This window comes from Nonomuraea sp. NPDC049655, from assembly GCF_044465465.1.
In the GTDB taxonomy this organism is placed as follows: Bacteria; Actinomycetota; Actinomycetes; order Streptosporangiales; family Streptosporangiaceae; genus Nonomuraea.
Genome location: NZ_JBITLS010000013.1, coordinates 1 through 109,639 on the forward strand (window position 1 = coordinate 1; position 109,639 = coordinate 109,639).

Consider the following 109,639-nt stretch of genomic DNA (forward strand, 5'->3'; position numbering starts at 1 on the left):
CTTCTTCCACTCAGGTCCCCTCCTCCCATTTGCCCACGCCCCCCCCCCCCCCCCCCCGCGCCGGCCCCCCCCCCCCCCCCGGCCCCGGGCCCGCCCCCCCCCCCCCCCCCCCCCCCGCGCCGACACACGACCCACGCCATCGAGCCGATGGAGTGAAGGGACCTCTCATGAACGTCGGGCACCGGCACGGCGACCGGCTCATCGCCTGGACGGCCCGCGCGACCTGGGCGCCGCTGGCGGGGACGGCCGTCGCCGCGGCGGCCTCGATCGCCGTCTCCCTCGCCCTGCCCTCGGCGGTGGGCGCGGCGGTGAACGCGGTCCTCGCCGGAACGGGCTCCACCGCCGCCTACGCCGAGCTCGCGGTGCTGCTCCTGGCCGCCGCGCTCGCCGACGTCGTCTCGGGCGTCGCGGGGATCACGTCCGTCGCCGCCGCCACCAGGCTGCTGCGCCTGCGCGCGATCGACCGGGTGCTGCGGACCGACGCGGCGGGCGCGGGCGCCTTTCCCGCCGGGGAGCTCGTCAACCGCCTCGTGGGCAACACCGCGACCACCGGTTACGTGCCCGCGACGCTGCTGCAGATCGCGTCCGGGCTCGTCCTGTCGGCGGGCGGCGTCGTCGCGCTCTTCACGATCGACTGGCGGGTGGGCGTCGCCTTCCTGAGCGGCGTCCCGGTCGCGCTCGTCGTCATGCGGGTGTTCGTCGCCCGGGTCTCCGGCCTGTACGGCGACTACCAGCGGGCCCAGGGCCGGCTGGCCGCACGCCTCGCCGAGACCCTGGCCGGCATCCGGACGGTCCGGGCCGCGGGCACCGCCGACCGGGAGATCGCCCGCGTGCTGCGGCCGCTGCCCGAGCTGAGCGCCGCCGGGCACGCCCTGTGGCGGGCGCAGGCGCAGAGCGTGTGGCGGATCACCCTGATCCTGCCGCTGGTGGAGGTCGTCGTGCTGGCCGTGGCGGGGCTCGGCGTCGCGCAGGGACGGCTGCCGGCGGGCGCGCTGCCGGCCACGGCCGGCCACACCGCCCTGGGCCTGGTGTTCGTCGAACAGATCGACCCGCTGCTCGGCATGGCCTTCGGCCGGTCGGCGGCGGTCCGCGTGCACGACGTGCTCGCCCTGCCCGTCCCGGCCGCCGGCACGCGGCCGCTGCCCCCCGGCCCGGGGACGCTCTCCTTCCGTGGCGTGACGGTGCGGCGCGGGCAGGCCCCGCTGCTCGACGGCGTCGATCTGGAGATACCGGCCGGGGTGATGACCGCCGTCGTCGGCGGCTCGGGCGCGGGCAAGACCACCCTCGCGCTGCTGGCCGGCCGGTTGGCGGACCCGGACGACGGCCAGGTCCTCCTCGACGGCGTGCCCCTGCGCGACGTCGATCCCGGGCCGCTGCGCGATGCCGTGGCGTACGCGTTCGAACGCCCGATGCTGCTCGGCGGCGACATCGCCGGGGTGATCTCCTACGGCGCTCCGGCGTGCGCCCCGGAGGCGGTGCGCGCCGCCGCGAAGGCCGCGGCCGTGCACGACGTGATCCGCCGCCTCCCCTTCGGGTACGCCACCCCGGCGGCGGACGCGCCGCTGTCCGGCGGCGAGGTGCAGCGGCTGGGGCTGGCGCGGGCGTTCCTGCGGCAGGCCCGGGTGACCGTCCTCGACGACGCCACCTCCAGCCTGGACACCGCGACCGAGGCCCGGGTGAGCCGTGCCCTGGCCGAGGGCATGCGGGGGCGCACCCGTCTGGTCATCGCGCACCGCCCGGCCACGGCCGCACTGGCCGACCTGGTCGTCTGGCTCGACGCCGGCCGGGTGCGCGGGCGCGGCACCCACCAGGAGCTGTGGCGGGACCCGGCCTACCGCGCCCTGTTCGCCGCCGCCGAGCACGCCGACACCCCGCGACGGGACGAGGAGGACACATGGACGTCCGCACGGTGACCGGGGCCGAGGCGGACCGGCGGCAGGCCGTCCGGCCCTGGCGGTTCCTGGCGGGGCTGCTGCGCGCCCGGCGGCGCCCGCTGCTGCTGGCGCTGGCGTGGTCGCTCGTCGAGTCGGCGCCCGCGCTGCTGGCCGGGCTGCTCGTCGCCACCGCGGTGGACCGCGGCTTCCTGGCGGGACGTCCGGGCGTCGGCCTGGCCTGGCTGGGCCTGCTGGGCGCGACGATGGTCGTCAGGTCGGTCGCGACCCGGCTGATGTTCCCGCAGCTCGCCGCGGTGGTCGAGCCCATGCGCGACGAGCTGGTCCGCGCCGTGGCCGGGGCGACCGTCCGCCGCGCGGCCGACGGCGGCCAGGCGCCGGACGCCGCCGCGCTCAGCCGCCTCACCGGGCAGGTCGAGACCATGCGCAAGCTCGTGTCCACGATGCTGCGCACCAGTCGTGAGCTGGGGATGTCGGTGATCGCCGCGCTGGTGGGGCTGCTCGTCCTGTCGCCGGTGGCCGCCGCCGTCGCCGCCGGGCCGCTGGTGCTGACGCTGGCCGCGTTCGCCAGGCTGATGCCGGCGCTGACGGCCCGGCAGCGCGCGCTCGTGCTCGCCGAGGAGCGGCTGACCGCGCAGGCCACGCCCATCGTGGCGGGGCTGCGCGACGTCGCCGCCTGCGGGGCGCGGGCCCAGGCCGCGGACACGTTGCGGGCCCTGGTGTCCGCGCAGGCCGCGGCGGCCCGCGCGCTCGCCTGGGCGGGCACGGGCCGCCGGGTCGCCGTCCTGCTCGGCGCGCACGCGCCGCTGGTCGGCCTGCTCCTGCTGTCCCGTCCGCTGATCGAGGGGGGCCGGCTGAGCGCGGGAGAGGTGGTGGGGGCGGTGACGTACCTGTTCACCGGTCTGGAGCCGGCGCTGCGCACGATCCTCGACACCCTCGGCGGGTGGGGGGTCGGGCTCGCGGCGACCACGCGCAGGATCGCCGAGACGATCGCCGTCCCCGGCCCGGCGGCGGCGGGCACGCCGGCGACCGCCGTCCCGGACGGTCACGAGCTGCGGGCCGAGCGCCTGACGTTCGCCTACGCCGCGCGGGCCACGCCGGTCGTGCGGGACCTGGACCTGACGATCGGCGAAGGCGGGCATCTCGCGGTGGTCGGGCCCAGCGGCGTCGGCAAGTCCACGCTGGCCCTGCTGATGACCGGGCTGCTCCGGCCGACCGGCGGGCGGGTGCGGCTCGGCGGGCGGCCCCTGGACTCGATCCCCGGCGCGTCGGTGCGCAGCCGGATCGCGCTGGTGCCGCAGGAGGCGTACGTCTTCGCCGGGACGGTCCGGGAGAACCTGGCCTACCTGTGGCCGCTCGGCGAGAGCCCGGACGACGAGCGCCTGCGCGCCTCCGTGGCCGCCGTCGGCGCCGGACCGCTCGTCGAGCGGCTGGGCGGCCTCGACGGGGAGATCGACGAGCCGTCCGCGCTGTCGGCCGGGGAGCGGCAGCTCGTCGCCCTGGCCCGCGTGCACGCCTCCCCCGCCGGCGTCCTCATCCTGGACGAGGCGGGCTGCCACCTCGACCCGGCCGCCGAGCTGCGCGCGGAGTCGGCGCTGGCGGCCCGGCCCGGCACCCTGGTCGTGATCGCGCACCGCATCAGCTCGGCCGCCAGGGCACGCCAGGTCCTCCTGATGGACGGGACCACCGTGCTCACCGGCACCCACCGGGAGCTGATCGACCGGTCCCCCCTGTACGCCGACCTGGTCGGCCGCTGGCACGACGACGGGACACGGTAGACCGGTGGCCCGTCAGGCCCCGGCGGCGTCGGTGCCGGCGTCCAGCGCGGTCTCCAGCACGGCCAGGAAGTGGTCGACCGGCCCGATGCAGGCCACCGCCGACCCCCCGGAGATCCGCCCGGCGTAGGGCAGCAGCTTCTCGTACGTCGTCCAGCAGGCCGCCACGTCGCCCACGGCGGCCTGGGCCGCGCCCTGCAGGCAGGTCATGGTCAGCCACGACCAGTCCATCGGCGGAGCGGGCCACCCCTGCCCGGCCAGGGCCACGGCCTGGCTCCGGCGCCCCTGGGCGCACAGCTCCAGCACCCGGGCGTCGTGTTCCACGGTGGGGTGGATGCCGCTGATCAGGTCGATGAGCGGGCCCGCCTCGGCCATGGCGCCGCGCTGGTAGTGCAGCATGAGGCGGCCGTTCACCGCGACGGCGCCCGCGTACCACATGCCGATCCGCTTGGCCTGCCGTTCGGCCTCGCCGTACAGCGTGTCGGCCTCGGCGAACCGGCCGGCCAGGGTGAGCCGGTTGGCCCGCCACATGGTGTGCTGGAACCGCGGCCACGGCAGTTGCAGGTCGTCGAGCAGCGCCTCGCAGCGGGCGGCCGCCAGGTCGGCCCCGGCCAGGTCGTGCGTCTCCAGCCGGTAGTGGGTGTCCATCATGTGGGCGAGCAGCTCGAAGCCCGGCGTCCGGGTCCGCGCGGCCAGGCCGTGCAGCTCGTCGGCGATCTCCATGAGCTCGGCGATGTGGGTCGCCTGCGGCACGGACAGCGCGCGCGCGTTCAGCGCCCGCATGAGCAGGTGCGGGTCCGCGATCCGGCGGGCCATCGCGACGGCCTCGGCCGACAGCGACAGGCATCGCAGGTCGTCGTCGCTGCCGTTGTACAGTTCCTGCGCCAGGCCGCCGAGCAGCAGCGTCCGCTCGACGCCGTCGGTCTCGGGCAGCGCGCTCAGCGTGGCCTCGAACTGCTCCACCAGCCGCAGTTCCACCGGTTCGTACGGGTTGCGCAGCGTCCAGATGGCCGGCGCGTCCAGTGCGGTGAGCGCGCGGGTGGTCAGGGCGGGGTCGGCTTCGGCGCGCTGGGCCACGCGCAGGGCCTGGGCCCGCAGGTCGCGCGCGCCCATCGCGTCTCCGGCGTCCAGCAGGGCGCGCACCTGGTGCAACAGGAGTTCCACGTGCTGGGCGGGGTCGCCGTCGCAGGCGCCGTGCGCGGCGACGGCCCGTCCCCACCAGGCGGCGGCCTCCTCGTGCGCCATGCGCCGGCTCGCCTGCCCGGCCGCCGCGCGGGCCCAGTGCGCCGTCTCCCGGTACGCCAGCGGCCCGGCCTCCACGGCGTGGTGGGCGATGACGGTCACGTCGGTGCTCGGCCTGGCCGACAGGGCCCGCATCACCTCCCGGTGGAGCACGCCCCTGCGCAGCGGCGGGACGCCGGCGATCAGCGTCTCCCTGACCAGGTCGTGGACGAACGTCATGACCCCGTCGCCGCTGGTGACCAGCCCGGCCTGGGCGGCCCAGTCGAGCAGCTCGTAGGTCTGCTCCGGCCACGACGCGCAGGCCCGGAACACCTCGACGACCAGGCCGGGATCGAAGCTGCGGCCGATCAGGGCGGCCGGCTGGAGTATCTCCGTCGCCCGCGGCCCGAGCATGGCCAGCCGCCGGCGGATCAGGTCGGACACCGCGTCGGGCACGACCTCCAGGCCCTGGCCCTGCGCCATCAGCCGGACGCTCTCGCGGACGAAGAACGGGTTGCCGCCGGTACGCCGGGTCAGCAGCTGGGCCGTCGAGCCGTCCACCGGGACGCCCATCTCCCGGGCGAGCGTCCCGACGTCGGCGGCGTCGAGGCCGCCCAGCCGGATGCGCACGAGGTCGTAGCGGGCGAGCTGGTAGAGGACCTCGTCCACCGAGAGGTTGAAGGAAGCGGCGGGGGTGACCGTCCGGTCGTCGTGCGCCGCGTCGCGGAAGGCGGTGACCAGCAGCAGCGGGCGCTCGCCCGGGTACGCCTCGGACAGCACGGCGACGTCCCTGAGCAGTTCGAGCGTGGCGGAGTCCGCCCAGTGCAGGTCGTCCAGGACGATCACCAGGGGGCGGGCGCGCGCGGCCTCGACGAGCCACCGGGCGACGGCCCGGTTGCGGTGCGGCGAGGCCGGCGCGCCCGTGGGCCAGTCGTCGTCGAGCAGCCCGCTCAGCGCCTGGCGCTCGGCGGGCGGCACGCTCCCGGCCAGCGCGCGCAGCACCTGGAGCCACGGCCACAGCGGCGGCACGCCCTCCCCTCCGCGGCAGCGGCCCCACAGCACCAGGTGTCCGCGGTCCACGCAGTCGTCGCGGAACGCCTGCAGCAGCCGGGTCTTGCCGATGCCGGGCTCGCCGCTGACCGCGGCGACCACGACGCCGTTGTGGTGCGCCGCGCCGGGCAGCGCCGTCAGCTCCGCCAGCCCCCGCTCGCGGCCGATCAGCCGTCCCCGCGCCGCGCGCCGGGCCTGATCGGCCTGCGCGGACGCGTCCTCACCGGCGTGCGCGGCGGCCTCCTCCCCGCCGCCCGCCGCGGTGGCCTCCTCACCGCCACGCGCCACGGCGGCCGGAACGGCCTCGGTGCGGACGAGGGACAGCCGCACGGGCCCCGGCTCGGGCGGCGGGGTGATCGACCGCGCCTGCCGGAGGATGTCCTTCTCCAGTTCCCGCAGCTCGGGCCCGGGATCGAGGCCGAGCTGGTCGGCGATGACCTGCCGCGCCCTGCGTAACGTGGCCAGCGCGTCGGCCTGCCGCCCGGACCGGTAGAGAGCCAGGGCGCGCAACCACCACAGCCGTTCGCGCAGCGGGTGCTCCGCCGTCTCGGACTCCAGCTCGTGGATCACCGGCTGCGGGCGGCCGGCGTCCAGCAGCGCCTGGGCGCGGGACTCGATCGCGTTCATGCGCAGCTCGCCCAGGCGGTTCACCTCCGCGGCGGCCCACAGCTCGTCGGCGAACTCGCCGTAGGGGACGCCGCGCCAGAGCCCGAGGGCCTCCTCCAGCAGGGGCAGCGCCTCCGCGGGCGGGCGCAGCTCGGCGTCGGTGACCAGCTTGGCGAAGCGCAGCGCGTCGACGTCCGCGGTGGCCAGGAGATAGCCGGGCCGGCGGGCCACCAGCAGCCGGGGCGGCGTGCGCGGCGGGCGTGACGGCTCCAGCACCCGGCGCAGGTTCGACACGTAGACGTGCACGGAGCCCACCGCGGTCGCCGGCGGCCTGCCCTGGTACAGGTCCTCGATCAGCGTGTCGGTGGAGACGACCGTCCCGGCGGCGGCCACCAGCCGGGCGAGCAGGGCGCGCTGCCGCGGCCCTCCGGGGCTGACCGGGCCGCGGGCGCCGAGGATCTCGAACGGCCCGAGCACCCGGAACCGCACGCCCGCCGCACCGGTCCCGCCGTCGGAGCCCTGCTGTCCGAGCCCTCCGCACCGTTCCCCATCGGCTGTCTCCTCGTGACGAGAGGTTCGCGACATCGCTCCATCGTGGCCGCTGCCCGGCCCGGTCTCGTCACTCGGGAGGGTGATGCGGAAATCAGTCCCGGGCGGGACGCGGGGGTCTGCAACTTTCGCGGCAGTAGATGTCCACCCTCGGTTTGATGCGCCGGGGGTGGTGCCGGGGTTAGCGTGACGGGTGCCCTTCACCGCCCCGTCCATCGTCCGGCGGGTGTTCGCGGTCCACCCGCTGCTGCTCGACGGCGCCGTGGCCCTGCCGCTCGTCGTCGGCACCTGGCTGTGGGAGATGTTCGAGCCGGGCCGGGGGCGGCCGGGCGACGCCCTGTCGGTGGCCTTGACCGTGCTGGTCAACGCGCCGCTGGCGCTGCGCAGGGTGACGCCGGTGGCGGTGCTGCTGGTGTCGGTGGGCGCCTCGCTGGTCTACCACGTGCTGGGCTACCACCTCGGGCTCAACAGCATCGGGCCGCTGGTGGCGCTCTATTCCGTCGCCGCCCACCGGTCGTGGGCGTGGTGCGCGGCCGGTGCGGTGCTGATCGTCTTCGAGTGGACCTACGCCTCGGCGCAGCAGCCCGGCGTCGCGCTGTGGTCGGCCGCCGCGCAGTCGTGCATCGTGGCGGCCTGCGGGGTGGGCGCGGGCACCAGCGTGCGGCTGCTGTCGGAGCGCACCGGGCAGCTCGCCGACCTGGCCGCGCAGCTGCGCGCGGAGCAGGGCGCCGCCGCCCGGCGGGCGGTCACCCGCGAACGGGTGCGCATCGCCCGCGAGTTGCACGACGTCGTCGCCCATCACATGTCGGTCATCTCCGTACAGGCCGGGCTGGGGCGCTACGTGGCGCTGAGCGACCCGGCCACCGCCCACGCCACGCTGGGCGTCATCGCCGACACCAGCCACGAGGCGCTGACCGAGATGCGCCGGCTGCTGTCGATCCTGCGCATCGAGGCCCACGACGACGACGAGGGCCTCTACGCCACCGCGCCGGGCCTGCTGGCCCTCGATCCGCTGGTCGAGCGCATGCGCGGGGCAGGCGTCGCCACCGAGCTCGTCGTCGAGGGCCGGGCCCGGCCGCTGCCGTCCGGCCTCGACCTGTGTGCCTACCGCATCGTCCAGGAGTCGCTGACGAACGTGCTCAAGCACGCCGACCCCGGCCGGGTCGAGATCCACATCGGCTACGGTCCGGCCACGCTGACGTTACGCGTCAGCAACGACGGCGCCGCCGTCCAGGCGGAGGACGGGCCGTCCGGCGGTCACGGGTTGATCGGCATGACTGAACGTGTCAGGCTCTACCAGGGGTCGATCACCGCCGGGCCGCTGCCCGGAGGCGGGTTCGAGGTCCTGGCGACCTTCCCGCTCCCCGTGCCCGGTGCCGACGATCGGCCGCCGTGACGACCGTGAAGCAGGTGCGAGATCAAAGTCCTCGTCGTCGACGACCAGGTGCTCATCCGTGCGGGTCTGGCCGCGCTCCTGCGCGCCGCGGGCCTGGAGGTCGTGGGCGAGGCCGCCGACGGTGAGGAGGCCGTGCGCCTGGCCGCCACGCTGCGGCCCGACGTGATCCTCATGGACATCAGGATGCCCGGCATCAACGGTCTGACCGCGACCGAGCGCATCCTGGCCGCCGCCCACGACCCGCCGCCCAAGGTGCTCATCCTGACCACGTTCGACCTCGACGAGTACGTCTACAACGCGCTGCGCCTGGGCGCCGGCGGGTTCCTGCTCAAGGACACCCCGCCCGAACGCCTGATCGCCGCCATCCACACCGTCGCGGCGGGCGACATCCTGCTGGCCCCGGCCGCGACCAGGCGGCTGATCGAGGCGTTCACCGAGCCGCCCGCCCCGCTCCCCTCCCCCTCCCTCGACCGGCTCACCGGACGCGAGACGGAGGTGCTGCGGCTGGTCGGGCACGCGCTGTCGAACAAGGAGATCGCCGAGCGGCTGTCGGTCAGCGAGGGCACGGTCAAGACGCATCTCAACCGGCTGATGGCCAAGCTGGGGCTGAGCAGCCGGGCGCAGGTGGTGGTGGTGTCGTACGACGCCGGCCTCGTCCGCCCCGGCCGCCCCCTGCCCCGCCGGACGACCGCCGACGACCAGGGCTAGCGCAGGGCGGCGGCCGCGGTCAGCGGTCGGGCGTGAGCAGGGGCTTGACGTCGAGGATCGGGGTCGCGTCGAGCGCCTCCAGGTTGCGGACGTGCACCCGCCGGCCCTCCACGGCCAGGATGTGCACGGTGTGCAGGCCGATCGGGTTGGGCCGGTCGGGTGCGCGGGTGGCGAAGACGCCGGTGAGCGGCCGGGCGGCGTCGCCACGCGGGTGGACGGCGAGGGTGTCGCGGTCGGCCCGGTCGAGCCAGGTGAGCAGCAGCACGTCGGTGCCCGGGGTCAGGCCGTCGAGGGCGGCGGCGTACCGGTCGTCGAAGACCAGCCAGGCGTCGGGGGCTCCCTCGTCGGGCTGCCGGGGCGCCGCCGTGCGATCGGTCAGTGTCGACTCGACGCGCCCGACCGGGCGCAGCGTGGGTTCGGTCACGAGTCCTGGATCTTTCCCCGTGCGGGGACGCCGGTCAAGACCGTCGATCGCCCGAAGCCCGCCGGAGGGCCGGCGGCGGCCAGGACGACGCCCGGCTCGCCCGTGCCGTCGACGGCGGCGACCTTGTCGGCGTGGCCGAGCAGCGCGGTCTTGCCGATGCCCGGCTCCCCCACGACGACCAGGGCGCCGCTGCCCCTTCCCGGGCGCCGTCCAGCAGTCCGTCAATGTCGGTCGCCAACCTCTGCCACGAGCTCGGCCACGACCCGGGCGCCTACGCCCCCAAGCCGCGGGTGACCGTCCCCGCGGCCGTGCTGCTGGCCAAGGACGACGTGACGATCCGCCGCTTCGCCGAGCGGGACGCCGACGTCCGGCGCTGGACCGAGCTCGACCGCGGCGGCGCGTACCTGGCGCTGGAGGTGCCGGAGCTGCTGGTGGCGGACGTGCGGGCGTTCTTCGGCCCGCTGGCGGCTGACTGACCGGCGGGCCTGAAGGATTCATGGCCCGCCTGATGACATCCGCATCTGGTGGGCGGCCCGCCCGGGGGGCAAGGTGGGACCGGCATTGCGCCGGCGGCGTGTCGAGAACGCGGCGCCGGCTCCGTCCTGGGAACATCGGCGGCCGGCGAGCGGCCGCGTTTGACGAAGGAGGCCCGGCGTGGCGATCCAGCGGATGGACAACGTGCTCATCGTCGTCGAAGACCTTGACGCGGCGATCGCGTTCTTCCTCGAACTCGGCATGGAGCTGGAGGGCAGGGGGCCGATCGAGGGGCGCTGGGCGGAGCGGGTCATCGGGCTCGACGACGTCCGGCAGGAGGTCGCGATGTTGCGGATCCCGGGCGCCGCCGGCGGGATCGAGCTGGCCATGTTCCACACGCCGAAGCCGATCCGTCCCGAGCCGGCGGACCCGCCGGCGAACACGCTGGGCATCCGCCGGGTCATGTTCGCCGTCGACGACGTCGAGGACGTCATCGCCCGCCTGCGCCGGCACGGCGCCGAGCTCGTCGGCACGCTGGAGCGGTTCGAGGACAGCTACCTGCTGTGCTACGTCCGCGGCCCGGAGGGCATCGTCGTCGGCCTGGCCCAGCAGCTCGGCGGGTGACCGGGCGGCCGGTGCTTCCGTGCCGCTAGGGCCGCCGGACCGCGGCGAGGTCGAGCTCCAGCGCCACCTTCCTGGCGACGAGTCCGGCGGCGGCGTTCCACTTCACGCCCCAGTCGGCGCGGTCGATCGTGACGCCGTCCTTGAGCCGCAGCCGCAGGCCGTCCCCGTCGCCGGTCAGCTCCAGCTCCAGGGTGATCGGGTTGCGCACGCCGCGGATGCTCAGGTCCCCGGTGACCTGGAAGGCCGTCTCACCGGTCCGCTCCACCCGGTTCGAGGTGAAGGTGATCACCGGGTGGTCGGCGTCCTTGAGGTACTTGCCGCGCAGGTACCGGTCGCGCTGCGGGTTGCGGGTCTGGACGCTGCCGGCCTGGACGGTGAGCTCGATGCGCGACCTGGACGGGTCGTCGCCGTCCAGGTGGCCGGTGCCCGCGAACCGGTCGAACCGCCCGTGTACGGCGGGGCCGACGGTGTGCCGGGCGACGAAGCCGATCCGGGTGCGGGCCTGGTCGAGGACGTAGTCGCCGGTCAGGGCGCGAAGGCTGGTGGTCATGCCGGGCGCTCCTGGTCGCCGGCGGGGGCCGCGCCCGGCAGCGGGCTGGCGTCGAGGTACCTGACCTCGTAGACGCGTTCGGCGAACTTCCAGCCGTCGCCGGTGCGCTCGTAGCGGTCGTGGTAGAGGGCGTGGTTGGCGTGGGAGCCGCCGTCGCGCATGCGCCCGAACTCGTAGATGTAGGCCCGGCCGGTCGCGGTGTCGCCGTCGATCCGGATGACACCCGGATGGACGTTCTGCACGAAGAACTCCCAGAGGCCCTGCCCCCACTCGATCCCGGCGCGGATCGCCTCCCGGCCGGCGAACTCCTTGCCGATGTGCGGCCATCGCATGACGCCGCCGGGCGTGAACAGGGATTCGACGCGGTCGTAGTCGCGGGTCATCACCGCGTCGGTGAGCTCGCCGCGCAGCGCCTCGATCTCGACGCGGTCGGCTACGGCTTGCAGGTCGGTCATGTGGATCTCCCCCTCGCTCAGGTGGTGGGTCCAGCATCGAGGCAGGTCGGAGGGCGAACAAGGTAGGGTTCGTGGGGCGATCCATAACATGGGGGTTATCCGTGGAGCTGAGGGACATCGAGATCTTCCTGACGCTCGCCGAGGAACTGCACTTCGGCCGTACCGCCGAACGGCTGCGCGTCTCGCAGGCGCGCGTCAGCCAGGCCATCAGCAGACAGGAACGGCGCCTCGGCGTGGCGCTGTTCGACCGCACCAGCCGGCGCGTGGCCCTGACGCCGGTCGGCCGCCGCCTGCGCGAGGATCTGCGGCAGGCCTACGACCTGCTCCAGGAGGGGCTGGCCCGGGCCGAGGCCGCGGGGGTGGGCGCGGGCCGCACGCTGCGCCTGGGCGTGTTCGGCCACGCCGGCTACGAGCTGCGCCCGCTCGTCGACGCCTTCCGCGCCCGTCATCCCGGCGCCGAGGTCCGGTTCAGCGAGGTCACCGGCGGCGACCCGTTCGCCGCCCTGCGCGCCGGGGACGCCGACGCGCACGTGTTGTGGTTGCCGGTGGCCGAACCCGATCTCACCGTCGGCCCCACCGTGCTCGTCACCGGCCGGGTGCTGGCGGTGTCGGCCGGGCATCCGCTCGCCGGGCGGGGCGGCGCGTCGCTGGAGGACCTGGCCGACGAGCATGTCGTCGACCTGGGCCCCGCCGCCCCGGAGTACTGGGTGGCGTCCATGGTCCCCACCCGCACGCCGCTGGGCCGCCGCATCCCGCGCGGGCCCGTCGCGCGGACGTTCCACGAGATCCTGGCCCTGGTCGCCGCCGGGCAGTGCGTGCATCCGCTGGGCGAGATCGCCGCCCGCTACAACCGGCCGCCCGGCGTCGTCTTCGTGCCGCTCCACGACGCCCCGGCTCTCCGGTTCGCCCTGGTCTGGTCGTCCACCGGCGACGGCCCCGCCGTCCGCGCGCTGGCCAGGACCGCCGCCGACCTCGGCCCGCTCTCACTCGGCGGGAACGGCGAGCCGGGCTGAGGCCCCGCTGACCGGACTGAGGTCCGCTCCGGCGCCCTACGCGGTGGTGGGTGCGCCCGCGACGCGGCGTTCGCCGCCGTTGCGCTCCTGCCAGAACCGGTACACCTCGACGGCGTCCGCGCGCGGCTCGTGGCGCATCGGCAGCCGGCGCTGCTGCCAGGGCTTGGCGAACTCGTCGTAGAAGGTGCCCAGCTCGAAGTACTTGCGGTCGTCCACGTAGTGGGGCTCGTAGGCCTCGCGGGTGGTGAGGAAGACGACCTCGGCCGGGGAGCAGTAGTACAGCGCGCCCAGGCACATCGGGCAGGGGTGGGCCAGCACGTAGATGGTGGTGTCGGTCAGGTGCTCGGTGCCGAGCCTGGTGCAGGCCTCGCGGATGGCGAGGATCTCCGCGTGGGCGGTCGGGTCGCCGGTCTGGGCGACCTTGTTGGCGCTCTCGGCCAGGAGCTCGCCGTCCCTGACGATGACGGTCGCGAACGGGCGGCCGCCCTCGGCGACGTTCTGGCGGGCGAGGTCGATGGTGCGCTGGACGAAGTCCATGAAGGTCCTCCGGAAGTGGCCGGGCGGGGCCGCCGTCGGGGCGGCTCCGCGAGGGACGGGACCCGGGCCCGCGATCGGGCCCGGGCTCGGTCAGAAGGGCTTGGTCGGCAGGTACTTGCCGTCCAGGGTGATGACGGCGCGCTCGCCGCCCTCCGGGTCGGCGACCTTCTTCACGTCGAGGCGGAAGTTGATCGCGGAGATGATGCCGTCGCCGAACTGCTCGTGGATCAGGGCCTTGAGGGTCGTCCCGTAGACCTGGAGCATCTCGTAGAAGCGATACATGGTCGGGTCGGTCGGGATCCGGTCCGGCATCGAGCCGCGGATCGGGATGGTCTGCAGCAGCGCCGCCGCGTCCTCGCCCAGGTCCAGCAGCTCGGCCACGGCCCGGGCGGAGCTCTCCGGCAGCGGATGCTGGCCGAGGACGGCGGCGGTGGTGAAGGCCACCGACAGGCCGGCGGCGTCGGCGATCTGCTGCCAGGACAGGTCCTTGCGGATCTTGGCCTCGACGGCGGTGGCGGCCAGGGCCTGGCGGGCGGTGGGGTCGAACTGTGCGTGCACCATTTGTCGGTACGTCCTTCTCTTCAGGTGGTGTCGGGATGGATGCGGGCTCCCCGCGGGCGGTCGCGCGCGGGAGCCCCGGAGCCGGGTCAGGCCGTGAGCGCGGCGCCCGCGGCGGCCAGTTCCTCGACGCGGCCGGTCGGGATGTCGTAGACCCAGCCGTGCAGGGTGACCTTCCCCGCCGCCAGCGCGCGGGCGACCGACGGGTGGGTGGCCAGGTTCGCCAGCTGGGCGAGCACGTTCTGCCGCACCAGTGTCGGCACGTCACCGTGGGTGGCGGTGCGGGCCCGGGCGGCGTCCGCGTGCCGCAGCCAGGCGGCGACGGTCGGGGCGCCGCTGAGGTCGTGCCCCTCGGCGAGGGCGGTCATCGCGCCGCACGCCGAGTGGCCGCAGACGACGACGTCCCGCACGCCCAGCGCGGCGACCGCGTACTCGATGCTCGCGGCCACCCCGTCGGCTTCGGGGCGGTAGGCGGGCACCAGGTTGCCGGCGGTGCGGATGACGAACAGGTCACCCGGCTCGGTGCCGGTGATCAGCTCGGGGACGACGCGGGCGTCGGAGCAGCCGATGAACAGCGTGTGCGGTGTGTGATGGGTGGCCAGACGGGCGAAGAGCTCCGCCTTGGCCGGGAAGACGTCCCGCTGGAAACGGGCGACGCCCTCGGCGAGGTCCTGCATGGTCACTCCCTTCGGCGGTGGCCGGCCCTTGTGGGCTGCTGACATCCAGCATGCATGACCTGGCCCTATAGTGTCCAAGAGGCGTTCCGCCTGATAGCCATTGCTCTCATCTATAGTTTGTCCATGGCCGCTCTCGAACTGCGTCACGTGCGCTACCTGCTCGCCGTGGCCGAACACGGCAACTTCACCCGCGCCGCCGAGGAGCTGCACATCTCGCAGCCCACGCTCTCCCAGCAGATCAGGCAATTGGAGCGGACCCTGGGCGTGCAACTGCTGGACCGCACCGGCCGCGCGGTGCGGCTCACCGACGCCGGGGCGGTCTACACCGACCACGCCCGGCGCGCGCTTCGCGACCTGGCCGCCGCCGAACGCGCCGTGCACGACGTCCAGGACCTCTCCCGCGGCCACCTGCGGCTGGGCGTCACCCCGACCTTCACCGCCTACCTGGTCGGCCCGCTCACCGCCGAGCTGCACGTGCGCCACCCGGCCGTCGACCTCACCCTGACCGAGATGACCCAGGACCGCATGGAAGCGGCCCTGCTCAGCGACGACCTCGACCTCGGCATCGCCTTCGCCGGCCCCCACCTCCCCGGCGTCACCCCCACCGCGCTGTTCACCGAGACCCTCAGCCTCGTCACCGGCACCCCGCACGCCCGGACGCTGGCCGCCCCCCTACCGGTGCGCGCGCTCAAGGGCGAACGGCTCGCCCTGCTCAGCGGCGACTTCGCCACCCGGGGCCACATCGACGCCTACTTCGCCCGCCACCGGGCCGCACCCCGCATCGCGGTCGAGGCCAACTCCATCCAGGCACTCACCGAGATCGTGCGCCGCACCCCGCTGGCCACCGTCCTGCCCGACGCCATCGCCCACGGTCACCCGCAGCTCACGCCCGTCCCCCTCGACCCGCCGCTGCCCAGCCGCACCGTCACCCTGCTGCACCGCGAGGGCGCCTACCGCAGCGCCGCCGCCCGCGCCTTCACCGAGCTCACCTGGGACTTCGTCCGCTCCCACGGCTACGCCCCGCCCGCCTGAACCCCGGCGCGCAGCGGGCATGTTTCGGTCAGAAGCCCGACACATGCCCGGCCGCCGACTCGGAGCCGCCGTCGCCGCCCGGCGCCGCCGGTTCGCCGGTCGCCGGGACGCCTCCGTCCGGCTGGACGGCGGCGGCCTGCGCCGGTTCGTCGTGCTGCCGGCTCGCTCCGGCCTGGGCCTGCTGCGCCGCGTCCGGACCGCCATGGGCATGGCCGGTGTCACCGGACGCCGCGGCCGCGGTCTCGGGCTGGGAGCCGGGCAGCGGGTGCCAGCCGCCGTCGGGCGACTGGTAGGCGGCCGAGACCAGCTCCGTCGTCCCGGTCTGGCCGCCGTCGCCGGCCGTCCCGTCGTGCACGGGGAGCGGGTGCCAGGCGCCGTCGTGCCCCAGGAACCAGGCCGCGTTCAGCTCGACCCCCGGCGTGCCGCCACCGGCGTCGGGCGAGAGAGGCGCGGCGGGCGGGACGGGGTGCCACGAACCGGCGGCGTCCTGCGTCCAGTCCAGGTTGACGACGCTCTGGGCGCCCGCGATCGTGTGGCCGTCCGGGGCGATGGGATGCCAGGTGCCCTCCGGGCCGCGCCAGCCCGACCCCGCGGTGCCGGGCGGGTCGCTCGCCGACACCTGGTGCCAGGCGCCGGCGGCGTCCCGGTAGCCGCCCTCGGTGTGCGTGATCGCGCCGGGGACCGGGGTGGAGGAGATCGCGTGCCAGGCGCTGCCCGGTTCGTACCACCATCCGCCCTGGAACTCGACGATCCCGTGCGGCGTCAGCGGGGCCGCGGGTTGGTGACGGTGTTCCGTGGCGGGACCGGCCAGGTCGGGCAGCGCGTGCAGCGGCGGCGCGACGTCGGAGGGCAGGGTGAACGCGGCCTCCTCGGCGCTCCCGTGGACCGCCCGGAAGAGGGAGTCGCCGAGGTCGTGGGCGACGTCGTGGCCGGTGGCCGCCTCGATGCCCTTGATCGCCGTGGTGCCCACGCCGTAGCCCGCCAGCGCGGCGCCGACCAACGCGCCGGCCGGGGTGGTGACGTCCAGCAGCCCCAGCGTGGCGGAGTAGACGCCGGCGAGCCCGGTCGCGGCGGTGGCGGCGCCGTCGAGCACCTGTTCGCCGTTGCCGCCGCCCAGCCCCGTGCCGAGCTTCACGCCGCCGTTCCAGGTGTCGCGCGCGCCGGCGAACAGGCCGTAGCCGCTGATCGCCTGGTTCAGCGGCGGGAAGGCGAACGGGCCGGAGGAGCCCAGGCCGTGGGCGCTGCCGCCGAGCCTGTCGAAGTCGGTGTTCATCAGGAAGCTGGGCACCGTGAAGACGTTGACCACGTGCTGGAGGGCGTCGTCGGCTCTGCGGGCCGCGTCGTCGACGCCGCGCAGCACGTCCGCGGCCTGGTGCAGGGCGTCCCGCAGGGCCTGCGGCAGGAGGTCCGTCATGACCGGGTGAACAGGCCGGCCTGCGCGACGGTGTCGCCCGGCTCGGGTTGCGGCGTCCCGGTCGCCAGCGCGAGGTCCAGCTCGGCGGCCAGGATGGCCGCCGCGTGCGCGTACGGCCGGGGCCCGACCGCCGCGGGATCGGCCTCCCGCCTGGCCGCCAGCTCGATCCAGGTCGCGAACGCCTCGGCCAGCGGCTGCTCGGCGGGCTCCGGCCGCAGTTCGCCGGCCTGCTCCACGAGCGCGGCGATCAGCTTCCTGCGCAGGCCCGAACCCGGCGGCCGGGGCGGGACCGCCTGGACGACCTGCATCACGGAGATCGCGGCACGCACCACGTCGACGATCATCTCGGCCTCCCGGCCCGCTCAGGACGCCGGGACCCGGACCTCGCCGAGGACCAGGTCACGCCCGTCCGGCCAATGGAAATCGTGCAGGGTGACGGTGAGGCGGGGCGCCCTCGGCGAGGTGTCCCACACCGTGAACACGAGCTTGCTGCGCTGACCGAGCGGCGGGTCGCCGTCCCCGCCGCCCTGGAACGGCACCGACCCGAGCTCGCTGCCGCTCGCCCGGTCGCTGATGCGGTAGATCATCCGGGAGGCGAACTGCCGCTCCTCCCGGGTCACGTACGCGGTGACGACGATCGACGGCCTGGTCCTCCCCATCCACCTGCTGACCGTCCGAGCGGTCCGCTCCACGGTGAACCGCCAGCTGTACCCGTGGATCGTCCACGGCGGCGGCCCGGACGCGTTCTTCCTGATCGGCTCGTCGGCCTCCAGGAACGGCAGCCGGGGCAGGCTGAGCCCGGGAACGGCCGGCCCGTCGAGCCCGATCCGGGGGACGACCAGCGCCGCCGCGATCAGCACGGCGATCACCAGGTTGGCGCGGGCGAAGAAGCGCATCCGCCGGCCCTAGAAGAGGATCTTCTTCATCGCGCGGCGCTCGCGCACGACCGGTCCCTGCAGTTCCTGGTAGAGCTTGTCGACCTGGCCCGGCCTGCCGAGCCCGGCCAGGACGATCGACTCCTTCTCCGTCCCGAGCATGTAGGTCAGCTCCAGCGAGGCGGTGTTCGTCAGGTAGGAGGACAGGGTGCGGACGTAACGGACCTGGGTGATCGAGGCGTACAGGATCATCTGCTTGCTCCGGTCCCTTACGCCCTGGGCCACGTCGACGCGGCGCTGGTGGAAGACGTACGACGTCACCCTGGCGGAGACGACGGCGGCGACCCAGGCCGCCACGGCGTACAGCCCGAGCGCCACGACCAGCAGCGGCACCCGCAGCGCCGAGACGGACAGCGCGAGTGCCGTGGCCACGAGCGGGGTGAGCGCGAGGTGCCGGGTCTGCGTCCTGGTGGACCACACTTCCTGGCCGATGTCGTAGACGGCCCGTTCGTCCAGGTCGTCGGCCATGGTGCGGTACGGCGTGACCCCCGCCGCGACGGCGCGGGTGTACTCCAGGGCGGCGGCGTGCTCGGCATCGTCCGGGACCACCACCTGCGGCGGCGCGGCGGCCACCGAGGGCAGCGTCCCGGCGGCGGCACCCGCAGTCCGGCAGGCCGCCAGGCGGGTGTGCACGTCCTTCACCACGTCCCCCGTCAGCGACTGGCGGAAGGCGACCGCGGCCTCGGCGGGCCTGCCCTGCTCCTGGAGCGCCACGCCCAGCTCGTAGGCGGCCAGGTGGTGCGCGGGCTCGGCCGCCACCACCGCCCCCAGGTGCCGCTCCGCCTCGCGCCACTGGCCCAGCTCGTTCAGGCACACGCCGAGCGAGTACCGGCAGACCCGATCGCCGGGGAACTCGGCGACCACCTCCAGGAGCACGTCCCGGGCCTCGGCGGTCCGTCCCGCCCGGTACAGGGCCAGCGCCCGGTCGAAGCCCTCGTCGTCCTGTGCCGACATGCGTCCATCCTCCGCTCTCGGGTCCGAGCCGGACGTCTCAGTGGTGGGGCAGTTCCGGGTACACCACGAGGAAGAAGACGGCCAGGGCGATGACGGCGATGATGATCTGCGTCCCCAGGCTCAGCTCGTCGCCGCCGCCGTCACGGCGGGCCCGCCAGTCGTCGCGGTTGCGCCGGCGCGACGACTCGTCCATGGAGCGCCGGACCATCTCCCGCTGGTGGTCGATCCGCCGCGAGCTCTCCCGCTGGTAGTCGTCGAACGGCATCTGTCACTCCTTCTGGGTCGCACCGCCTGGAGCCAGAGTGATACGGAACGTCATCACCTGGTAACGATAAGACGAAAAACTGCCGTACTCCAGTCGCGCCCGCACATCCGCCGATGGAGACCGACACCCCCACTGTCCCGCCGGCCGGCCGGGACGATGAATACGAAGAAGTGCGTACTTCCGAATCGCTGTGCCGGATGGTAGCCGTTCATGCACAATGCGCCCATGACGTCATTGTTCAGGGACGATGGCCGACGCATTCACGACCTGGCGATGGACATCCTCACGACGAGAAAGCCCGTACGCGTCTGGCCGCTATTGATGGAGCGGCTGACGAAGGACCTGCCGGGAGACCTGGCGGTGCTCATCGACCTGGACTGGACGGCGGGCACCGGGCACGCGCTGACCGGCTCGCCCGACTGGCTGCACCAGGCGCCGCTGAACGCCCTCATCCACTCCCACATGCGCGCGCACCCGCTGCTCCGCCACTACGCCAGGACCGGCGACCGCACCCCTCTGGCCATGGACGACGTCGCCGACGGCGCCTGGTGGAAGAGCGAGGCCTACCACGCCGGCCGGGCGGCGATCGGCATCGACCGCCAGCTCGCCCTGCCCCTGGACGCCCGGCCGGGACAGATCCGCGGCGTCATCATGAGCCGCGACGGCACCGGCTACAGCGACCGGGACCTGGAGTACGCCGCTCTCGCGCGTTCGCTCCTCGACACGGTCGAAGCGCACGAGAAGGCCGTCTTCCGCCTGCCCGCGCTCGCGGACCCGGCCGAGCACGGGATCACCCTGCGCGAGATGGCGGTCCTGATGTTGCTGAGCGAAGGGCTGACCGCGTACGCCATCGGCCGCCGGCTCACCATCAAGGAGGCGACGGTGAACAAGCACAAGGAGAACCTGTACCGCAAGCTCGGCGTGCACGACCGGGTCACGGCGCTGCGCAGGGCCCGCGCGCTCGACCTCCTGCCCCCCGAACCGGGACGGGACGCCCGGCTCAACGGTGAGTGATCCACCAGAACAGCAGGCCGACGAGGCCGCCGCCGGCGGCTTCCGCGGCCCCGCGGGCCAGGGCGACGGCGAGGGTGCGGCGGAGGCGGGCGGAACGGCGGCGCGACGCGGAGCGGGCGCGGCGGGATGCTCGGTTGTCGGTCATGCCGGCCATGACACCGGGGCCGGCGGCAAGGCTGAAGATATGCCGGACAGGTCCGGATTCACGGGATTAAGCTGCCGGTGACGGTGATCCGGACCGGTCCGTCCCGGATCCGGAAGGACGGTCCTGATCCTGCAGGACGGTCCGGATCCGGAAGGACGGTCCTCGCTGGGTGGAGAGGCGGACGTGGTGGCGGATTCACCGTTCCGGCCGCAGGGGTCGGGCTCCCGGGTCCTGGCCGAGCTGGCGCGGCTGTGGGACCAGGCCCGCGTCCACAACCCCGGCCGGGTGACGCAGAAGGAGCTGGCCCGGGTCTCGGGGGTGCCGCACACGACGGTGAACGGGTGGGCGACCGGGGCCGCCGAGCCGCGGAATCTGGACCAGCTCGTCCAGGTCGGCGCGACATTGGCCGCGTGGGCGAACGAGCCCCTCCCGTCGGCGCGGGACTGGGACCGGCTGATGGCCGCCGACCGTGCCCGCCCGGCTCCCGCCCCGGCCGACGTCGGCCCGCCCGCACCCGCGCCCGCGCCCGTGTCCGCGCCCGTGTCCGCGCCCGTGGAGCGGGTTCGGGTGGGCGTGATCCCGCAGCCTGCCGACTGCTTCCAGGACCGGCAGGTGGCCGAGGATGTGGAGGCGGCGGCCGGCGAGGGCGGGACGGGAGCGCCGGTCCAGGTGCTGGCGGGGACGGGCGGGGTGGGCAAGACCCAGCTGGCAGCCGCCCACGCCCGGCGCGCCTGGCGGCAGGGGGTGCAGGTGCTGGTGTGGGTGGAGGCCGCCACCCGCGACGGCATCGTGTCCGCCTACGCCCGTGCCGCGGCGCGCCTGGGCCTGCCACCGGCCGGCCTGGACGATCCCGACCAGGCGGCGCGGGAGTTCCTGGTCTGGGCCGAGACCACCGGCCGGTCCTGGCTGGTGGTGCTGGACGACGTGCGGCGTCCCAAGGACGTGGCCGGCCTGTGGCCGCCGGCGGCGGTTTCGGCGGCGGGCGGCCAGGTGCTGGTCACCACCCGGCTGCGGGAGGCGGCCCTGGCCGGGGCGGACCGGCGTACGGTCGGCGTAGGCACCTTCAGCGCGGCCGAGGCCCGCTCCTACCTGAGGGCCAAGCTCGGCGACGACGTCCCGGTCGCCGACCTGGACGCCCTGGCCGCCGACCTGGGTTTCCTGCCGCTGGCGCTGGCCCAGGCGGCGGCCTACGCCGCCAACGCCGCGATCGGCTGCGCCGAGTACCGGCGGCGGCTGGCCACGAGGTTGCTCGACCACGCCGTGCCCGGCGAGGACCACCTGCCCGACGGTCATCGCCGGATCGTCGCCGCCACCTGGGAGCTGTCGATCGACGAGGCCGGCCGGGCCGCACCCGCCGGGCTCGCCCGCCCGCTGTTGTGCCTGACCAGCGTCCTGGACGCGGCCGGCATCCCGCAGGCGGCGCTGACCAGCCCGCCCGCCCTGGCGTACCTGACCAGCCACCTGCCCGATCCCCCGCCCCGCGGCGATGGCGGCGTGGACGCGGCGACGGTGAACAAGGCGACGGTGAACAAGGCGACGGTGAACGCGGCGACGGTGGACGAGGTACTGCGAGTGCTGCACCGGCACAGCCTGCTCGACCACGACCGCACCGCCGCCCACCGCGAGATCCGCGTCCACCGGCTCGTGCAGCGCGCCACCCGCGAGAACCTCGTCGCCCGGCCCGAGCTCGGCCCCCGCCTGTTCGCCGAAGTCGCCGCCGCCGCCGCCGACGCCCTGCTGCGCGTCTGGCCGCCGGTCGAACGCGACGGGCTCGGCGAGATCCTGCGCGCCAACACGACCGCCTTGCAGCAGGCCGCCGGAACCGTCCTGTGCAATCCCGGCGCCGGCGCCCATCCTCTGCTGTTCCAGGCCGCCGCCAGCCTCGGTCACGCCGGACGGGTCACCGCCGCCGTCGCCGCCTCCGCCGGCCTGCACGCCACCTGCCTGCGCGACCTCGGCCCCGACCACCCCGACACCCTGGCCATCCGCGGCAACCTGGCGGGCTGGCGGGGGCGAGCAGGGGACGCGGCCGGCGCGGCCGCCGCGTTCGCCGAACTCCTGGCCGACATGGAACGGGTCCTGGGCCCCGACCACCCCGCCACCCTGGCCACCCGCACCAACCTGGCGGGCTCGCGGGGCCAGGCCGGAGACGTGGCGGGGGCGGCCGCCGCGTTCGCCGAACTCCTGACCGACATGGAACGGGTCCTGGGCCCCGACCACCCCGCCACTCTCGCCACCCGCCACAACGTGGCGTCCGCGCGACGCGAGGCGGGGGACGTGGCGGGGGCGGCCGCCGCGTTCGAGGAGCTGCTGGCCGATCGCTCACGGTTGCTGGGCCCCGGCCACCCCGACACTCTGGCCACCCGCAGCCACGTGGCCTCCTTACGGGGTGACGCGGGGGACGCGGCCGGCGCGGCCGCCGCGTTCGCCGAACTCCTGACCGACATGGAACGGGTCCTGGGCCCCGACCACCCCGAAACCCTCGCCACCCGTGCCAACCTGGCCGGATGGCGGGGCCAGGCGGGGGACGCGGCCGGCGCGGCCGCCGCGTTCGCCGAACTCCTGACCGACATGGAACGGGTCCTGGGCCCCGACCACCCCGCCACCCTGGCCGCTCGCGCTCACCTGGCGTCCTTCACGGGCGAGGCGGGGGACGCGGCGGAGGCGTACGCCGCGTTGGAGGCGCTGCTGGCCGATCGTCTGCAGGTGCTGGGCCCCGATCACCCCAGCACCCTCACCACCCGCAGAAACCTGGCGAGATGGCGGGGCGAGGCGGGAGACGCCGCGGGTGCGGCCGGCGCCTACGAGCGGTTGCTGACCGATCTCCTGCGGGTGCTGGGCCCCGGCCATCCCCACACCGTGGCCGCCCGCGAGGAGCTGGCGTACTGGCGGGAGGCCGGACGGCAGTAGGAGCGCACGGGTCCCGGCACGTGGCCAGACCCTTTTCCGGCTCGATTCCTGTGCCCGTGAGGCCAAGCATTCCTGACCTCGACACCCTTTGTGGTGGATCGAATACTGAGCGTGACAAACTTCCCGGACGGAAGGATCCCCCCATGCCCACCGCCCGCATCGCCTCCGGTCAGACCGCCCCAGGACAGGGCTGGCAGGCTTACGGCTCCAACGGCATCTACATCGACGTCGACACCAGCTCCGCGCACTTCTCCGGGCGTCCCGTCTACGTCACCTCCATCAGCAGCACCGGCGGCAACCAGTGGAACCTGGTCGGCCCCAGCGCCGTCTACGACGCCACCGCCACCAAGTTCCGCGTCTACGTGCAGTGGCGTGACGCGTCGGCGCTGTCCCCGGGCACCGCCCAGCAGTTCGGCTGGTACATCCAGTGGATCGGTTACGACAACCCCTGACCCGCGGCTCGCACGGCCGGCCGGCGCCCGGACGGGCCCGGCCGGTCTCGCCATGAGGGGTCCCCGGGCGGCTCCTGGGCCCGGGGTGGCCGGCTGTGGCGTTCGTCGGAACCTTCGCGCCCGCCTCACGCGTTGATCAACAACACGGGAGGTGGGCATGGATGTGATGCTCGCAGGGTTGGCGGTGCTCCTCGGGGCGGTCACCGTCGGCACGGTCCTCGCCGCCGAGATGGCGCACGTCCGCGCTCGCCTGCGGCTCGGCGGGCTGCGCGAGGTCGACCTCGGCCACTACGAGCTCGCCTGTCTCGCGGGCGGTCCCGTACGGGTGGCGGACACCGCGATCGGGCTGCTGGCCGGGGAAGGGGAGATCCGCGTCTCCCGAGGCGGGAAGATCCATCGCGTCTCCACGGCCGTGACGGCGGGATACCCCGTGGAGGAGCGGCTGGTCGCGATCCTCGCCGAGCGCAGGAGCTCGCCGGTCGTCCAGGTCAAGCGCCGCCTGGCGGACAGCGCGGAGGTCGCCGGGATCAGCCGCCGGCTCGCCGACCTGGGCCTGCTCGTCGACTCCCGGAGCGTGCCCGGGTTCCGCGTCTGCCGCGACGTCCTGAAGCTGATCCCCACGGTCGCGGCCGTCGCCGCCGGGGCCGACGTGATCTACATGATCGTCGCGCAGTCGCCGCCGCTGAGCGTGGCTGCCCTGTTCGGGTTCGGCGCGAGCTGGCTGGCGGCCAGGAAGATCCGGACCCTGTACGTCAGGAACCGCCCGGTCCGGCTCGGCCGCGCGGGCCGCCACCTGTTGGAGAAGGCCCGCCTGGCACACCCGTACGGGGCCGAGACCGACGCCGTGGCCGTGCCGCTCGCACTGTACGGACTGAGCCACCTCGGCGACCCGCACCTGTCAGCCGAGCTCAGCAAGCGTTCGATCCCGGACGGCCACCTCTACCCGGCCGCCCCCAGCACCCCAAACGACCAGTGCGGCTCCGTCGGCTGGACCCCGGACGACAGCGGAACCGGCACCTGGGACGGCGGCGGCGGCTGGAGCGGCGGCTGGGACGGAGGAGGCGGCGCGGGCGACGGCGGAGGCGGCGGCCCCTGACGAGCGGCACACCCACAGACCAACGGCGAGGTCGAACGGCTTCGACCGCATGCGTCTGGGCCGGGCTTCTGTCGTGACGCGGGGGCCGATCATGAACTGTTCCGACCTGCAGCTGGACGAGGTGCGCCCACTACGGTCCGGTCTGCCCGATTGGATCACTCAGCGGTGCCTGATGGCGGGTGCAGGTCCAGGATCATGTCGAACGACTGTGCGCCGTCCTTCCCGGTGAAGGAGCCGACCTGCTGGAAGCCATGCTTGTTGTAGTAGCTGATGGCACGTGTGTTGTCGGCGAGAACGCCGCCGAACAGGATGATTCTCTTCCTGCCGAACTGCCGTGCGACGTCCGCGATGAGCGGGAAGATCTGCGTTCCCACCCCCCTCCCCTGATGGTCGTCGGCCAGGGTGGGGCCGAAGCGGCAGTCCGTCGCCGCCAGGTGGATGCCGGCCTCCTCGTAGCGGGCGATGTCCGACGGGTGGAGATCGAGACTGAATTCGACAAGGCCGACGATCCTGCCGGACGGGCCGTCCTCAAGCACCAGCCTGAGCTTGTCGTGACGCGCGATCGCGTCACACAGCTTGCGGGCAGCCTTGAGGTCGTACCCGTCGAAGGTGCTCAGTCGCCTCGATTCGGCGGACAGCCCCTCAAGGAAGGCTGCAAGACGCTCCGCGTCGGTGTGCGTGAGCGGCCGGAAGAAGACCTCCTGACCGTCATCCAGCTTCAGGCGACGGGTCAGGACAAGCGGGTCTTCGGCGACCGCCGTCAGTGTGAGCACCTCAGCAATCCCTTTCCGCTCAATCCTCGGTGGCGAACCTAACGGTCACCAACCTTCGGCGGCAACGCGAATATTCGATGTCAGCCATCGTCTCGTCGCGTTGTGGGCATGAGTGATCGCTCATGGCGGGGGCGTGGTTCGGCATTGGCGCTCATGACGGGGCCGTCGCAGAGTGAGGGCCATGGACCGATCCCTGCGCGTCGCGGTCATCGGCGACCGCGATCCGGCGTTTCCTCCGCACCTGGCCACCGACGACGCCCTCCGCCACGCCGCCGCGCACCTCGGCATCGGGGTGGACGTCCGCTGGCTCGCCACCGAACCGCTCGAATCCGACCTGGCCGAGGTCGAGGCCGCCGACGTGTTGTGGTGTGCGCCCGGCAGCCCGTACCGCAGCCTGTCCGGCGCTGTGGCCGCGCTCCGGCACGGCCGCGAGCACGGCGTCCCCACGCTGGGAACGTGCGGCGGCTGCCAGCACATGGTCATCGAGTACGCACGCCACGTGCTCGGCTTTGAGGACGCCCAGCACGCCGAGTACGACCCGTACGCCTCGACCTTGTTCGTGTCGGAGCTGACCTGCTCGCCGGCGGGCAAGACCATGCCCGTGACTCTGGCTTCCGGTTCCCGGGTGGCCGCGTTGTACGGGCGGACCGAGGTCGAGGAGGAGTACTACTGCAATTTCGGCCTCGCCCCCGACCGGCAGGCAATCCTGCACGACGGCGGCTTCCTGGTCACCGGCGTGGACGGCGACGGCGAGGCCCGGGTGCTGGAGATCCCCGGGCATCCGTACTACGTGGCCACGCTGTTCGTGCCGCAGGCCCGCTCGCGTCCCGAGGAGCCACACCCCTTGGTGGCCGGTCTGCTGCGTGCGGCGCCATGACGTTCACCCAGCTCAGAATCCTGCAGGCGGTCGCGCGGACCGGCAACATGACCAGGGCAGCCTGCGCGTCGGCGTCATCCCGAGCGCCAACGCCCGGCTGCTGCCGCCCCTGCTGCGCCGGTTCGCCGAGGCGCATCCGCGGGTGCGGCTCGCGGTGATGGAGGGCTCGGACCACGAGGTCCTGGAGTGGCTGGAGACCGGGGCCGCCGACATCGCCACTGTGTCGGCCGCGGCCGGTCTCGCTGCCCGCCGGGTCGGTGGCGCGGCCGCTCGCCGCCGACCGCATGCTGGCCGTCCTGCCCAGCGGCCACGAGCTGAGCGTCCGCCCTTCGTTGCCGGTGGCGGAGCTGGCGCGGCACCCGTTCATCATGTCCACGGGCGGGTGCGAGCCGCTGATCACGGCGATCGCGCGGGCGGCGGGTGCGAGCCTGAAGTGTCATTACCGGGTGCGTGACACCAACAGCATCCTGGCCATGGTCGCCGAAGGGCTCGGGCTGAGCATCGTCCCCGAGCTGTCGCTGCCCGCCCACCTCAGCGGCGTGCACGCGATCCCGCTGGAGCCCGCCGTCGAGCGGACCATCCTCCTCGCCTTGCCCGCGGACCCCCTCCCGGCGGCCGTCGCCTTCGCCGAACTGGCCGCCGCCCACCATGCGTCCCCGTGAACTCACGGCGATCGGCGCAGGGGCCGGGATCGGCCGGGCCGTAGCGCCGACCTGCCCAGGGGGCGACTCAGGCTTGGGGTGGGGCCACGGCGTCGGGCGGCAGGCGGCGGGCCAGGCGGAGCAGCGCGAGTGCGGCCGGCCCCACCAGGGCTGCCAGCGTCAGCCACAGCAGCAGCGGGGCCGTGTCGAGCAGGGCCGAGAAGCCGGCGGGCGCGAGGACCGCCGCGAGCGCCCAGGTCTGCTGGTAGATCGCGAGGTAGCGGCCCCGCAGGGCCGGTGGTGCGGTGGCCGCCGCGAGGGCCCAGCTGGGCACGGTGTGCATGAGCTCGCCGAAGGTGAGGACGAGCGTGGCGACGAGCAGCCCGCCGACGCGCGGGAGTCCGGCGGGCAGCAGCGCGGTCGCGGCGTAGGCGGCGCACGCCGCCATCAGGATCAGGCCGCTCAGGGCCATGGCGTGCGTACGGCGGGCGTGCCGCTGCCACCTCCGGACCGGGAGCTGACCTGCCGCCACCAGGACCGTGTTGATCGCGTAGAGGACGCCCAGCAGAGCCGGCGGGACGCCGAGCACCGTGACCGCGTACACCGGCAGGGCGACGGGGAGGACGAGGTGGATCAGGGTGTACGCCTGCTCGGCCGCCACCAGGGTGAGGAACGGCCGGTCGGCGAACACCTGCCGGTAACCGCCCGGATTCCGGGGCGTCGGTGCGGGCGCGCGCCGTCCCGAGAGCAGCAGGCATGCGGCCGCCAGGGCGAAGCTGGCCGCGTTCATCAGGGCGACGACCGCGAAGCCGGTGGCGCCGGCGAGGGAGACCACGCCCGCCGACAGCAGGCCGCCCAGGCCGAAGGCGACGTTCCTCGCCGTGGCGATCAGGGTGTACAGACGGTCCCTGAGCGCGCCCTCCGCCAGTGCGGAGACGTGGCCGCCGGAGGCGGGATAGTAGGCGCGGTCCCCGGCCGCGATCAGGGCGGCGACGACGAGCAGGGCCACGAACCCGTCCACCAGGGGATAGACGGCGAAGGCCGCCGCACGCAGCACGTACGTGGCGATCAGCACGCGGCGCGCGTCGAACCTGTCGATGAGGGTCCCGGCCACCGGGTTGGCCGCCAGCCCCACGACCGCCGCCACGGTGACCCCGAGCCCGACGGTCGTCATGGGCAGGCCGGTCACCTCGTGGATGAACAGCAGGGTCAGGGGCACGTACAGGCCGTTGCCGAGCGCGTCGACGAACATGCCGACCAGGAACGGGCGTACGCCGACGACACTCGTGAGGGAGGGGGAAGCCATGTGATCAGTGTTGCCAGGCGCTCATGGGGACGGCATCGGCCGCTGGTCCCATGAGGGCGGCCTCCGGTCCGTCCATGGTCCTAGGTCTCCGGTTTCCGGGCGGGGCCGGACGCGTGGCGGAAGGGAAGTCCCGCACCGCGCACCGGACCACGTCCGGCTGTCCGGCGGGAGGCGGCACCGGCGACGGGCGCGTGATCGTCACACGGTCGAATGGATGACAGGCACGTCCAGCGGTCCCCCCACCCCCGCCGGGCGATCGGCGGTCCTGGGCGCGGACAGGCAGCCGCCCGCGCCCCCGGGGTCAGTTGTTCGCGATGAAGTCGGCGACCAGCCGGTTGAACTCGTCGGCGTGCTCGATCATCGCCCAGTGCCCGCAGCGGTTGAGCAGCACCAGCCGGCTGTCCGGGATGTCGGCCAGCAGGTACAGGGAGGTCTCGAACGACACCACCCGATCGTCGCGGCCGTGGATGAGCAGGGTCGGCACCTGGATCCTCGGCAGCAGCTCCGGCTTGACCCACTTGGGCAGCGGGGCGCCCTTCGGCAGGCCGTCCACGTAGTTGCTCAGGTGGTCGGGGCGGGCGAGGGCGGCGTCCGAACGGGCCTGGCACAGCTCGGGGGTGGCGAACCGCGCCTTGTCGTAGACCATGATCTCGACGAGCCGGCGCATGTTCTTCGCCCACTTCGGCACGGCCGGATTCGACGGCGCCTTCGTCTCGCTCCAGTCCGGGGACGGCAAGCCGATCGCGGAGTTCATGGAGCAGCTCGCCGACGCCCTGGTGGCGATCGGCGAGTCACTGATCGCCGGCCGCCGGGGCGCGCCCGGCGGCTGACGGTCAGGCGGACCGCTGCTCGCGCCCGGCGGCGAGCGTGAGGGCGATGTCGACGATCATGTCCTCCTGGCCGCCGACCAGCCGGCGGCGGCCGCACTCCATCAGGATGCCGCGCACGTCGACGCCGTACCGCGCGGCGGCGGCCTCCGCGTGCCGCAGGAACGACGAGTAGACGCCGGCGTACCCCAGGGTGAGCGTCTCCCGGTCGACCCGCACCGGACGGTCCTGCAACGGGCGGACGATGTCGTCCGCGGCGTCCTGGAGCTGGAACAGGTCGCACCGGTGCTCGAAGCCGGACAGGTCGGCGACCGCGACGAACGCCTCCAGCGGGCAGTTGCCCGCGCCCGCGCCGTGACCGGCCAGCGACGCGTCGACCCGGTAGACGCCGTTCTCGACCGCGACGACGGAGTTGGCGACCGACAGCGAGAGGTTCTCGTGGGCGTGGATGCCGATCTCGGTCCCGGCGTCGAGCACGTCGCGGTACGCGCGGACCCGCGCGGCCACGTCGTTCATGGTGAGCCGGCCGCCGGAGTCGGTGACGTAGACGCAGTGCGCGCCGTAGGACTCCATGAGCTTGGCCTGCCGGGCCAGCTCCTCGGGCGGGGCCATGTGGGAGAGCATCAGGAACCCGGACACGTCCATGCCGATCTCGCGGGCCGCGGCGATGTGCTGGGCGGAGATGTCGGCCTCGGTGCAGTGCGTGGCGACCCGGACGGACCGCACGCCGAGGTCGTAGGCGCGCTTCAGCTCGTGGACGGTGCCGACGCCGGGCAGCAGCAGCGTGGTCAGGCGGGCGTTCTCCAGCACCGACGCGGCCGCCTCGATCCACGCCCAGTCCGTGTGCGAGCCGGGACCGTAGTTGAGCGACCCGCCGGCCAGGCCGTCGCCGTGCGCGACCTCGATCGCGTCGACGCCGGCCCGGTCCAGCGCCGTGACGATGCGCTTGACGTCCTCCAGGCCGATGCGGTGACGGACGGCGTGCATGCCGTCGCGCAGGGTGACGTCCTGGACGAAGATCGGGGTGGTCATCGAAGGCCCGCCTTCCGTGCGGCGACGCGTTCCGCGACCCGCAGGCCGGCGGAGGTCATGATGTCGAGGTTGCCGGCGTAGGCCGGGAGGTAGTGCGCGGCGCCCTCGACCTCGAGGAACACCGACACCTGGTGGGTGGGCCGCGCCGCGCCGGCGGCCAGCAGCGTCTCCACCGGCTGGTCGGCGGGCACCTCGGTGATCTGCACCTGCTGCTTGAGCCGGTAGCCGGGGACGTAGGCGGCGACGTCGGCGACCATCTTCTCGACCGACCGGCGGATCTCGTCGTGGACGGCGGGGTCCGGCGCCGCGACGAGGCACAGGACGGTGTCCCGCATGATCAGCGGCGGGTCGGCGGGGTTGAGGATGATGATCGCCTTGCCGCGGCGCGCCCCGCCGATCTGCTCGATGGCGGCCGAGGTGGTCTCGGTGAACTCGTCGATGTTGGCCCGGGTGCCCGGCCCGGCCGACTTCGAGGCGATGGACGCGACGATCTCGGCGTACTCGACCGGCGCCACCCGGCTGACGGCGGCGACGATCGGGATCGTGGCCTGGCCGCCGCAGGTGACCATGTTGACGTCGGGCGCGTCGAGATGCTCGTCGAGGTTGACGGCGGGGACGACGTAGGGGCCGATCGCCGCCGGGGTCAGGTCGATCAGCCGCTTGCCGAGCGGGAGCAGCTTGGCGGCGTTCACCTCGTGCGCCTTGGCCGAGGTGGCGTCGAAGACGATCCCGATCTCGTCGAAGCCCGGCAGCGCGATCAGGCCGTCGACGCCCTCGGACGTCGTCGGGACGCCCATCCGGGCGGCGCGGGCCAGACCGTCGGACGCGGGGTCGATGCCGACCATGGCGCCCATCTCCAGGTGACGCGAACCGCGCAACACCTTGATCATCAGGTCGGTGCCGATGTTGCCCGAGCCGATGATCGCGACTTTCGTCCTGCTCATGCTGCTGCTCCTTCGGTGAAGCGGACCGTCACCGTGCCGAGGCCGGACAGGGTGGCGGTGACGGTGTCGCCGGCGGCGACCGGCCGCATCGGGCCGAGCGCGCCGGACAGGACGACCTGGCCCGCGCGCAGCGGCTCGCCGAGGTCGCGGGCCATGCGGGCCAGCCACACGACCGCCTCGATCGGGTCGCCCAGGCAGGCCGCGCCGGTGCCGGTGGAGACCTCCTGGCCGCCGATGCTCATCGACATCGCGACGTCCACGGGGTCGAACTCGCCGAGGGTGCGGCGTTCCGTCCCGAGGACGTAGGCGCCGGCGGAGGCGTTGTCGGCGACCGTGTCGCCGAAGGAGATGTCCCAGCCGGCGATCCGGCTGCCGCAGATCTCCAGCGCGGCGACGGCGTACTCGATCGCGGCGCGGACCTGGGGGGCGTCGAGCGGCCCGTCGTCCAGGTCGGCGCCGAGCACGAACGCGATCTCCGCCTCGGCCCGCGGCTGGAGGATCCGGCCGGCCGGGATCGCGTCGCCGTCGGCGTAGGCCATGTCCTCGAACAGCACGCCCAGGTCGGGCTGGTCGACGCCGAGCTGGCGTTGCACCGCCTCCGACGTCAGGCCGATCTTGCGTCCGGTGATCCGCGCGCCGGCGGCCAGCCGGGAGGCGGTCAGCGCGGCCTGGACGGCGTACGCGGCGGCCAGGTCGTCGCGGCCGATCAGATCCCGCACGGGGGCGCACGGCACGCCGGACGCGGCGGCGCCGGCCAGCCGCCCGGCCGCGGCGGCGATGTCGGACGGGCTCGCGGCGGCGGGCCCGTTGGTTTCGTTCATCCCCCCACTGTGCAGGCAGGATGCCGCCCCAACCAGCACATCGTCTCGTTCAGCGATACGCTGTGCCGGTGACCGATCGGGCGGACCTCGACACCGTGCTGGGCAAGGCGGTGACGATCCTGCGCGCCTTCCGGCCCGACGACCGCGTCGTCAGCCTCGCCGAGCTGGTGCGGCGCACCGGCCTGCACAAGGCGACCGTCCACCGGCTGTCGGGCGATCTGGTCGCCAACCGCCTGCTCGACCGCGCCGACGGCGGCTACCGGCTCAGCCGCGGCCTGTTCGAGCTCGGCATGCTCGCCTCGCTCGAACGCAGCCTGCTCGAACTGGCGATGCCGTTCCTCCAGGACCTCTACGAACGCACCCACGAGACCGTGCACCTCGGCGTGCGCGAGGGGCACGACGTCGTCTACGTCGCCAAGATCGGCGGCCACCGCCAGGCCAGGGCGCCCTCGCGCACCGGCGGCCGGATGCCGCTCCACTGCACCGCGATCGGCAAGGCGCTGCTCGCGTACGCCGGGCCCGACCTGCGGCGCGAGGTGCTGACCGGGCCGCTGGAACGGCGTACGCCGCACACCGTCGTCGTGCCGAGCATCCTGCGCGGCCAGTTGCGGCGCGTCACGGAGACCGGGGTCGCGTTCGAGGCGGAGGAGTCGGCCGTCGGGCTGGTGTGCGTCGCCGCGCCGGTGCTGGGGCGCGGCGACGAGCCGCTCGCCGCGATCAGCGTGGCCGGGCCCACCGGCCGGTTCCGGCCCGAGGGGCACGTGGCCGCGGTGCGCGCGGCGGCGGCCGCGCTCGGCAGCACGCTCACCCGCCGCGACCTCCTCCGGTGAGGCGACGGCTCAGCCGGCGGTGAACCGGCGCTCAGAGGGCACGACCTCCTCCGATCAAGCGGTGCTCAGAGGGCGTGACCTCCTCCGATCGACCGGTGGCTCAGAGGGCGCGGCTGATCGCGTCGGCCGCGGCCGTGAGCGCGGCGACGAGGGGTTTGATCTCCTTCGGGGAGTAGCGGACGCTGGGCATCGAGATCGACAGCGCCGCGCCGGTCGCGCCGTCGCGGCCCTTCACCGGGCAGCCCACCGCGACCACGCCTCGCTCGGTGCGCTCCAGGTTGAGCGCGACCCCGCTGTGCCGCACGGACCGCAGGTCCCGCCGCAGCCGCGCCAGGTCGGGCAGCTCCTCGGCCGGGTCGCCCCGATCGCCGGGGGCGTAGAGCTGCGCCAGCTCCTCGTCGGAGAGGGCCGCCAGCGCCACCAGGCCGCCGGTGGCCTGGTGGGCCGGGAAGACCATGCCTTCACGGCTGCCCACCCGCAGGGCCTGCCCGCACTCGACCGAGGCGATGAAGCGCACGTTGCGCCCGGTGCGGATGCTGAGGTTCACCGTCTCGTCGATCCGGTCCACCAGCGCCCGCATCTCGCCCAGCGCTGCCGCCCGCAGCGCGCCGACGTCGGACTGCGCGCGCTCGGCCAGCGCGAGGACGGGGCCCACCCGGTAGCTGCGGTCGTCGTTCTGCACCGCGAAATCGCGGTACACCAGCGCGGTCAGCAGCCGGTGGGCCGTGGAGCGGGCCACGCCGAGCCGCTCGGCGGCGGCCGAGACGGTGATCACCTCGTCGAGCTGGAGGATCTGCGCGAGCCGCAGGGCATGGTCGACGCTGGTGGGCGCGTAGGCCGGCGGGGTCTTCATGGGCTTGGCCATGGAACCGATCCTGGCACATGAATTCCGCTGTGCAGAATCCTCTTTTCCAGCCCAGTCGCCTGCGCGGATAGTCGGGGCCATGCCCCACGTGAACGCCGGCGGCTCGCCGGTCAAGATCGCCGCCGTGGACCGGCCGGACCAGCCCTCACTCAGCCCCGAGCTGGAGGACCTCTACCGAGGTTTCGAGAAGGCGCTGCTCGTCCCGTTGTGGACGGAGATCGGCGACCTGATGCCGCCGCACCCGCGCTCCAGCGCGCAGCCGCACCGGTGGGAGTGGGGCACGCTGCTCGACCTCGCCGGCCGTGCCGGTGAACTGGTCCCGGTCGGGCGCGGCGGCGAGCGCCGGGCGATCGCGCTGGCCAACCCCGGCCTGGGCGGCAAGCCGTACGCGACGCCGACCCTGTGGGCCGCGATCCAGTACCTGATGCCGGGCGAGAACGCCCCCGAGCACCGGCACAGCCAGAACGCCTTCCGCTTCGTCGTCGAGGGCGAGGGCGTGTGGACCGTGGTCGAGCGCGACCCGGTGCCGATGCGCCGCGGCGACTTCCTCCCCCAGCCGGGCCTGCACTGGCACGCCCACCACAACGCGGCCGACACCCCCATGGCCTGGATCGACGGGCTCGACATCCCGTTCCAGTACGGCGTCGAGGCGCAGTTCTTCGACTTCGGCCGGGACACCCTCACCGAGGAGGAGCACGCCACCCCCGACCGTTCGCGCGCCGAGCGGCTCTGGGGACACCCCGGCCTGGCCCCGGTCTCCCAGCTCCGCCGGCACGAGGGCACGCCGTTGCTCCGCTACCGCTGGACCGACACCGACGCCGCGCTGACCGACCAGCTCGCGCTGGAGCGGGAGGGGCACGCGGGCCCGATCGAGCCAGGCCACGCCCTGGTCCGCTACATCGACCCGACGACCGCCGGCGACGTGCTGCCGACGATCCGGGCGCAGTTCCACCGGATCACGACGGGGGTGGAGACCGCGCCGTACCGGGAGACCGGCTCGTCGGTCTACCAGGTCTTCGACGGGTCCGGCCAGGTCACCGTCGGCGACCGGTCGTGGCGGGTGAGCCGCGGCGACCTGTTCGTCGTGCCGTCCTGGCAGCCGCTGTCGATCCGCTCGGAGGCGTCGGCCTCCGACTCCGACTCCGGCGCGCTCGACCTGTTCCAGTTCAGCGACGCCCCGATCTTCACCAGGCTCGGCCTGTACCGCAGCCACACCGAGGTGAACAGCCGATGAAGCTCGCCACCGTCCGTCTGGACGACCACCGCACCGCCGCCGTCCGCGTCGAGGGCGACGAGCTCGTCGAAGTGGGCCGGGCCGACGTCGGCGCGGTGCTCGCCGCGCCCGGCGGCCTGGAGGGCGCCGCGGCGGCCGACGGCCCGCGCCACCCGCTCGCCGGCGCCGACCTCGCCCCGGTCGTGCCGCGGCCGAGCAAGGTCGTCTGCGTGGGGCTGAACTACCAGAACCACATCAAGGAGATGGGCCGCGACCTGCCCGAGTACCCGACGCTCTTCGCCAAGTTCGCCGACACCCTGATCGGCGCCGCGGACGACATCCGGCGTCCGGCGGAGACCGACCAGTTCGACTGGGAGGCCGAGCTGGCCGTGGTCATCGGCCGGCCGGTGCGGCGGGCGGACGAGGAGCAGGCGGTCGCCGCGATCGCGGGGTTCACCGTGCTCAACGACGTCACCTGCCGGGACTGGCAGTTCCGGACCCGGGAGTGGCTGCAGGGCAAGAACTGGGACTCCACCACCCCGATCGGCCCGTTCCTGGTCACCGCGGACGAGACCGGCCCGCGGCCGGCGCTCGACGTCCGCTGCGAGGTCGACGGCCGGGTGATGCAGTCGGACAACACCGGCGACCTGCTCTTCGACCCGGTCCACCTGGTCCGCTACGTCTCGACGATGGTCCGGCTCAACCCGAGCGACGTGATCGCGACCGGCACGCCGGGCGGCGTCGGCCACGCGCGCAAGCCGCCGGTCTTCCTGCGCGGCGGCGAGCTCGTCGTGACCGAGATCGAGGGGCTGGGCAGGCTGGAGAACCGCGTCGTCGGCGAGGGCGCGTGATGGCGCGCGACCTCGCCACCACGCTCGCGTGGGTCGAGACGGGGACCGGCCTGTGCGCGTCGGCGATCGCCGGTCTGTCCGAGCGGGAGTACGACGCCGCGTCGGCCCTGCCCGGCTGGACGCGCAGGCACGTCGTGGCGCACCTGGCGGCGAACGCCGAGGCGATCGGCAACCTGGTCCGCTGGGCGCGCACCGGCGAGCCGACCCCGATGTACGCCTCCCCGCAGGCGCGCGCCGCCGGGATCGAGCGCGGCTCCCTGCTGGACGCCGGCGAGCTGGCCCGATGGTTCACCGAGTCGGGCGCGACCCTGGCCAGCGCCATGGCGGCGCTGCCCGAGGAGGCGTGGCGGACCGAGGTGGTGACCGCGCAGGGACGGACCGTGCCGGCGAGCGAGATCCCCTGGATGCGCAGCCGGGAGGTCATGGTGCACGCCGTGGACCTGGCCACCGGGCTCACCTTCGCCGACCTTCCCGACGGGTTCCTGCGGGAGCTTCGGGAGGACATCCGCGCCAAGCGCGGCCCCGGCGCGGTGCCCGACGTCGAGGGGTCGCTGCCCGACGTGACCGCCTACCTGGCCGGACGCCCGGCGGGCGGAGTGACCGCCGCCGGCGGCGGACGCCTGCCGACCCTGCCTCCGTGGCTGTGACGAGAACTCCGTGGCTGTGACGAGAACTCCGTGGCTGTGACGAGAAGGAAGATCCTATGGACACCCTCCCCTCCACCCGTGCCGACGTGATCGTCGTCGGGGGCGGCATCGGCGGTCTGTCCGCCGCCCTCGCCCTGGTCCGCCAGGGCCTGCGGGTCCGGGTGTACGAGCAGGCCTCGGCGTTCGGCGAGGTCGGCGCGGGCCTGCAGCTCGCCCCGAACTGCACCCGCATCCTGGACCGTTACGGCCTGCTGGCCGAGGCGTCCGCGCTCGGCGTGCTGCCCGAGACCATGGTCATGAAGGACGCCCTGGACGCCACCGAGCTGACCCGGCTCGACCTGCGCGACGTCGAACGCCGCTACGGCCACCCCTACCTGGTGATCCACCGCAGCGACCTGCACGGCATCCTGCTGCGCGCCTGCGAGCGGGCGGGCGTCGAGCTGCTCACCGACGCCCGCTGCACGTGGTACGAGAACGTCGGCGGCGGCGCCCGCGTGCGGTTCGCCGACGGCGTCGTGGACGAGGCGGACGTGGTGATCGCCGCCGACGGCCTGCACTCGATCGCCCGCGAACTGCTGGTCCAGGACGAGCCGGTGAACTCCGGATATGTCGCCTACCGCTGCGCGGTGCCGTTCGAGCAGGTCGCCGGCAACGACGTCCAGGACAAGGACGTCGTCGTGTACGTCGGGCCGCGCTGCCACTTCGTGCAGTACCCGCTGCGGGGCGCGGAGACGTTCAACCAGGTCGCCGTGTTCGAGTCGCCGAAGGCGCTGGCCGGCCAGGACGACTGGGGCACCCCCGACGAGCTGGACGCGGCGTTCGCGGGGACCTGTGACCAGGTCCAGCGGGGCCTGCCGCTGATGTGGCGCGACCGGTGGTGGCGGATGTTCGACCGCGACCCGATCATGACCTGGGTCACGGGGCGGATCGCGCTGCTCGGCGACGCCGCGCACCCGCCGCTGCAGTACATGGCGCAGGGCGCGATCATGGCGATCGAGGACGGCTGGGTGCTCGGTGAGCACGTCGCCGCCCAGCGCGCCGCGGGTGGACCGGTCGTGGACTGGGGCCGGGCGCTGGCCGCCTACGAGGCGGTACGGCCCGAGCACTGCCGCCGGGTGGTCGGCACGGCCCGGGAGTGGGGCGCCTTGTGGCACCTGGAGGGCGTCCGGAGACTGCAGCGCAACGCCCTGCTGCGGGAGCGCGACGTCCATGACTACTCGTTCGTCGACTGGATCTTCGGCCCGACGGCCCTGACCCCCGAGGACGAGCCGGAGATGTTCCGCCCGATCCCCCTCGACTCCGCCCCGCTGTGAGGCGTCAGGTCGCCAGGCCCCGGCGGTAGGCGTAGACCACCGCCTGCACGCGGTCCCGCAGGCCGAGTTTGGCCAGGATGCGTGACACGTACGTCTTGACGGTCTCGTGGCTGATCACCAGCGTGGCGGCGATCTCGCTGTTGGACCGGCCGTCGGCGATCAGGCGCAGCACCTCCAGCTCGCGCGGGGTCAGCGCGGTCTCCCCGGACGGCGGCTCGGCCGGACGGATGCGGGCCGCGTACCGGCCGACCAGCCGGCGCGTCACCTCGGGGGCCAGCAGCGCGGCGCCCGAGGCGACGGTGCGGATGCCGTGCAGGAGCTGCGCCGGCGGGGCGTCCTTGAGCAGGAAGCCGCTGGCCCCCGCGCGCAGCGCCTCGTAGACGTACTCGTCGAGGTTGAACGTGGTCACCACGAGCACCTTGACCGGGTCGTCGACCCCCGCGCCGGCCAGCAGCCGGGTGGCCTCGATGCCGCCGAGCACCGGCATGCGCACGTCCATGACGACGAGGTCGGGCCTCAGCCGGCGGGCGAGGTCCACCGCGGCGCGGCCGTCGCCGCACTCCCCCACGACCTCCAGGTCCGGCTGGGCGTCGATGATCGTCGCGAAGCCGGTGCGGATCAGCGCCTGGTCGTCGCAGACCAGGACCCGGATCGGCGCGCTCACGACGGGCCGCCCGCGGGGACGCGGGCCCGCACCACGAAGGCGCCGCCCTCCTGCCGGCCGGCGCTGAACTCGCCGCCGAGGGCGTCCACCCGCTCGCGGAGCCCGGCCAGGCCCCGCCCGCTCCCGCCGGGAGCGGCGGCCCGCGAGCCGGGCCCGTGGGTGCTGACCACCACGCTGATCTCCTTCTCGCCGTGGCGCACCCGGACCGCGGTCGGGCTGCCGTGGGCGTGTTTCAGGGCGTTCGTCAGGGCCTCCTGGACGACCCTGTAGGCGACGAACTCGGCGCTGCCCGCCGGTTCCGCCCGGCTGCCCTCCTCGGCGAACTCCACCGGCTGCCCCGCCCGGCGGGTCCGCTCCACGAGGGTGTGCAGGTCGGCGGCGGACGGCAGGCCGTCGGGGTCGTGATCGGCCTTGAGCAGGTCGAGCATGTGCCGCAGGTCGGCGATGGCCCGGCGGCCGGTGTCGGTGACGGCGTTCAGCGTCGCGTCGAGCCGTTCCGGGACGGCGGTCAGGTAGCGGGCGGCCTCGGCCTGCACCACCATCGCCGTCACGTGGTGCGTCACGACGTCGTGCAGCTCGCGGGCGATCCGGGTGCGTTCGGCGGCGCGGGTGGCCTCGGCGACGTGGCGGCGGCGTTCCTCCTCGGCGGCCCGGGTCGAACGCAGCCAGGCCCCGATGCCCCAGGTGAGGGCCAGCGCCAGGTAGAACACCACGTACCCCTCGACCCGCTCGTCCGCGCCGAGCCGGTCGAGCGCGAGGGCCAGCGGCACGTACGCCAGCGACAGGAGGACCACGGTGGCGCGCCGGAAACGCTCCAGATGGGCGCCCGCGCTGATGAGCGCGACGGGCAGCACGTTGCTCGCGAACAGGTGGTAGGCGCGCAGCTGGTCGAGGGCGAAGCCGAGCGACACCAGCACGAGGCACACCGCCGGCCACCGCCGCCGGACGGCGAGCGGCAGGCACTCCAGGGCGATCGCCACCAGGGCCACCCCGTCGAAGGGACGGGCGGGCAGGTCGCCCACCTGCGTGCCCTTGTCGTGGAGGCCCGGCAGGAGCGACGCGACGGCCACCAGCAGCCCGAACGGCAGATCCCGGACCACGACGTCGCACCGTCGCCACACCTCCGTGGCCCGCCGCAGATCGATCACCGGGCGAGCGTAGCGGCACCACGGGCGTGCGGGCGCCGATAAGCCTGCTTTGTCCCCCGTGCGAGCTACCGCGGAATGTCCACCGTGCGGTGACGATCCCGGCACCGCACGGTCCGTAACGTTGCGGGGCGGCCGCGGCGTTCCGCCGGCCTTTTCCCGTTCGTACCCCCGCCGTGCGCATCGCCTCCGCGGCGGCCGGCTCACTGGAGGACCTCATGCTCGCCAAGATCAGGACACCCGTCGCGGCCGTGCTGTGCTGCGTCGGTCTCGGCGCGGGGGTGGCCGGCTGCGACGGCGACGCGATGGAGAACTGGGACCCCTTCGCCGCCTCCACGCCCTCTGCGTCCTCCGCGTCCTCCGCGTCCTCGGCGCCGACGGCCGCGGCCGCGGCGATCTCCGGCACCGAGAAGATCACCGTGGCGGGACGGTCGGTGAACGTGTCCTGCTCGGGCGAGCCGGTCGAGGGCGGCCCGGTCGTCGTCCTGATGCACGGCGGCGGCGACGGGCTGGACAAGATGGCGTCCCTGCAGAAGACGTTGAGCGGCAAGCACCGGGTCTGCTCCTACGACCGGCTCGGCGCGGGCAAGAGCGACCAGCCGGACGGTCCGCAGGACCTCGCCGCCAGCGGCCGGATCCTGACCGGCGTGCTCGACCGCGTCGCCGGGAAGGCCCCGGTCGTCCTGGCCGGTCACTCGCTGGGCGGGCTGATCGCCGCCCGGTACGCCCCCGACCACCAGGACAGGGTCAAGGGCCTGGTCCTGCTGGACGCCACCCCGCCCACCATGATGAACGACATCGAGAAGGCGATCCCGAAGTCCGCCGAGGGCCCGGCCGCCGAGCTGCGCGCGCAGAACCTGGCGATCTTCCAGGGGCAGAACCCGGAGAAGCTGGTCATCCCCGACGGCCCGGTCCGCTCCGCCGGTGACATCCCGGTCGAGGTCGTCCGGCACGGCAAGCCGTATCTGGAGGCCCTGCCCGAGTACGGGCCGCGCCTGGAGCGGGCGTGGGCGGCGGGCCAGCGCAAGTGGCTGGCGCTGTCCGGCCGCAGCACACTGAGCACGGCCGCGGGCAGCGAGCACTACATCTACGTGGACGAGCCCGGCGTCGCCGTCCAGGCCGTCGACCGCGTCACCGATCAGGCGCGCAGCCGGTGATCCGGCCGGTCGCGGGGATCTGGTGGAAGGCTGGATCATGACAGCAGCGTTCATCAGGTTCGTCCCTGACGATGTCGACGACCTGGTCGCCTTCCTGACCGGCGAGGACTGGCCCTTCCACGTCGGACGGCCGGAGGCCGAGGCCGTCCGGCGGCGGGCCGCCGACGGTCACCACGACGACGCGGACGAACGCACCTTCTTCGTGAAGGAGGCGCACCACCGCCGGGCCTGGCCGGGACGCGACGGACGCCTGTACGACTCGGTCGCCTACGCGATCCTGCGCTCGGACCGGGAGACCGGCGAGGTCACGCCGGTGGCGTGGGAGGACGAGCCCCGCCCCTGACGGTCACGGCGGACGGTCGCGAGGAGGCGCCGCCGTCGTGATCGCCGAACGAGCGGCGGTAGGCGGCGGGCGTGGTGTGCACCAAGGAGTGGAAACGTCTGCGCAGGTTGGCGGCCGAGGACAGGCCGACCCTGGCCGCGATCGCCTCCACGGGGAGGTCGGTCTCCTCCAGCAGGGCCCGCGCCGCCGTGACGCGCTGCTGGAGCAGCCATCGGCCGGGGCTGACGCCGAGCTGGCCGGCGAACCTGCGGGCGAGGGTCCGCGGGGAGACCCCGGCCCGTGCGGCGAGGTCGTCGAGGGTGAGGGGCTCGTCCAGGCGTTCGGCGGCCCAGTCGAGGAGCGGCGCGAGCGACTCCGGCCGGCGGTCCGTGACGGGCGCGGTGCTGTACTGGAGCTGGCCGCCCTCGCGGTGCGGCGGCATGACCATGTGGCGGGCGATGTGCGCGGCGTAGGCCGCGCCGTGGTCGGCGCGGGCCAGGTGCAGGCACAGGTCGATGCCGGCGGCGGTGCCGGCGCTGGTGGCGAGGTCGCCCAGGTCGATGTACAGCGTGTCGGGTTCCACCTGTACGTCGGGAAAGCGGTCGGCGAGCTCGGAGGCGAGCCGCCAGTGGGTGGTCGCCCTGCGGTGATCGAGCAGTCCGGTCCCGGCGAGCAGGAAGGTTCCCGAGCAGATCGCGACGATCCGGGCGCCTCGCCGGTGGGCCCGCCGGATCGCGTCGATCGCGGCGGGCGGCGCCGGGTCGTCGCGGCGGTGCCATCCGGGGATCACCACCGTGTCGGCGGCCTCCAGCGCGGACAGGCCCGCGCCGACCGCCATGTCGTACCCGGCCAGGGTCGGCACGGCGCCCGGACGTTCGGCGCACACCTGGAACGAGTAGCGGGCGGGCAGCCCCGGCCGGCGCACGCCGAAGACCTCCGCCGCGCACGCCAGCTCGAACGTGGACTGCGGCGGCAGGACCAGCGCCACCACTCGGTGAACGGTCATGGCAGGAAAGTACCGCCACACGTCAATCCAGACACTGGGCGGGGGACGGCGTCCGCCGCGACGATGGGGTCATGACGCAAGACGCGAACGACGTCCAGATCCTGCACGTCGACGAGGTGGAAGCCGTCGAGGTCGTCCCCGGGATCGTCCGGCGGCGGCTGCCCGCCACCGACCGGGCCCGCGGCTGGATGTACGACTTCGCCCCGGGCACCGAATGGCCCGAGGTGGACGTGCACGACGGCGAGGAACGCTACTACGTGATCTCGGGCGAGTTCATCGACCGGGGGCACCGGCTCGGGCCGGGCAGCTACGTCGTGTTCGCGCCGGGCAGCACGCATCGCCCGCGCACCGAGACGGGCGCCCGCATGCTGGGCATCAGCATCCTCACCCCGTAGGGACGCCGCGGGCCGGGGACCGGCGGGCGGCGTCAGTCACGCGGACGGCGGACGCGGGGAACGGGCTGGCCACGGCGGGCGGCCTCGGCCTCCAGCCGCTTCCGCAGCAGCCTGCCCTGGCCGAGGAACGAACGGCTGCGCTCCCGGCGGCTCCCCGCGAGGCTCCAGTCGTTGAGCGCCCGCTCGACCCGCACGCTCAGCCGGTCGCCCGCGCCGGTGGCCCGCCCGACCAGCACGACGTTCTCCTGCCACTCCATGGCCGGGCCGTGCCGGTGGAAGGTCAGGCACACCGGCCCGTCGGCCGCCTGGACGCCCGCGGGCAGCCGCAGGTCGAAGCCCGCCTCGGTGCGTACGGCCGAGCGGGTGGGCACGGCCAGCGGCATGCCGTCGGCCACCATGGTGACGACGGGCTCGCCCAGGCGGGCGGCGCGGCCGGCGAACGGCCGCCAGTCCGCCGGCGGGGCCGACCGGCTCGGCAGCCGGGGGCCGGTGGGGGCGGGATCGGAGGCGGGCGCGGCGACGTCCGCGGGGCCCGTCCAGATCTCGGGCGTCCTGGACAGGTCGCCCTCGGGCCACCAGACGATCCGCTCGGGGGTGACCTCCACCCAGATGCGGGCGAAGTACCAGCCCAGCCGTCTCACCAGGAACCACGGCATCCCGGCGAACCCGGCGCCGGTCTTGGCCAGCGACTCGCGGACGTACCGGTCGGTGCCGGCCTGCAGGTCCGCGTCGCGCACGGTCGCCCGGCCCTGCACCAGGACGACGGGCGCCCGGTCCGGCCCGCCCTCCGCGCCGGAGCACAGCAGCGCGACGCGCGGGTCCCGGCGGGCGCGCTCGGCCTTGTCCGGGTAGGTGAGCCCGGTGCTGACGTCGAGCGTGCCGCCCGCGCCGGCGTACGGCGTGACGGGCCAGGTGACGGGGCGGCCGTCGCGGGTGAGCGAGGCGTACTCGCAGACCAGGGCGCGGCCGAAGACCTCGGCCGCCCTGCGCGGCGAGACGGTCGGCGCGGATGCGGTCATCACGGCTCCAGGATCAGGTCGGCGGGGGTGGTGCCGTACAGGCGGGTGAAACGCCGCCGGTAGGCCGGCCACCAGAACAGGCGGAACATCAGCCGGGCCACGACCGGCAGGTCCGCGTACGACGCCGCGAGCAGGCGGGCGTCGGCGCTGGAGGCGAGCCAGCCGAGGATGACGGGGACCCGGCGGCGGCCGAAGTCGTCCATCGCCTGGCGCCGGTCGGCCTCGACGTCGGCGGGGGTGAGGTGGGCGAGCATGAGCGGCACGGCGACCCGCTCCTCGTGGTCGAGGTGCTCGTTGACGAGCTCGTGCAGCCGCCGCAGGACGGGCGCGCGCCCGGCCAGGGGCGCCCCGCGGTCGGCGGCGGCCTCGATCAGCGGGTCGAGCAGGGAGTGCTCGGACTCCAGCTCGGCCAGCGCGTCCGCCGCCTGCGGGGCGCGGCCGGTGAGCTTGGGCCACAGGGTGGCGTCCTCGTGCGAGTGGTGGGCGTGCAGCATGTCCAGGACGAGCGCGAGCTGCTCGGCCAGCAGCTCCTCGTGCGCGTCGTCACGCGGGTCGCCGCACGCCTCGGCCAGGCGGCCGAACTCGGCGCGGAAACCGGCGTGCATCATCAGGAAGCCGGTCAGGTGTTCTGGTGTGATCATCAGTCTGTTCCCTCACGTGTCGGGAACAGCGTGCGCGCCGGGCCTCTACGTGCACTTGGCGAGCGCTTGGCGGGCCCTTGTCAGCCAGTAGGCCGCACCCGCCCGCTCCAGCTGGCGCACCGCCTCGCTCAGGTGGACCCGGGCCCCCTCGCGGTCACCGAGCGCCAGCAGCGCCTCGCCCAGGTGGCCGTCGTACGCGCCGTCGACGGTGGTGCACGCGCCGTTCACGTGCAGCAGCCCGGCGAACGGGCGGAACGCGTCGTAGACCTCCCGGACGACGTCCGCCTCGCCGAGCCGGATCGCCGCGTGCAGCCGGCACATGGCGGCCATCGCCCAGTGGTAGTCGCGCGGCGGCATGGGCGTCTCGCGCAGGATCCGCCGGGCGCGCTCGGGCTCGCCCAGCTCCGCCAGCGCGTACGCCAGGGCGTAGGCGGGCCCCGCCAGGCCGGTGTGCCGGGCCATCTCCTCGATCCAGGCCGCCTCCTCGCCCAGGCGGTCCTCCTGGATGATCGTCTCGGCCCGTCCGCCGAGCATGCTGAGCTCGAAGTAGGCCAGGTCGGCGAACGACAACATCGCCCTGACGGGCTCGAAGTGCCGGGCCGGGTCGGGGACGCCCTGGAACAGGTCGAGCCCCACGTGCGCCACCGCGGCCTGCAGCGCCAGCGTGGGATTGTGCAGGTCGCGCAGCAGCGTGCCGATCTCCGCCAGCAGGTCGCGGGCCTGCGCCACCCTGCCGTGCTCCACGTGATGGCCGACGAGGTGCAGCTGCGCGATCACCCTGAGCTGGGGCGACAGGTCCGGCTCGGCCAGCAGGCGGCGGGCGGTCCCGGCGCGCTGCTCGACGAAGTCCTGTCCCTGCAGCGCGATGAGCCGCAGGTGCAGGACGCGCCGCAGCAGGGCGGGGTCGTCCAGGCGCTCGGCCGTCGTCACGGCCCGCGAGGAGACCGCGCCGACCTCGTCCTCGCGGCCGGTCTGGGCGAGCACGACGGCCCTGACGGCCTGCGCCGTCGCCCAAGCCGGGGTGGACGGCGGCAACTCGCGCGCGGCCCGGTCCGCCGCGTCGCGTACGGCGGCCACGTCGACGCCGTACCGGAAGGGCACCCAGATGCCGTGGCCCATCGCGATGTCGGCGGCTCTGACGGCCTTGTCCAGGTCGTCGCCGGCCATGGCGAGCGCCTGCTCGACCGCCTCGTACCCCTCGTCGAACCGGCCGGCGGCGTAGCGGCTCTCCGCCAGCCCGACGGCCAGCTCGAACCGCTCGGCCGCGCTCGCGCCGGCCGGCTCGGCGGCCGCCAGCGCCTCCTGCCAGGACACGGCCGCGTCGTCGGGCGCGTGCCGTCGCTGGGCCGCCCGTGCCGCGCGGGCCGCGTAGTCCATCGCCATGCGGGCGGGCTCCGCGCCCAGCTCCGCCGCCGCCAGCCAGTGCCGCGCGATCACCGCCGCGCGGTCATCGCGGTCGCCGTGGTCGCCGCGGTCGCCGCGGTCGCCGTGCACGGCGGTGAGGGCGGCCGCCACCTGCTCGTGGACCCGCGCCCGCCACAGCCGCGACCGGCGCGACAACAACGCGTCGGTGACCAGGGCGTGCGCGAACTCGTAGCCGCCCAGCCGGTACGACGACTCCCGGACCAGCCCCGCGCCGAGCGCCGCGTCGAGCGACGGCAGCAGGTCGCCGACCGTGCCGCCGGCGACCCGGGCCAGGACGACCGCCTCGAACTCGTCGCCCATCACGGCGGCCAGCTCCAGCACGCGGGACGCCTCCTCCCCCAGGCCCGCCACCCGGTGCAGCACGACGTCCAGGACGCCCTGCGGCAGCCCGTCGCCCGCCCGGGCCAGCTCGGCGAGGAAGAACGGGTTCCCGGCGGTGCGCCGGCGCAGCTCCTCGGCCCCGTGGCCGCCCGGATCGCGGCCGGACAGCTCCTTGACCAGCGCGCGGACCTCCTCGGTGGCCAGCCCGTCCAGCCCGAGCCGGCGCGCGCCGAGCCGGGACAGCGCCGACAGCGTGGCGGTGAGCGCCGACGCCTCGTGCCGCCGGAACGTCGCCACCAGCAGCAGGCCCGGCCGGGCGGTGGCGGCCACGTGGACCAGCAGCCGCAGCGTGGCGTCGTCGGCCGCGTGCAGGTCCTCCAGCACGACGACCGCCGGGCCGACCGCGGCCAGGAACGTGCCGACGGCCTCGAAGAACCGCAGCCGCGCCCCCTGCGCGTCGGACGCCGGGACCGCCTGCGGACCGCCCGACAGGAACGTGCCGACCTCGCCGGGCAGGGAGGCCTGCGGGGCCGCGGCGGCGAGGTCGCGCAGGACGCGTTCCCAGGGCCACAGCGCGGGCGCGGTCTCGTGGTCGGGGCTCGCCCCCCAGCCGACCGGCACACCGACGGTCGCGCGGAACCGCCGCAGCAGGCTCGTCTTGCCGACGCCCGGCTCGCCGTCCACCAGCACGACCTGCCCGGCGGCGGACGCCGCCCTGGCCGCCTCGGTCAGGAACGCGAGCGCGCTCTCCCGGCCGACGAACACCGGCTGGTCCGGCGCGGGCTCGCCGGCGCCGGGCGCCGCCGCGCGCACCGGCGTCAGCGGCGGCTTGGGGTGCGGGGTGGGCAGCAGGGACTGCGGCGGGGTGGCGGGACGGCCGGACGGTAACAGCGCGGCGTCCTGGCGCAGCACCGCGGCTTCGAGCTCGCGCAGCCGCGGACCCGGGTCGATGCCCAGTTCCCCGGCGAGCACGTCGCGCACCCCGCGCAGGCATTCCAGGGCCGCCGCCTGCCGGCCGGCGCGGTAGTGGGCCAGCACCAGCAGCTCCCAGGCCCGCTCGCGCAGCGGGTGCTCGCGGACGAACGGGTCCAGCCGCGCGACCACGTCCGTGTGGCGGCCCAGGTCCAGCAGGGCCGCGGCCAGCGCCTCCACCGCGTCCAGCCGTACCTGCTCCAGGCGGCCGATCTCCGGTTGCGCCCACTCCTGGGCGCGCACGTCCGCGTACGGGTCGCCGCGCCACAGGCCGAGCGCCTCGGCGAGGTCGGCCGCCGCCTGCTCGTGCCGTCCCGCGGCCAGGTGGGCGGAGCCGGCCGACACGAGCGTGCCGAAGTCCGTCGTGTCGAGGACGAGTCCGCCGGTCATCAGGCCGTAGCCGTCGGCGGCGCTGACCAGGACGGCCGGGGTCGCGCCCGGCCGCCGGTCGGGCTCCAGCCGGCGGCGCAGGTTGGAGACGTACACCTGCAGGCTGCCCTGGACGCTCGGCGGCGGGTCGCCGGCCCACAGCCGGTCGGCCAGCAGGTCGGCGGGGAGCACGCGACCGGCGTGCATCGCGAGCAGGGCGAGCAGGGCCCGCTGCTTGGGCGGCCCGACCGGTACGGCCTGCCCGGCCACGACGAGTTCCATGGGCCCGAGGACGTTCAGCCGCACGCGCCCATGGTAGGGGCCGCCTTTCAACCGGTCCAGACGCGACATCGGCGACACCGGCCGGCCGACCCGGCACGCCTTACCGGGCCCGGGTCAGCCCGCCCCGGCCTCGGCTCAGGCCGGGGTGGGCTGGTCGTCGAGCGCGGCGAGCTTGGCCGGGTCGACGACGATGTGGATGCCGGTGATCCGGCCGCCGGTGACGGTGAAGGCGATGGCGGACAGCGGGGTCCCGTCGGCGCGCCAGGACAGGTGGCCGGGCAGCCCGTCCACCAGCACGGGCCGCTGCCCGGCGACCTCGCCGGAGAACATGCGGGCTCCGGCGGCGACGGCGGTGGCGCCGAGGGTGACGACCACGCCGCCGGGGGTGTCCACGGTCAGCTTCACGTCCGGGTCGAGGACCCGCAGGAGCGCCTCGAAGTCGCCGCCGAGCGCGGCGGCGCGGAAGGCGTCCACGGCCTCCCGGTGCTCGCGGCCGGGGCCCGCCGCCCGGTCCGTGGACCGGACCTTGCGGCGGGCGCGGCTGGCGATCATCTTGGCGGCGTCGGCGGACCTGCCCAGGATGTGGCCGATGTCCTGGAACGGGACCGCGAACAGGTCGTGCAGGACGAACGCCAGCCGCTCGCTCGGGGTGAGCGAGTCGAGCACCACGAGGAGGGCGAGCCCGACCGAGTCGGCCAGCGCCGCCTGCTCGTCCGGCGTGGGCTCGTCGTCGGGCGTCACCAGGAGGTCCGTGAACTCCTGTCCGTACGCCGTCTCGGGATGGGTCCGGCGGGATCGCAGCAGGTCCAGGCTGATGCGGCCGACCACGGTGGTCAGCCAGCCCGCCAGGTTGCCGATGGCCGACACGTCCTGGCGGACCAGCCGCATCCAGGCTTCCTGTACCACGTCCTCGGCGTCGGCGTGCGAGCCCAACACGCGGTACGCGACGGCGCGCAGCCGGTCGCGCTGGGCCTCGAACGCCTCGGCCACCGGGCCGGACGGGTGCACGGTCACGGCCTGCGCTGCTGACGCAGGGAGATCCGGTTGCCGTCCGGGTCCACCGCCTCGGCGCGGACGCCGAACGGGTAGTCCACGGGCTCGGACTCCTCGAAGGTGACGCCCCGCCCGCGCATGACCTCGAAGTCCTTGCGCAGGTCGTCGGACTCCAGGATCAGCGGGCCCGGCGCGCCGTTCCCGCCCGCGACGCCCGGCTGCCCGGCGGCCGGCGCACAGGACCACAGGAGGATCTGGACCGGGCTGCCGGGCACGCCGACGGTGAGGAAACGGCCGTCGGGCCCCCGGACGTCGATGCGCTTGTCCAGGCCGAGCCCGGCGGTGTAGAACTCCAGCGCGCGGTCCTGGTCGGTGACGTAGACCGTGGTGTACATGATGGCGGTCAGCATCCTGCTCTCGATTCACTCGTGGGTCTGACGACCGTTCGTTCTCGGTCCTCACCCCCATGACGAGTGGCGGCGGGAAAAGGTAACACGGCCGGTCCGGCCCGGCGGATTCCCGGCTTTACGGAACATGAGAACTCGTTCACGATCACTGCGAGGGGGTGCAGGCTCGATCAGAAGGGGGCCCTATGCGGCCTGGCAGACGATCCTTGGGAGCGGTTGGCCTCACCCTCGGATTCCTCACTCTGGCGTTGTTCCTCGCCGCGCCGGCGATCGGCCCCACCGGGAGGACCGCTCTGGCCTCCGTCCCGGCGGCGCACGACGTCGCGCACGCGGCCGTCCCGGCGGCTGCTGTCTCCGGGGCGGCTGTCGCGGCTGTCTCCGGGGCGGCCGACGACGCGCCGCCGACCCGTCCCGGCGGGCTGCGGCCGTGCCCGGTGCCGTTCGCCGCCGACCCGACCGGCTACGCGTCCATCTGCTGGGCAGCCTCCTCCGACGACACGGGCGTCGCCGGGTACGACCTGTACCGCCTGGACCCGGACGGATTCGTCCTCGCCAGCAGCACGACCAGCACGATCGGCGGCTTCTCCGGCGAGCTGAACCGCCTCTACACGATGTACGTCGTGGCCAGGGACCTGGCGGGGCACCTCAGCCCGCCGTCCGCCCTGATCACGGTGCCGGCGACGCTCGGGATGACCCCGACCAGCTCGCCGACCCCGCTGCCCGGCGACCACGTGCCCCCGTCCAGGCCCACCGGGCTGCGCGACGCCTGCCTGCAGGACTACCCGGGCGTCACGTTCTGCTGGCAGCCGTCGACCGACAACGTGGCGGTGACGGCGTACGACGTGTACCGGGAGACGGCGACGGCGTACAGCAGGGTCGGCACGGTCCTTCCGCCGAGCCTGAACTTCGCCGAACCCGGCCTGGTCGTCGGGCAGCGTTACACGTACGTCGTGGTCGCCAAGGACGCGGGCGGCAATGTCAGCGTGCCGTCCGACCCGCTGTCCGCGCTGGCCAGGGAGGGGCTGCCGTCGCCCACCCCGTCGTCGGGCGCGCCGTGCACGGTGACGTACCGGGCCACGACGGGAGGGCCGCGGCTGGACGCCGAGCTCGTCGTGCGCAACACCGGCACGGCCCCGGTCGACGGGTGGACGCTGACGGTCGACTACCCGGCGGCGGCCGCCGTGCGTCTCGTCTCGGGCTGGTCCGCGAACTGGACCCAGGCCGGTGCGGGGGTGGCCGGCGTGAACAAGCAGTGGAACAAGGTCATCGGGGTCGGCTCGCAGACCCAGGTCGGGTTCACCGCCACGTACGGCGGCGGCGCGCCGCCCTCGCCGGCGAGCTTCGCACTCAACGGCAAGACCTGCGCGACGGGCTGACGTTCCGCTCGTAACTGCTCGGCGGGGACGACCACGGCGACCACCAGCCCCACCCCGCCGAGCCCGGCCGGCTCAACCGTCCGCCTCCCGAGCCCGGCCGGCCCCGCCCGCCCGGCCGGTCAGGCCCGTGGCGAGCGGGAGCTGCCGGTGGCGGCGGTGGGCCGCTTCAGGCGCGTAGGGCGTCGAGGAGGCGGGACAGCGCGGCCTGGGTGTCGGCCAGCTCGTCCGGGGCGGACTGCGCCAGCCACAGCGCGGCCTCGTTCATCGCCCCGGACAGCAGGCGGGCCAGCGGCGCGACCGGCTGGGCCGGGATGGCGCCGGCCGCGACGAGCGCGGCCAGCGCCTCGGTCAGGTGCCGGACGCTGGTGGCCTCGTCGATCGCCCGCCACTCGTTCCAGCCGAGCACGGCGGGGCCGTCGATCAGCATGATCCGCTGCACGTCGGGATCGGCCCCGGCCGCGACGAACGCCGCGCAGCCCGCCTTGAGCTGCGCCCACGGGTCGTCCTCGGCGTCGGCCGCCGCGGCCACCCGGTCGGCCACCTCGCGCTGCACCTGCTCCAGCACGGCCCGGAAGAGGTCGAGCTTGCCCTCGAAGTGGTGGTAGAGAGCGCCTTTGGTGACGCCGGACTCGCCGACGATCTCCGCCAGCCCCACTCCGGCGTAGCCCCTGGTCGCGAATAAGCGCCGCGCCGTGGCGAGCAATGTGCGGCGGGTGCGTTCCTTCTGCTCCGTCCTGGTCACTGCGTCCCCTTTGACATACCGACGGTATCCCAAATAGTGTACGCCCACATACCGTTGGTACGTGAAACTGATGAGGAGGAACGCATGGAGCTGAGCAGCGTGTATCCGGTGGTGTGCACGGCCGATCTGGCCGCGTCGAAGGACTTCTACGTCCGGTTGTTCGGATATGAGGTGACCTTCGAGGCCGACTGGTACGTGAGCCTGCGCCACGGACCGTACGAGCTGGCCCTGCTCGACCACCGCCACCCGACACTGCCCGCCGCCTACCGCCGTCCGGTCGCGGGGCTGCTGATCAACTTCGAGGTCGCCGACGTCGACGCCGAGTGGGAACGCCTGGTCGGGCGCGAGGGGCTGACCCCTGAGCTGGCGCTGCGCGACGAGGACTTCGGCCAGCGGCACTTCATCGTCGCCGACCCCAACGGCGTCCTCGTGGACGTGATCACGCCGATCCCGCCCTCGCAGGAGTACGCGTCCCAGTACGCGCCCGAGTGAGACCGGCGCCGGGCGCTGGACCCGGCGTACGCGTACGTGAATCATGGAGGGGTGCGTACGGGTTTCGCCCATGAGGCGACGATCGTCATGGACGCGGACGGCGATGTGCGCGCCCCCGGCGCGGCGATCACCGTGGCGCTGTGCGGGCACTGGGAGCACGAGCCGCCCTGCCCGATCGCGGCGCACCACACGACCGCCGACCGGCGGGGCGACGTCGTCCGGGTGCGGGTCCTGTTCGCGGCCGAGGCGGCGGCCGAGGCCGACGTGCGGGCCCGCATCGACGCCGCGCTGGCGCGGGGGACGCTCGACGGCCCGGACGGGGTCACCACCCGATGGCGGCTCCTGGACACCTGCCCCGGCCGCCCGCGCGCGGATGAACTGCCGCACCTCGAACGTCTCCGGCGTGGATGAAAGCTCGCCGAATTACGGTGGCGGTCACGGCTCGGCGGCCGTCCTGATCGGTCCGGACAAGTACGCTGACCGCTGTTTCGCGCGACAGTGAAGGAGCACCGATGACCGCCGATCCGGCGATGGCCAGGATCGGCCAAGGGGTGGACTTGCACCACCACCAAGGCCGGCCCGAAGCCGCTCGCGAATTGTTCGCGCGGATCTGGGACGACATCGGCGGCGAGCAGGGCGATCCGCTGCACGTCTGCGTTCTCGCCCACTCGATGGCCGACGTCCAGGACGACGTGCGCCAGGAGCTGATGTGGGACCTGCGCGCGCTCGCCGCCGCCGACCAGGTCACCGACGAACAGGTGGCACAGGCCGGGGTGGCGCTCCCGGTGGTGGCGCTGTACCCGTCCCTGCACCTGAACCTGGGCGAGTGCTACCGCAAGCTGGGAGATCTCGACCGCGCCCGCGACCACCTCGACCAGGCCCGCGCCGGGATCGACGCCCTGGCCGACGACGGATACGGCCGACTCATCAGAGGCGGCCTGGACCGTCTGGCCGACCTACTGAATTCCAACAATTCCCCCGTCGCCCCACCCACGAAATCCTGAACCGATTTCCCCAGCACCATTTCGCGCCAGAGCAATTCCCCCGAACCCCCGTCTGGCCGGCAAGCTTCGGCGGGGGAAACCTCCACCGCAGGACCCCAAGTCTCGGTTCCCAGTCTCAGCGTAGCGTTCGCCAGGCTTCTCTCTCAGCTACGTATTCAGCCAGGCCAGGCCCTTCTCCGTGTCGAAGCGGCCGTCATCGAGCACCGGCGAGGCGGGCGGGGCCTCGGCGTGGGCCAGCGGCAGCCGGTCGAACCCGGTCACGCGGAACCAGAAGTGCAGGTCACGCCCCAGCGGGCGCTGGGCCACGACCCGGATCGGCTCCCGGCTGGCCAGCGTCACCCGGCGCCCGGTGGCCAAGTCGGTGGCCAGTTCGTAGGCGACCTGGACCGCCGAGTTGCCCGCCCCCACCACGACGACGTGCTCACCGGACAGCGAGGCGGGGAAGAAGAAACCGCGTCCTCGCCGCTCGTTCACACCGGAGTTCGAAGCCGAGATCGTCGAGCTGTGCCAGCGCGGTGACCGCTCGGTCGGCCAGGTGGCCAAGGACTTCGATCTGACCGAGACCGCGGTGCGCCAGTAGATCCGCCAGGCCGAGGTCGACGCCGGTCAGCGAAACGGGCTGACCAGCAGCGAACGCCAGGAACTGGAGGCGTTGCGGCGGGAGAACCGGCGGCTGCGCGAGGACGTCGACATCCTCAAGCGCGCGACAGCTCTCTTCGCCAATGGCCGGCAGGCGGGTGAGCGTCGCCGGGGCCGTGCTCACCGGCGCGCAGTACGCCGCCGCGCTGAGCCTGGCGCTCGGCGAGCCCGTCACGTACCAGGCGGTCAGCCCCGACATGATCCGGGCCGCGGGCTTCCCGGGCGCGGGCGAGGTCGGCAACATGCTCCAGTACCTGATCGCGGCCGCCCCCGACATCGCCCAGCTCATCGACTTCGAGCTGCTGCGCGAGCTCAACCCGCGGCCGCAGTCGTTCGACGCGTGGCTGGCCGTCCACCGCGACACCATCCCGCGCTGACCGGCACCCGTCCCTTCCCCGCGCGTGGTCACCCCGGGTGAACCTCGCGGGAGATGAACGAACTCCATCGCACGGGACTCGCGGCGACCTGCCGGGATCGGCATCACGCGGCCGGGCAGGGAGCTGTACTGCGCGGGCGAGAACAGCCACAGCGTCCCTGGCGCACAGGTCAAGGATCGAGATCAGTCTTAGCGCTTCTTCCGGCGGCCCCGAGCTCCCGGCGGCCGGGTGGGGACGTGGCGGAGGCGATGGCGGGCGGTCTTGCGGAGCGGCTCGGCCACCAGCTCGCGCAGCTCCCGCAATCCCACGACATCGGGGTGCCCCGACGCCAGGACCGCCTCCACGAACTCGTACGCGTCCCCGCCCCCCATCCTCTTGAGCTGCTCCACAAGCCCCTCAGGCCCCGCGAGCTCCAGCACTGACAGGAAGTTCTCCGCACCCATCAGCAGGTTCTCTCGCTCACTCAGCGCCTCAGGCTGCATCTTCCCGGCATCGATGAGCTGCGTCCACACGGCGGGCCCGAGGACCGGGTCGTGACGTAGGTCATGGAAAAGCCGCCCTTCGGGAAGGACGTCGGCCAGAACGCGCAGCATGGCCCCCACCCGCGTACGGAACGGGCAGTCCCGCACGGCCTGCAGCAACATCTCGAGGTCCTGCCCCGGGCGGGCCAGCCATCCCTGGAGCTCCGCGACGGCGTCCTCCGGCGGATAGTGCTGGGCGAGCACCCCGAGCAGCTCGGCAGGTGGAGCGGTGGCCAGTTCGCCGACGAGGGGCGCGTCGCGGCCCTCGGCGAGGAGGCGGTCGCGGACGCCGCGCACGCCGAGCGGGGTGAGGTGGACCAGCGGGAGGTCGGGCTCGGCGAGGGCGGCACGCAGGCGTTCGACCGCGTCCGGCGGCAGGGGCTGGTCGTCGTGGTCGAGGTCGCTCGCGTGAAGAGGGTCGGTGGGGCCGCGGGTGAGCTCCACGGCCCCGAGGTCGGACAGGACCTCGAACATGCGCCTCAGGTCCCGGTCGGCCTCGCGGCGCCAGAGATCGCGCAGGCGCTCTTCCTCCTGGTCGAGATCGAAGTACTCCTGGCAGGCCAGCCACACCGTCTCTTCGAGCCGGACCACCGGCATCTCGTCCAGCCCGTACATGGAGTTGAGCACGTCCGGCAGGATCTCGTCGAAGATCTCGGCCAGGACAGGCTGGGATCGCCACGTCGCGACGGGCACGGTGACCACCCGGCCCAGCTCCGGCAGCACCTCGAACGCGCGCCGCCACAGCGCCTCCGGGTCGCCCAGCAAGGGTGCGGCCTTGGCCACGCGGAGAAGGCGGCCCTTGCTGGTGCGGGTCAGGCGCATCTTCTTGGCCCAGGCGAGCAGCAGGTTGAGTTGCGGCAGATCGGCGGCGCTGTGGACGCGCAGCCGGTCCTCGCCGGTACCCAGCAGAGTCGACACCTCAAGAGCGTCGGCGATGCGGAGGTTGCCCGCGTCGGTGAGGGCCCGGCCGTCCTTGCCCACCCAATCGGCCAGGGTGATGAGACGCTGGACGGTCTGACTGCGCGCGGCGGCCTCCATCAGCTCGGACGCGGGGGGCAGGTACACAGGCAGCTGGGGGAAGGCGCGTTCCTCACCGATGCCGCCGTTCACGAGGCGGTTCTGCAGGATCTTGTCGAGCACCTGCTCGTCGTACGGAACGCGACCGGCGTCGAGATCGCGCTTGAACCGCTCGAACGCCCCCGGAACGGTGAGATCGACGCCCTGGCCGAGAGCCGTGTGCGCCCAGAACGTCGCCACCCCCCGCAGCGTAGGATCGTCAAGCGCGGCCGCGTACTCCGCCCGCGCGTCGGCGATGATCTCCTGCGCATCCGCGAACGTGGCGCCGCGCGGGTCGCGAAGGCCGGTGACGTCGAGATAGCGCAGGTACGTGCGGAGCACCTCCGGAGCGAGGTCGAGCTCCTCCCGCACGGCCGTCACCTTGTACGGCACGTATCGCAGCAGGAAGAACCTGATGCTCGCACCGTCCCAGTACGCCAGCCGGCCGTCACGGCTCTCGTGCCGCGCGTCGACGGCGGCGGAGAGCAGCAGGTCGTCGACCGGATGCCCGTGCTCCTCCGCCCAGGTGACACACCGCCGGATCAGCAGGTCCTTGGCGGCCTCGAACTCCTCGGCCTCTTCGGGCTCGAACCAGGTACGCACGATTCAAGCCTCCCATCCCTACAGGGGCACCGTCTTGCCTGGCAGCGGGAGTTCTCGGCGACCCAGGCGATGAGATGGCTGTGCAGGCTTCATGACGGGCGGTGCCAGGGGTTGGTGGAGGTGCTCCGCCAAGGCCGCCTCCCCGGGACCGCACCGCGATCCTCCCCTTGCTCTCCCTCGGTGCACGAGCTCTTGCCGACCTACCGATGCGTTGACACTGGTGACGGGCTCCATGCGCTGTCGGACGTGGGACTGCCGGGGTCGCTCCTCTGGCCACGTGGAACGGCGAGTCCCCGCGAGGCGACGGCATGGTGCCACGTTTCGCCGCAGTACTGCCGGAGGAGACCGACGACCTCGCCGTGCTGTAGTGACGGTCGTGTTCCAGGTGGTGGTGGTGTGGCGTTGCGGATCAGGCGGCTGGGAGAGGTGCAGATGGGAAGGGCACGCCGGTGAGTTGGTGGCTGATCTCCCGTAGGCGGGCGCGGGCGTCGGTGTCGTATACCTGGTGGTGGGCGCGGGCGGGGCGGGAGCGGTTGAAGTAGGTGCCGGTGACCTTGTCCAGGGCGGGGTCGGTGATCAGGCGGGCGGTGTGGGTGGCGCCTTCGTCCAGGGTGCTCTGCACGGTGAACAGGTGGGTGACGATCTTGGTGGGCATGTAGGAGGCGGGGTGCAGGGCATTGACGGTGACGCCGTGGTCGCGCAGGAGTTCGGCGTGGTCGAGGGTGAGCATGATCTGGGCGAGTTTGGCCTGGCAGTAAGCCTGCACCCCGTCCCAGTGGCGTTCCAGCAGCACGTCGTCGAAGTCCAGGGGCGCCTGTCCGGCGGAGGCGACGTTGACGATCCGCGCCGGGCCGGCGCCGGTAGTGGCTGAGCGGGCGGCGGTGCGGGCCAGGAGCGGGGTGAGCAGGCTGCTGAGCATGTAGGTGGCCAGGTAGTCGACCTGGAAGGTCAGCTCCAGGCCGTCGGCGCTGCGCTGGGGGGCGGTCTCCACGCCGATGCCGGCGTTGTTGACGAGCACGTCCAGGCGGTCGTGCGTGGCCAGGCGGTCGGCCAGGGCGTGGATCTGGTCCAGGTGGGCGAAGTCGGCCAGTTCGAAGGTGAGCCGGTCGTTGCCGGTCTGGTCGCGTAGGTCGGTCAGCAGTTGCCGGCCCTTGGCCGGGTTGCGGCCGTGCAGGATCAGCGTGGCGCCCTGGGCGGCCAGGCGGTGGGCCACAGCGCGGCCCAGGCCGTCGGTGGCGCCGGTGATCAGGATGGTCTGGTCCCGCAGTGGGCGGGTGGTGGGGGTGGTCACGGAAGTTGACCTCGACGTTCGGTGCTGGTCGGGTCAGACGATCGGGTGGCCGCTGACGGTGGTGGCGGGGACGTCCTCGCGCAGGTCCCAGTGTTCGGCGATCAGGCCGTCGGTGATGCGAAAGACGTCCACCACCGCGATGCCGGAATGGCCGGGCTGGGCGGTGAACAGGCTGTGGGTGAACACCAGGTCGCCGTCGACGGCCATGCGGCGGATCTCGAAGCGGGCGTCGGGAAGCTGGGCGCGCATCCCGTCGATGAACTCGGTCAGCGCCTGGCGGCCGTCGGGCAGGTTGGGGTTGTGCTGGATCAGGTCCGCGGCCAGGAACCGGTCGGCCAGCTGGGTGCGGCCCTGGTTCCAGATCTGCTCGAAGTAGTCGCGCACGAGCTGGGCGGCGGGCTGGGACATGGCGTTCTCCTGTGAGGTTGAGGTGACGAACAAAAGGAGGATCGGAAAGGAAGAGCAGGTCAGCAGTGGGCCGGAGTGGACGCGGAGACCGGAGTGGCCGGGCGGGTCGGGCGCGGACGGGTGGAGGCGGCGTGGGCGGTGACGGCCGCGGCCAGCGGCAGTAGCGCCAGTGCCGGGAGCCAGTGGCCGCCCAGGGCGGGCAGCAGATTGGCGCCCAGCAGGCTGCCCAGGCTCATGCCCGAGTACAGGGCCGAGGCGTTGAGAGCCAGCAGGACCCCACGCTGCTCGGGCAGCAGCTCCACCAGGCGGGCCTGTTGCGGGGCCATGAACAAGGTGTTGAAGACGGCCCAGAAGGCGAACACCGCGACCCCGGCCGCCGGTACGGCGGGTGCACCGGCGAGGGCCAGAAAGGCCAGGGTCAGCCCGGCCAGCGCGACGGCGATGGTGCGGCCGCCGCCCAGGCGGGCGTAGACGCGGGAACCGGCGGCGTTGCCGACCATGCCCAGCGCGCCGAACACGAGCAGCGTCAGCGACACCAGCCCCGGGCCCGCGCCGAACCGGGCGGCCAGGTAGGCCCCGGCGACGCCGTAGACGGTGAATTGGGCGGTCAGCACCAGCAGTGTGGTGGCGATCATCAGAGTGGCGCCCCGGGTTCGCAGCGCGGCGGCGAAGGCGCGGGCGGTGGGGGCCGGGCCCGGTGCCACCGGTGGCAGCAGCACCGCCAGCAGCGCGCCCGCCACCAGGGTCAGAGCGACCACGGCGGCCATGGTGGCGCGCCAGCCGATCGCGGTGCCCGCGGCCGAGGCCAGCGGCACGCCCAGCACGGTGGCGGCGGTCATCCCACCGAACACCACCGCCAGCGCACGGGGCCGCTGCTCGGCGGGCACGATCATCGAGCCGGTGGCCGAGGCGGCCGGTCCGAAGATGGCCGCGCCCAGCCCAGCGGCCACCCGCGCGGCGGCCAGGGCGGTGAAGTCGGGCGCCATCGCGCCGGCGGCGCCGCCCAGCGTCATCAGCGCCAGGCCCACCAGCAGCACGGTGCGGCGGTCCAGGCGGCCCAGCGCGATCGCGGCGACGGGGGCGGCCAGGGCGAACACCAGCGCGAAAACGGTGACCAGGGTGCCGACGGTGGCGGCGGGCACCTTCAGGTCGGCAGCGATCGGGCCACTGAGGCCGACGACCGCCAGTGAGGCGGTCCCCAGCGCGAAGTAGCCCAACGCCAGCGTGAGCAGTGCAGGGGTGGAGGAACGGGGGCGCATGCCCCCTCCTTTCAATACGGACCGTTGCGTATGAGATTTAAATACGGACCGTTGCGTATGTCAAGTAGAGTGCAGTCCATGACCGGACGACCCCGCGACCCCGCCGTCGACGACGCCATCCGCCAGGCCGCCCTGAGCCTCATCACCGAGCAGGGCTACCGGGGGGTGAGCATGGAAGGCATCGCCGCCCGCAGCGGCGTGTCCAAACAGGCGGTCTACCGCCGTTACCCGAGCAAGGGCGAGGTGATCCTGGACGTGCTGGCGGTCTACGCCCGCACCCGGCTGCCCACCCCCGACACCGGCGACCTGCGGGAGGACCTGCTGGCCCTGCTGAAGGCCACCTTCGCCGGACAGCGCGGGGTGCCCGGCGCACTCAACCAGGCCCTGGCCGCCGAGGCGTTGCAGGATCCCGCCTTCGCCCAGCGCGTGAGCAGCGAGCTGATCGCGGCGCGCCGCCAGGCGGTCCGCCAGATCCTCACCCGCGCGCGCGAACGCGGGCAGCTCGCCCACCCCGATGACGATCTGCTCATCGATCTGGTCTTCGGGCCGATGTGGTACGCGCTGCTGTTCGCCCCCGGCAAGCTCACCGACGCCTACGCCGCCGCCCTCGCCGACGCCGTGATCGCCGTGGGCACCCACGCCGGGTGACCCACGCCCGGCCGCTCGGGAACTGCAGGCGACCGCCTCCATGAAGGTGACCAAGCCGTCGAGCCCAGCGCCAGTAAACGCTCGCCCTCAACCTCTCTGGTGGCCAGGCCCTTGCCGGCCGGCCGGCCGCGTTCCGGCGGCTCGGCATGATCCGAGGAACAGGATGCCCACGGCGGCCACGACGGTGAACACAGCGGATGTCAACGAGGCGACGGGGTTGTCGTAGTCCGGGATATAGGCGGTGACGTTGCCCATCGCGTGCATCAGGATCGCCGCCGACACGCCGCCGGTGGCGTTGTGCAGGCCGATGATGATCACCCGGAGCGCGACCGTACCCAGGAACCAGCCGCCGATCCAGGCCGCGCCATGACCGGCTTGCAGGAGCGGGATGACATGCCACACAGCCCAGAAGGCCCCAAGGAGCAGCCCGGCCCCTACCGTGCCGAACCGGCGTTGTATCGGATCGGAGGCGTAACCGGTCCAGCCCAGTTCTTCGCACGCGGCGCTCACCACCGCCGCAGCGAACACCAGCGGCAAGACCGCCGGCGGCGTCGGAAGCACCGAGCCGGCTTCGCCGGCGAGCCACCCGAAGGTCCACGAGAGAGCACCGATCGCGGCAGGGAGCGACACCGCGGCGACATACCAGCGGGGCCGTCCCGCGGGCCGATCGACGACGCGGGCCAGCAGGCCCGTGACAGCGGCCGGGCCGCCGTCGCGGTAGGCCAGAATCGCGGCGGCCGGCACCGGCAGCACGAACATGGTCGCGCTCGCGGGCAGCTCCATCGCGCCGATGCGGATGGTGGGAGATACCGCCCCCAGGACGTAGAACGGCACCGACAACACGCTCACGAGCACCAGGAACCGCACCGGGTGTCCGGTGCGGTCGCGTACAGAACTGTCGGGCTCCGAGACCTCCACGGGCTCACCACCACCTCTATTGGGACTCAATATCCCAAGTGCCATGGACTACGGGCGTGAGACGAGAGACACCGGAGAGCGGCCTGGCCCGACGCCGCAAGCGACTGTCCGACGAACAGACCGCACGACGGATGCTCGACACCGCAACCGCCACCGTCGAAGAAGCCGGGCTGACCGTGAGCCTGGACCACATCAGCTTCGAAGAGATCATTCGTGACGCCGGCGTCGCCCGCAGCGCCGTCTACCGCCGCTGGCCGTACAAGGATCTGTTCTTCAGCGACCTGCTGACCGAGCTCGCCAAAGGCGCCAGCCCGGCCGTCACCGACGCCAATCCCGGCGCGCTACCAGCGGCGGCCCGCACCCTGCTGGCCCATCTCGACTGGGCCCGCACACCAGGTCTGCGCCGCGCACTGGCCGGAGAGGTACTGCGGGAAGGCGCGCTCGGCGAGTTCGGGATCTTCCACCGGTCACCGGCCTGGCGCACCTATCTCGCGCTGCAGGCCACCTTCCGCAGCCTGCCCGACAGCGACCTGCGCGCCGAGGTTCAGCGGTCTCTCACCGAGTCGGAATGCTCTATGGTCACTGACGTGGCCACCGCCTACTCCTGGGTGGCGAGATCGATCGGCCTGCGTCCGCACGCCGGCATCACCTTCGAGACAGTGGCCCGCCTGGCCGTCGCCACTTTGCGCGGGCTGATCCTGATGGCACCCAGCAATCCGGAAATCATCTCCCAGCGGTTCCAGGCCAATCCGTTCGGAGCACCCGAGCCCGCCGAATCGTCGGAGCCTGCACTGGCGATCGCGTCCGTAGCGCTCGGTCTCCTGGAGATCGACCCTGAGGTCGAATGGACCGACGAGCACGAACGCTCGATCGCAGCCGGCCTGCGAACCGGGCGATGGGCGACGAGCTGACAACCGCGCCAACGCCGCCAACGGGATGAGCGATGTCGTGACGCCTCAGCTGCATGGCGGTGCCGCTGGATGTTCAGGCGATGGGGTGCGCCGCGTCCAGCAGGCGGCGCAGGTGCAGGGTGTCCGGGGCCAGGGCGGTGGTCAGGAGGGCGGGGCCGGCCAGCGGGGTCAGCACGGCCTGGCCGGTTTCCGGGTCGTCGCCGAACAGGCGGGCCTGGGATGGGCGCTGGTCCGAGGCGGGGTCGACAAGCAGGATCTGGCCGACGGCGCGGTGACCGGCTGCGACGGCAGGGCCGTCCCAGCCGGGCGCGCCGGGCCCGTACCTGGTCTGCTGGTCCAGCAGAGGACGTGCGTCGCGGCGGACGGTGAGGTGGGTGGACAGCCGGCCCGGCCCTTCGCCGGAGCGGCCGAGGACGACTTCTTCGCGCAGCAGGAGCCGCGCCGTGGGGGCCAGGTCGATGATGCAGCTTTGGCGCAGGTTGCTGCGGGCGGCGGATATCAGGGGCTGAGGCAGCCAGTGCAGGCTGGCGTGGTCGGCGACAGTCAGGTCGATCTTCTCTGCACCCGCCTCGTAAACTCAGCCGCTCTGCACCCGCCAGGAGCTGACACGCGCGGCGCTACGCGCTGGCACCGGACACTCGTGGTCGGCTGCCTCCGGCGATCAGGCCTTCCCACACGGCGCCCGCGGGAACGGTGACGAAGGCCAACCATGGACTCCAGACCAGAAGCACTGAACCCATCGAGAAACTGTGGCCCGCAGCAGTTTTCTCGCCGGTCGGCCGGGCGGGGTTGAAAGTCCTGGTCGGTGCTCTTACCGGAATCGGGCTCGGCCATATCCTCATGATCCAGATGATCTACGGCGCGATCGGAGTGCTGCAGAAGTGCGAGAGCCCGACATCCACCAGGATGTTCCTGCCAGACCCGAGACAGCGCGGGCCAGGAGATCCCCAGCAGGACCGCGGCCGCAACACCGAGAACGAGGACCGAGGCCCCCACGGTCACCGCCCTCTGCTGTGACCGGGCCAATGAGCTGGGCGGATGCAATGATCGGCAGGCGCAATGCCGCACGTGGGCGCGCCAATGGGAACGCCGCTGTTCGCATCGGGACCACCATCCCGGCTCGTGACGCCACGGGCGGGTGGTGGTTCTCGCCGTGACGCTCCGAGGCACGTTCACGAGGAACCTGATCGGCGCCACGGCTGCGGTCACTGTCGCGCCCTGGCCCGAGCTACCACCTCGCCCGGCAACACGATCGTATCCACCAGACCCGCTACCAGGACGGATATGCCCTCACTGCTTGATGCTCAGGTCACTGAGTACGAGCTACACCCTCGTCGATGTTCGGGGTTGCCAGGGCCCAGCTGATGGGCAGTCCGGCCGGGGTGCAGATCAGGTGCAGGCGCAGGCCCCAGAACCAGCGGGAGTGGGAGCGGCAGTAGCCGTAGCCGGCCCATCCGGCCAGGTCTGAACGCTGGGTGGTGGGACGGGAGCGACCGCACTCGATCGGTGTGGAGTCCACCACCCACAGTGGGTCGGGCCACAGGTCGGTATCGGCGGCCAGCGCCCGGATCGCTCGTTTGAGCAGGGGCAGGGCCTTGTGCAGGCGTTTGTTGTAGCCGGGTTGGCCGGGCAGGTAGGGGAAGGCGCCGGGCAGATGCGCCGGGACGTAGCGCAGCCAGCGGGCCTCGGAGTGGATGCCGAGCAGCACCTGGGCAACGGCCAGAGTGAGTAGTTCGGCGTCGGTCAGCTTCGGTTTGCGCCCCAGCCGCGGCCGGTGGCCGAGCCAGTCGTCGATGCTGACGTACAGTGCGGTGAGAAGGGTGTTGAGGTCTGTCTTCACAAACCGATCGTCAACACCCTTCGTCATGTACGCACTCCGTACCGCAGCGACACAGGACTTACTCGTCTAGTGAGTTGATTATGAGGATGAGGGTCACCACTTGAGGTGTATTTCGTCCCTGATTCGGGGAGCTATGGTGACGCTGATCGGCCGGTGAGGTCTGCTGGAGAGATGGCGGACAACAGACTCCAACCGCTGGTGTCATCGCAGGAGGAACGGCGGACGCTGGAGGGCTGGGCCCGGCGGCGTTCGACCGCTCAGGGGCTGGCGTTGCGGACCCGGATCGTGCTGGCCTGGGCCGAGGGGGACGGCCGTGGCGGCAATGTCGCGCTGGCGGCCCGGCTGCGGCTGGATCGCAAGACGGTGGCCCCTGGCGCAGCCGTTTCCTGGCCCGCCGGCTGGACGGGCTGAGCGACGAACCACGGCCGGGCGTTCCGCGCACCATCACCGACGCTCAGGTGGAGGAGGTGGTAGTGCGCACTTTGGAGGAGGTGCCCGAGGGGTCCACGCACTGGTCCAAGCGTGAACTGGCCCGCAAGGTGGGCATCTCGCCGAGCAGCGTGGGCAACATCTGGCGGGCGTTCGGGCTGCAGCCCTGGCGCGTGGAGAACTTCAAGATCTCCACCGACCCGCTGCTGATCGACAAAATCCGGGACGTGGTCGGGCTGTATCTGGCCCCACCGGCCCATGCCGCGGTGTTCGCCATCGATGAGAAGCCGCAGATCCAAGCGTTGCAGCGGAGTGCACCGGTGCTGCCGATGCTGCCCGGAGTGCCCGAGCGGCGCAGCTTCGACTACGTCCGGCACGGCACCGTGGATCTGTTCGCCGCACTCAACACCGCCACCGGCAAGGTGATCGGCAAACTGTCCGCCCGCCACCGCGCCATCGACTTCCGCGACTTCCTTGATGAGATCGACCGCCAGGTCGAGCCGGGCCTGGCGGTCCATCTCATCTGCGACAACCTGTCCCCCCACAAGGCGCCGGTGATGCACGCCTGGCTGCTGGCCCACCCGCGCTTCACGCTGCATTTCACTCCGGCCTACTCCTCCTGGATCAACCAGGTGGAGCGCTGGTTCGCCGAGTTGGAGCGGCGCTGCCTGGAGCGCGGCAACTTCTGCTCTCTGGACGCTCTCAAGGCCGCACTGGAGCTATGGATCAAGACCTGGAACGACGACGCCAAGCCGTTTCGATGGACCAAGACTGCGGACCAGATCCTCGACCGCATCTGCCGCTACTGCGACCGAATCTCAAAACCGGCTCACTAGGCCCCGAGCCACGCGGCGACGCACCACAGTTCCTCACGGTCAAGCCCCCGCAACCGCACGCGCCTGTGACCGTCAACCGAAGGGCTCCGCACCATTGATGGCCGAGTGCCTGCGCCCCAGGACCGCTCGCCATCGCTATGCCCAGGAGCACATCCGTACTGTGCAGGACTCCGCAGAGCCGACCTGCTGGCATGAGATCTACTTCCCTCACCGAATCCACTGAGGAGAAGTAATGCGCAACATGCTCAAGGCCCTCACCATCAATACCCTGGCCGCCGCTCCACTGCTGTTCCTGGCGAGCCCGGCGCACGCGTCGACCAACGTCACCCTGACGGGCGGGGAGCTCTCGATCAACTCCGGCGACGTGGCCGACAGCATCACGATCAGCGAGAGCGGAAGCTTCATCACCGTGAACAACGCCAACGACACGCTGATCACCAACTTCGCCTGCACGCAGGTCAACTCCACGACCGTGCGCTGTCCGCTCGCCAGCGTCAACCGGATCCTGCTCAACGTCCAGGGCGGCGGCGACTTCGTCGCGAACAACACCTCACTGCGTGTGCGGGCCTTCCTCGGCCCTGGCGGCGACACGTACTTCGGCGGAAGCAACGAAGACTTCGTCTCCGGCGACTCCGATGGGGACGTGATGACCGGTAAGGGCGGCAACGACATCCTGGTCGGAGGCACAGGCATCGACACCACCAACGGTGGCATCGGCAGCGACTTCTGCGAGGCCGAGACGGAGATGGACTGCGAACTCAACTGAGCCGCGGTTCCCGACTGGGCGAACGGCCGCCGGCCGCACCAGCCGGGAACCCTGGTCAGGAGAGCGCGGTCATCCGTCGCCGACGTCGAACAGCAGTTTGGGGACAGGGCGCAGCGTGCTCAGGGTCGTGGCGAGGCGAGGGCCAGCAGCGCGGCGGCCAGTGCGCGGCCGTGCGCGGGGGCGTGCTCGCGGTCGGCCAGCTGGATCTACCGGCCCTGGTGGTGCAGCACCACGGCGCCGTCCGGCTGCCATGCGATGGCGATGCCGGCCTCGGGTATCGCCACCCCGCGCACGCCGTCGCCGACGTCGCTGAGGTCGGCCAGTTCGGGCAGCACCAGCCCGGCGACGGCTTGGGCGGTGGCCAGCCGGTCACGCAGCTCCCGCACCTGTTCGACGTCGCGCTCGCGTTCGGCCTGGGCGGCGCGGGCCTGCTGCTCGGCGGTCACGGCGCGCTCGCGCTGGAGGTCACGGTCGGCGCGGGCTCGGCGCAGCTCGTCCTCGGCACGCTCCTGCAGCCGCGCCGCGGTGGCCGCCTCGCCTTGCGCGGCGGCCAGGGCGAGGCGTGCCTCCGTCGCCTCCTGCCGGGCGGTCTCGGCGCGGCGGTCTGCGGTCTCGGCTCGGGCTTGCGCCTGGCGGGCGTGCTCGGACGCCTCTGCGCGCAGCCGGTCGAGCTCGCCACGCGCCTCCTCCAGCGCGGCGGCCATCCTCTGCTGCTCGGTTTCGGCCTGCTCCCGCTCGCGCAGGGCGTCGTCGCGGGCCCGCCGCGCCGCGGGCGCGTTCGTGCTCGGCGACCTGGGCCCAGGCCTGGCGGGCGTCGGTCTTGGCGGTCTCGACCCGGCGGTCGGCCTCCTGCCGGACGCGGTGCTGCTCCCGTTCGGCGGCCTCCTGCGCCTCACGGGCGGCCCGGGCGCGGCGCTCGGCCAGCTCGGCACGGGCGTCGGCCTCACTTCTGTCGCGGCGAGCACTCGCGGCGTCGGCACGCGCGGCCCCAGCGCGTCGGCGCGTTTGCCTGGCGTCGCCTTCTCGCCTCAGCGTCTAGGTTGTGCCGGGTCCGAGGCCGTCGAGGGCGACGACGGTCCGCTCGTGGGCCGCGAGGAACCAGCCTCGGCCTTGGACGTGCCCGAAGGCCGACAGGTTCACGTTGAGTTCGGCGATGTCGAACCGCGCGTGGCCCGGGTCGGCGAAGAGCACCGATCCGGAGCTGTATGCCATCGCCACGGTGGTGTCGTTCGCGGCGAGGTGGACAAGCTTGCCGGTGGGCGCCCGGTTGTGGCCCGTCGGTGTCAGGGCCGCGTCGTTCCCGACGTCCCAGGTGAGGACGCGTCCGTCGTCGGTTGCGGTCAGGACGATCGGGCCGTCGGGGCCGGCCGCACCGATCGCCGCGCTCTGCATCCACGGAACCTGGGCCACCTCGCCGGTCGCGGCCGCGCCGCCGTGCCGGTCGAGCGCCCAGCTCGCCAATTGCCCGCTGTCGTCGACCGACACGACCGCGTACCGGTCCTCCCTGGCCACGGCAATGGTCACGGACGCGATCGGGAGATCGTGCGACAGCGTCCGGACGGTGAGCGTCGTGCCGGCGCCGCTGTCGAGGACGTGAACCAGGCCGTCATCGGTGCCCGCTACCAGGGTGAAGCCCTGGCCAGGCCAGTGGTGTACGGCCACGTCGGTGACCGGCTCGTCGAGACTCTCGTGGACCTCGGCCATCGTGTCACCGTCGACCGCCCACACGCGCATGCTCTCGGGCCCGGCCGTCATCACGAAGGGGACGCCGCCGTCACCGGTCAGCAGCATCAGGTGCTCGACGTCCTGTTGCTCCGTCACACGGGTGAGCTCCTCGGCGATCGACAGGTCCGAAGCCAGTCGCCACAGCCGTACAGAGGACTCACCGGTCGCCGCGACCCACAGCTGACCGGCGATCTGCCGGCACCGCACGGCGACCACCGGCTCGGTGTGGCTGAGCCGCGTGCGAGCAGGATATCGGGATGCCCGGGGCCGAGGACCTGGCTCTGGTGCGCCGCCAGGTCGGCCATGCCCGTCGCCGCCTCGGCCGTATGCCCCTGCAGAGCCACGTTCATCAGCATGTTGAACCGCGTACGCAAGGTGAGATGGTGATCGGGGCCGATCACGCGGGCACGGGCGGCGACGAGTTCGGCGTAGCCCTTCTCCGCCATCGCGTAGTCGCCGAGATCGCCGATGGCGCGCACGTGGTAGAAGCGGCTGGCCAGCGTGTCGGGATGCTCGGGGCCGAGGACCTGGGCGCGCGCCTCCACCACGCTCCGGCACACCGCCTCCGCCTCGTCGAGGAGGCCGCGGATGGACAGGACCCGACCGATCTCGTGCCAGGTGGAGAGGGTGTCCGGATGGTCGGCGCCCAGGACCCGCGCCCTGACGGACAGCGTCTGCTCGTAACAACGATGAGCCTCGACGTGGCGGCCCTGCTCGAACAGGGCGAAACCGAACTCGTGCCGGCTCGCCAGCGTGTCAGTATGTTCCTCGCCCAGGATGGCGGACCGGGCCCGCAGGACGTCGGCCAGCTCCGCCTGCGCCTCGACGGCGTGCACCATGGACGCCCACGCACCACCGCGCTGATGGCGCAGGGCCAGAACCCGCGGGTGATCCGCCCCCAGGACGTCGGCCTGGCGTAGCGAGAGCGTCGCAAGTTCCGCGGCGGCGGCGTAGTAGCCGCTTGCCCGCAGCGCGCCGCGCCCTCGGCTCACCCCCCGGCCAGCTCCCCCAGGGCGCGCTCTTCCAGGACGGCGGGGGCCAGCGACAGCAGGGCACGCAGGTGCGGCATCAGCTGCTGCCAGACGGGCCAGTCGGACGGCGTGTCATGCCGTCTGCCGTCCACCGCGCCACGCATGAGGGCGATCGCGACGGTGGTGATCACCGGTGTGACGTGCGTCCGGCTCGCCTCGGCGACCAGGGGATGAACGACCAGCGCCGAACGCGCCGTACGGGTGGGCCCGCGGACCTCGATGAGGCCCATGGAGCTCAGCGCCTCCAGCCCCGGGCGCACCTGGTGCTCCCCGCCGCGATCGTCGCCGGCACCCACGACGCCGCGATGCGCGCCTGGTTCGCCGCGGCGCCCCGCGACCAGGACATCTACTGGACCTTCTACCACGAGCCCGAGGACAACATCAGGAACGGCGAGTTCACCGCCGCGGCCTACCGTCAGGCCTGGAGCCACCTCGCCGCGCTGGCCGACGAGGCGGCCAACCCCCGCCTGCGTGCCTCGCTCATCCTGATGGGCTGGACGGTGGACCCGGCCTCGGGCCGCGGCTGGCACGACTACTACCCCGGCAGCACCGCCATCGACGTGCTGGCCTGGGACGTCTACAACTACGACTCCACCGCCGCCAAGGGCCAGTACCTCGCCCCGGCCGCCCTGCTCGACCGCACCTACGCCGTCAACCAGGCCGAGAACCTCCCGCACGGCGTGGCCGAGCTCGGCAGCCACATCGCCACCGGCGACGACGGCACCCGCCGCGGCGCCTGGCTCGACCAGATGACCGCCTACCTCAACGGGCACGGCACCCTGTGGGCGCTCTACTTCGACCTCGACTGGTCAACCGGCGACTACCGCCTGCGCGACCCGGCGAGCCGCGCCGCCTGGACCGCCTTCTGCGCCTGACCTCCCGTACCGGCGCCACCCCCGCACTCCCGCACGGCCTGGCGGGGGCGCGGCACGTCCGATCCGGCGGGATCAGCGCTTGGGGGCCGGCGGCAGCCGCAGGAGGGCCTTGTCGGAGTCGAGCTCGGTGGTCGTCTCCGACGCGGGCGGCGCCTTGATCGAGACCTTGGCGCCCCAGCCGGAGTAGGTGGTCTCCATGGTGACCGGGCCCAGACCCACCTTGGGACTGGAGAGCCGGGTGCTCATCGTGCGCGGCAGCCCGGCGGGGGTCACGGTGAGCGTCCAGTTGACCTTGACGCCGGATGCGAGCTTCCACCACAGGGTGGCGCGCGTCCAGGCCGAGACCCGCAGCAGCTCCTTGACGGTCATGCTCCCCTTGTACGTGCTGCCGCTGCGCTTGGAATGGCTCAGCATGGCCTTGAGCGTGCTCGGCTCGGCCGGGTTGATGAAGTCGCCCTCCATGGCGGTCATCCCGCTCGTCCAGCCCGGCGACTGCTTGTACCAGGACTTGCCGGCGGGCAGCGCGGCGCCGATCGGCCCGCCCTTGACGTAGGACGTACGGCCGATGCGGACGGTCCGCTCCGGCTTGTCGAGCGAGGAGGCCTGGTTCTCCTCTTTGGGGGGATCGAACTCGTCGGCCGTCTCGTCCTTGCCGGGGAAGCTCAGCTTGGCGGTCAGGTCGGAGGCGGCGATGCCGTGCTTGTCGAACTGCAGCCGTCCGCCGCGGGTGAGCGAGGTTGTGTCCCTGCCCGGCGTCCGCTGCTGGACGGTCACGCCCCTGCCCTCGCGCAGCTGCGCGCGCAGCGCGGCCAGCGGATCGTTGGGCGCGGCCAGCGCCGGCACGGACGGCACCAGGACGAATCCGGCGACCACGCCGGAGATCACGTACTTCTTCATGCCGGCAGATCATTCCGGTCGTGGATCACGGCGAGAACACGGATCCGGCGGGGGCGGCGCGTCCGTGGATGATCCAGTAGCATCCCGGGTCAGCGGGCCCTTGGCAGGCCGAAGGAGAAGGCGGGACACCCCGCCTCCGGCGCCTCGGGCCGCGTGGACCCGAGGAGCCGATAGCGCGATGACGGCAGGCCGACCGATGCCCACGCAGGACGACGTGCTCGGATACTTCGACACGCTGTCGAACTGGGGCCGCTGGGGCGACGACGACGAGCTCGGCACCCTCAACCACATCACCGACGACGTCCGGCTGGCCGCGGCGCGGGCGGTGCGCCACGGCAGAAGCGTGTCGTGCGCGTGGGAGGTCGCCGTACCCAAGGACATGGAGCGGTCGACGACGGCCTGCCCGCGCAGCGCCGACATGCCGGGCGCCGAGAACATGCCGGCCGCCTTCCACAAGGACCGGCGCTGGGGGTTCTCCTCCGAGCGGCTCGGCCTCACCTTCCACGGCAACAGCCTCACCCACCTCGACTCGCCGTGCCACATCTTCTGGGACGGCACCATGTACAACGGGCGGCCCCACTCGCTGGTCGACGCCGAGACGGGCTCGTCGTGGGCGGCCGTCACGGCGGCGGCGAACGGGATCGTCACGCGTGGTGTGCTGCTCGACGTCGCCGGCGCGCGCGGCGTGCCGTGGCTGGAACCGGGGGAGGGCGTCGTCCCCGGCGACCTGGAGGAGGCCGAGCGGCGCCAGGGCATGCGGGTGCGGCCCGGTGACGCCGTGCTGCTGCGCACCGGTTACGGCCGCGCCCGCCGCGAGGCCGGTGAGCCGGGCGGTTTCCGGCAGGCCGGCTGGCACGCGTCCTGCCTGCCGTGGCTGCACGAACGGCAGGTCGCGTTGATCGCCGCCGACACCCCCCAGGACGTTCAGCCGTCGGGGTACGAGGACGTGCTGATGCCGGTGCACGCCGTCGGCCTCGTGGCCATGGGACTGTGGCTGGTCGACAACTGCGACCTGGAGGCGTGCTGGGCCACGGCCGCCGAGCTCGGCCAGTGGAACTTCCACCTCGCGGTCGCGCCGGTCCGCTTCGCCGGCACGTCCGGCAGCCCGGTCAACCCGATCGCCACGTTCTGACCGACGTTCACGAGGCGAAGCACGTCACGTGGCGAACGGCCCCGAGCGGGAACGGCGAGCCCCGCTTGAGGTGCCGGCCGCGTCAGGGCCGACGCCCTGCACGGGCAGAGCGGCCAGGCCGCCGACTTACTGGGCGCGCTCGGAGGCGGGGTCGCCGTCGGAGCGGGCGGCCTGACCGCCGTCGTCGGGATCGGCGTGGCCGGCTTCTGAGCTCCGCGCTCCTGCTGGCCCGCCTGCGGACGCCCGACCGCGCATCCGGTCTCAGCCCACGGCTGACAGAGATCGATGCATGGCGCCGAGGCGATCTCTAACGAAGAACGCGCCTGTTGTCGTAACCAATTGTGAGAATTCTCCAAGGATCATTTGTGCCTCGTGCCCTCGAACCGCAACATGGCAGTACCCAGGGGATGCCGATCAGCCCGGTTCCGCGTCCCCCAGAGCCCCCTTCGGCGAATTCCTCAACAACGAGTCCTGATTCCCGAACGACAACAGCGCCCAATTAATTGAGACCACCACCCCACCCGAGCGTCTCGCCCCCCACCCACGGCGGCCCAGCGGCCCGGAGGCCCAATGGCCCGGTGGTCCGGTGGTCCGGTGGCGAGGGCCTGGAAGTCCGGGGAGTACGGGGAGTCGGAGCGGCACGGGAGTCCGGGCGACACGGGGAGTCCGGGCGGCCCAGGAGCGGGCAGACCGGGAGCGGACGCCCCCAGAGCGGACAGCCAGGAGCGAACGGCCAGGAGCCGGGGCCGGGAACCAGGGAGCGGGGACCAGGGAGCCGGGGACCTCCTTTCCATGCCTCCAGGCCGCCCGGCGGGCCGAAGGTGTGCGTGGCCAGGGCAGCCAGACCGGGCGTGCCCACGCCAGGCGCGGCGAGAGTAGGGGCAGCAAAGGCACGCCAACCAGACACACCTCCACCAGCTCCCGGCAGAGCGACCGCCCCTCCATCCGACACGCTCGGACGGCGACGAACAGGCCGCCCCGACCGCCCCAGCCGACAACACCAGGGCGGCCCGGGCCGACTCGGACGACAACACCAGGACGGTCCCAACGGACTCGGACGACAACACCCCGGCTCCCCAGCCGACTCAGACGACAATGGCCAGGCCCCGGGCCGCGCCGATCGGGGATGAGCAAGGCCGCACTGCCGGCTCGGACGACGATGAACAAGGCTGCCCTGCCAGCCCGGACAGCGACGAGCGGTACGGCGTGGCCGACGTCCCCGCCCCGCCGTACCGCTCGATCGCCGTCGGGCCGCACCGCGCCGCCCAACCACACGCCTCGCCGCCTCTCCCTCCCGCGCCCTCCTGCTGCACTGCCCACCGCTTGCCTGCCACCCGACCACGCACCCCTCACCCGTACCGCGCCGCCCGACGTCCCAGGCCCGCCGTACCGCGTGACCGCAACGCCACCGCGCCACCGACCGGGCACCCCGCTGCCTCACCTTGCCGCGCCACCCGGCCATGCCGCCCGCCCGCTCTCTGCCGGCGACACCCTCGCACCGCCACGCAGCCGCGACACTGCACCGCAGGTTTCCTCCGCCAAATGTCCGACCTCGTTCGCGCCGACCACCGGCCCGGTCGTACCCGAGCCGCCATGAACCCCTCGGAGGCCCCAGCCCTGGTGCCCTTTCCTGAGGAGGCTCGGCACCCGAGGCCCTCATCGGCGCCGCACCTCCACCACGCCAGCACACCCGCACCAGCACAGGACGGAGACCATCGGCAGGCCCAAAACAGGGAACGCCACCCCCACAGAACGGGTGTTCTTCCGCCGGCCGGGATCACGAATTCGCCACCCGGAGATCAGCCACTACACAGGGTCACAGAATCCCCCGGAGTTTGACCGGAAAACCTTACGGGACGTCATTCACGCTGACGGCCAACTCCGCCCCGGAAAGCACTCGACAAAGCGATCATGCGGATTATGCTTCATCGCGCAATTTGTACGTATTTGCCGCCAATCGCGGTGGGTTTTACGGGGAGACACCATGACCGACGACGTGAAAGGCCCGGGGGCCGGCACACGCGTTCACGAGGCCATATCCATCCAAGCCAGGAAAAGTCCTGACAGCATCGCCGTCATAGCCGGCACCACCCGCCTCACCTACGCCGAGCTGGACCGCAGGGCCAACGGCATCGCCCACACGCTGCTCGACCGCGGCATCGGACGCGGCCACCACGTCGGCGTCTGCCTGGAACAGGGCGAATGGCTGCTCCCGGCGCTACTCGGCGCGTGGAATGCGGGCGCGGCCTACGTTCCGCTCGACCCCGCCTACCCCGCCGAGCGCTTACGGTTCATGGCCGCGAACGCCGAGGTCACCGCCGTGCTCTCCGCGACCGCGCAGGCCGCGACGGCCGCCCTCACCGGGGCGGAGGTCGTCCACGTCGACGACGTCGCGCCGCGCGAGGACGCGCCCGGCGTCGCGGGAGACGCCGCCGACGCCGCGTACGTGATCTACACCTCCGGCTCCACCGGGACGCCCAAGGGCGTGGTCGTGGAGCACCGCAACACCATGAACTTCCTGGCCTGGGGCGCGTCGGCGTACACCGCCGAGGAGCTGGGCGGCATGCTGGCCAGCGCGTCGATCTGCTTCGACGCCTCGATCATGCTGCTGTTCGTCCCGCTCGTCGCCGGCGGCACGGTGATCATGGCGGAGAACCTGCTGGCGCTGCCGTCCCTGCCCGCCCGCGACGAGGTGACGACCGTGTTCGGCGTCCCCTCCGCGCTGTCGGTGCTGCTGCGCGACCCGCTGCCGGCCGGGGTGCGGACGGTGGTGTCGGGCGGCGAGCCGCTGACCGCCGCGCTGATCCGCCAGATCTACGCCAACCCGAACGTCCGGCGCGTCCTCAACATGTACGGCCCGACGGAGTGCAGCACCGCCTGCACTTTCTTCGAGGCGGGACGCGACTTCGACGGCGAGCCGCCGCTCGGCGAGCCGCTGGCCGGCGCCGTGCTGTCGGTGCGCGACGCGCAGGGCCTGCCCGTCCGGGACGGCGAGCTGGGCGAGTTGTGGATCGGCGGCCCCGTGGTGGCCCGCGGATACCTCGGGGTGGACTCCCCCGCGTTCGGCTCCGGTCCGGACGGCGGCCGCGTCTACCGCAGCGGCGACCTGGTCCGCCGGGTGGACGGCGAGCTGCGCTACGCGGGCCGGGCCGACGACCAGGTCAAGATCCGCGGCATCCGGGTCGAGCTCGGCGAGGTGGAGTCCGTGCTGGCCGGTCACCCCGCGGTACGGCGGGCCGTGGTGCTCGCGCAGACCGGCGACGACGGGGCCGCCCACCTGGTCGGCCATGTCGCCGCGACCGGGGTGAGCGAGCCCGAGCTGCGCGAGTGGCTGGGCGACCGGCTGCCCGGCCACCTGGTCCCGGCCCGGATCGGGATCAGCGAGAGCCTGCCGCTGGCCCCCACCGGCAAGGTGGACCGCGCCGCCCTGCCCAGGCTCGGCTCCACGCGGCTGGTCGCCGCCGCGCCGGTCGCGCCGAGGACCGACGACGAGCGCCTGGTGGCCGACGTCATCGCCGAGGTGCTCGGCCTCGACGGGATCGGCGTGCTGGACCGCTTCGCCGACCTGGGCGGGCACTCCCTGGCCGCGGTGAGGGTGGTGAACGAGCTGTCGCGCCGGCTGGGGCACACCGTGCCGCCGGCGGCGTTCCTGACCGAGCCCACGGCGGCCGGGCTGGGGTCCCGGCTGCGCGAGACCGTCCGGGAGCCGGTGCGGCGGGACGGCGGCCGGAGCACGTACCCGCTGACCGGCATGCAGCGCGAGTTCTGGACCCTGCGGCAGCTCCATCCGGGCAAGCCGGTCACCACCGTGTCGGTCCGGCTGCGGGTGAGCGGCCTGCGGGACGCGGCGCCGCTGCGGGCGGCGCTGGACGCCGTCGTGGCCCGGCACGAGGTGCTGCGCAGCACCGTCGCCGTGGGCGAGGACGGCGTGCCGTACGCCGTGACGCATCCGCCGGTTCCGGTGCCGTTCGCCGAGCACGGCCCCGAGGCCGACCCGGAGCGGGTGGCCAGGCGCGCGGGCGCGTACGTGTTCGACGTCGCGGACGAGGTGCCGCTGGTCCGGGCCGAGCTGTGCTGGACCGGCGAGGCGGCGGCCGAGCTCGTGGTCGTGACCGATCACCTCGCCTTCGACGGCGGCTCGGTCGGCATCCTGATGGACGAGCTGGCCGCCGGGCTGGCCGGACGGCCGGTGGCCGGGCCCGCCGTCCAGGTCGGCGACGTGGCCGTGCGCGAGCAGGAAGGGCATCCGGAGCTGCCGCGGCTGCGCGAGTTCTGGCAGCGGGAGCTGTCGGGCGCTCCGGTGACGCCTCCGGCGCCCGCCGACCTGACGGCGGCGCGGGTGACCAGGCCGCTGCCGGAGGAGTTCGTGGCCGGCGTGTCCGCCCTGGCCAGGCGGTGCGGCGCGACCCCGTTCGCGGTCTACCTGGCCGGGCTCGCCCTGGCCGGCGCCGAACCGGACACGCTGATCGGCGCGGTCGCGGCGCGCCGCGCCGGCGCCGAGCTCGCCGGGGTCGTCGGCCCGCTGGTCGACACCGTGCCGGTACGGCTGCGGACCGGTGACGCCGCGACCTTCCGCGACCTGGTGCGCCAGGCCGCGGACGCCACCACGCGGGCGCTGATCCACCAGGAGATCCCGCCCGCCGAGCTGCCCCGCGCCGCCGTGCTGCTGGCCATGCAGCACAGCGAGGTCCCCGTGCGCGTGGACGGCCTGGAACTGCTCACCGAGCTCGGCTCGGGAGCCGCCGGCCACGAGCTCAGCGTGCTGGTCAACCGCACGGCGTCCGGCGGCGAGCTGCACCTGGAGTACGCCACCGCCCTGCTCGGCCGGGACCGCGCCGAGGCGTACGTGGACCGCCTGATCGCGTTGCTGCGGCACGCCATGACGGACCCCGGCCGCGAACTGGAGCTCGTCACCCCGGGCGAGCGGGCCGCGCTGCTGACGCTGGCCGCCGGGCCGGACCTGCCGCGACCGCTGCCGACCGTGCCGCGGTCGATCGCGGCCCACACCACGGGAACGGCCGTGGCCGGCCCCGACGGCACGTCGCTGAGCTTCGCCGACCTGAACGACTGGGCCGACCGGGCGGCGGCGACGCTGCTGGAGCACGGCGTGGCGCCCGGGGACGTCGTCGGCGTCTGCCTGCCGCGCGACCATCTGATGCCCGCCGTCCTGCTGGCGGTGTGGCGGGCGGGCGCGGCGTATCTGCCGATGGATCCCGAGCACCCGGCCGAGCGGCTGCGCCTGCTGGCCGAGGACGCCGGGGCCCGCGTCGTGCTCGCCAGGGGCGGCGTGCCGGGGCTCGACGCCCTGGACCTCGACCGGCTGAAGCTCGACGTCCTGGACCTCGACCGGCTGGAGCTCGACGGCCGCGCCGAGCTGCCCGAGGTCCGGCCCGGCGACCTGGCGTACGTGATGTACACCTCCGGCTCGACCGGCACGCCCAAGGGCGTCGAGGTCACCCACGCGAACCTGGCCGCCCTGGTGGCGGGCACGGCGGCCGCGCTGCGCCTGGGCCCGGACGACGTGCAGCCGGCCGTGGCGCCGCTGACGTTCGACGCGGCGGCCTCCGAACTGTGGACGGTCCTGACCCGCGGCGGGACCAGCGTGGTGGTGGACAGGGCGACCGCCAGGGACGGTCACGCGCTGGCCGAGGCGGCCGCCAAGGCCACGGTGCTCGACCTGGTGCCGACGGCGTACCGGATGCTGATCGAGGCCGGCTGGACGGGCGACGCGAAGCTGCGCGCGGTCACCGGCGGCGAGGCGCTGGACCCGGGCCTGGCCGCGGAGATCCTGGCGCGGGCCGGCGAGTTGTGGAACGCCTACGGCCCCACCGAGGCCACCGTCACCTCGACCATGCACCGCGTGTCCGCCGGCGAGCCCGGCCCGGTGCCGATCGGCTCGCCGATGCCCGGCGAGCGGGCCTACGTCGTCGACTCGCGGCTGCGGCTGCTGCCGCCGGGCGCGGTGGGCGAACTGCTGCTGGGCGGCGCGGGCGTGGCCCGGGGATACCGGAACAGTCCGGGCCTGTCCGGATTCGTGGAGGATCCCTTCGTCCCCGGCGGCAGGTGTTACCGGACGGGGGACCTCGCGCACTGGCGGCCCGACGGGACGCTGGAGTTCCACGGCCGCCGCGACCACCAGGTGAAGGTCCGCGGCTACCGCATCGAGCTGGGCGAGGTCGAGGCCGTGCTGCGCGAGGTGGCCCAGGGCGCGGTGACCGTGTCCGGCACGGGCGCCCAAGCCCACCTGGTCGGCTACGTCACGCCCGAGACGGCCGACCCGGCGGCGGTGGAGCGACATCTGCGCGCACGGCTGCCCGACCACATGGTGCCGCGGCGGTGGGTGGCGCTGGCCGCGCTGCCCACCCTGTCCAGCGGCAAGGTGGACCGGGACGCCCTGCCCGAGCCCGGTGACGCCCCGCAGGCCGAACGGGTCGCGCCCGCCTCCGACGCCGAGATCATGGTCGCCTCGATCTGGGCGGCGGTGCTCGGCCGTCCGGCCGTCTGGGCCGACGACGACTTCTTCGCCCTGGGCGGCGGCTCCTTCGCCGCCACCCGCGTGGCCGGACGGCTCCGCGAGGTCCTGCGGCTCGCCGTGCCGGTGCGGCTGCTCTTCGACCGTCCGGTGCTCGCCGACTTCGCCGCCGGCCTGGAAGAGCTGCTGCTCGCCGACCTGACGGACGGGGTGGAGGCATGACCGAGGTGCAGCGCGACCGGGTCGCCGACCTGCTCCGTTCCCGGCTCGCGGCGGCGCGGGCCGGGGCCGAGACCCTTGAGGAAGCCGCTCCGGCGGGCATCCCGGCACTGTCGGCCGCGGACATGCCGCTGTCCCCGCTCCAGGAGCGGCTGTGGTTCCTGGCCCAGTTGGAGCCGGACTCCCCCGCCTACAACGTGCCGCAGGCGCTGAGGCTGCGCGGGCCGGTGGACCTCGACGCCCTCACCGGCGCGCTGGCCGACGTCGCTGAGCGGCACTGGGTGCTGCGCGGCGTCGTCGAGGGCCGGCGGGTGCGGCCGGCCGCCGGCGTGCCCGTCAGCGTGGTGGAGGTGACGCCCGGGTCGCTGGAGCGGGAGCTGCGGGCCGAGGCGTGGCGGCCCTTCCGCCTGGACGCCGAGCCGCCCATGCGGGCCACCGTGTTCCGGCTCGGCGCCGACGACCACGTGCTCGTGCTGGTCCTGCACCACATCGTCACCGACGCCTGGTCGGAGCAGGTGCTGCTGCGCGACCTGTCGGCGCTGTACGCGGCCCGGCTCGGCGCCGGCCCCCGTCCGGAGCCCCCGGCCCTGCAGTACGCCGACGTCGCCGCCTGGGAGGCCGGCCAGAACGCGCACGAGACGGCCGGCGAGAGCGACCTGGACTGGTGGACGCGGCGGCTGACCGGGCTGGCCCCGGTGCTCGACCTGCCCACCGACCGGCCCCGTCCCGCCGTGCCGGCCTGGAGCGGGCGCACGGTCGGCTTCGAGGTGCACGGGGAGCTGGCGGCCAAGGTGCGGGCCACCGCCGGGACGACGCCGTTCATGGTCTTCCTGGCCGGGCTGCAGGCGCTGCTGGGCCGGTTGGCCGGCAGCGACGACATCGCGGTGGGCGTCCCGCACGCCGGGCGGGACCATCCCGACACCGAGGGCGTGGTGGGCTGCTTCCTCAACACCCTGGTGCTGCGTACCGACGTCGGCGGCGACCCCACCGGGCGCGAGCTGCTAACCCGGGCCCGTACGACCGCTCTGGACGCCTTCGCCCACAGCCGCACGCCGTTCGAGCGGATCGTGGAGCGGTTGCAGCCGGAGCGGAACCTGTCGGTCACGCCGCTGTTCCAGGTGATGCTGAACGTGTACGACAGCGTCACCCCGATGAGCCTGCCCGGGGTCGAGGTCGTGGCCGAGCGGCTGACGTCTCCGACGGCCAAGTTCGACCTCAACCTGACGCTGGAGGATCGCGGGGACGGGTTCGACGGCGTGCTCGAATTCCGCACGGACCTGTTCGACGAGGCGACCGTCCGCAGGCTGGCGGACTGGTACCTCAGCCTGCTGGACGGGATGTTGTCCGACCTGGACGCGCCGGTCGGCGCGGTGCCGCTGGAGCCGGTGACCGGGCCCGTCCTGGCCGGTCCCGCGCCCATGGAGGCGCCCGGCCAGGCCGTGCACCACCTGATCGAACAGTGGGTGGACACCACCCCGGACGCGCCCGCCGTGGTGGGCGCGGATCGCAGCCTGTCCTATGCCGAGCTGGAGTCCTCCGCCAACCGCATCGCGCACTGGCTGATCGAGGCCGGGGTGCGCGCGGACGAGCCGGTCGGCGTGCTGCTGGAGTCCGGGGCTTCCCTGGCGTGCGCGCTGTTCGGCATCCAGAAATCGGGCGGCGGATATCTGCCGATGGATCCGACCTATCCGGCGGCACGCATCGCGACCATGCTCGACGCCGCCGGAGTCCGGGCCGTGATCACGACGTCGGAGTTCACCGACCGCCTCGGCCCGGACGTGCGGGTCCTGAAACTGGACCGACTCCCCGACCTGCCCGCCGAGCGGCCCCGCGTGGACGTGCTGCCGGAGCACCTGCACCACGTCATCTTCACCTCCGGCTCCACCGGCACCCCCAAGGCCGTCGCCGCCGAGCACCGCAACGTGCTCAGCTACCTCAACGGCATGCTCCCCCGCATCGACGCCCCCGGCGGCTCGTTCGCCGTGGTCTCCACACCCGCCGCCGACTTCGGCCTGACCTGCGTGTTCGGCGCGCTGACCACCGGCGGAACCGTCCACCTGCTGCCACGCGAGACCGCGATGGACCCCACCGCGTTCGCCGACTATCTGACCCACCACCAGGTGGACGTCGTCAAATGCGTCCCCAGCCACCTCGAACTCCTGGCCTCCGGCGGCGACCTGGCGGCCGTCCTACCAGGCAGACTCCTCATCCTCGCCGGCGAAGCCTGCCCCTGGGACCTCGTCGAACGAGCCCAGAACGCCAAACCCGGCCTGCGCGTCCAGAGCCACTACGGCCACACCGAATCCACCATGATCTGCCTGGTCTGCGACACCGACCAGATCCCCGCGGAACGCCGGACCGGGATCGTCCCGCTGGGCCGTCCCCTGCCGGGCGTCTACGGCCATCTGGTGGACTCGCGGCTCCGGCCGGTCCCGCCGGGCGTGCCAGGTGAGCTGGTCGTCGGCGGCCCGGGGGTGACCCGCGGCTACATCGGGCTGCCGGACCTGACCGCCGAACGCTTCGTCCCGGACCCGCTGACCGGCGACGAGCGTTGCTACCGCAGCGGCGACCTGCTCCGCCTCACCGCCGACGGACAGATCGAGTTCCGCGGCCGGGTCGACGACCAGGTCAAGGTCCGCGGCTACCGGGTCGAACTCGGCGAAGTGGTCACCGCCCTGCGAGCCCTCCCCCAGGTCTCCGAAGCCGTCGTCCTCCCGATCGGCGAGGGCAAGGCCAGGCAGCTGGCCGCCTGGGTCACCCCCGCGTCGGCGAACGTCCCGGCGGTCCGGTCGGCGCTGCGCGAACGGCTGCCCGACTACATGGTCCCGGCCCACATCGTCACCCTCGACCACCTGCCCCTCAACCCCAACGGCAAGATCGACCGAGCCGCCCTTCCCGAACCGCAGCAGGAGGCGGCGGCCTTCGTGCCGCCGAGCACGGCCGCCGAGCGGCTGGTGGCCCAGGCGTGGGCCGAAGTGCTCGACGTGGAGCAGGTGGGGGCGAACGACGACTTCTTCACGCTGGGCGGCCACTCCTTCGCCGCCACCCGGGTGGCGGGCCGCCTGCGCGAACAGCTCGGCGTCGCCGTACCGGTGCGGCTGCTCTTCGAGCACTCCGTGCTCGCCGACCTGGCCGCCGCGCTCCCCCGTCCCGCCTCGGCGGCGGTGGCGCGACGCGAGCGCGTGGAGGGTCCGGCGCCGCTGTCCGGCGCCCAGGCCAGGCTCTGGTTCCTGGCCCAGCTGGAGCCGGACGGCACGGCTTACAACGTCCCGATGACCCTGCGGTTGCGCGGGCCGCTGCAGGCGGACGCGCTGCTGGGCGCGGTCAGGGACCTGGCCGAGCGGCACGAGGTGCTGCGCAGCGTGATCGTCGCCACCGGCGCCGAACCGGTCCTGGAGGTACGGCCGGCCGCGGAGGTGCCGGTGACCACCGTGACCATCGACCGTTCCCAGGTCGACCGGGCGGTGGCCGAGCAGCTGGCCACGCCGTTCGCGCTGGACCGGGAGCCGCCGATGCGGGCGGTCCTGTTCGTGGTGGACGACGCGGAACACGTGCTCTCCCTCACCTTCCACCACATCGCCACGGACGCCTGGACGCGCGGCCTCCTGCAGTCGGAGCTGTCGGCGCTGTACGCCGCCCGGCTGGGACTGCGCCCGCCGCCGGGCCCGCCGCCCGCCCAGTACGCGGAAGTGGCGCCCGTCCCGGCCCTGGCCGATCTGGACTGGTGGGCGGAACGGCTGCGGGGGCTGCCGCCGGTGCTCGACCTGCCGACGGATCGTCCTCGGCCCGCGGTGGCCGACCCGGCGGGGGCGTCGCTGGAGGTGGAGCTGCCGGCGGAGCTGGCGGCCAAGGTGCGGTCGGCGCCGGGCATGACGCCGTTCATGGTGCTGCTGGCCGGGTTGCAGGCGCTGCTGGCCCGGCTGTCGGCGAGCGCGGACATCGCGGTCGGCGTGCCGGTCAGCGGACGGGACCATCCCGACACCGAGGGCGTGGTGGGCTGCTTCATCAACACCGTCGTGGTCCGCGCCGACCTGGGCGGCGACCCGACCGGCCGGGAGCTGCTGGACCGGGTCAAGGAGGCCGCGCTGGGGGCGCTCGCCCACGCGGGAGCGCCGTTCGACCGGGTGGTGGACCGGCTGCGGCCGGAACGCAACCTGGCCGCCACCCCGCTGTTCCAGGTGATGCTCAACTACATCCCCGACCAGGGACGTCCCGAGCTGCCCGGCCTGGAGGCGGCCTCCATCGAGCTCCCGGAGCGGACGGCGAAGTTCGACCTGGACCTGTACGTGCTCGACAGCGGTCCAGGATCGCCGCTGCGCGGCGGCTTCGGCTACCGCACGGACCTGTTCGACGAGGCGACCGTTCGCAGGCTGGCGGACTGGTACCTCACCCTGCTGGACGGGATGTTGTCCGACCTGGACGCGCCGGTCGGCGCGGTGCCGCTGGAGCCGGTGACCGGGCCCGTCCTGGCCGGTCCCGCGCCCATGGAGGCGCCCGGCCACGCCGTGCACCACCTGATCGAACAGTGGGTGGACACCACCCCGGACGCGCCCGCCGTGGTGGGCGCGGATCGCAGCCTGTCCTATGCCGAGCTGGAGTCCTCCGCCAACCGCATCGCGCACTGGCTGATCGAGGCCGGGGTGCGCGCGGACGAGCCGGTCGGCGTGCTGCTGGAGTCCGGGGCTTCCCTGGCGTGCGCGCTGTTCGGCATCCAGAAATCGGGCGGCGGCTACCTGCCGATGGACCCGGCGTACCCGGCGGCACGCATCGCGACCATGCTCGACGCCGCCGGAGTCCGAGCCGTGATCACGATGTCGGAGTTCACCGACCGCCTCGGCCCGGACGTGCGGGTCCTGGAACTGGACCGACTACCTGACCTCCCGGAGACCAGGCCGGAAAGCGCGGTGCGACCGGAACACCTGCACCACGTCATCTTCACCTCCGGCTCCACCGGCACGCCCAAGGCGGTGGCCGCCGAGCACGGCGGCGTCCTGAACTACCTGGGCGGCATGCTGCCGCGCATCGACGCCCCCGGCGGGTCGTTCGCGGTGGTCTCCACGCCAGCCGCCGACTTCGGTCTGACCTGCGTGTTCGGCGCGCTGACCACCGGCGGGACGGTGCACCTGGTGCCGCGCGAGACCGCGATGGACCCGGCCGCGTTCGCCGGTTACCTGGCCGAGCACCGGGTGGACGTCGTCAAGTGCGTCCCCAGCCACCTGGAGCTGCTGGCCTCGGGCGGCGACCTGGCCGCCGTGCTGCCGCGCCGGCTGCTGATCCTGGCGGGCGAGGCATGCCCGTGGGACCTGGTGGAGCGGGCCCGCGCCGCCCGGCCCGAGCTCAGGATCCAGAGCCACTACGGCCACACCGAGTCCACGATGATCTGCCTGGTGTGCGACACCGAGGAGATCCCCGCCGACCGGCGGACCGGCATCGTGCCGCTGGGCCGTCCGCTGCCCGGCGTGTACGGCCACCTGGTGGACGCCGCAATGCGGCCGGTGCCGCCCGGCGTGCCCGGCGAGCTGGTCGTCGGCGGCCCCGGCGTCACCCGCGGCTACATCGGCCGGCCCGAGCTGACCGCCGAACGGTTCGTCCCCGACCCGCTGACCGGGCAGGACCGCTGCTACCGCAGCGGCGACCTGCTCCGCCTCACCGCCGACGGACAGATCGAGTTCCGCGGCCGGGTCGACGACCAGGTCAAGGTCCGCGGCTACCGGGTCGAACTGGGTGAGGTCACCACCGCGCTGCGGGCGCTGCCCCAGGTCGCCGAGGCCGTGGTGCTGCCCGTCGGCGAGGGCAAGGCCAGGCAGCTCGCCGCGTGGGTGACGCCCGCGACCGTGGAGGCCGCGGCCGTGCGCTCGGCGCTGCGTGAACGGCTGCCCGACTACATGGTCCCGGCGCACGTCGTCGCCCTCGACCGGCTTCCGCTCAACCCGAACGGGAAGATCGACCGGGCGGCCCTGCCCGAGCCGGTGGCCGAGCAGGCCGCGTACGCGGCGCCCTCGACGCCGAACGAGGAGCTGGTCGCCGGGGCCTTCGCCCGGGTGCTCGGCGTCGAGCGGGTCGGCGCGGGCGACGACTTCTTCGCCCTCGGCGGCGACTCCTTCGCCGCGGTCCGCGCGGTCAAGGAGATCGGCCGCGGGCTGCGCGTGATCGACCTGTTCACCCGGCCCACCGTCGCCCAGCTGGCCGCCTTCCTCGGCCAGGAGAGCGGCGCGGGGCTGCTGCACCGGCTGGGTGGGGGCCCGGCCAGCGAGTTCACCCTGCTCTGCGTGCCGTACGGCGGCGGCTCGGCGGCGGTGTACCAGCCGCTGGCCCAGGCGCTGGGCGACCGGGTGGAGGTGCTCTCGGTCGAGCTGCCCGGCCACGACCCCGCCAGACCCGACGAGCTGCCGCTGCCCCTGGAGGATCTCGTCGAGGCGTTGTCCGCCGAAGTGGCGAAGTCCTCGATCAGCCGTCCGGTGGCGGTGTACGGCCACTGCGTCGGCTCCGCGCCGGCCGTCGCGCTGGCCCGCAGGCTGGAGGCCGACGGCGTGCCGGTGCTGGGCGTGATCGCGGCGGGCAGTTTCCCGTCCGCCCGGCTGCCCGGCCTGGCCAGGAAGCTGTTCCGCGGCGACCGCCTGGTCTCCGACCGGCTGTTCCGCGACGCGCTGCGGGCGTCGGGCGGCCTGCTCGACGACATGGACGAGGCCGCCAAGGCGACCGCGGTGCGCGCCATGCGCCACGACTCCACGCAGGCGCAGGAGTGGTTCACCCGGGAGCTGGCCGCCGACGGCCCGCGGCTGGCGGCGCCGATCCTGTGCCTGGTTGGCGAGCGGGACCGGGCCACCCAGCTGCACGAGGAGCGCTACGCCGAATGGGGCGCCTTCGCGTCGAGGGTGGGGCACGCCGTGCTGCCCAGGGCCGGCCACTACTTCCTGCGCCACCAGGCCGAGCCGCTGGCCGCCCTGGTGTTCGGCCAGCTACGGCGCTGGTCGGACGGGGAGCTCCCGGATCCCGTGCGCCCGCCTGACCGGACCGGTCTGCGCTCCTTCTACACCGTCGCCGGCGGGCAGTTCGTGTCGGCGGTGGGCAACGCGCTCAGCGCCTTCGCGCTGGGCATCTGGGCCTACCAGCGCAGCGGCGAGATCCTGGACCTCGCGCTGGTCACGATGCTGGCGCAGATCCCGGCCGTGCTGCTCACCCCGTTGGGCGGCGCGCTGGCCGACCGGGTGGACCGGCGGCGGATCATGCTCGCCTGCGACGCCCTGTCCGGGCTGGCGATGGGGGCGCTGGTGCTGCTGATGGCGACCGGCCGGCTGGAGTTGTGGAACGTCTGTCTCATCGTCGCCGTCACCTCGATGGTCACGGCGTTCCATCAGCCCGCCTACCTGGCCGCGATCGCGCAGCTGGTGCCCAAGCCGTACCTGCCGCAGGCCAACGCCATGGCCAACCTGGGGTTCGGCGCGGGCAACGTGGTGGCCCCGCTGGCGGGCGGGGCGCTGATCGGCCTGTTCGGGCTGTCGGCGGTGATCTCCATCGACGTGGCCACCTTCGCGATCGGCGTGGGGACGCTGCTCGCGGTCCGGTTCCCGAACCGGCTCTTCCACCGGCGGGAGGAGAGCTTCCGGGCGGCGCTGAGCGGCGGATGGCGCTTCATCCGCCGGCGGCGGCCGCTGCTGGTGATGGCGGTCTTCTTCGCGGTGGTCAACTTCTGCACCGCGCTGATGTGGGTGCTCATCACCCCGATCGTGTTGTCCATCGGCAGCTCGGCCGACCTGGGCGTGGTGACGGCCGCCGGCGGTCTCGGCGTGGCGGTGGGCACCGGCGTGATCCTGGTGTGGGGCGGCAGCCGCCGCCGGGCGACCGGCATGATCGCCTTCGTGATCGGCTCCGGGGTCGGTGTCGTCCTGATGGGCGCGTGGCCGGTCGTGGGGCTGGTCGCGGTGGGCCTGTTCGTACGGCTGGCCTGCATGAGCATCGGCAACGCGCACTGGTTGTCGGTCATCCAGACCAAGGTGGGCCCTGACCTGCAGGGCCGGGTGCTGGCAGTGAACGTCATGCTGGCCACGGCCATGCAGCCACTGGGCTTCCTGTCGGCCGGGCCGCTGGCCGAATGGGCGGAGCCGCTGACCTCCCGGCCGGGCGGCGGAGCCGCGGCGGTGCTGCTGGCCAGCGGCGTCCTGCTGGTGATCTGGGGTCTGCTCGGGCTGCGTCACCGGCCGCTGCACCACATCGAGGACCTCATCCCCGACGCGGCGCCGCCCTCGGAGGCCGCCGCCGACCTGAACGCGATCCAGGAGAAGGTGCTGAACGGATGATCTTGGTATCCGCGTCCGACGTGCGGGCCGCCGCGGCCCGCATCGCGCCGTTCGTCCGGCGCACGCCGCTGCTGCGGCTGCCCGGCGAACGCCTGTGGCTCAAGCCGGAGAACCGGCAGCCCACCGCCTCGTTCAAGGTGCGCGGCGCCGCCAACGCGGTGGCCCGGCTGGCCGGTCGGGGCATCACGCACGTCGTGGCCCAGTCCTCGGGCAACCACGCCCAGGCCATCGCCTACGCCGCCGCCCGGCACGGCCTGCGGGCCACCGTCGTCCTGCCCGACACCGCGCCGGAGCTCAAGGTGGAGGCGGCCCGCGGGCTCGGCGCCGAGGTGGTCATCGTGCCGCCGGCGCTGCGCGAGATCACCTGCCTGGCGCTGGCCGACCATCTCGGGGCGACCGTCGTGCGCTCCGACGACTTCGACGTGATCGCCGGGCACGGCAGCGCCGGGGCGGAGATCGTCCTGGACCTTCCGGAGGCGGGCACGATCCTGGTGCCCGTCTGCAACGGCGGCCTGCTGGCCGGCGTCGCGGTGGCGGCCAAGGCCGCCGACCGCGCGATCACCGTGATCGGCGTCGAGCCCGAGCTCGCCGCCGACGGCACGGCCAGCTTCCGCAGCGGCACCCGGACGGCCTGGCCGGTGGAGCTGACCTACCGCACCCGGGCCGACGGGTTGCGCGGCCCCGTCCTCGGCGAGCTGGCCTGGGAGCACATCCGGCGGCACGTGGACGACATGCTGACCGTTCGTGAGGACGACATCGACGCCGCCGCCGAGCTGCTGTGGGACCGGCTGGGCGAGCGAGCCGAGCCAAGCGGGGCCGTGACCACCGCCGCCTACCTGGCCCATCAGGCCCTTCTGCCCGACGGGCCGGTGGTGGCGATCGTCTCCGGCGGCAACGTGGCGCCCGCCCTCCAGCCGGCGGCCCGGCAGGCGGAGTGACGCCGCCCTCGCGTCCCATGGCGCGGAACCACCATGGGACGCGAGGGGCGGGGACGGCCGCTACGCCTCTTCGGAGACCCCCAGGTACATCACGCCCGGGTGCGCGGGGTTGAAGGCGATCGAGGTGACGCGGTCGTAGGCGTTGTGGTTGACGGTGACGCGGTCCTTGCGGGACTCGTACTTGTAGATGTCCGTGCCGATCGCCGACCAGCCGGTCCCGAAGTCGAAGTAGAGGACGTCGGCGTCCTTCGGGTGCGGGGCGAGCAGCGGCCCGTTGGGGATCGTCACCACCGCGTCCTGGTCCACGGCGGGGGTGAAGTTCCGGCCGCCGTCGTCCGAGCGGTAGATGTGCCGGCCGCCGGACGGCACGCCGGCCTCCAGCTCCGCCAGGTTGAGCCCCATCGCCCACACGACGTTCCCGGCGGCCGGGGAGATCGCGGCGCTGAACACGTTGACCCGGTCGCCGTCCCCGGCCAGCCCCGCGGCCGAGGCCCAGGTGCGGCCGCCGTCGAAGGTGACGCGGGCGCCGGTGTCGGAGGCGCCGAGCACCACGTGGTCCAGGTCGTGCGGGTCGAACACCGCCGTGTAGGACATGCGGGTGTCGCTCGGCGACCAGGCCGGCACCCCGACGGGCTGCCAGGTGCGCCCGCCGTCCCGCGACTCGTGCAGCTGCCCCAGCAGGTCGGAGGCCCGCAGGCGGTCGCCGTCGCCCCGGTCCACGCCGATCCCGATCAGGTCGCCGCCCGGCCCGGTGAGCGGCGTGACGCCCTCGGGCGTGGCGAGCGCCAGGTTGCCGTCGCGGTCCCAGGCGTAGGCCCGGCCGCCCTGGGCGGCGACCAGCTCGACGAAGGAGCCCTTGACCTCGCCGGCCGCGCTCCAGGTGCAGCCCGCGTCCTTGGAGGCCAGCAACCGCCTGTTGGACATGGCCAGCAACTGGTTCGGGCGGTCGAGCGCGACCAGCCCGGTGGTGTAGACGATCGGGCCGAGCACCTCGCTGGTGGACGCGATCTTCTTGCCGTCGTTCCACGCGTACGTCACAGAGCCGTCGCCGGCGACCGTCTGGCAGACCGGCCGGCTCCAGCCCGAGCCGTCGAAACCCTCACTGGAGGTGCTCGCCATGGCGGGCGTGGCGGCGGACAAGACCGTCAGCGCGGTCGCGAGTCCGATGGTGAACGCCTTCTTCAACACTGCCTCCCCGACAGGAATCTGGTACGCGTTCGTTCCTATCGGTGAATGCGATGCTCAGGCTAGGTCTGCCCGCGGCTGGTTCACGCCATGGCAGGTATCTGTCAAACTGTTCGATCATGAACGCGGACGACAACGCCCTCGCCGCCGTCGGCGTGGACGCCGAGGACGAGCAGATCTACCGCACCCTGCTGCGCCGGCCGCGCACCACGCTGCCCGAGCTGGCCGCGCACACCGGCCGCACCACCGTGGCCCTGCGCCGGGCGTGCTCCCGGCTGGAGGCGCTCGGCCTGGTCAGCCGCATGGCCGGCCGTCCGGTCCGGTACGTGCCGACCAGGCCCGACGTGGCGGTGGCCGCCCTCATCTCCCGCCGCGAGGAGGGGCTGGCCCAGGCCAGGCTGGCCGCGCTCGCGCTGCTGGCCGAGACGCCGCGGACGGAGAACCTGGCTCCCGAGGAGCTGGTGGAGGTCGTCCAGGGGCAGGCGGCGGTGGTGCAGCGGTTCACCCAGTTGCAGCAGACCGCGACCGAGGAGCTCCTGGTCCTCGACCGGCCCCCGTACGCCCAGGATCCCTCCCAGCAGAACGCCCCCGAGATGGAGCGCCTCGCGCACGGCCTCGTGGTGCGCGGCATCTACGACGCCTCGGCCCTGGAGATCCCCGGCAAGCTCCGTCTCGCCCAGGAGTCGGCGGCGGCCGGGGAGCAGGCCAGGGTCAGCCCCGAGGTGCCCATGAAGCTGGCCATCGCCGATCGCAGGACCGCCATCCTGCCGCTGAACGCCGACGCCTCGGCCCACTCCGGCAGCGCGGTCATCGTGCACTCCTCGTCGCTGCTCGACGCGCTGGTCGCCCTGTTCGAGGTTCTGTGGCGGGCGGCGCTGCCGCTCCCGCTCTACGACGCGCGCTCCCGCCCGGCGGACCTGCCGGACCCCGAGCTGTTCACGCTGCTCGCGGCCGGGCTCAAGGACGAGGCGGTCGCCCGCCAGCTCGGGGTGAGCCTGCGCACGGTGCACCGCAGGGTCAGCGAGCTGATGGACCGGCTCGGCGCCCGCACCCGCTTCCAGGCCGGCCTGCTGGCGGCGCGCCGCGGCTGGTGCGACCCGGACGCCTGACCGCCCGCGCAAAATCGTTTGCGGCCGCCCGGTCCGGACGCACCGTCCGTGGCGGCCGGTCACACCCGGCACGGAGGACTCGCGGCTCGTGGTGGACGACACCGTGGAGGCGGTCGTCCCGTTCTCCGTGGTGGACCTCGACGGCGGCGCGCTCGTCGGCGCGGCGACGCTGTGGGGCATCGACACCCACCACCGGTCCGCGCACCTCGGGCTGGGGCTGCTGCCGTCCTGCCGCGGCAGGGGTTACGGCACCGACGTGGTCGCGGTGCTGTGCCATTACGGCTTCGTCCTGCGCGGCCTGCAGCGGTTGCAGATCGAGACGCTGGCCGACAACGTCGCGATGTCGCGCGCGGCCGAGCGCAACGGCTTCGTCCGCGAGGGCGTGCTGCGCTCCTCCGCGTGGGTGATGGGCGAGTTCCTGGACCAGGTGCTGCTCGGGCTCCTGGTCCAGGAGTGGAAGCCGGCCTCGCGGAGTTGGGCGGGGCCGCTCATGCCCCCGCCCACCAGGCCCGCGGCCCCCGTGGCCGCGCGGGCCTGGCCTCCCTCAAGGCCCGGACCGCAGGTCACAGCGTCGGCGGGGTCCCAGTCTCGATGACCGGCCGATTGTCCGGCAGCCCCCGCACCGGTCCGGACAATCGGCACGACCCGTGCCGGACGCCGCCTTGTAGCATCGGGGCATGATCTTCACAGCGAGCACCGCCGACGTCGCCGTCGTCCTGGGGCCGGGCGGTCCGGTGGGCACGGCCTGGCTGCTCGGCCTGGCGGCGGGCCTGCGCGCGGCGGGCGTGGAGCTCGCGGACGCCGATCTGCTCGTCGGCACCTCGGCGGGCGCGATCGCCGCCGCCGCCCTGGCCGCCGGACGCGACCTGGACGAGCTCGCCGACCTGCCGCCCGCGCCCCCGGACCGGCGGGTCGGGGACCCGACCGTGATGCCGCGCGTCCTGCAGATCCTCAACGCGCCCGGCGCCGACCCGCGCGAGGCGCTGCGCCAGGCTGGCGCGCTCGCCCTGGAGGCGGACGCGCTGCCGGAGGAAGACCATCTGACCGCCATGCGCCGGCTCGTCGGCACCGGCTCCTGGCCCGGCCGGCCGCTGCTGATCACTGCCGTGGACGCCGTCAGCGGCGAGCCGGTGGTCTGGAGCGGCGACAGCGGCGTCCCGCTGCCCGCCGCCGTCGCCGCCAGCAGCGCCGCCCCCGGCCACGCCGTCCCGATCACCGTCGGCGCACGCCGGTACATGGACGGCGCGCTCGGCGGCGGGTCCAATGTGCACCTCGCCGCGGGCGCGGGCGCGATCGTCCTCGTCGAGCCGCTCGGGCACCTGTTCCCGGGCCCGGCGGTCGAGCGGGGCGTGCGGATCCTGCCCGACCAGGCGGCGCTGGAGGCGTTCGGGCCGGACCTCGGCGACCGGAGCCGGTGGGGGCGGGTGTACCTGGCGGGACGCCGCCAGTCCGCCGGGCTCGCCGAGCTGGTCGGGCCGTACCTGCCGGGCCGCTCCGCCCCGGCCTGAACCGGGGCGTGCCCGGCACGCAGCGGATCGGTGCGGGCGCGCGTTCCCTATGCATGAATGTTGAGATCGTCGCCCGCGCGTCCCCGCCGCCGGCCGGCGCCGCCGACGCGGTGGTGGCCGGTTTGTACCGGGAGCACCGGCTCGCCCTCGTCCGCCTGGCCCTGCTGCTCGTGGGCGATCGGGAGAGCGCGGAGGACGTCGTCCAGGACGTCTTCTCCAGGTTGCACGGCAAGAGCCCGGCCACGCTCACCCTGTCCTACGTGCGGGTCTGCGTGCTGAACGCCGCGCGCTCGCTGCTGCGCAGGCGGAGTGTCGCCGCCCGGGCGTTCCTGCGGCGGCGGGACGAGCCGGTGGACTCGGCCGAGACGATCGCACTGCTGGGCGAGTCGCGGCAGGAGATGCTCGCGGCGCTCGGCCGGTTGCCCCGGCGGCAGCGCGAGGTTCTCGTCCTGCGTTATTACCTCGACCTGTCCGACGCCGACATCGCCGAGGCGACGCGCCTGCGGCAGAGCACGGTACGGTCCACCGCCTCCAGAGCCCTGGAGCGGCTTGAGCGCGAGCTGGGAGGCCGGGCATGACCACGATCGAGGACCGGCTCAGGGACGCGATGGCGGCCAGGGCCGAGACGGTTCAGGACGACGGGCGGCCGCGGGTCGCGCCGTCGCCGCGCCGGCGGGCGACGACGGCCCGATGGTGGTGGGCGCCGGTGGCGGTGGCGACCGCGACCGCCGCCGTGGTGGGCGTCACCGTCCTGGGGACCCGGACGATCGGCTCCGCGCCGCCGTCCGCCGCGGCCCCGCCCGCGGCGGCCGCCGGCCGCCTGTCGCCGCCGGTCGAGCAGGTGTGGCCGGGCGCGGTGCACGAGATCCCGGCGACGGGCCCCGGCGGCCGGGTCTTCGTGCCGGACGTGTTCGTCGCCGACCGGGTGGTGGCCGGCCGGGGGCTCACCGGGAACCAGCTCGACGGCATCTGGTCGTACGACCTCGACAAGCGCGCGTTCACCCAGGTCGCGCAGTTGCGGGACGTCAAGGTCGCGAACGAGCCGCTGGTCTTCGGCGACGGCTACCTGGCGTGGTCGGCGCTCCGGGACGACCGGTCGGAGATCTGGGCGGTGCCCGTCACCGGGGGCGTCCCGCAGCGGATCGCGGCGCTGCGGGCCGTGCTGTCCAGCGACAACGCCTACACCGGGCTCAAGAAGCTGGCCATCGCCGGCGGCATGGCCGTGTGGTCGCCCGCCGACGGCGGCGTCTACCGGGCCCCGCTCAAGGGCGGGAACGTGTCCCTGGTCAGCGGGACGAAGGGCTTCTACCTGGTCGAGTGGCCCTGGGCCGGATGGCCGGCGCACGACCCGACGGTCGACCACCCCGTCGCCCGGCCCCTGGAGCACCTGAAGAACGTGCTCACCGGCCGGTCCAGGAACGCGGTCCCGGCCAAGAAGCGCTCGTCGTGGGCCGACTGCGGCCCGGTGTGGTGCCTCGACAGGACGACGGCCTGGCGGCGCGACGGGACGGACCGCCGCGACCTGCCCGGGAACGCCACGGGAACGCTGATCTCCGGCCGCTTCGTCCTGCTCAACCAGGGGGACGCCGGCGGCCGCGCCCTGGCCCTGCACGACGTCGCCACGAAGCGCACCGGACGGCTCTTCCCCGTGCCGACGCGCAGGGGCGACAAGGCTCCGCCCACCTTGCACGTCGAGAAGGAACTGGTCTGGTTCCGGACGGCGCAGGGCACCCAGGTGGTGATCGACCTGAAGGCGGCCGGCCGCTGAGCGGGGGCCGCCCGAGAATCGTCCGGCCGGACAGGCATAGCGGGAGTGCCCCGCGCGCGTCTCAGGGGTGTCATTCACACGTTTGGAGGTGGTCGTGGACCCTGCGGACGAGCAAGGCTTCCGCGAGTTCGTCTCTGCGCGCTCTCCTGCCCTGATGCGGCTCGGGTTCATGCTCAGCGGCGGCGACCAGCACGCGGCCGAGGATCTCGTGCAGGCCGCGCTGGCCAAGCTGGCGGCCCGATGGCGGCAGGTGGACGCCCCCGAGGCGTACGTCCGGCAGATCATGTACCGGCAGCAGGTGAACTGGTGGCGCGCGATCGGGCGGCGCGGCGAGGTGGTCCAGGCCGAGCCGCCCGACCGGCCGGGGGCCGACGGCACGCACCAGAGCGACCTGCGCATGGTGCTGCGCGCCGCCCTGGCCCGGCTCACCCCGAGGCAGCGTGCCGTGCTGGTGCTGCGCTACTTCGAGGACCTGCCGGAGGACCGGATCGCCGCCATGCTGTCCTGCTCGGTCGGCACGGTGCGGAGCACCACGTTCCGGTCGCTCGCCCGGCTGCGGCAGATCGCCCCGGAACTGGCTGCGGAACTGGAGGTCACCACATGAACCGGCTGCTTCGCGACACCATGGAGGAGTGGGCCGACGAGGTGCGGCTGCCGCACGACCTGGCCGACCGGGCGCTACGGCGGCGTGCCCGGCCGCCGGTCATGGCGGTGGTGCTGGCCGCCGGGATGGCCGTCGTCGTGGCGGTGCTGGCCGTCGGGCTGCACGGCCGGAGCACGACGGTGCGCCCGGCGAACGGGGTCACCGTGCCCGTTCGTCCGTCGGTGACGTCCACGGACGTGCGGGCCGACGTCGAGAACGCACCGCCGAAGAGGTTCGTGGCGGCGGGGGACGTGGCCGTCTCCGCCTACTTCACCACCTGGCTGGAGAAGACGCCCGGCGGCGGCGAGCGTGTGCGGCGCACCTGGCACCTGTACGACCCCCGCTCCGACGGCTACGAGAGGACGCCGTGGGCCTGGCTGGACGTGGCGCCGGGGCTCCAGCTCGCGGCGGTGCTCCAGGGCGAGCGGATCGGCAGGCGGGTGGGGATCGTCGACATGAACACCCGGCAGGCCCTGGCCTGGATCGACCTGGAGCACGACGTCGGCTCGCTGGTCTGGTCGCCGGACGGCACCAGGGTGCTGGCCACGGCGTACTCGCAGTATCCGGAGCAGAGCCGCAAGCAGGTGGGCAAGGACTCCTACACCGTCGAGGAGTTCGTCCAGCCCCGGATCGGCTTCTACGTCATCGACGTCGCCACCGGCCAGGCCGCCTACCACCCGCTGCCGTCGCTGGACCGCGACGGCAAACCCGGGAACATGAACGCGCGCCAGGACCTCGGCTGGAGCCTGGACGGGTCCATGCTCTGGGAGCCCACCGACACCATGCCCGACAGGTTGTGGCTCGGCCTCGACGGCGCCCGCCGGGACGGCCCGGCCGGCGACCGGTACATCGACTACTCGGGCTGGTCGAAGGTCTCGCCCGACGGCAGGCTGACGCTGGACCGCGACCTGCCGCCGTCGGTGCCCGGCCGGCAGCTGGTGCTGCAGCACCTGGCCTGGGCCGACAACGAGAACGTGGTGGTGCTGGGCTGCGCGGGCGCGTGCAAGAACGAGTTCGACAACGGCCTGGCGCTGGCGAGCGCCGACGGAGAGCGGATGATCCAGCTCACCGGCAGCCGCGACCGCGGCGGCGAGGAGAGCTGGCAGTGGGTGCTCACCCGCCGGAACTAGGTCCGGCGCACGCCCCGAGCCCCGTGCCGTCTCCGGCACGGGGCTCTCCCGTGCCGCTTGCCAGACACTGAACATGTGTTTAGTGTACTGAACATGTGTTCAGACCTGACCGCTCAGGCCAAGATCCGCAACGCGGCCATCGCGCACTTCGCCCGTGACGGCTTCGCCAGGACCAATCTGCGCGCCGTGGCGGCGACCGCCGGGGTGAGCCCCGCCCTGGTCATCCACCACTTCGGCAGCAAGGAGAAGCTCCGGAGCGCCTGCGACGAGCACGTCCTGGGCATCCTGGTCCGGCGGGCCGGCGGCGCCCGCCCGAGCGGCATGCAGGACCTCTTCCGCGAGTACCTGTCCAACCCGGAGGAGTACCGCCTCCAGGTGCGGTACATGCTGCGCGCGATCGAGGAGGACACACCGGCCGCGGCCACGTTCGTCGAGACGCTGGTGGAGGAGTCGGAGCGGGTCCTGCGGGCCGGGATCGCCGACGGCTCGATGCGGCCGTCCTCCGACGTGCGGGGGCTGGCGGTGCTGACCGTGCTCAACAGCGTGGCCACGCTGACCATGCCGCCGTCGCTGGCGCGCGCGCTGGGCCACGAGCAGTTCGGGCCCGACGTGCTGCGCCGCCTCGCGCTGCCCACGCTGGAGCTCTACACCCACGGGCTGTTCACCGACGACGCCGCCCTCAAGGCGGCCCGGGCCGCCCTCGACGACTCACCCCAGGAAGAGGACTGACGCGATGACCATCCCCCTCCCCGACCTCACCCCGCTGGAGAACACGCTCTGGCTCACCCTGGCCGGCAAGGCGCTCGACCACCGGGCCGAGCACCCGATCCTGCGCGACCGGACGGCCTACGACCTGGCCGCGAAGCTCGACCTCGACACCGCCCGGTTCAAGCTCTCCGCCAGCCCGGTCGTGGGCATCGCCCACCGGTCCCTGGTCATGGACGACATCGTGCGGCGGTTCGTCGCCGGCCGTCCCGACGCGGTCGGGCTCGACCTCGGCGCCGGGCTCGACACCCGCGTCCACCGCGTCGACCCGCCACCCACCGTCGACTGGTACGACGTCGACCTGCCCGGCGTGGCCGAGACCCGGCGCCTGCTGCTGCCGGAGCGTCCGCACGCCCACGTCATCGGCCGCGACCTCAACGACCCCCGCTGGCTGGACGAGGTGCCCTCCGACCGTCCGGCCGTGATCGTCGCCGACGGCCTGCTCGGGTTCCTGTCGCGGGAGGAGCTGGCCGGCCTCCTCGACCGGCTCATCCGCCACTTCCCCGCGGGCGAGATCTGCTTCAACGGCTACACGAGGTTCCACGTGTGGGCGGCCAGGAAGTACCCCGGCACACGATCCGTCGCGCCCTTCCTGAAGTCGCCCGGATTCGACACGCCGCAGGACATCGAGCGCCTGGAGCCCCGGCTGAAGCTGGTGCGCGAGATCTTCCTGACCCGCGAACCCGAGGTCGCCGGCTACCCGTGGACGACCCGGCTGGCGAGCCGGCTCACCACCTGGAGCACGTCCCTGTCCCGCAAGGGCACCGCCGTCCAGCACTACCGCTTCTGAGGGACGGGCTCGGCCCGGCGGATCAGGCGCCTGCCCAGCCGCTGCGCCGGCGCCTCCACCCACCGCCACGTCAGCGCGCACAGACCGAGCAGCGCCGCGCACACCGCGGCCAGGAGCGTCAGCCGCGCCGCGAGCGGCACGCCCGACGGCATCGCGCGGCGGCGCAGCGTCATCGCGACGGCGAAAGGTCAGCCAGGCCGCCACGGTCGCCATCTGCGTCCCGAGCTCGGCCCACTTCTCGTGCGGCTTCACCTCCGTGTCGGAGGTCCCCCACAGCGAGCGCCTGGAGCTCTACGGCACCGAAGGGGGCATCCTGGTGGACCAGATGTCCGACCCGGTGGTCAAGCTCTTCCGCGGCCAGCACGACTACCAGGGCGAGGCGGTCGCCGGCGTGCCCTTCGGCCCCGACGCCTGGCACCCCGGCGGCTGGCACTACGAGTCCGTCATCACCGAGGTCACCGACTACGTGCGCGCCCTGGTGGAGGGACGCCCGCCGCTGATCGACTCCGGCGACACCGTGTACGCCATGCGCGTCGTCGAGGCCGCCTACGAATCCATCCAGTCCGGGAAGACCGTCACCGTCCCGGCCGGCGCGCAGCTCTGATCCGCCCCCACAGCAGAATCTGGACCTTCCCATGAGACTCATGCGCATCGGCGCCGCCGGCGCCGAACGTCCGGTCGTCGCGATCGACGACGAGACCTACATCGACGCGTCCGACGTGGTCGCCGACTTCGACGGCTCCTTCTTCGCCGCCGGCCTGGACGGGCTCGCCGCGACCGTCTCCGACCGGGTGGCCGCCGGCGCGGCCCGTCGCTTCGCCGGTGAACGCGCCGGCGCGCCGATCGCCCGTCCGCACCAGATCCTGTGCGTCGGTCTCAACTACGCCGACCACGCCGCCGAGTCGGGCCAGGAGCCGCCCGCCGAGCCGATCGTGTTCACCAAGGCGCCGAACACGCTGGTCGGGCCCGACGACGACGTGCACATCCCGCGCGGCTCCGCGGCCACCGACTGGGAGGTGGAGCTCGGCGTCGTGATCGGCGCCCGGGCCCACTACCTGGACAGCGACGAGGAGGCGCGCGCCGCCATCGCGGGGTACGTGCTGGTCAACGACGTCAGCGAGCGCGACTTCCAGCTGCGCCACGGCGGCCAGTGGGTCAAGGGCAAGTCGGCCCCGACGTTCAACCCGTGCGGCCCCTGGCTGGTCACGCCGGACGAGCTGGGCGAGGTGTCCGGCCTGGGCATGTGGCTCGACGTCAACGGGCGGCGCCGTCAGACCGGCTCGACGGCCCACATGTTGTTCGACCCCGTCTTCGTCGTGCGTTACCTGAGCCGGTTCATGGCCCTCGAACCCGGCGACCTGATCAACACCGGCACGCCCGCGGGCGTCGGCATGGGCTTCGACCCGCCCGTCTACCTGCGGCCCGGCGACCGGATGGAGCTCGGCATCGACGGCCTGGGCCGCCAGACGCAGTCCGTCGTGGCCGCCCCCTGACCGGCCGGCGCGGCCCGCCCCGAAGTCCGGACGGGCCGCCCCCCGGCCGGCAGCCTCACGACGGAGCTGGACTTCCCGTAGGGCTGTCACAGCGCGGACCTATGCTCGTCGCCATGTCGATATCCGCCACCCCCGCGTCCCTGTCCTACGCCGACGCCGACGCCCGTCTGAGCGGCGCGTTGTCCGCCGCGTTCGAGAGTGAAGGAGAGTCGTCCGACCATGACGGCGTGCTGTTCTTCGACGGCGATCTCGCGGTCGACGGTGACTTCCTGGACGCCGTCAATGCCCTGCGAAGCGGGGACGACGAGGACGACGTCGAGCTGATCGTGATCACCGGCAATCTGACGGTCAACGGCCCGATCGCGCTCTATGAGGACCGGCCCGGACTCTACGTCGGCGGTCGCACCGAGGCCGAGACCCTGGAGGCCGGCGACTGCGAGATCTACATCCACGACGGCGCCTTCACGCACCTCGTCCACGGCTGTGACAACCACGGCTCGCTACGGACCGGGACCGTCGAGACCCCTTGGGTGATCGACTCCGGACACGCCATGGACGTGCACGCCGTCGGCGGGCGCTGGGTGGACAACCTCGGCGACGCCAAGAACGCCGACTACGCCAAGCCGGGCATCGTCGAGGCGTTCGTGCCCGAGGTCGTCGACGCGGAGGACCGCTGTCTGGACGTCGATGCGTTCCTGGACCGGCTGCGGGCCGGGCTGCCGGTCCTGCGGCCCGGAGCCCGGACGGCGGCCGAGTCGGCCGAAGCCGACGTGTCCCGGTCCCGGGCCGACCGGGTGGAGCACCTCAACCTGACCGGTCGCAAGCTCAAGGAGTTTCCCGCCGAGGTGCTCCAGATGCCGTGGCTTCGTACCCTGATCCTGGACGGCAACCCGATCGGCGAGCTGCCCGAGGCGCTCGGGACGCTCACCCGGCTGGAGCACCTGTCGGTGCGCAACTGCGAGCTGACCGCCCTGCCGGAATCGATCGGCGACCTGGCCGCGCTCCGGGTGCTGTGCGTCGCCGGCAACCGGGACACGGACCTGGACACGGTCGAGTTCACCCTGCCGGCCGCCATCGGCCGGCTCACCGCCCTGGAAGAACTCGACATCTCCTACCTGTCCGTCTCCGTCGACACGGAGTCGGGGTCGGAGTGGAACCTGCCGGTGGTGACGCGGTTCGTCCTGCCGGACGCCTTCGGCGACCTGGTCGCGCTGCGCAAGCTGGTCGCCGACGGGACCGACGTCGTGTTCCCCGACTCCGCGCACGGGCTGGCCGCCGTCGAGGAGGTGTCCATGACCGGCGGGAGCCACTACTTCCTGCGGACCTTCCCCGAGGCCGTCACCACCTTCCCGAACCTGCGCCGGCTCGACCTGAGCGGCAACTACTTCGACACCGTCCCCGACAGCCTGCTGCGGTTGACCCGCCTCGAAGAGCTCGACCTCGGCGACAGCCTCGGTCTGCTGCGCGACCCGCTGCCCGACCTCGGCCGCCTGCCCGCGCTGCGGGTCCTCGGCTTCGGCGGAGACAGCCGCCGCGCCGGCACGCCCCTGCCGTCGCACGATTTCCTGCGGGAGCTGTTCGCCATGGAGTTGCCCGGACTGGAGGAGCTCCGGATCAGCCGATGGCAGCGGAACACCAAACGCCTGAAGCTCAAGCCGGAGCACTTCGCCGGGATCGGGACGTTTCGTCGGCTGCGGATCGTCGACCTGAGGTTCAATCAGCTCAACGACCTGCCGGCGGATTTCGACACGCTCCCCGATCTGGCGGTGGCCAACCTGTACGGCAACCTGTTCCCCGGGGCCGTCCGCGACCGGATCACCGCCGCACACCCGACCGCCCAGATCGACTTCGAGTAGGCGCGGCCCGCACCCGATCCGGGCGGAAGCGGTGACGACCAGGGACGACAGGCGCTGTCCGGGTTCGCAGGCCAGATGAACCTCACAGGTCAGGCCGCCGCGGGAGCGGCCCAGGCCGTGGTCGGCCGATTCGATGTCCACCCCGCCCGGCGTCTCCTTCGGGGCTGCGCCGTCGCGGCGGGCGCCGGCGGCGTGCTGATGGGCCCCGGCTGATCGTGGAGTCCACCGTCTGCCGCCACCGGCAACAACGGCTCCAGCACCGCCCACCGCCCATCACTCAAGTCCCCACGCGCCACACCGAGATCATCCCGGTGCAGCGCGATCAACGCGACAGGGTTCTCCAACACGCTCTAGGAACGCCAGCCGGGCAAGCGGTCGGTCTCGCAGCCGGCGTCCTCGATGGCCGCCACGATGAAACTCTCCTCGACCGGGCCCTCGGTGAGCACGCTCACCCGGCCGGCCGCCAGGTTCACGTCCACGCCCACCACCCCCGGGATCAGGGCCAGCTCCCGCTTCACCGCCTCCACGCACGTGGCGCAGCTCCCGGTGTTCAGGTCGGGGATGCCGTAGGTGACGAGGCTGTGGACAAGGGTGATCATAAAGTCCTCCGAAGTGCCGTACAGGGGTTGGGTATGGGGTCCGTTTCACCACGCCGTACCCTTTTCTGAGCTTGCCGCAAGGAGAGCGGCGACGACAGCGGATACGACTTCCCCTTCCCGCCATGGCGGGAAGCGGACAGGAGAGGGACGTGAGCGACGAGGCCACCGCCAGGCGGGTGTACACGCGGATGCGCCGGCACCGGGAGTCGTTCGGCGCGGCGGCCGCCGGGCTGGGGCTGCGCGGCGCCGAGGTCGAGCGGGCCCGCGACCGGCTGACCAGGCTCGGCCTGCTCAACCCCGGCGCCGAGATCGCCGTCGACGCGATGGCGGCGCTCAACCGCATGCTGCTCGGCGGCGAGGAGCTGCTCGGGATGCTCGCCGAGCAGCGGGCGGCCTCCAGGGAGCTCACCGAGCACTACCTGCGCCTGGACGGCGACCCCCAGGACGCCCGCGTCGAGTTCTTCCCCCGGTCCAACGTGGAGGCCCTGCGCGTGAAGCTGCGGGCGGCGACGGACCTGGCCCGCGAGGAGGTCATGGGCATGCACATGCCGCACGCCTGGGAGCCGGATCGGCTGCGGGACTCCCGCGCCGAGGACGTGCGGGCGGTGGCCCGCGGCGTGCGGGTGCGCATCATGCACGCCCAGAGCCAGCTGGCTCAGCCGGCGATGCGCGAGCACGTCCAGGGCATGCTGGAGGGCGGGGTCGAGGTGCGCACCATGCCGTTCGTCCCGGTACGGCTGATCATGCTGGACCGCGAGCTGGCCGTGGCCGAGGTGATGCCCGGCGACCTCATGGCGGGTGCGATGCTCATCGAGGGACGCGGGCTGGTCGCCTCCTACGCCGCGCTGTTCGACTACTGCTGGATGACCGCCTCCGAACCGGGCGACGTGCCCAGGGCGGCCGACGGCGAAGAGCTCAACGACCAGCAGCGGGCGGTGCTGCGCCTGCTGGCCACGGGCGCCAAGGACGACGCCATCGCCCGTGCCCTGGGCGTCTCGAACCGCACGGTGACCAGGGTCGTGGCCGAGCTGACCGCCCAGCTCGGCGCCGACAGCCGCTTCCAGGCGGGCGTCCGCGCCGCCAAGCTCGGCTGGATCTGAACCGGGAAGGCCCTCTCTCCCCCGATCCGCGCGCGGGGCGGATCGGGCTTGTGAAACTCGCATTGTTCTATCAGGATTAGAACATGCTCTATCGCGTCGACCCGAGCAGCAGCACGCCGTTGAGCGAGCAGATCGCCGGATGCGTCCGCCGCGGCATCGCCGACGGGCTGCTGACCCCCGGCGACCGGCTGCCCTCCGGCCGCGACCTGGCCTCCTCGCTGGAGGTCAACATGCACACCGTGCTGCGCGCCTACGCCGACCTGCGCGACGAAGGACTGATCGAGCTGCGTCCCGGCCGCGGCGCCACCGTCACCAGGACGAACCCGCGCGAGCGGGCACAGCTCGTGCAGACCGTCCGGCACCTTGTCACCGTGGCCCGCCGCGCGGGCCTGAACCGCGACGAACTGATGTCGCTGGTGGGGAAGGAATTCACATGATCGGTAAGGTCCGATGGCTGACGGGCGCGGTCGCCCTGCCCGCGACGGTTCTGGGCGGCGCCGTGCTGACCGTGCTCGCCTGGCGTCAGCGGCTGCCCGCCGCGTTACCCGGCCGGAGCGGCGCGGCCCACGGCTCCACCGTCACGGTCGAGCAGTTGTCCACCCTGCTGCTCGGCGTCCCGGCGGCCGTCTGGCTGGCCGGGCTGGCCGGGTTCGTCCTGGCCGGTCGCGCGCCGGCCTCGCGCGCCCATGCGCTCCGGACGGCGATCCTGGTCGCGGTCGTCACGAGCGCCGTCGCGCCGGCCACGTCCCTGCTGGTCATCCTGCACGCGGCACTCGACGCGCCCACCGCGGCCCAGGCGGCCGCGCCCTCGCCGGCGGTGATGGGCGTGCTCGTCCCCGTGGTCACGCTCGCCGGCGCACTCGCCGCCTTCCTGCTGGCCGGCCGCCGCACCCCCGCCGGCCGGGCCACCGGCGCCCCCGCCCCCGACGCTCCCCGGCTGCCGCTGCGCGGCCAGGAGAAGGTCTCCTGGCAGGAACGGCGCGTCATCCGGGCCGTCGACCTGGGCGTGGCCGCTCTCACGCTGACCGGGGCGGCCATGACGGCGGCGCTGGTCCTCACCGTCGGCCCCGCGGGCTGGGCCGGGGCCGCCGTCGTGGTCGTCGCCGTGGTGCTGCTGCCGATGCGCTCCTACCGGCTGGCCATCGACGAGCGCGCGGTGACCGTCGCGCTCGGCCCGATCAGCCGGGAGGTCGCGGTCGGCAGCGTGCGCCGGGCCGACGCGGTCGACGTCCCGGCGGATCGGTGGCTGCTGAACGGAGCCCTGCACGGCGGCGGGGCGGGCATGTTGCTGCTGCCCGGGCCCGCGCTGGCCCTGCGCCTGGCCGACGGCACCGACTTCCTGGTGTCCTGCCGCGACGCCCCCACCGCCGCCGGCCTGATCAACAGCCTGCGCGACCAGGCCGCCTGAGCGCCCGGGGCCGGCACGCCGGTGACATTGGTCAATGTGATCACGCTGATCCCATTGATCACTCGGCCACCGGCGTGCCGGGACCCGGCCTATACACTGCCGCTGTTCCTGGTTTTCGTGGCGCCCGGCCCGTCGCGGCCGTGCGGCACCGTTCTCCTGGGGGGCGCACCTGCGCCGCCTGCGTGTACACCCGATTCACGGATGGCATGGGGCAGGTGGGATGACGACGGTCGGGAAACCGGAGCGGGTCGTGCCCGAACAGGGGCGGCCGTGGCCGCTGGGCGCGGCGCGGCGCTACCGCCGCGATCCGCTGGGGTTCGTGGAGCGGGCGGCGGCCGAGCGCGGGCCGGTGTTCCGCCTGCCGGACGACGGGTCGCTGTGCGTGGCCGACCCGGCGCAGGCCCTGCGCATCCTGCACGACGAGGCGGGCGACTACGACGACGTGTCCGGGTTCTTCCACGTCGGCGGCGGGCTGCTCGGGCCGCGGGCGACGCAGGTGGCGATCGGCCGGGCGGCCCGCACGACGTTGCGCGCCCACGTGGCCGCCCGGCGCGAGCGGCTGCCCGCCGTCGTGGCGGAGCTGGGCGAGGTCAGCGAGTGGCCGTCGGCCGGGCGGGCCGCCGTGCACCGGTTCCTGGCCGACGCCCTGCTGCGGCCGGACAGCCCGCCCGCCCTGCGGGAGCTGATGGCGCACGTCGTGCGGCGCGAGGTGCTGATCCGTCCCGCCGGCCGGCTCGCGCGGTTGTCGCGGCGCGCCCTGTGGGCCCGCGTGGTGCGGACGCTCGCCGCCGAGGCCCGCGCCCGGCGGAACGATCCGCGGAGCGATCCGGGGAGCGATCCGGGGAGCGAGGCGCGGCCCGGCGACCTGCTGGACGCCGTCCTGGGCGCCACCCCGCCCGAGACGCCCCACGAGCACGTGGCGCAGGTGTACCTGCTGCTCTTCCGCACCTCGATCGCGCCGGTGGGCCACGCGGTGGCCTGGGCGCTGCTGTCGGCGGCGGCCCACGGCGTCGACCTGGCCGCCGTGCCGCCCGAGTCGGCCGTCCGCGAGTCGCTGCGGCTGTGGCCGGTGGCCTGGCTGCTCGGCCGCCCGGTACGCAGGGCCCACCAGGTCGGCGGCGTGCCGCTGGAGCCGGGCGACAGCGTGTCCGTCTGCCCCTATCTGCTCCACCGCGACGAGCGGCACTGGCCGCGGGCCACCACGTTCCGCCCCGGCCGCTGGGACGGTCCCGAGCCGCGCGGCCCCTACCTGCCCTTCGGCGGCGGCCCGTTCACCTGCGCCGGAGCGGGCGTCGCCCAGGCGCTGGCCACCGACCTGCTGGACGCCCTGACCGACGGCGCCCGCCTGGAGGTGCGCGGCGGCGCCGGGCGGCCGCACGTCGAGGGCATCATCACGCCCCCGCCCTTCCAGCTGCGCCGCACGCCACGCCAGACCTGACCACCAGCGGTTCGTCGAGGAAGGAGGTGATCTCCCATGAGGAAGCTGCTGCGCCGCGTCACCGGCCGCCGGGTCAACCGGCAGGCCTGGTACATCTGGTAACCGAGTCCGAGCGACCGCGCCGGGCCGAGGGCCCGGCGCGGTCACCCGGCCCGCCGGCCGTTCAGGAGGCACGCATGTCGCATGTCGAGGAGACCCTGGCGGCCTACGAAGGCGTCGCCGCCCGCTACGACGAGCTGAACGCGCGGATGGACACCGAGGCGCTGGTGGACCGCTTCGCCGAGGCGGTGGAGCGGCACGGCAACGGGGGGCGGCGGCTGCTGGACGCCGGTTGCGGCACCGGCCGCAGCAGCACGGCGTTCAAGAAGCGGGGATTCGCGGTGACCGGCTACGACCTGTCCCCGGCGATGGTGGCGGCCGCGCGGCGGCGGCCGGGCGCCGACGACATCCCGTTCCTGGTCGGATCACTCCTGCGCCCTCCGCCGGAACTGTCCGGCTTCGACGTGGTCGCCTGCGTGGACGTGCCCCTGACGTACCTGACGAGCGCCGGCCAATTGCGGCAGGCGCTGGCGGCGGCGCGCGACCGGCTCGCCCCGGGCGGGCTGGTGGTCTTCGATCTGAACACCATCGGCTACTACCGGCGCACGTTCGGCGTCCCGGTGGTCGCCGACCGTGGTGACCGGTACGTGGCCTGGTTCGCGCACTCGCCGCGGATCGAGGCCGACGAGATCGTGATCACCCAGTTCGACCTGTTCGAACGGGCCGGGGCGGGCTGGGAGCGGCTGTCGATGCGGCACGTGCAGCGCCACCACTCCGACCGCACGGTACGCCGGGCCGCCGAGCTGGCCGGGCTGCGCGTGGTGGCCGCGCACGGTCTGGTGGGCACCTCGGTGCGCGACCCGGCCGACGAGGAGGCCCACGACCGCATCCTGTACGTCGCCCGCCCCGCCTGACGTTCGCTATATTCAGAATATGGTGAATCTACCCTCCGTCCTCTCCCTGCGGGGTTGCGACCTGCGTTACGCCGACAGCGGGGGCGGCGGCGTGCCGGTGGTGTTCTCGCACGGCGCCGGGGCCGACCACGTGATGTTCGACGCCCAGGCCCGCCACCTGCGGGCTCGGGGGTACCGCGTGGTCACCTGGGACCTGCGCGGCCACGGCCTCTCCCGCCCGGCCGGCGGGCGCTTCACCGCCGAGCAGGCGATCGCCGACCTGTGCGCACTGGTCGAGCACCTGGCGCTGGACCGGCCGGTGCTCGTGGGGCAGTCCCTCGGCGGCAACCTCAGCCAGGCCGTCGTGCGGCGGCATCCCCGCCTCGCCCGCGCCCTGGTCGTCATCGGCGCCACGCCGAACACGGCGTCGTTGTCCTGGCGGGACCGCCTGCTGCTGAGGGCGGCCGCGCCGATGCTGATGATGATCCCCGCCGGAAGGCTTCCGCGCCTGATGGCCGACGCCTCCGCGACCACCCGAGCCGCCAGGGACGACGCCCGGCGGGCCTTCGGCCAGGTGCCGAAGAAGGAGTTCGTGCAGGTGTGGCGGGCCACCGTCGAGTTCCTCTCCCCCGACCCCGGCTACCGCACGCCGGTGCCCCTGTGCCTGATCCGCGGCGAACGTGACACCACCGGCGACATCGCCTCGGCCATGCCCGGCTGGGCCCGCGCCGAAGGCGTCGAGGAGGTCGTCGTCCCCGGGGCGGGCCACATCGCCAACCAGGACGACCCGCAGGCGGTCAACGAGGCGATCGACGCGTTCCTGTGCACGCTCCCGGCGCCGGGGCGGGCGCGGCGATGAGCGCGCGGCACACGTTCGTCACCTCGGTGGGCGACCTGCTGGCCTCGTGGAACCTGCCGCACGCGACCGGGCGCGTCTACGGGCTGCTGCTCCTCGCCGAGGAGCCGATCTCGCTCGACACCATCGCCGCCGAGCTGGAGCTGAGCAAGGGGGCGGTGAGCACCGCGGTACGGCAGCTCGACTCCTGGGGGCTGGCCAAGGTGATCCCGCAGCCCGGCAGCCGGCGGCTCCTGGTGGAGGCCACCGGGGGGATCGAGTCGCTGCTGGAGGCCAGCCAGGCGCGGGCCAGGACCCTGATCGCCGCCCTGCGCGAGGGCGAGGCCCTGGTGAACGCCGGGCCCGCGCAGGAGCGGCTGCAGGACGTGATCGGGTTGTTCGCCGGTTATGTCGACGTCGGCGGGCAGCTGCTGGCCAGGCACCGGGAGCGACGCCCCGGATCCGACACCGCGCGGCCCTCCTCCGCCGGGTAGGGTCTGCCCCACGAAGTCGATCAAGGGGGACCGGCGGTGGAACTGCCAGACACGCGCCTGGACATGTCACGGGGCGAGCGGGCCCGAAGATACGGCGACGTCGCGAGCGCGCTGGCGTTGCACAGCGACCGGCAGCTCGGCCAGGCGCTGGAGCAGGCGCGGGTTGTGGGCGCGGGCATCGGCGGCACGTCGGTGCTGCTGGACGTCGAGGGCGTGCCGGTCTTCGCCAAGCGCATCCCGCTGACCGACCTGGAACGCCGGCCGGCCAACGTGATGTCCACCGCGAACCTGTTCGGGCTGCCGCCGTTCTGCCAGTACGGGGTCGCCGCCATCGGCACGCCCGGCTTCGGCGCGTGGCGGGAGCTCGCCGCCGCCGCCATGACGACCGGCTGGGTGCTGGCCGGGCACAGCGCCGCCTTCCCGCTGCTGTACCACTGGCGGGTGCTGCCGGGCGCGCCGCCGCCGGCCGCCGAGCACGCCGACGTCGAGGCGGCCGTGGAGTACTGGGACGGGTCGCCCGCGGTACGGGAGCGCCTGCACGCCCTCGCCCGCGCCTCGGCCGGCATCGTGCTGTTCCAGGAGTTCATCCCCCACGACCTGAACCACTGGCTCGCCGCCCAGGTCGCCGCCGGCCAGGAGGCGGCGACGGCGGCGGCCGCCATGCTGGAGTCGTGCCTGCCGCGCGACGTGGCGTTCATGAACGGCCGGCACCTGATGCACTTCGACGGCCACTTCGGCAACATCCTGACCGACGGCGAACGCCTCTACCTGGCCGACCTGGGGCTGGCGACCTCCTCCCGGTTCGACCTGGCCAAGCCGGAGATCGAGTTCCTGGAGCGCAACCGCACCCACGACACCGCGTACGCGCTGGCGCGGCTGGTCAACTGGATCGTCAGCGACGTCTGCGGGGTGCGGTCGCCGAACGGCGCCGTCGAGGAGCGCAACGCGTACATCCGCGCGTGCGCCGAGGGCGCGGACCCCGCCGGCGCGCCCCCGGCCGTGGCCCCGATGATCCGCCGGTACGCTCCCGTGGCGGCGGCCGTGAACGACTTCCACTGGCACCTGTGGGGCACCAGCAGGACGACGCCCTATCCGAGCGAGAAGATCGAACGCGCCCTGAGCTCGATGCGCTGACGACCGGGGCCGAGGTCGCTGGTGACGACCCGGCCCCCGGTGTCATACCGTCACATCATGGACGAGCACCGCCAGAGCATCCCCGACGTTCTCCGTCCCGTACGGGACGCCGCCGCGGCCCTGGGCGAAGACCTCACCGACCTGGGCGACGCGCTGCGGGCGTTGCGACGGGTCGAGGTGGAGGTGGAACTGGCGACCGATCTGCTGATGCGGCAGTCCAACGCGAAGGCGAACCAGGCCCGGCAGGAGACGTCCTGACCGGCCCGGCGAAGACGCCGCCGCGCTGTCGCCTGTCCCGCCCCGATGCGGCCTCCGCTCACCCCTTGCCGGACGCTTGCTTGGCGGCGTACGCCTGCCGCCACTCCTCGGCCGCCCGCAGCATGGCCTGGCCGACGTGGTCGAAGAAGCCGGCGATGTCCTGCAGCCGGAGCCCGGCGGGCGAGGTCGCTCCGACCGTCGCCGCGCCTTGGCGGGCGACGTCGGCCAGCAGCGCGTTCTGGCGGGCGCTGGCCGTCCAGCCGCGGAACCAGGCGTCGGCGTCGATGACGTAGCGGTCGCGCCGCCGGCGCGGGTCGCGTTCGCGCCGGATCAGTTCCTGCCGTTCGAGCTCGCCGATCGCCTTGGAGACCGAGGCGGGGCTGACCTGGAGCCTGCTGGTGAGCTCGGCCGCGGTGAGGCTGCCGCTGTCGGTGAGGTAGAGGGTGGCCAGGACGCGGGCGGTCATCCGGGTCAACCCGGTGCCGATCATGACCGCGGTGAACTCCTCCTCCAGATCGGTGACCGACCGACGGTCGCGCGCCCCTGAGGCGGCCGGACGTCTGCGGGCGCGGTCGCGGGTGGCCTGGTGCGCCTGGTCGGCCTGGTAGCCGTCGGGGCCGCCGTTGCGGGCCACCTCGCGCGTGACGGTGGACAGCGGCCGGTTCAGGCGGGCGGCGATCTCGGTCTGGGTCAGACCTTCGGCCAGCCCCTCGGCGATCTGCCGGCGGTCCTGCTGGGTCAGCCTGCCTCCGGGCATCGGCGGCCCCTTCCTGGTCGTACGCGCAACGGACGGCCGCAGTCTTGCATTCGCCGCCATCTCATTGCAACTCAACCGACTTGCGTTCATCATCACGCCATTGCAATTAACGCTAAATACCTGATGAACAAGCACTTTTCAGTTGACGATTTTGCGAATGCAAGTTAGCTTTTCCGTTGTCGCGAACGTCAAGAATCGCGCCGCCCACCTCTAGACAAGGAACCGACGTGACCGCATCCCAGTCCGCAAAAGCGGCGGTGCTCACCGCCGCGACCCTGGCCGCCACGGCCCTGCCCGCCGCCGCGTCCCCCGCTCCCGGACATGCCGGGGTGCAGCAGGTGCTCGACCGGACGGTGGCCGCCAAGCTCGCGCCCGGCATGGTCGCCGACGTCCGCGACGGCCGCCGCTCCTGGTTCGGCTCGGCGGGCGTGTCCGACACCGGGACCGGACGCGAACGCCGGCAGAACGAGCGGTTCCGCATCGGCAGCACCTCCAAGGCGTTCACCGCCACCGTGGTGCTCAAGCTCGTGGCCGAGGGGAGGCTGAGCCTCGACGACACCCTGGACAGGCACCTGCCCGGCCTGTTCGACGGCAGCGCCTACGAACCCGGCAAGATCACCATCAGGCAGCTGCTCAACCAGACCAGCGGCATCTTCGCCTACACCGACGACGAGAAGTTCGTCGGCACGGGCGGCGGCGAGGAGTGGTTCAAGCACCGCTTCGACACCTACACCCCCGAGCAGCTGGTGAGGATCGCTCAGGCCCACCCGCCCACCGGCGAGCCGGGCCGGCGTTTCAAGTACTCCAACACCAACTACATCCTGGCCGCGATGATCGTCGAGAAGGCGACCGGCCGGACGTTCGAGCAGGAACTCGACCGGACCGTCATCCGCCCCCTGAGGCTGAACGGCACCTCCCTGCCCGGCGCCGACCCCGGGATCCGGGGCCCGCACCCCGTGCACTACTCCATCCTGTTCTCCCGCGACCCGCAGCCCACCGTCTACGACGCCACCCGGATGAGCCAGTCCTTCGCCTGGGCCGCCGGCGGCCTGATCTCCACCACCACCGACCTCAACCGCTTCTTCGCCGCCCTGTTCGGCGGGCGCGTCCTACCGGGCGCGCAGTTGCGGGAGATGCTCACGACCGTCTCCACCGAGGGGGCCGGCTGGATCCCCGACACCCGGTACGGCCTGGGCGTCTTCGAACAGAAGCTGCCCTGCGGCGCCAGTGTGTGGGGCAACGGCGGCGCCACGTACGGGTCGTGGAACTACAGCATGGGCACCCGCGACGGCAAGCACCGCCTCACCACGCAGGTCAACGGCGACTGGGCGCCCCTGAGCGTCTTCAACGACGCCCTGGCCGCCGAGTTCTGCCCCTCCCCCGCCGCTAATGGATCTTGAGACATTCGAACATATGGTAAAAAAAGGAACTTAGATCATGACCGAAATGCCAGCAGATTGAAGGATGCCTGTGCTCAGGAAGACCCTCACGGCCGCCGCGTTCACCCTCGTCGCCGCCACCTCCCTCATGGCGATCCCGACGGCCGCCAGCGCGGACGTCTACTGCGGCGACGGCTACAAGGTCGTTCACCAGAGCGAGATGCACAACTACACCAAGGTCTGGGGGACGGTGTACCTGACCTACAACAGCAGCACCGGCAAGAACTGCGTGACGGTCGTCAAGAGCAACTACGTCGGCACCAGCACCTGGACCAACGTCACGCTCACCGTCCAGGGCGGTAGCAGCTACGGCGTGAGCGAGACCGTCAAGTACTACGGCGGCCCGGTCTACGCCAGCGCCAAGGGCGCCTGCGTGAAGTACTCGGCCGTCATCGAGGCCCCCAGCGGCGCCCGCGCCATCGGCGGACGCTCCACGTGGGGCAACTGCGGCTGACCCGAACGGACCCGATCCGTCCACGCGGAGCACGGCCGCCCGGATCCTGAACCCCGGA

At 73.5% G+C, this 109,639-nt stretch carries 107 protein-coding genes and 2 pseudogenes; 62 read left to right on the forward strand and 47 right to left on the reverse strand.

Going from position 1 to position 109,639, the window contains the following annotated elements:
* Nucleotides 1–167: 167 nt before the first annotated feature.
* Nucleotides 168–1,913, forward strand: a complete 1,746-nt coding sequence (locus ACIBQ6_RS35730; protein ID WP_397217349.1) for an ABC transporter ATP-binding protein — start codon at nt 168–170, stop codon at nt 1,911–1,913.
* Nucleotides 1,895–3,670, forward strand: coding sequence for an ATP-binding cassette domain-containing protein (locus ACIBQ6_RS35735; protein WP_397217351.1), 1,776 nt, complete (start codon nt 1,895–1,897; stop codon nt 3,668–3,670). The genes ACIBQ6_RS35730 and ACIBQ6_RS35735 overlap by 19 nt, the downstream gene beginning before the upstream one ends.
* Before the next feature lie 12 nt (nt 3,671–3,682).
* On the opposite strand, the gene ACIBQ6_RS35740 is transcribed toward ACIBQ6_RS35735, so the two are convergent.
* Nucleotides 3,683–7,129, reverse strand: coding sequence for a BTAD domain-containing putative transcriptional regulator (locus tag ACIBQ6_RS35740; RefSeq protein WP_397217353.1), 3,447 nt, complete (start codon nt 7,127–7,129; stop codon nt 3,683–3,685).
* A gap of 157 nt (nt 7,130–7,286) precedes the next feature.
* Here ACIBQ6_RS35740 and ACIBQ6_RS35745 point away from each other — a divergent pair, with 157 nt between their 5' ends.
* Nucleotides 7,287–8,489 (forward strand): histidine kinase, encoded by a 1,203-nt coding sequence (locus tag ACIBQ6_RS35745; RefSeq protein WP_358301735.1) that lies wholly within the window; start codon nt 7,287–7,289, stop codon nt 8,487–8,489.
* A gap of 21 nt (nt 8,490–8,510) precedes the next feature.
* A complete protein-coding gene (locus tag ACIBQ6_RS35750; RefSeq protein ID WP_397217870.1) occupies nt 8,511–9,197 on the forward strand; it encodes a response regulator in 687 nt (228 codons plus the stop codon).
* 19 nt (nt 9,198–9,216) lie between these two features.
* Here the strand turns inward: ACIBQ6_RS35750 and tsaA are convergent, their stop codons facing one another.
* Both tsaA and ACIBQ6_RS35760 read right to left on the reverse strand, forming a co-directional pair.
* Nucleotides 9,217–9,621 carry a tRNA (N6-threonylcarbamoyladenosine(37)-N6)-methyltransferase TrmO gene (gene tsaA / locus ACIBQ6_RS35755; RefSeq protein ID WP_397217355.1) on the reverse strand — a complete coding sequence of 135 codons (405 nt, stop codon included), beginning with the start codon at nt 9,619–9,621 and terminating at the stop codon, nt 9,217–9,219.
* On the reverse strand, nt 9,618–9,794 hold the full coding sequence (locus tag ACIBQ6_RS35760; protein WP_397217357.1) for a hypothetical protein: 177 nt from the start codon (nt 9,792–9,794) through the stop codon (nt 9,618–9,620). The genes tsaA and ACIBQ6_RS35760 overlap by 4 nt, the downstream gene beginning before the upstream one ends.
* Nucleotides 9,795–9,845: 51 nt before the next feature.
* On the opposite strand from ACIBQ6_RS35760, the gene ACIBQ6_RS35765 reads away from it, so the two are divergent.
* Entirely contained in the window at nt 9,846–10,097 is a 252-nt protein-coding gene (locus ACIBQ6_RS35765) for a hypothetical protein (RefSeq protein WP_397217359.1), read from the forward strand.
* A 193-nt stretch (nt 10,098–10,290) separates the two neighbouring features.
* The gene (locus ACIBQ6_RS35770; protein ID WP_397217872.1) at nt 10,291–10,719 is read left to right on the forward strand and encodes a VOC family protein; all 429 of its coding nucleotides are present in this window, start codon (nt 10,291–10,293) and stop codon (nt 10,717–10,719) included.
* 25 nt (nt 10,720–10,744) lie between these two features.
* On the opposite strand, the gene ACIBQ6_RS35775 is transcribed toward ACIBQ6_RS35770, so the two are convergent.
* Both ACIBQ6_RS35775 and ACIBQ6_RS35780 read right to left on the reverse strand, forming a co-directional pair.
* Complete coding sequence (locus ACIBQ6_RS35775; RefSeq protein ID WP_397217361.1) at nt 10,745–11,269, reverse strand: YceI family protein; 525 nt, start codon at nt 11,267–11,269, stop codon at nt 10,745–10,747.
* A complete protein-coding gene (locus ACIBQ6_RS35780) occupies nt 11,266–11,724 on the reverse strand; it encodes a nuclear transport factor 2 family protein (protein WP_358301748.1) in 459 nt (152 codons plus the stop codon). The genes ACIBQ6_RS35775 and ACIBQ6_RS35780 overlap by 4 nt, the downstream gene beginning before the upstream one ends.
* A gap of 101 nt (nt 11,725–11,825) precedes the next feature.
* Between ACIBQ6_RS35780 and ACIBQ6_RS35785 the strand changes: the two genes are divergently transcribed.
* A complete protein-coding gene (locus ACIBQ6_RS35785; protein WP_397217363.1) occupies nt 11,826–12,737 on the forward strand; it encodes a LysR family transcriptional regulator in 912 nt (303 codons plus the stop codon).
* Nucleotides 12,738–12,773: 36 nt separating this feature from the next.
* Here ACIBQ6_RS35785 and ACIBQ6_RS35790 read toward each other — a convergent pair whose 3' ends face one another.
* The 3 genes from ACIBQ6_RS35790 to ACIBQ6_RS35800 all read right to left on the reverse strand — a co-directional run bounded on the left by ACIBQ6_RS35790 (nt 12,774) and on the right by ACIBQ6_RS35800 (nt 14,509).
* A complete protein-coding gene (locus ACIBQ6_RS35790; RefSeq protein WP_358301754.1) occupies nt 12,774–13,274 on the reverse strand; it encodes a nucleoside deaminase in 501 nt (166 codons plus the stop codon).
* Nucleotides 13,275–13,364: 90 nt separating this feature from the next.
* A complete protein-coding gene (gene cynS / locus ACIBQ6_RS35795) occupies nt 13,365–13,835 on the reverse strand; it encodes a cyanase (protein ID WP_358301757.1) in 471 nt (156 codons plus the stop codon).
* A gap of 86 nt (nt 13,836–13,921) precedes the next feature.
* Nucleotides 13,922–14,509 carry a carbonic anhydrase gene (locus ACIBQ6_RS35800; RefSeq protein ID WP_397217364.1) on the reverse strand — a complete coding sequence of 196 codons (588 nt, stop codon included), beginning with the start codon at nt 14,507–14,509 and terminating at the stop codon, nt 13,922–13,924.
* Between the two features lie 123 nt (nt 14,510–14,632).
* Here ACIBQ6_RS35800 and cynR point away from each other — a divergent pair, with 123 nt between their 5' ends.
* Nucleotides 14,633–15,541, forward strand: coding sequence for a transcriptional regulator CynR (gene cynR / locus ACIBQ6_RS35805; RefSeq protein ID WP_397217365.1), 909 nt, complete (start codon nt 14,633–14,635; stop codon nt 15,539–15,541).
* A gap of 28 nt (nt 15,542–15,569) precedes the next feature.
* On the opposite strand, the gene ACIBQ6_RS35810 is transcribed toward cynR, so the two are convergent.
* From ACIBQ6_RS35810 to ACIBQ6_RS35830, 5 genes are read right to left on the reverse strand one after another with little or no spacing between them, the layout of a single operon-like run.
* Nucleotides 15,570–16,955 carry a hypothetical protein gene (locus tag ACIBQ6_RS35810; protein WP_397217367.1) on the reverse strand — a complete coding sequence of 462 codons (1,386 nt, stop codon included), beginning with the start codon at nt 16,953–16,955 and terminating at the stop codon, nt 15,570–15,572.
* Nucleotides 16,952–17,299 (reverse strand): hypothetical protein, encoded by a 348-nt coding sequence (locus ACIBQ6_RS35815; protein ID WP_397217369.1) that lies wholly within the window; start codon nt 17,297–17,299, stop codon nt 16,952–16,954. Before ACIBQ6_RS35815 ends, ACIBQ6_RS35810 begins: the two co-directional genes overlap by 4 nt.
* 18 nt (nt 17,300–17,317) lie before the next feature.
* Nucleotides 17,318–17,851, reverse strand: a complete 534-nt coding sequence (locus ACIBQ6_RS35820) for a hypothetical protein (RefSeq protein ID WP_397217371.1) — start codon at nt 17,849–17,851, stop codon at nt 17,318–17,320.
* A gap of 9 nt (nt 17,852–17,860) precedes the next feature.
* Nucleotides 17,861–18,844, reverse strand: a complete 984-nt coding sequence (locus ACIBQ6_RS35825; RefSeq protein WP_397217373.1) for a tetratricopeptide repeat protein — start codon at nt 18,842–18,844, stop codon at nt 17,861–17,863.
* 37 nt (nt 18,845–18,881) lie between these two features.
* The gene (locus tag ACIBQ6_RS35830; RefSeq protein ID WP_358301777.1) at nt 18,882–19,109 is read right to left on the reverse strand and encodes a hypothetical protein; all 228 of its coding nucleotides are present in this window, start codon (nt 19,107–19,109) and stop codon (nt 18,882–18,884) included.
* Nucleotides 19,110–19,334: 225 nt separating this feature from the next.
* Here ACIBQ6_RS35830 and ACIBQ6_RS35835 point away from each other — a divergent pair, with 225 nt between their 5' ends.
* Complete coding sequence (locus ACIBQ6_RS35835) at nt 19,335–20,123, forward strand: LuxR C-terminal-related transcriptional regulator (protein ID WP_397217375.1); 789 nt, start codon at nt 19,335–19,337, stop codon at nt 20,121–20,123.
* On the opposite strand, the gene ACIBQ6_RS35840 is transcribed toward ACIBQ6_RS35835, so the two are convergent.
* Complete coding sequence (locus ACIBQ6_RS35840) at nt 20,110–20,268, reverse strand: hypothetical protein (RefSeq protein WP_397217376.1); 159 nt, start codon at nt 20,266–20,268, stop codon at nt 20,110–20,112. The genes ACIBQ6_RS35835 and ACIBQ6_RS35840 overlap by 14 nt on opposite strands.
* Nucleotides 20,269–20,451: 183 nt before the next feature.
* On the opposite strand from ACIBQ6_RS35840, the gene ACIBQ6_RS35845 reads away from it, so the two are divergent.
* From ACIBQ6_RS35845 to ACIBQ6_RS35855, 3 genes are all read left to right on the forward strand, one after another.
* Nucleotides 20,452–23,178, forward strand: a complete 2,727-nt coding sequence (locus ACIBQ6_RS35845; protein ID WP_397217378.1) for a tetratricopeptide repeat protein — start codon at nt 20,452–20,454, stop codon at nt 23,176–23,178.
* 143 nt (nt 23,179–23,321) lie between these two features.
* A complete protein-coding gene (locus ACIBQ6_RS35850; protein WP_358301788.1) occupies nt 23,322–23,630 on the forward strand; it encodes a hypothetical protein in 309 nt (102 codons plus the stop codon).
* Nucleotides 23,631–23,796: 166 nt separating this feature from the next.
* Nucleotides 23,797–24,726, forward strand: coding sequence for a TIGR04222 domain-containing membrane protein (locus ACIBQ6_RS35855; RefSeq protein WP_397217380.1), 930 nt, complete (start codon nt 23,797–23,799; stop codon nt 24,724–24,726).
* A gap of 155 nt (nt 24,727–24,881) precedes the next feature.
* Here ACIBQ6_RS35855 and ACIBQ6_RS35860 read toward each other — a convergent pair whose 3' ends face one another.
* Nucleotides 24,882–25,499 carry a GNAT family N-acetyltransferase gene (locus ACIBQ6_RS35860; protein WP_397217382.1) on the reverse strand — a complete coding sequence of 206 codons (618 nt, stop codon included), beginning with the start codon at nt 25,497–25,499 and terminating at the stop codon, nt 24,882–24,884.
* 181 nt (nt 25,500–25,680) lie between these two features.
* Between ACIBQ6_RS35860 and ACIBQ6_RS35865 the strand changes: the two genes are divergently transcribed.
* The 3 genes and pseudogenes from ACIBQ6_RS35865 to ACIBQ6_RS35875 all read left to right on the forward strand — a co-directional run bounded on the left by ACIBQ6_RS35865 (nt 25,681) and on the right by ACIBQ6_RS35875 (nt 27,038).
* Complete coding sequence (locus ACIBQ6_RS35865; RefSeq protein ID WP_397217384.1) at nt 25,681–26,376, forward strand: hypothetical protein; 696 nt, start codon at nt 25,681–25,683, stop codon at nt 26,374–26,376.
* Nucleotides 26,363–26,587 (forward strand): annotated as a pseudogene (locus ACIBQ6_RS35870) (LysR family transcriptional regulator substrate-binding protein); the annotation flags it as partial. The gene ACIBQ6_RS35865 and the pseudogene ACIBQ6_RS35870, both read left to right, overlap by 14 nt.
* A gap of 31 nt (nt 26,588–26,618) precedes the next feature.
* Nucleotides 26,619–27,038: a LysR family transcriptional regulator substrate-binding protein gene (locus tag ACIBQ6_RS35875; protein WP_397217874.1), complete on the forward strand. Its 420-nt coding sequence runs from the start codon at nt 26,619–26,621 to the stop codon at nt 27,036–27,038.
* Between the two features lie 67 nt (nt 27,039–27,105).
* Here ACIBQ6_RS35875 and ACIBQ6_RS35880 read toward each other — a convergent pair whose 3' ends face one another.
* Both ACIBQ6_RS35880 and ACIBQ6_RS35885 read right to left on the reverse strand, forming a co-directional pair.
* Nucleotides 27,106–28,323, reverse strand: coding sequence for an MFS transporter (locus tag ACIBQ6_RS35880; protein ID WP_397217386.1), 1,218 nt, complete (start codon nt 28,321–28,323; stop codon nt 27,106–27,108).
* A gap of 301 nt (nt 28,324–28,624) precedes the next feature.
* A complete protein-coding gene (locus ACIBQ6_RS35885) occupies nt 28,625–28,990 on the reverse strand; it encodes an alpha/beta fold hydrolase (protein WP_397217388.1) in 366 nt (121 codons plus the stop codon).
* Here ACIBQ6_RS35885 and ACIBQ6_RS35890 point away from each other — a divergent pair.
* Entirely contained in the window at nt 28,989–29,153 is a 165-nt protein-coding gene (locus ACIBQ6_RS35890; protein WP_397217390.1) for a hypothetical protein, read from the forward strand. The two genes, ACIBQ6_RS35885 and ACIBQ6_RS35890, sit on opposite strands and share 2 nt — an antisense overlap.
* 3 nt (nt 29,154–29,156) lie before the next feature.
* Here the strand turns inward: ACIBQ6_RS35890 and dmpG are convergent, their stop codons facing one another.
* From dmpG to ACIBQ6_RS35905, 3 genes are read right to left on the reverse strand one after another with little or no spacing between them, the layout of a single operon-like run.
* Nucleotides 29,157–30,182, reverse strand: a complete 1,026-nt coding sequence (dmpG, locus tag ACIBQ6_RS35895; RefSeq protein ID WP_352364326.1) for a 4-hydroxy-2-oxovalerate aldolase — start codon at nt 30,180–30,182, stop codon at nt 29,157–29,159.
* Nucleotides 30,179–31,126 (reverse strand): acetaldehyde dehydrogenase (acetylating), encoded by a 948-nt coding sequence (locus ACIBQ6_RS35900; RefSeq protein ID WP_358301808.1) that lies wholly within the window; start codon nt 31,124–31,126, stop codon nt 30,179–30,181. Before ACIBQ6_RS35900 ends, dmpG begins: the two co-directional genes overlap by 4 nt.
* Complete coding sequence (locus tag ACIBQ6_RS35905) at nt 31,123–31,947, reverse strand: 2-keto-4-pentenoate hydratase (RefSeq protein WP_397217392.1); 825 nt, start codon at nt 31,945–31,947, stop codon at nt 31,123–31,125. The genes ACIBQ6_RS35900 and ACIBQ6_RS35905 overlap by 4 nt, the downstream gene beginning before the upstream one ends.
* A gap of 68 nt (nt 31,948–32,015) precedes the next feature.
* Here ACIBQ6_RS35905 and ACIBQ6_RS35910 point away from each other — a divergent pair, with 68 nt between their 5' ends.
* Entirely contained in the window at nt 32,016–32,777 is a 762-nt protein-coding gene (locus tag ACIBQ6_RS35910; protein WP_358301814.1) for an IclR family transcriptional regulator, read from the forward strand.
* A gap of 100 nt (nt 32,778–32,877) precedes the next feature.
* On the opposite strand, the gene ACIBQ6_RS35915 is transcribed toward ACIBQ6_RS35910, so the two are convergent.
* Nucleotides 32,878–33,642: an IclR family transcriptional regulator gene (locus ACIBQ6_RS35915; protein WP_358301817.1), complete on the reverse strand. Its 765-nt coding sequence runs from the start codon at nt 33,640–33,642 to the stop codon at nt 32,878–32,880.
* 79 nt (nt 33,643–33,721) lie between these two features.
* Here ACIBQ6_RS35915 and ACIBQ6_RS35920 point away from each other — a divergent pair, with 79 nt between their 5' ends.
* From ACIBQ6_RS35920 to ACIBQ6_RS35935, 4 genes are read left to right on the forward strand one after another with little or no spacing between them, the layout of a single operon-like run.
* Complete coding sequence (locus tag ACIBQ6_RS35920; RefSeq protein WP_397217394.1) at nt 33,722–34,876, forward strand: cupin domain-containing protein; 1,155 nt, start codon at nt 33,722–33,724, stop codon at nt 34,874–34,876.
* On the forward strand, nt 34,873–35,706 hold the full coding sequence (locus ACIBQ6_RS35925) for a fumarylacetoacetate hydrolase family protein (protein WP_397217396.1): 834 nt from the start codon (nt 34,873–34,875) through the stop codon (nt 35,704–35,706). Before ACIBQ6_RS35920 ends, ACIBQ6_RS35925 begins: the two co-directional genes overlap by 4 nt.
* Nucleotides 35,706–36,353: a maleylpyruvate isomerase family mycothiol-dependent enzyme gene (locus ACIBQ6_RS35930; RefSeq protein ID WP_397217398.1), complete on the forward strand. Its 648-nt coding sequence runs from the start codon at nt 35,706–35,708 to the stop codon at nt 36,351–36,353. Before ACIBQ6_RS35925 ends, ACIBQ6_RS35930 begins: the two co-directional genes overlap by 1 nt.
* 56 nt (nt 36,354–36,409) lie before the next feature.
* Nucleotides 36,410–37,666, forward strand: a complete 1,257-nt coding sequence (locus ACIBQ6_RS35935) for an FAD-dependent monooxygenase (RefSeq protein WP_397217400.1) — start codon at nt 36,410–36,412, stop codon at nt 37,664–37,666.
* A gap of 4 nt (nt 37,667–37,670) precedes the next feature.
* Here the strand turns inward: ACIBQ6_RS35935 and ACIBQ6_RS35940 are convergent, their stop codons facing one another.
* Both ACIBQ6_RS35940 and ACIBQ6_RS35945 read right to left on the reverse strand, forming a co-directional pair.
* Complete coding sequence (locus ACIBQ6_RS35940) at nt 37,671–38,330, reverse strand: response regulator transcription factor (protein ID WP_358301832.1); 660 nt, start codon at nt 38,328–38,330, stop codon at nt 37,671–37,673.
* Complete coding sequence (locus tag ACIBQ6_RS35945; RefSeq protein WP_397217402.1) at nt 38,327–39,478, reverse strand: sensor histidine kinase; 1,152 nt, start codon at nt 39,476–39,478, stop codon at nt 38,327–38,329. The genes ACIBQ6_RS35940 and ACIBQ6_RS35945 overlap by 4 nt, the downstream gene beginning before the upstream one ends.
* 173 nt (nt 39,479–39,651) lie before the next feature.
* Between ACIBQ6_RS35945 and ACIBQ6_RS35950 the strand changes: the two genes are divergently transcribed.
* Both ACIBQ6_RS35950 and ACIBQ6_RS35955 read left to right on the forward strand, forming a co-directional pair.
* Nucleotides 39,652–40,632, forward strand: coding sequence for an alpha/beta fold hydrolase (locus tag ACIBQ6_RS35950; protein WP_397217404.1), 981 nt, complete (start codon nt 39,652–39,654; stop codon nt 40,630–40,632).
* Between the two features lie 37 nt (nt 40,633–40,669).
* A complete protein-coding gene (locus tag ACIBQ6_RS35955) occupies nt 40,670–40,975 on the forward strand; it encodes a hypothetical protein (RefSeq protein ID WP_397217406.1) in 306 nt (101 codons plus the stop codon).
* Here the strand turns inward: ACIBQ6_RS35955 and ACIBQ6_RS35960 are convergent.
* Nucleotides 40,938–41,960 (reverse strand): helix-turn-helix domain-containing protein, encoded by a 1,023-nt coding sequence (locus ACIBQ6_RS35960; protein ID WP_397217408.1) that lies wholly within the window; start codon nt 41,958–41,960, stop codon nt 40,938–40,940. The genes ACIBQ6_RS35955 and ACIBQ6_RS35960 overlap by 38 nt on opposite strands.
* Before the next feature lie 71 nt (nt 41,961–42,031).
* Between ACIBQ6_RS35960 and ACIBQ6_RS35965 the strand changes: the two genes are divergently transcribed.
* Nucleotides 42,032–42,355: a cupin domain-containing protein gene (locus ACIBQ6_RS35965; protein ID WP_358301847.1), complete on the forward strand. Its 324-nt coding sequence runs from the start codon at nt 42,032–42,034 to the stop codon at nt 42,353–42,355.
* Between the two features lie 32 nt (nt 42,356–42,387).
* Here the strand turns inward: ACIBQ6_RS35965 and ACIBQ6_RS35970 are convergent, their stop codons facing one another.
* The 5 genes from ACIBQ6_RS35970 to ACIBQ6_RS35990 form a co-directional block, all read right to left on the reverse strand.
* On the reverse strand, nt 42,388–43,374 hold the full coding sequence (locus ACIBQ6_RS35970) for a hypothetical protein (RefSeq protein ID WP_397217410.1): 987 nt from the start codon (nt 43,372–43,374) through the stop codon (nt 42,388–42,390).
* Complete coding sequence (locus ACIBQ6_RS35975; RefSeq protein ID WP_397217412.1) at nt 43,374–44,015, reverse strand: hemerythrin domain-containing protein; 642 nt, start codon at nt 44,013–44,015, stop codon at nt 43,374–43,376. The genes ACIBQ6_RS35970 and ACIBQ6_RS35975 overlap by 1 nt, the downstream gene beginning before the upstream one ends.
* A gap of 45 nt (nt 44,016–44,060) precedes the next feature.
* Nucleotides 44,061–47,408, reverse strand: a complete 3,348-nt coding sequence (locus tag ACIBQ6_RS35980) for a BTAD domain-containing putative transcriptional regulator (RefSeq protein ID WP_397217414.1) — start codon at nt 47,406–47,408, stop codon at nt 44,061–44,063.
* 111 nt (nt 47,409–47,519) lie between these two features.
* Nucleotides 47,520–48,398 carry a sigma-70 family RNA polymerase sigma factor gene (locus tag ACIBQ6_RS35985; RefSeq protein ID WP_358301858.1) on the reverse strand — a complete coding sequence of 293 codons (879 nt, stop codon included), beginning with the start codon at nt 48,396–48,398 and terminating at the stop codon, nt 47,520–47,522.
* Nucleotides 48,395–48,787: a VOC family protein gene (locus tag ACIBQ6_RS35990; protein ID WP_397217417.1), complete on the reverse strand. Its 393-nt coding sequence runs from the start codon at nt 48,785–48,787 to the stop codon at nt 48,395–48,397. Before ACIBQ6_RS35990 ends, ACIBQ6_RS35985 begins: the two co-directional genes overlap by 4 nt.
* Nucleotides 48,788–48,990: 203 nt before the next feature.
* Here ACIBQ6_RS35990 and ACIBQ6_RS35995 point away from each other — a divergent pair, with 203 nt between their 5' ends.
* Nucleotides 48,991–50,160 (forward strand): cellulose binding domain-containing protein, encoded by a 1,170-nt coding sequence (locus ACIBQ6_RS35995; RefSeq protein ID WP_397217419.1) that lies wholly within the window; start codon nt 48,991–48,993, stop codon nt 50,158–50,160.
* 166 nt (nt 50,161–50,326) lie between these two features.
* Here the strand turns inward: ACIBQ6_RS35995 and ACIBQ6_RS36000 are convergent, their stop codons facing one another.
* Nucleotides 50,327–50,902: a TetR family transcriptional regulator gene (locus ACIBQ6_RS36000; protein ID WP_397217421.1), complete on the reverse strand. Its 576-nt coding sequence runs from the start codon at nt 50,900–50,902 to the stop codon at nt 50,327–50,329.
* Between the two features lie 84 nt (nt 50,903–50,986).
* Between ACIBQ6_RS36000 and ACIBQ6_RS36005 the strand changes: the two genes are divergently transcribed.
* The 3 genes from ACIBQ6_RS36005 to ACIBQ6_RS36015 all read left to right on the forward strand — a co-directional run bounded on the left by ACIBQ6_RS36005 (nt 50,987) and on the right by ACIBQ6_RS36015 (nt 52,398).
* On the forward strand, nt 50,987–51,394 hold the full coding sequence (locus ACIBQ6_RS36005; protein ID WP_397217423.1) for a VOC family protein: 408 nt from the start codon (nt 50,987–50,989) through the stop codon (nt 51,392–51,394).
* Between the two features lie 51 nt (nt 51,395–51,445).
* Nucleotides 51,446–51,805, forward strand: a complete 360-nt coding sequence (locus ACIBQ6_RS36010; protein ID WP_358301870.1) for a hypothetical protein — start codon at nt 51,446–51,448, stop codon at nt 51,803–51,805.
* 101 nt (nt 51,806–51,906) lie between these two features.
* On the forward strand, nt 51,907–52,398 hold the full coding sequence (locus ACIBQ6_RS36015; RefSeq protein WP_397217425.1) for a tetratricopeptide repeat protein: 492 nt from the start codon (nt 51,907–51,909) through the stop codon (nt 52,396–52,398).
* Between the two features lie 147 nt (nt 52,399–52,545).
* Here ACIBQ6_RS36015 and ACIBQ6_RS36020 read toward each other — a convergent pair whose 3' ends face one another.
* Nucleotides 52,546–52,872, reverse strand: a complete 327-nt coding sequence (locus tag ACIBQ6_RS36020; protein ID WP_397217894.1) for a hypothetical protein — start codon at nt 52,870–52,872, stop codon at nt 52,546–52,548.
* Between ACIBQ6_RS36020 and ACIBQ6_RS36025 the strand changes: the two genes are divergently transcribed.
* Nucleotides 52,793–52,978 carry a transposase gene (locus ACIBQ6_RS36025; protein WP_358301876.1) on the forward strand — a complete coding sequence of 62 codons (186 nt, stop codon included), beginning with the start codon at nt 52,793–52,795 and terminating at the stop codon, nt 52,976–52,978. The genes ACIBQ6_RS36020 and ACIBQ6_RS36025 overlap by 80 nt on opposite strands.
* A 142-nt stretch (nt 52,979–53,120) precedes the next feature.
* Nucleotides 53,121–53,414, forward strand: a complete 294-nt coding sequence (locus tag ACIBQ6_RS36030; protein ID WP_397217427.1) for a hypothetical protein — start codon at nt 53,121–53,123, stop codon at nt 53,412–53,414.
* A gap of 188 nt (nt 53,415–53,602) precedes the next feature.
* Here the strand turns inward: ACIBQ6_RS36030 and ACIBQ6_RS36035 are convergent, their stop codons facing one another.
* From ACIBQ6_RS36035 to ACIBQ6_RS36050, 4 genes are all read right to left on the reverse strand, one after another.
* On the reverse strand, nt 53,603–55,594 hold the full coding sequence (locus tag ACIBQ6_RS36035; RefSeq protein ID WP_397217429.1) for a hypothetical protein: 1,992 nt from the start codon (nt 55,592–55,594) through the stop codon (nt 53,603–53,605).
* A gap of 409 nt (nt 55,595–56,003) precedes the next feature.
* Nucleotides 56,004–56,885: an SDR family NAD(P)-dependent oxidoreductase gene (locus ACIBQ6_RS36040; RefSeq protein ID WP_397217431.1), complete on the reverse strand. Its 882-nt coding sequence runs from the start codon at nt 56,883–56,885 to the stop codon at nt 56,004–56,006.
* A 33-nt stretch (nt 56,886–56,918) separates the two neighbouring features.
* Nucleotides 56,919–57,293 (reverse strand): nuclear transport factor 2 family protein, encoded by a 375-nt coding sequence (locus ACIBQ6_RS36045; RefSeq protein ID WP_364339694.1) that lies wholly within the window; start codon nt 57,291–57,293, stop codon nt 56,919–56,921.
* Nucleotides 57,294–57,352: 59 nt separating this feature from the next.
* The gene (locus tag ACIBQ6_RS36050) at nt 57,353–58,552 is read right to left on the reverse strand and encodes an MFS transporter (RefSeq protein ID WP_397217433.1); all 1,200 of its coding nucleotides are present in this window, start codon (nt 58,550–58,552) and stop codon (nt 57,353–57,355) included.
* Nucleotides 58,553–58,630: 78 nt separating this feature from the next.
* On the opposite strand from ACIBQ6_RS36050, the gene ACIBQ6_RS36055 reads away from it, so the two are divergent.
* On the forward strand, nt 58,631–59,200 hold the full coding sequence (locus ACIBQ6_RS36055; protein WP_397217435.1) for a TetR/AcrR family transcriptional regulator: 570 nt from the start codon (nt 58,631–58,633) through the stop codon (nt 59,198–59,200).
* Between the two features lie 87 nt (nt 59,201–59,287).
* On the opposite strand, the gene ACIBQ6_RS36060 is transcribed toward ACIBQ6_RS36055, so the two are convergent.
* Nucleotides 59,288–60,118, reverse strand: coding sequence for a type II CAAX prenyl endopeptidase Rce1 family protein (locus ACIBQ6_RS36060; RefSeq protein ID WP_397217437.1), 831 nt, complete (start codon nt 60,116–60,118; stop codon nt 59,288–59,290).
* Nucleotides 60,119–60,174: 56 nt separating this feature from the next.
* Here ACIBQ6_RS36060 and ACIBQ6_RS36065 point away from each other — a divergent pair, with 56 nt between their 5' ends.
* Nucleotides 60,175–61,029: a TetR/AcrR family transcriptional regulator gene (locus ACIBQ6_RS36065; protein ID WP_397217439.1), complete on the forward strand. Its 855-nt coding sequence runs from the start codon at nt 60,175–60,177 to the stop codon at nt 61,027–61,029.
* 73 nt (nt 61,030–61,102) lie between these two features.
* Here ACIBQ6_RS36065 and ACIBQ6_RS36070 read toward each other — a convergent pair whose 3' ends face one another.
* Complete coding sequence (locus tag ACIBQ6_RS36070) at nt 61,103–61,582, reverse strand: urease accessory protein UreD (RefSeq protein WP_397217876.1); 480 nt, start codon at nt 61,580–61,582, stop codon at nt 61,103–61,105.
* A gap of 756 nt (nt 61,583–62,338) precedes the next feature.
* Nucleotides 62,339–62,869, reverse strand: coding sequence for a hypothetical protein (locus ACIBQ6_RS36075; RefSeq protein ID WP_397217441.1), 531 nt, complete (start codon nt 62,867–62,869; stop codon nt 62,339–62,341).
* A 171-nt stretch (nt 62,870–63,040) separates the two neighbouring features.
* Here ACIBQ6_RS36075 and ACIBQ6_RS36080 point away from each other — a divergent pair.
* Nucleotides 63,041–64,134: pseudogene (locus ACIBQ6_RS36080) on the forward strand (IS630 family transposase).
* A gap of 232 nt (nt 64,135–64,366) precedes the next feature.
* Nucleotides 64,367–64,900, forward strand: coding sequence for a calcium-binding protein (locus ACIBQ6_RS36085; RefSeq protein WP_397217443.1), 534 nt, complete (start codon nt 64,367–64,369; stop codon nt 64,898–64,900).
* 206 nt (nt 64,901–65,106) lie between these two features.
* Here the strand turns inward: ACIBQ6_RS36085 and ACIBQ6_RS36090 are convergent, their stop codons facing one another.
* From ACIBQ6_RS36090 to ACIBQ6_RS36105, 4 genes are all read right to left on the reverse strand, one after another.
* The gene (locus tag ACIBQ6_RS36090) at nt 65,107–65,604 is read right to left on the reverse strand and encodes a hypothetical protein (protein WP_397217445.1); all 498 of its coding nucleotides are present in this window, start codon (nt 65,602–65,604) and stop codon (nt 65,107–65,109) included.
* 331 nt (nt 65,605–65,935) lie between these two features.
* Nucleotides 65,936–66,721 (reverse strand): hypothetical protein, encoded by a 786-nt coding sequence (locus ACIBQ6_RS36095; RefSeq protein WP_397217447.1) that lies wholly within the window; start codon nt 66,719–66,721, stop codon nt 65,936–65,938.
* Nucleotides 66,718–67,617, reverse strand: coding sequence for a tetratricopeptide repeat protein (locus ACIBQ6_RS36100; RefSeq protein WP_397217449.1), 900 nt, complete (start codon nt 67,615–67,617; stop codon nt 66,718–66,720). Before ACIBQ6_RS36100 ends, ACIBQ6_RS36095 begins: the two co-directional genes overlap by 4 nt.
* Complete coding sequence (locus ACIBQ6_RS36105; protein WP_397217451.1) at nt 67,614–67,916, reverse strand: hypothetical protein; 303 nt, start codon at nt 67,914–67,916, stop codon at nt 67,614–67,616. Before ACIBQ6_RS36105 ends, ACIBQ6_RS36100 begins: the two co-directional genes overlap by 4 nt.
* Nucleotides 67,917–67,919: 3 nt before the next feature.
* On the opposite strand from ACIBQ6_RS36105, the gene ACIBQ6_RS36110 reads away from it, so the two are divergent.
* A complete protein-coding gene (locus ACIBQ6_RS36110) occupies nt 67,920–68,531 on the forward strand; it encodes a hypothetical protein (RefSeq protein WP_397217453.1) in 612 nt (203 codons plus the stop codon).
* A gap of 72 nt (nt 68,532–68,603) precedes the next feature.
* Here the strand turns inward: ACIBQ6_RS36110 and ACIBQ6_RS36115 are convergent, their stop codons facing one another.
* Nucleotides 68,604–69,428, reverse strand: a complete 825-nt coding sequence (locus ACIBQ6_RS36115; RefSeq protein WP_397217455.1) for a hypothetical protein — start codon at nt 69,426–69,428, stop codon at nt 68,604–68,606.
* A 178-nt stretch (nt 69,429–69,606) separates the two neighbouring features.
* Here ACIBQ6_RS36115 and ACIBQ6_RS36120 point away from each other — a divergent pair, with 178 nt between their 5' ends.
* The 4 genes from ACIBQ6_RS36120 (at nt 69,607) to ACIBQ6_RS36135 (ending at nt 86,486) form a co-directional block, all read left to right on the forward strand.
* Complete coding sequence (locus tag ACIBQ6_RS36120; protein ID WP_397217457.1) at nt 69,607–70,560, forward strand: cyclase family protein; 954 nt, start codon at nt 69,607–69,609, stop codon at nt 70,558–70,560.
* A gap of 1,984 nt (nt 70,561–72,544) precedes the next feature.
* A complete protein-coding gene (locus tag ACIBQ6_RS36125; RefSeq protein WP_397217459.1) occupies nt 72,545–77,254 on the forward strand; it encodes an amino acid adenylation domain-containing protein in 4,710 nt (1,569 codons plus the stop codon).
* Nucleotides 77,251–85,548 (forward strand): amino acid adenylation domain-containing protein, encoded by an 8,298-nt coding sequence (locus tag ACIBQ6_RS36130; RefSeq protein ID WP_397217461.1) that lies wholly within the window; start codon nt 77,251–77,253, stop codon nt 85,546–85,548. Before ACIBQ6_RS36125 ends, ACIBQ6_RS36130 begins: the two co-directional genes overlap by 4 nt.
* Nucleotides 85,545–86,486, forward strand: a complete 942-nt coding sequence (locus tag ACIBQ6_RS36135; RefSeq protein ID WP_397217463.1) for a threonine/serine dehydratase — start codon at nt 85,545–85,547, stop codon at nt 86,484–86,486. The genes ACIBQ6_RS36130 and ACIBQ6_RS36135 overlap by 4 nt, the downstream gene beginning before the upstream one ends.
* 60 nt (nt 86,487–86,546) lie before the next feature.
* Here the strand turns inward: ACIBQ6_RS36135 and ACIBQ6_RS36140 are convergent, their stop codons facing one another.
* On the reverse strand, nt 86,547–87,671 hold the full coding sequence (locus tag ACIBQ6_RS36140; protein ID WP_397217465.1) for a WD40/YVTN/BNR-like repeat-containing protein: 1,125 nt from the start codon (nt 87,669–87,671) through the stop codon (nt 86,547–86,549).
* A 119-nt stretch (nt 87,672–87,790) separates the two neighbouring features.
* Between ACIBQ6_RS36140 and ACIBQ6_RS36145 the strand changes: the two genes are divergently transcribed.
* The 9 genes from ACIBQ6_RS36145 (at nt 87,791) to ACIBQ6_RS36185 (ending at nt 95,384) form a co-directional block, all read left to right on the forward strand.
* Entirely contained in the window at nt 87,791–88,780 is a 990-nt protein-coding gene (locus tag ACIBQ6_RS36145) for a LuxR C-terminal-related transcriptional regulator (protein WP_358297283.1), read from the forward strand.
* A 13-nt stretch (nt 88,781–88,793) separates the two neighbouring features.
* Complete coding sequence (locus ACIBQ6_RS36150; protein WP_397217878.1) at nt 88,794–89,375, forward strand: GNAT family N-acetyltransferase; 582 nt, start codon at nt 88,794–88,796, stop codon at nt 89,373–89,375.
* Between the two features lie 82 nt (nt 89,376–89,457).
* Nucleotides 89,458–90,288, forward strand: coding sequence for a patatin-like phospholipase family protein (locus ACIBQ6_RS36155; RefSeq protein ID WP_397217467.1), 831 nt, complete (start codon nt 89,458–89,460; stop codon nt 90,286–90,288).
* A gap of 53 nt (nt 90,289–90,341) precedes the next feature.
* Entirely contained in the window at nt 90,342–90,866 is a 525-nt protein-coding gene (locus ACIBQ6_RS36160; protein ID WP_397217469.1) for an RNA polymerase sigma factor, read from the forward strand.
* Nucleotides 90,863–92,056, forward strand: a complete 1,194-nt coding sequence (locus ACIBQ6_RS36165) for a hypothetical protein (protein WP_397217471.1) — start codon at nt 90,863–90,865, stop codon at nt 92,054–92,056. Before ACIBQ6_RS36160 ends, ACIBQ6_RS36165 begins: the two co-directional genes overlap by 4 nt.
* 94 nt (nt 92,057–92,150) lie before the next feature.
* Nucleotides 92,151–92,660 carry a SigE family RNA polymerase sigma factor gene (locus ACIBQ6_RS36170; RefSeq protein WP_364341428.1) on the forward strand — a complete coding sequence of 170 codons (510 nt, stop codon included), beginning with the start codon at nt 92,151–92,153 and terminating at the stop codon, nt 92,658–92,660.
* Nucleotides 92,657–93,829 (forward strand): hypothetical protein, encoded by a 1,173-nt coding sequence (locus ACIBQ6_RS36175; RefSeq protein WP_397217473.1) that lies wholly within the window; start codon nt 92,657–92,659, stop codon nt 93,827–93,829. Before ACIBQ6_RS36170 ends, ACIBQ6_RS36175 begins: the two co-directional genes overlap by 4 nt.
* A gap of 93 nt (nt 93,830–93,922) precedes the next feature.
* Nucleotides 93,923–94,558: a TetR family transcriptional regulator gene (locus ACIBQ6_RS36180; protein ID WP_397217475.1), complete on the forward strand. Its 636-nt coding sequence runs from the start codon at nt 93,923–93,925 to the stop codon at nt 94,556–94,558.
* 4 nt (nt 94,559–94,562) lie between these two features.
* Nucleotides 94,563–95,384 (forward strand): class I SAM-dependent methyltransferase, encoded by an 822-nt coding sequence (locus ACIBQ6_RS36185; protein WP_397217477.1) that lies wholly within the window; start codon nt 94,563–94,565, stop codon nt 95,382–95,384.
* Here the strand turns inward: ACIBQ6_RS36185 and ACIBQ6_RS36190 are convergent.
* Nucleotides 95,372–95,557, reverse strand: coding sequence for a hypothetical protein (locus tag ACIBQ6_RS36190; RefSeq protein WP_397217479.1), 186 nt, complete (start codon nt 95,555–95,557; stop codon nt 95,372–95,374). The two genes, ACIBQ6_RS36185 and ACIBQ6_RS36190, sit on opposite strands and share 13 nt — an antisense overlap.
* Before the next feature lie 83 nt (nt 95,558–95,640).
* On the opposite strand from ACIBQ6_RS36190, the gene ACIBQ6_RS36195 reads away from it, so the two are divergent.
* The 3 genes from ACIBQ6_RS36195 (at nt 95,641) to ACIBQ6_RS36205 (ending at nt 98,733) form a co-directional block, all read left to right on the forward strand.
* Nucleotides 95,641–95,988 (forward strand): hypothetical protein, encoded by a 348-nt coding sequence (locus ACIBQ6_RS36195; protein WP_397217481.1) that lies wholly within the window; start codon nt 95,641–95,643, stop codon nt 95,986–95,988.
* 31 nt (nt 95,989–96,019) lie between these two features.
* Nucleotides 96,020–96,877 (forward strand): fumarylacetoacetate hydrolase family protein, encoded by an 858-nt coding sequence (locus ACIBQ6_RS36200; protein WP_397217483.1) that lies wholly within the window; start codon nt 96,020–96,022, stop codon nt 96,875–96,877.
* A 113-nt stretch (nt 96,878–96,990) separates the two neighbouring features.
* Nucleotides 96,991–98,733 (forward strand): leucine-rich repeat domain-containing protein, encoded by a 1,743-nt coding sequence (locus ACIBQ6_RS36205; protein ID WP_397217485.1) that lies wholly within the window; start codon nt 96,991–96,993, stop codon nt 98,731–98,733.
* A 350-nt stretch (nt 98,734–99,083) separates the two neighbouring features.
* Here ACIBQ6_RS36205 and ACIBQ6_RS36210 read toward each other — a convergent pair whose 3' ends face one another.
* Nucleotides 99,084–99,332, reverse strand: coding sequence for a heavy metal-associated domain-containing protein (locus ACIBQ6_RS36210; protein ID WP_352360044.1), 249 nt, complete (start codon nt 99,330–99,332; stop codon nt 99,084–99,086).
* 149 nt (nt 99,333–99,481) lie between these two features.
* Between ACIBQ6_RS36210 and ACIBQ6_RS36215 the strand changes: the two genes are divergently transcribed.
* From ACIBQ6_RS36215 to ACIBQ6_RS36255, 9 genes are all read left to right on the forward strand, one after another.
* Nucleotides 99,482–100,432, forward strand: a complete 951-nt coding sequence (locus tag ACIBQ6_RS36215) for a LuxR C-terminal-related transcriptional regulator (RefSeq protein ID WP_397217487.1) — start codon at nt 99,482–99,484, stop codon at nt 100,430–100,432.
* Between the two features lie 83 nt (nt 100,433–100,515).
* Nucleotides 100,516–100,869 carry a GntR family transcriptional regulator gene (locus ACIBQ6_RS36220; protein WP_352360048.1) on the forward strand — a complete coding sequence of 118 codons (354 nt, stop codon included), beginning with the start codon at nt 100,516–100,518 and terminating at the stop codon, nt 100,867–100,869.
* Nucleotides 100,866–101,840 (forward strand): hypothetical protein, encoded by a 975-nt coding sequence (locus ACIBQ6_RS36225; protein ID WP_397217489.1) that lies wholly within the window; start codon nt 100,866–100,868, stop codon nt 101,838–101,840. The genes ACIBQ6_RS36220 and ACIBQ6_RS36225 overlap by 4 nt, the downstream gene beginning before the upstream one ends.
* A gap of 220 nt (nt 101,841–102,060) precedes the next feature.
* Complete coding sequence (locus ACIBQ6_RS36230; protein WP_397217491.1) at nt 102,061–103,278, forward strand: cytochrome P450; 1,218 nt, start codon at nt 102,061–102,063, stop codon at nt 103,276–103,278.
* A 176-nt stretch (nt 103,279–103,454) separates the two neighbouring features.
* Nucleotides 103,455–104,231, forward strand: coding sequence for a class I SAM-dependent DNA methyltransferase (locus ACIBQ6_RS36235; RefSeq protein ID WP_397217493.1), 777 nt, complete (start codon nt 103,455–103,457; stop codon nt 104,229–104,231).
* 19 nt (nt 104,232–104,250) lie between these two features.
* Complete coding sequence (locus tag ACIBQ6_RS36240) at nt 104,251–105,069, forward strand: alpha/beta fold hydrolase (RefSeq protein ID WP_397217495.1); 819 nt, start codon at nt 104,251–104,253, stop codon at nt 105,067–105,069.
* Complete coding sequence (locus ACIBQ6_RS36245; protein WP_358297237.1) at nt 105,066–105,539, forward strand: MarR family transcriptional regulator; 474 nt, start codon at nt 105,066–105,068, stop codon at nt 105,537–105,539. The genes ACIBQ6_RS36240 and ACIBQ6_RS36245 overlap by 4 nt, the downstream gene beginning before the upstream one ends.
* 36 nt (nt 105,540–105,575) lie before the next feature.
* Nucleotides 105,576–106,673 (forward strand): serine/threonine protein phosphatase, encoded by a 1,098-nt coding sequence (locus ACIBQ6_RS36250; RefSeq protein WP_397217498.1) that lies wholly within the window; start codon nt 105,576–105,578, stop codon nt 106,671–106,673.
* A gap of 57 nt (nt 106,674–106,730) precedes the next feature.
* Nucleotides 106,731–106,931, forward strand: coding sequence for a hypothetical protein (locus ACIBQ6_RS36255; protein ID WP_358297231.1), 201 nt, complete (start codon nt 106,731–106,733; stop codon nt 106,929–106,931).
* Between the two features lie 58 nt (nt 106,932–106,989).
* On the opposite strand, the gene ACIBQ6_RS36260 is transcribed toward ACIBQ6_RS36255, so the two are convergent.
* Nucleotides 106,990–107,688 carry a MarR family transcriptional regulator gene (locus ACIBQ6_RS36260; RefSeq protein ID WP_397217500.1) on the reverse strand — a complete coding sequence of 233 codons (699 nt, stop codon included), beginning with the start codon at nt 107,686–107,688 and terminating at the stop codon, nt 106,990–106,992.
* 227 nt (nt 107,689–107,915) lie between these two features.
* Here ACIBQ6_RS36260 and ACIBQ6_RS36265 point away from each other — a divergent pair, with 227 nt between their 5' ends.
* Both ACIBQ6_RS36265 and ACIBQ6_RS36270 read left to right on the forward strand, forming a co-directional pair.
* Complete coding sequence (locus tag ACIBQ6_RS36265; protein ID WP_397217502.1) at nt 107,916–109,088, forward strand: serine hydrolase domain-containing protein; 1,173 nt, start codon at nt 107,916–107,918, stop codon at nt 109,086–109,088.
* A 70-nt stretch (nt 109,089–109,158) separates the two neighbouring features.
* The gene (locus ACIBQ6_RS36270) at nt 109,159–109,581 is read left to right on the forward strand and encodes a spore-associated protein A (protein ID WP_387680455.1); all 423 of its coding nucleotides are present in this window, start codon (nt 109,159–109,161) and stop codon (nt 109,579–109,581) included.
* Nucleotides 109,582–109,639 lie beyond the last annotated feature (58 nt).

What these genes read in the sequence shown, in the direction of transcription:
- ACIBQ6_RS35730 (WP_397217349.1), top strand. Translation starts at nt 168, where the DNA reads ATGAACGTCGGGCACCGGCACGGCGACCGGCTCATCGCCTGGACGGCC.
- ACIBQ6_RS35735 (WP_397217351.1), top strand. Translation starts at nt 1,895, where the DNA reads ATGGACGTCCGCACGGTGACCGGGGCCGAGGCGGACCGGCGGCAGGCC.
- ACIBQ6_RS35740 (WP_397217353.1), bottom strand. Translation starts at nt 7,129, where the DNA reads ATGTCGCGAACCTCTCGTCACGAGGAGACAGCCGATGGGGAACGGTGC.
- ACIBQ6_RS35765 (WP_397217359.1), top strand. Translation starts at nt 9,846, where the DNA reads ATGTCGGTCGCCAACCTCTGCCACGAGCTCGGCCACGACCCGGGCGCC.
- ACIBQ6_RS35770 (WP_397217872.1), top strand. Translation starts at nt 10,291, where the DNA reads ATGGACAACGTGCTCATCGTCGTCGAAGACCTTGACGCGGCGATCGCG.
- ACIBQ6_RS35775 (WP_397217361.1), bottom strand. Translation starts at nt 11,269, where the DNA reads ATGACCACCAGCCTTCGCGCCCTGACCGGCGACTACGTCCTCGACCAG.
- ACIBQ6_RS35780 (WP_358301748.1), bottom strand. Translation starts at nt 11,724, where the DNA reads ATGACCGACCTGCAAGCCGTAGCCGACCGCGTCGAGATCGAGGCGCTG.
- ACIBQ6_RS35790 (WP_358301754.1), bottom strand. Translation starts at nt 13,274, where the DNA reads ATGGACTTCGTCCAGCGCACCATCGACCTCGCCCGCCAGAACGTCGCC.
- cynS (WP_358301757.1), bottom strand. Translation starts at nt 13,835, where the DNA reads ATGGTGCACGCACAGTTCGACCCCACCGCCCGCCAGGCCCTGGCCGCC.
- ACIBQ6_RS35800 (WP_397217364.1), bottom strand. Translation starts at nt 14,509, where the DNA reads ATGCAGGACCTCGCCGAGGGCGTCGCCCGTTTCCAGCGGGACGTCTTC.
- cynR (WP_397217365.1), top strand. Translation starts at nt 14,633, where the DNA reads ATGGCCGCTCTCGAACTGCGTCACGTGCGCTACCTGCTCGCCGTGGCC.
- ACIBQ6_RS35810 (WP_397217367.1), bottom strand. Translation starts at nt 16,955, where the DNA reads ATGACGGACCTCCTGCCGCAGGCCCTGCGGGACGCCCTGCACCAGGCC.
- ACIBQ6_RS35815 (WP_397217369.1), bottom strand. Translation starts at nt 17,299, where the DNA reads ATGATCGTCGACGTGGTGCGTGCCGCGATCTCCGTGATGCAGGTCGTC.
- ACIBQ6_RS35820 (WP_397217371.1), bottom strand. Translation starts at nt 17,851, where the DNA reads ATGCGCTTCTTCGCCCGCGCCAACCTGGTGATCGCCGTGCTGATCGCG.
- ACIBQ6_RS35825 (WP_397217373.1), bottom strand. Translation starts at nt 18,844, where the DNA reads ATGTCGGCACAGGACGACGAGGGCTTCGACCGGGCGCTGGCCCTGTAC.
- ACIBQ6_RS35830 (WP_358301777.1), bottom strand. Translation starts at nt 19,109, where the DNA reads ATGCCGTTCGACGACTACCAGCGGGAGAGCTCGCGGCGGATCGACCAC.
- ACIBQ6_RS35835 (WP_397217375.1), top strand. Translation starts at nt 19,335, where the DNA reads ATGACGTCATTGTTCAGGGACGATGGCCGACGCATTCACGACCTGGCG.
- ACIBQ6_RS35840 (WP_397217376.1), bottom strand. Translation starts at nt 20,268, where the DNA reads ATGACCGACAACCGAGCATCCCGCCGCGCCCGCTCCGCGTCGCGCCGC.
- ACIBQ6_RS35850 (WP_358301788.1), top strand. Translation starts at nt 23,322, where the DNA reads ATGCCCACCGCCCGCATCGCCTCCGGTCAGACCGCCCCAGGACAGGGC.
- ACIBQ6_RS35855 (WP_397217380.1), top strand. Translation starts at nt 23,797, where the DNA reads ATGCTCGCAGGGTTGGCGGTGCTCCTCGGGGCGGTCACCGTCGGCACG.
- ACIBQ6_RS35865 (WP_397217384.1), top strand. Translation starts at nt 25,681, where the DNA reads ATGGACCGATCCCTGCGCGTCGCGGTCATCGGCGACCGCGATCCGGCG.
- ACIBQ6_RS35880 (WP_397217386.1), bottom strand. Translation starts at nt 28,323, where the DNA reads ATGGCTTCCCCCTCCCTCACGAGTGTCGTCGGCGTACGCCCGTTCCTG.
- ACIBQ6_RS35890 (WP_397217390.1), top strand. Translation starts at nt 28,989, where the DNA reads ATGTTCTTCGCCCACTTCGGCACGGCCGGATTCGACGGCGCCTTCGTC.
- ACIBQ6_RS35885 (WP_397217388.1), bottom strand. Translation starts at nt 28,990, where the DNA reads ATGCGCCGGCTCGTCGAGATCATGGTCTACGACAAGGCGCGGTTCGCC.
- dmpG (WP_352364326.1), bottom strand. Translation starts at nt 30,182, where the DNA reads ATGACCACCCCGATCTTCGTCCAGGACGTCACCCTGCGCGACGGCATG.
- ACIBQ6_RS35900 (WP_358301808.1), bottom strand. Translation starts at nt 31,126, where the DNA reads ATGAGCAGGACGAAAGTCGCGATCATCGGCTCGGGCAACATCGGCACC.
- ACIBQ6_RS35905 (WP_397217392.1), bottom strand. Translation starts at nt 31,947, where the DNA reads ATGAACGAAACCAACGGGCCCGCCGCCGCGAGCCCGTCCGACATCGCC.
- ACIBQ6_RS35915 (WP_358301817.1), bottom strand. Translation starts at nt 33,642, where the DNA reads ATGGCCAAGCCCATGAAGACCCCGCCGGCCTACGCGCCCACCAGCGTC.
- ACIBQ6_RS35920 (WP_397217394.1), top strand. Translation starts at nt 33,722, where the DNA reads ATGCCCCACGTGAACGCCGGCGGCTCGCCGGTCAAGATCGCCGCCGTG.
- ACIBQ6_RS35925 (WP_397217396.1), top strand. Translation starts at nt 34,873, where the DNA reads ATGAAGCTCGCCACCGTCCGTCTGGACGACCACCGCACCGCCGCCGTC.
- ACIBQ6_RS35930 (WP_397217398.1), top strand. Translation starts at nt 35,706, where the DNA reads ATGGCGCGCGACCTCGCCACCACGCTCGCGTGGGTCGAGACGGGGACC.
- ACIBQ6_RS35935 (WP_397217400.1), top strand. Translation starts at nt 36,410, where the DNA reads ATGGACACCCTCCCCTCCACCCGTGCCGACGTGATCGTCGTCGGGGGC.
- ACIBQ6_RS35955 (WP_397217406.1), top strand. Translation starts at nt 40,670, where the DNA reads ATGACAGCAGCGTTCATCAGGTTCGTCCCTGACGATGTCGACGACCTG.
- ACIBQ6_RS35960 (WP_397217408.1), bottom strand. Translation starts at nt 41,960, where the DNA reads ATGACCGTTCACCGAGTGGTGGCGCTGGTCCTGCCGCCGCAGTCCACG.
- ACIBQ6_RS35965 (WP_358301847.1), top strand. Translation starts at nt 42,032, where the DNA reads ATGACGCAAGACGCGAACGACGTCCAGATCCTGCACGTCGACGAGGTG.
- ACIBQ6_RS35970 (WP_397217410.1), bottom strand. Translation starts at nt 43,374, where the DNA reads ATGACCGCATCCGCGCCGACCGTCTCGCCGCGCAGGGCGGCCGAGGTC.
- ACIBQ6_RS35975 (WP_397217412.1), bottom strand. Translation starts at nt 44,015, where the DNA reads ATGATCACACCAGAACACCTGACCGGCTTCCTGATGATGCACGCCGGT.
- ACIBQ6_RS35990 (WP_397217417.1), bottom strand. Translation starts at nt 48,787, where the DNA reads ATGCTGACCGCCATCATGTACACCACGGTCTACGTCACCGACCAGGAC.
- ACIBQ6_RS36005 (WP_397217423.1), top strand. Translation starts at nt 50,987, where the DNA reads ATGGAGCTGAGCAGCGTGTATCCGGTGGTGTGCACGGCCGATCTGGCC.
- ACIBQ6_RS36015 (WP_397217425.1), top strand. Translation starts at nt 51,907, where the DNA reads ATGACCGCCGATCCGGCGATGGCCAGGATCGGCCAAGGGGTGGACTTG.
- ACIBQ6_RS36030 (WP_397217427.1), top strand. Translation starts at nt 53,121, where the DNA reads ATGGCCGGCAGGCGGGTGAGCGTCGCCGGGGCCGTGCTCACCGGCGCG.
- ACIBQ6_RS36045 (WP_364339694.1), bottom strand. Translation starts at nt 57,293, where the DNA reads ATGTCCCAGCCCGCCGCCCAGCTCGTGCGCGACTACTTCGAGCAGATC.
- ACIBQ6_RS36050 (WP_397217433.1), bottom strand. Translation starts at nt 58,552, where the DNA reads ATGCGCCCCCGTTCCTCCACCCCTGCACTGCTCACGCTGGCGTTGGGC.
- ACIBQ6_RS36055 (WP_397217435.1), top strand. Translation starts at nt 58,631, where the DNA reads ATGACCGGACGACCCCGCGACCCCGCCGTCGACGACGCCATCCGCCAG.
- ACIBQ6_RS36085 (WP_397217443.1), top strand. Translation starts at nt 64,367, where the DNA reads ATGCGCAACATGCTCAAGGCCCTCACCATCAATACCCTGGCCGCCGCT.
- ACIBQ6_RS36090 (WP_397217445.1), bottom strand. Translation starts at nt 65,604, where the DNA reads ATGGCCGCCGCGCTGGAGGAGGCGCGTGGCGAGCTCGACCGGCTGCGC.
- ACIBQ6_RS36115 (WP_397217455.1), bottom strand. Translation starts at nt 69,428, where the DNA reads ATGAAGAAGTACGTGATCTCCGGCGTGGTCGCCGGATTCGTCCTGGTG.
- ACIBQ6_RS36120 (WP_397217457.1), top strand. Translation starts at nt 69,607, where the DNA reads ATGACGGCAGGCCGACCGATGCCCACGCAGGACGACGTGCTCGGATAC.
- ACIBQ6_RS36125 (WP_397217459.1), top strand. Translation starts at nt 72,545, where the DNA reads ATGACCGACGACGTGAAAGGCCCGGGGGCCGGCACACGCGTTCACGAG.
- ACIBQ6_RS36130 (WP_397217461.1), top strand. Translation starts at nt 77,251, where the DNA reads ATGACCGAGGTGCAGCGCGACCGGGTCGCCGACCTGCTCCGTTCCCGG.
- ACIBQ6_RS36135 (WP_397217463.1), top strand. Translation starts at nt 85,545, where the DNA reads ATGATCTTGGTATCCGCGTCCGACGTGCGGGCCGCCGCGGCCCGCATC.
- ACIBQ6_RS36145 (WP_358297283.1), top strand. Translation starts at nt 87,791, where the DNA reads ATGAACGCGGACGACAACGCCCTCGCCGCCGTCGGCGTGGACGCCGAG.
- ACIBQ6_RS36155 (WP_397217467.1), top strand. Translation starts at nt 89,458, where the DNA reads ATGATCTTCACAGCGAGCACCGCCGACGTCGCCGTCGTCCTGGGGCCG.
- ACIBQ6_RS36160 (WP_397217469.1), top strand. Translation starts at nt 90,342, where the DNA reads ATGAATGTTGAGATCGTCGCCCGCGCGTCCCCGCCGCCGGCCGGCGCC.
- ACIBQ6_RS36165 (WP_397217471.1), top strand. Translation starts at nt 90,863, where the DNA reads ATGACCACGATCGAGGACCGGCTCAGGGACGCGATGGCGGCCAGGGCC.
- ACIBQ6_RS36175 (WP_397217473.1), top strand. Translation starts at nt 92,657, where the DNA reads ATGAACCGGCTGCTTCGCGACACCATGGAGGAGTGGGCCGACGAGGTG.
- ACIBQ6_RS36180 (WP_397217475.1), top strand. Translation starts at nt 93,923, where the DNA reads ATGTGTTCAGACCTGACCGCTCAGGCCAAGATCCGCAACGCGGCCATC.
- ACIBQ6_RS36185 (WP_397217477.1), top strand. Translation starts at nt 94,563, where the DNA reads ATGACCATCCCCCTCCCCGACCTCACCCCGCTGGAGAACACGCTCTGG.
- ACIBQ6_RS36190 (WP_397217479.1), bottom strand. Translation starts at nt 95,557, where the DNA reads ATGACGCTGCGCCGCCGCGCGATGCCGTCGGGCGTGCCGCTCGCGGCG.
- ACIBQ6_RS36200 (WP_397217483.1), top strand. Translation starts at nt 96,020, where the DNA reads ATGAGACTCATGCGCATCGGCGCCGCCGGCGCCGAACGTCCGGTCGTC.
- ACIBQ6_RS36205 (WP_397217485.1), top strand. Translation starts at nt 96,991, where the DNA reads ATGTCGATATCCGCCACCCCCGCGTCCCTGTCCTACGCCGACGCCGAC.
- ACIBQ6_RS36210 (WP_352360044.1), bottom strand. Translation starts at nt 99,332, where the DNA reads ATGATCACCCTTGTCCACAGCCTCGTCACCTACGGCATCCCCGACCTG.
- ACIBQ6_RS36220 (WP_352360048.1), top strand. Translation starts at nt 100,516, where the DNA reads ATGCTCTATCGCGTCGACCCGAGCAGCAGCACGCCGTTGAGCGAGCAG.
- ACIBQ6_RS36225 (WP_397217489.1), top strand. Translation starts at nt 100,866, where the DNA reads ATGATCGGTAAGGTCCGATGGCTGACGGGCGCGGTCGCCCTGCCCGCG.
- ACIBQ6_RS36230 (WP_397217491.1), top strand. Translation starts at nt 102,061, where the DNA reads ATGACGACGGTCGGGAAACCGGAGCGGGTCGTGCCCGAACAGGGGCGG.
- ACIBQ6_RS36235 (WP_397217493.1), top strand. Translation starts at nt 103,455, where the DNA reads ATGTCGCATGTCGAGGAGACCCTGGCGGCCTACGAAGGCGTCGCCGCC.
- ACIBQ6_RS36240 (WP_397217495.1), top strand. Translation starts at nt 104,251, where the DNA reads ATGGTGAATCTACCCTCCGTCCTCTCCCTGCGGGGTTGCGACCTGCGT.
- ACIBQ6_RS36245 (WP_358297237.1), top strand. Translation starts at nt 105,066, where the DNA reads ATGAGCGCGCGGCACACGTTCGTCACCTCGGTGGGCGACCTGCTGGCC.
- ACIBQ6_RS36255 (WP_358297231.1), top strand. Translation starts at nt 106,731, where the DNA reads ATGGACGAGCACCGCCAGAGCATCCCCGACGTTCTCCGTCCCGTACGG.
- ACIBQ6_RS36260 (WP_397217500.1), bottom strand. Translation starts at nt 107,688, where the DNA reads ATGCCCGGAGGCAGGCTGACCCAGCAGGACCGCCGGCAGATCGCCGAG.